122 protein-coding genes, 12 tRNA genes and 6 pseudogenes (2 of these 140 only partly in view) are annotated in these 113,922 nt (G+C 30.6%); 65 read left to right on the top strand and 75 right to left on the bottom strand.

Annotation, left to right across the window (positions count from 1 at the left end; translation table 11 throughout):
* The 4 genes in view from FMM56_RS04590 to trxA are tightly spaced (at most 56 nt apart) and all read left to right on the top strand, a layout consistent with a single transcriptional unit that may run on beyond the window.
* Nucleotides 1-473: the 3' end of an LL-diaminopimelate aminotransferase gene (locus FMM56_RS04590; protein ID WP_150139842.1), read on the top strand. Its footprint begins 733 nt before the window's first position; 473 of the gene's 1,206 nt are visible here — the last part of the coding sequence; the start codon falls outside the window, past its left edge; its stop codon occupies nucleotides 471-473.
* The gene (locus FMM56_RS04585) at nucleotides 474-1,727 is read left to right on the top strand and encodes a homoserine dehydrogenase (RefSeq protein WP_150139844.1); all 1,254 of its coding nucleotides are present in this window, start codon (nucleotides 474-476) and stop codon (nucleotides 1,725-1,727) included.
* Nucleotides 1,728-1,730: 3 nt separating this feature from the next.
* A complete protein-coding gene (locus FMM56_RS04580; RefSeq protein WP_150139846.1) occupies nucleotides 1,731-2,069 on the top strand; it encodes a YraN family protein in 339 nt (112 codons plus the stop codon).
* 56 nt (nucleotides 2,070-2,125) lie between these two features.
* On the top strand, nucleotides 2,126-2,440 hold the full coding sequence (gene trxA, locus FMM56_RS04575; protein WP_150139847.1) for a thioredoxin: 315 nt from the start codon (nucleotides 2,126-2,128) through the stop codon (nucleotides 2,438-2,440).
* A gap of 322 nt (nucleotides 2,441-2,762) precedes the next feature.
* On the opposite strand, the gene FMM56_RS08980 is transcribed toward trxA, so the two are convergent.
* The 5 genes from FMM56_RS08980 to FMM56_RS04555 all read right to left on the bottom strand — a co-directional run bounded on the left by FMM56_RS08980 (nucleotide 2,763) and on the right by FMM56_RS04555 (nucleotide 6,273).
* Entirely contained in the window at nucleotides 2,763-3,020 is a 258-nt protein-coding gene (locus FMM56_RS08980; protein WP_223810151.1) for a hypothetical protein, read from the bottom strand.
* A gap of 1,098 nt (nucleotides 3,021-4,118) precedes the next feature.
* Nucleotides 4,119-4,352 (bottom strand): hypothetical protein, encoded by a 234-nt coding sequence (locus tag FMM56_RS04565; protein ID WP_150180386.1) that lies wholly within the window; start codon nucleotides 4,350-4,352, stop codon nucleotides 4,119-4,121.
* 324 nt (nucleotides 4,353-4,676) lie between these two features.
* Nucleotides 4,677-4,850: a hypothetical protein gene (locus FMM56_RS08705; RefSeq protein ID WP_190318987.1), complete on the bottom strand. Its 174-nt coding sequence runs from the start codon at nucleotides 4,848-4,850 to the stop codon at nucleotides 4,677-4,679.
* A 375-nt stretch (nucleotides 4,851-5,225) separates the two neighbouring features.
* Nucleotides 5,226-5,762, bottom strand: coding sequence for a hypothetical protein (locus FMM56_RS04560; protein WP_150206453.1), 537 nt, complete (start codon nucleotides 5,760-5,762; stop codon nucleotides 5,226-5,228).
* A gap of 434 nt (nucleotides 5,763-6,196) precedes the next feature.
* Nucleotides 6,197-6,273: transfer RNA gene (locus FMM56_RS04555), tRNA-Met, on the bottom strand.
* Nucleotides 6,274-6,368: 95 nt separating this feature from the next.
* Here FMM56_RS04555 and FMM56_RS04550 point away from each other — a divergent pair.
* Together FMM56_RS04550 and FMM56_RS04545 are read left to right on the top strand one after the other, a co-directional pair.
* Nucleotides 6,369-6,455, top strand: a tRNA-Ser gene (locus tag FMM56_RS04550).
* Nucleotides 6,456-6,566: 111 nt separating this feature from the next.
* Nucleotides 6,567-7,325, top strand: a complete 759-nt coding sequence (locus FMM56_RS04545) for a HugZ family heme oxygenase (RefSeq protein ID WP_150207880.1) — start codon at nucleotides 6,567-6,569, stop codon at nucleotides 7,323-7,325.
* A 107-nt stretch (nucleotides 7,326-7,432) separates the two neighbouring features.
* Here the strand turns inward: FMM56_RS04545 and FMM56_RS04540 are convergent, their stop codons facing one another.
* The 7 genes and pseudogenes from FMM56_RS04540 to FMM56_RS04510 all read right to left on the bottom strand — a co-directional run bounded on the left by FMM56_RS04540 (nucleotide 7,433) and on the right by FMM56_RS04510 (nucleotide 16,262).
* Entirely contained in the window at nucleotides 7,433-9,955 is a 2,523-nt protein-coding gene (locus FMM56_RS04540; protein WP_150207878.1) for a molybdopterin guanine dinucleotide-containing S/N-oxide reductase, read from the bottom strand.
* Nucleotides 9,952-10,527 carry a cytochrome C gene (locus tag FMM56_RS04535; RefSeq protein WP_223810447.1) on the bottom strand — a complete coding sequence of 192 codons (576 nt, stop codon included), beginning with the start codon at nucleotides 10,525-10,527 and terminating at the stop codon, nucleotides 9,952-9,954. Before FMM56_RS04535 ends, FMM56_RS04540 begins: the two co-directional genes overlap by 4 nt.
* Nucleotides 10,528-10,772: 245 nt before the next feature.
* Nucleotides 10,773-12,410: a flagellar hook-basal body complex protein gene (locus tag FMM56_RS04530; RefSeq protein WP_150207876.1), complete on the bottom strand. Its 1,638-nt coding sequence runs from the start codon at nucleotides 12,408-12,410 to the stop codon at nucleotides 10,773-10,775.
* Nucleotides 12,411-12,440: 30 nt separating this feature from the next.
* Nucleotides 12,441-13,139 (bottom strand): annotated as a pseudogene (locus FMM56_RS04525) (flagellar basal body rod modification protein); the annotation flags it as partial.
* Between the two features lie 61 nt (nucleotides 13,140-13,200).
* Nucleotides 13,201-15,456: a flagellar hook-length control protein FliK gene (locus FMM56_RS04520; protein ID WP_150151609.1), complete on the bottom strand. Its 2,256-nt coding sequence runs from the start codon at nucleotides 15,454-15,456 to the stop codon at nucleotides 13,201-13,203.
* Between the two features lie 16 nt (nucleotides 15,457-15,472).
* Complete coding sequence (locus tag FMM56_RS04515; RefSeq protein ID WP_150151606.1) at nucleotides 15,473-15,916, bottom strand: hypothetical protein; 444 nt, start codon at nucleotides 15,914-15,916, stop codon at nucleotides 15,473-15,475.
* A 10-nt stretch (nucleotides 15,917-15,926) separates the two neighbouring features.
* A complete protein-coding gene (locus tag FMM56_RS04510; protein ID WP_150139855.1) occupies nucleotides 15,927-16,262 on the bottom strand; it encodes a hypothetical protein in 336 nt (111 codons plus the stop codon).
* 126 nt (nucleotides 16,263-16,388) lie between these two features.
* Here FMM56_RS04510 and typA point away from each other — a divergent pair, with 126 nt between their 5' ends.
* On the top strand, nucleotides 16,389-18,197 hold the full coding sequence (gene typA / locus FMM56_RS04505; RefSeq protein WP_150180384.1) for a translational GTPase TypA: 1,809 nt from the start codon (nucleotides 16,389-16,391) through the stop codon (nucleotides 18,195-18,197).
* Nucleotides 18,194-18,835, top strand: coding sequence for a poly(A) polymerase (locus FMM56_RS04500; RefSeq protein ID WP_150139857.1), 642 nt, complete (start codon nucleotides 18,194-18,196; stop codon nucleotides 18,833-18,835). The genes typA and FMM56_RS04500 overlap by 4 nt, the downstream gene beginning before the upstream one ends.
* On the opposite strand, the gene FMM56_RS04495 is transcribed toward FMM56_RS04500, so the two are convergent.
* The 10 genes and pseudogenes from FMM56_RS04495 to FMM56_RS04455 all read right to left on the bottom strand — a co-directional run bounded on the left by FMM56_RS04495 (nucleotide 18,824) and on the right by FMM56_RS04455 (nucleotide 28,464).
* Nucleotides 18,824-19,936 (bottom strand): DNA adenine methylase, encoded by a 1,113-nt coding sequence (locus FMM56_RS04495; RefSeq protein ID WP_150207874.1) that lies wholly within the window; start codon nucleotides 19,934-19,936, stop codon nucleotides 18,824-18,826. The two genes, FMM56_RS04500 and FMM56_RS04495, sit on opposite strands and share 12 nt — an antisense overlap.
* Nucleotides 19,937-20,039: 103 nt before the next feature.
* Nucleotides 20,040-20,468 carry an EcoRI family type II restriction endonuclease gene (locus FMM56_RS08975; RefSeq protein ID WP_223811469.1) on the bottom strand — a complete coding sequence of 143 codons (429 nt, stop codon included), beginning with the start codon at nucleotides 20,466-20,468 and terminating at the stop codon, nucleotides 20,040-20,042.
* Between the two features lie 23 nt (nucleotides 20,469-20,491).
* The gene (locus FMM56_RS08970; protein ID WP_223810445.1) at nucleotides 20,492-20,671 is read right to left on the bottom strand and encodes a hypothetical protein; all 180 of its coding nucleotides are present in this window, start codon (nucleotides 20,669-20,671) and stop codon (nucleotides 20,492-20,494) included.
* Nucleotides 20,672-20,725: 54 nt separating this feature from the next.
* Nucleotides 20,726-21,829 (bottom strand): peptide chain release factor 2, encoded by a 1,104-nt coding sequence (gene prfB / locus FMM56_RS04485; protein ID WP_150139859.1) that lies wholly within the window; start codon nucleotides 21,827-21,829, stop codon nucleotides 20,726-20,728.
* Between the two features lie 15 nt (nucleotides 21,830-21,844).
* Nucleotides 21,845-22,276: a hypothetical protein gene (locus FMM56_RS04480; RefSeq protein ID WP_150139860.1), complete on the bottom strand. Its 432-nt coding sequence runs from the start codon at nucleotides 22,274-22,276 to the stop codon at nucleotides 21,845-21,847.
* Nucleotides 22,276-23,643 (bottom strand): cytochrome P450, encoded by a 1,368-nt coding sequence (locus FMM56_RS04475; RefSeq protein ID WP_150139861.1) that lies wholly within the window; start codon nucleotides 23,641-23,643, stop codon nucleotides 22,276-22,278. Before FMM56_RS04475 ends, FMM56_RS04480 begins: the two co-directional genes overlap by 1 nt.
* Before the next feature lie 4 nt (nucleotides 23,644-23,647).
* Complete coding sequence (locus FMM56_RS04470) at nucleotides 23,648-24,781, bottom strand: DUF829 domain-containing protein (protein WP_150207872.1); 1,134 nt, start codon at nucleotides 24,779-24,781, stop codon at nucleotides 23,648-23,650.
* Between the two features lie 71 nt (nucleotides 24,782-24,852).
* On the bottom strand, nucleotides 24,853-26,040 hold the full coding sequence (locus tag FMM56_RS04465; RefSeq protein ID WP_223811468.1) for a capsule biosynthesis protein: 1,188 nt from the start codon (nucleotides 26,038-26,040) through the stop codon (nucleotides 24,853-24,855).
* A gap of 12 nt (nucleotides 26,041-26,052) precedes the next feature.
* A pseudogene (locus tag FMM56_RS04460) lies at nucleotides 26,053-27,135 on the bottom strand (capsular polysaccharide biosynthesis protein); the annotation flags it as partial.
* Between the two features lie 270 nt (nucleotides 27,136-27,405).
* Complete coding sequence (locus FMM56_RS04455; RefSeq protein ID WP_223810443.1) at nucleotides 27,406-28,464, bottom strand: HNH endonuclease; 1,059 nt, start codon at nucleotides 28,462-28,464, stop codon at nucleotides 27,406-27,408.
* Between the two features lie 96 nt (nucleotides 28,465-28,560).
* On the opposite strand from FMM56_RS04455, the pseudogene FMM56_RS08965 reads away from it, so the two are divergent.
* Nucleotides 28,561-29,586, top strand: a pseudogene (locus FMM56_RS08965) (DNA cytosine methyltransferase); the annotation flags it as partial.
* 78 nt (nucleotides 29,587-29,664) lie between these two features.
* The gene (locus tag FMM56_RS08960) at nucleotides 29,665-30,327 is read left to right on the top strand and encodes a DNA-methyltransferase (RefSeq protein WP_223810160.1); all 663 of its coding nucleotides are present in this window, start codon (nucleotides 29,665-29,667) and stop codon (nucleotides 30,325-30,327) included.
* A 178-nt stretch (nucleotides 30,328-30,505) separates the two neighbouring features.
* On the opposite strand, the gene nadD is transcribed toward FMM56_RS08960, so the two are convergent.
* Complete coding sequence (gene nadD / locus FMM56_RS04445) at nucleotides 30,506-31,051, bottom strand: nicotinate (nicotinamide) nucleotide adenylyltransferase (protein WP_150139866.1); 546 nt, start codon at nucleotides 31,049-31,051, stop codon at nucleotides 30,506-30,508.
* 59 nt (nucleotides 31,052-31,110) lie between these two features.
* Here nadD and gap point away from each other — a divergent pair, with 59 nt between their 5' ends.
* The 9 genes from gap to FMM56_RS04400 all read left to right on the top strand — a co-directional run bounded on the left by gap (nucleotide 31,111) and on the right by FMM56_RS04400 (nucleotide 37,550).
* The gene (gap, locus tag FMM56_RS04440; protein WP_150139867.1) at nucleotides 31,111-32,106 is read left to right on the top strand and encodes a type I glyceraldehyde-3-phosphate dehydrogenase; all 996 of its coding nucleotides are present in this window, start codon (nucleotides 31,111-31,113) and stop codon (nucleotides 32,104-32,106) included.
* A 3-nt stretch (nucleotides 32,107-32,109) separates the two neighbouring features.
* Nucleotides 32,110-33,315, top strand: coding sequence for a phosphoglycerate kinase (locus tag FMM56_RS04435; protein ID WP_150139868.1), 1,206 nt, complete (start codon nucleotides 32,110-32,112; stop codon nucleotides 33,313-33,315).
* Entirely contained in the window at nucleotides 33,312-33,986 is a 675-nt protein-coding gene (locus tag FMM56_RS04430) for a triose-phosphate isomerase (RefSeq protein ID WP_150180380.1), read from the top strand. The genes FMM56_RS04435 and FMM56_RS04430 overlap by 4 nt, the downstream gene beginning before the upstream one ends.
* A 31-nt stretch (nucleotides 33,987-34,017) precedes the next feature.
* Nucleotides 34,018-34,812, top strand: coding sequence for a DNA methyltransferase (locus FMM56_RS04425; RefSeq protein WP_150180379.1), 795 nt, complete (start codon nucleotides 34,018-34,020; stop codon nucleotides 34,810-34,812).
* 1 nt (nucleotide 34,813) lies between these two features.
* Nucleotides 34,814-35,494 (top strand): restriction endonuclease, encoded by a 681-nt coding sequence (locus FMM56_RS04420; RefSeq protein ID WP_150207867.1) that lies wholly within the window; start codon nucleotides 34,814-34,816, stop codon nucleotides 35,492-35,494.
* Nucleotides 35,491-36,510, top strand: coding sequence for a DNA adenine methylase (locus FMM56_RS04415; RefSeq protein ID WP_150151590.1), 1,020 nt, complete (start codon nucleotides 35,491-35,493; stop codon nucleotides 36,508-36,510). The genes FMM56_RS04420 and FMM56_RS04415 overlap by 4 nt, the downstream gene beginning before the upstream one ends.
* Before the next feature lie 101 nt (nucleotides 36,511-36,611).
* Nucleotides 36,612-36,761 (top strand): hypothetical protein, encoded by a 150-nt coding sequence (locus tag FMM56_RS09405; protein WP_411675390.1) that lies wholly within the window; start codon nucleotides 36,612-36,614, stop codon nucleotides 36,759-36,761.
* Nucleotides 36,762-36,875: 114 nt separating this feature from the next.
* Nucleotides 36,876-37,220, top strand: a complete 345-nt coding sequence (locus FMM56_RS04405; RefSeq protein WP_150139873.1) for a hypothetical protein — start codon at nucleotides 36,876-36,878, stop codon at nucleotides 37,218-37,220.
* A 3-nt stretch (nucleotides 37,221-37,223) separates the two neighbouring features.
* The gene (locus tag FMM56_RS04400; RefSeq protein ID WP_150207865.1) at nucleotides 37,224-37,550 is read left to right on the top strand and encodes a hypothetical protein; all 327 of its coding nucleotides are present in this window, start codon (nucleotides 37,224-37,226) and stop codon (nucleotides 37,548-37,550) included.
* 56 nt (nucleotides 37,551-37,606) lie between these two features.
* Here the strand turns inward: FMM56_RS04400 and mreC are convergent, their stop codons facing one another.
* The 8 genes from mreC to FMM56_RS04360 form a co-directional block, all read right to left on the bottom strand.
* Entirely contained in the window at nucleotides 37,607-38,356 is a 750-nt protein-coding gene (gene mreC / locus FMM56_RS04395) for a rod shape-determining protein MreC (RefSeq protein ID WP_150139875.1), read from the bottom strand.
* Nucleotides 38,346-39,386, bottom strand: coding sequence for a rod shape-determining protein (locus tag FMM56_RS04390; protein ID WP_150139876.1), 1,041 nt, complete (start codon nucleotides 39,384-39,386; stop codon nucleotides 38,346-38,348). The genes mreC and FMM56_RS04390 overlap by 11 nt, the downstream gene beginning before the upstream one ends.
* A gap of 11 nt (nucleotides 39,387-39,397) precedes the next feature.
* Nucleotides 39,398-40,672: an ATP-dependent Clp protease ATP-binding subunit ClpX gene (gene clpX / locus FMM56_RS04385; protein ID WP_150139877.1), complete on the bottom strand. Its 1,275-nt coding sequence runs from the start codon at nucleotides 40,670-40,672 to the stop codon at nucleotides 39,398-39,400.
* On the bottom strand, nucleotides 40,665-41,453 hold the full coding sequence (gene lpxA / locus FMM56_RS04380; RefSeq protein WP_150151581.1) for an acyl-ACP--UDP-N-acetylglucosamine O-acyltransferase: 789 nt from the start codon (nucleotides 41,451-41,453) through the stop codon (nucleotides 40,665-40,667). The genes clpX and lpxA overlap by 8 nt, the downstream gene beginning before the upstream one ends.
* A complete protein-coding gene (gene fabZ / locus FMM56_RS04375) occupies nucleotides 41,453-41,893 on the bottom strand; it encodes a 3-hydroxyacyl-ACP dehydratase FabZ (protein WP_150139879.1) in 441 nt (146 codons plus the stop codon). Before fabZ ends, lpxA begins: the two co-directional genes overlap by 1 nt.
* A 151-nt stretch (nucleotides 41,894-42,044) precedes the next feature.
* Nucleotides 42,045-43,121, bottom strand: coding sequence for an epoxyqueuosine reductase QueH (locus FMM56_RS04370; RefSeq protein ID WP_150180375.1), 1,077 nt, complete (start codon nucleotides 43,119-43,121; stop codon nucleotides 42,045-42,047).
* A gap of 6 nt (nucleotides 43,122-43,127) precedes the next feature.
* Complete coding sequence (bcp, locus tag FMM56_RS04365; protein ID WP_150180374.1) at nucleotides 43,128-43,583, bottom strand: thioredoxin-dependent thiol peroxidase; 456 nt, start codon at nucleotides 43,581-43,583, stop codon at nucleotides 43,128-43,130.
* A complete protein-coding gene (locus FMM56_RS04360) occupies nucleotides 43,580-43,786 on the bottom strand; it encodes a tautomerase family protein (protein ID WP_150139882.1) in 207 nt (68 codons plus the stop codon). Before FMM56_RS04360 ends, bcp begins: the two co-directional genes overlap by 4 nt.
* Nucleotides 43,787-43,905: 119 nt before the next feature.
* Here FMM56_RS04360 and ilvE point away from each other — a divergent pair, with 119 nt between their 5' ends.
* Genes ilvE through FMM56_RS04325 form a run of 7 tightly spaced genes read left to right on the top strand, consistent with a single transcriptional unit; the run spans nucleotide 43,906 to nucleotide 48,860 of the window.
* Entirely contained in the window at nucleotides 43,906-44,820 is a 915-nt protein-coding gene (ilvE, locus tag FMM56_RS04355; RefSeq protein ID WP_150139883.1) for a branched-chain-amino-acid transaminase, read from the top strand.
* A gap of 9 nt (nucleotides 44,821-44,829) precedes the next feature.
* Complete coding sequence (locus FMM56_RS04350; RefSeq protein ID WP_150139884.1) at nucleotides 44,830-45,891, top strand: prohibitin family protein; 1,062 nt, start codon at nucleotides 44,830-44,832, stop codon at nucleotides 45,889-45,891.
* Nucleotides 45,892-45,899: 8 nt separating this feature from the next.
* On the top strand, nucleotides 45,900-46,427 hold the full coding sequence (locus FMM56_RS04345) for a DUF2393 family protein (protein ID WP_150139885.1): 528 nt from the start codon (nucleotides 45,900-45,902) through the stop codon (nucleotides 46,425-46,427).
* A gap of 1 nt (nucleotide 46,428) precedes the next feature.
* A complete protein-coding gene (locus tag FMM56_RS04340; protein ID WP_150139886.1) occupies nucleotides 46,429-46,941 on the top strand; it encodes a DUF2393 family protein in 513 nt (170 codons plus the stop codon).
* 8 nt (nucleotides 46,942-46,949) lie between these two features.
* On the top strand, nucleotides 46,950-47,564 hold the full coding sequence (gene recO, locus FMM56_RS04335; protein ID WP_150139887.1) for a recombination protein RecO: 615 nt from the start codon (nucleotides 46,950-46,952) through the stop codon (nucleotides 47,562-47,564).
* Complete coding sequence (gene ybeY, locus FMM56_RS04330; protein WP_150139888.1) at nucleotides 47,561-47,965, top strand: rRNA maturation RNase YbeY; 405 nt, start codon at nucleotides 47,561-47,563, stop codon at nucleotides 47,963-47,965. The genes recO and ybeY overlap by 4 nt, the downstream gene beginning before the upstream one ends.
* Before the next feature lie 40 nt (nucleotides 47,966-48,005).
* Nucleotides 48,006-48,860 (top strand): carboxymuconolactone decarboxylase family protein, encoded by an 855-nt coding sequence (locus FMM56_RS04325; RefSeq protein ID WP_223811467.1) that lies wholly within the window; start codon nucleotides 48,006-48,008, stop codon nucleotides 48,858-48,860.
* Here the strand turns inward: FMM56_RS04325 and FMM56_RS04320 are convergent.
* Nucleotides 48,849-50,207 carry a phosphomannomutase/phosphoglucomutase gene (locus tag FMM56_RS04320; protein WP_411675348.1) on the bottom strand — a complete coding sequence of 453 codons (1,359 nt, stop codon included), beginning with the start codon at nucleotides 50,205-50,207 and terminating at the stop codon, nucleotides 48,849-48,851. The genes FMM56_RS04325 and FMM56_RS04320 overlap by 12 nt on opposite strands.
* Nucleotides 50,208-50,317: 110 nt before the next feature.
* On the opposite strand from FMM56_RS04320, the gene fliL reads away from it, so the two are divergent.
* The 5 genes from fliL (at nucleotide 50,318) to FMM56_RS04295 (ending at nucleotide 53,683) form a co-directional block, all read left to right on the top strand.
* Nucleotides 50,318-50,854: a flagellar basal body-associated protein FliL gene (gene fliL / locus FMM56_RS04315; protein ID WP_150139890.1), complete on the top strand. Its 537-nt coding sequence runs from the start codon at nucleotides 50,318-50,320 to the stop codon at nucleotides 50,852-50,854.
* Between the two features lie 28 nt (nucleotides 50,855-50,882).
* Nucleotides 50,883-51,239 carry a holo-ACP synthase gene (gene acpS / locus FMM56_RS04310; RefSeq protein WP_150151643.1) on the top strand — a complete coding sequence of 119 codons (357 nt, stop codon included), beginning with the start codon at nucleotides 50,883-50,885 and terminating at the stop codon, nucleotides 51,237-51,239.
* A gap of 179 nt (nucleotides 51,240-51,418) precedes the next feature.
* The gene (locus tag FMM56_RS09195) at nucleotides 51,419-51,793 is read left to right on the top strand and encodes an adenine-specific methyltransferase EcoRI family protein (protein ID WP_150207863.1); all 375 of its coding nucleotides are present in this window, start codon (nucleotides 51,419-51,421) and stop codon (nucleotides 51,791-51,793) included.
* Complete coding sequence (locus FMM56_RS04300; RefSeq protein WP_150207861.1) at nucleotides 51,784-52,617, top strand: adenine-specific methyltransferase EcoRI family protein; 834 nt, start codon at nucleotides 51,784-51,786, stop codon at nucleotides 52,615-52,617. The genes FMM56_RS09195 and FMM56_RS04300 overlap by 10 nt, the downstream gene beginning before the upstream one ends.
* A complete protein-coding gene (locus FMM56_RS04295; RefSeq protein ID WP_150207859.1) occupies nucleotides 52,556-53,683 on the top strand; it encodes an HNH endonuclease family protein in 1,128 nt (375 codons plus the stop codon). Before FMM56_RS04300 ends, FMM56_RS04295 begins: the two co-directional genes overlap by 62 nt.
* 108 nt (nucleotides 53,684-53,791) lie before the next feature.
* On the opposite strand, the gene FMM56_RS04290 is transcribed toward FMM56_RS04295, so the two are convergent.
* The 6 genes from FMM56_RS04290 to exbB form a co-directional block, all read right to left on the bottom strand.
* Nucleotides 53,792-54,355: a hypothetical protein gene (locus FMM56_RS04290; protein ID WP_150207857.1), complete on the bottom strand. Its 564-nt coding sequence runs from the start codon at nucleotides 54,353-54,355 to the stop codon at nucleotides 53,792-53,794.
* Nucleotides 54,356-54,485: 130 nt separating this feature from the next.
* Complete coding sequence (gene hisD, locus FMM56_RS04285; RefSeq protein WP_150140272.1) at nucleotides 54,486-55,772, bottom strand: histidinol dehydrogenase; 1,287 nt, start codon at nucleotides 55,770-55,772, stop codon at nucleotides 54,486-54,488.
* 9 nt (nucleotides 55,773-55,781) lie between these two features.
* The gene (gene hisG / locus FMM56_RS04280) at nucleotides 55,782-56,681 is read right to left on the bottom strand and encodes an ATP phosphoribosyltransferase (RefSeq protein ID WP_150140270.1); all 900 of its coding nucleotides are present in this window, start codon (nucleotides 56,679-56,681) and stop codon (nucleotides 55,782-55,784) included.
* Nucleotides 56,682-56,738: 57 nt separating this feature from the next.
* Nucleotides 56,739-57,407: an energy transducer TonB gene (locus FMM56_RS04275; RefSeq protein WP_150140268.1), complete on the bottom strand. Its 669-nt coding sequence runs from the start codon at nucleotides 57,405-57,407 to the stop codon at nucleotides 56,739-56,741.
* Entirely contained in the window at nucleotides 57,404-57,793 is a 390-nt protein-coding gene (exbD, locus tag FMM56_RS04270; RefSeq protein WP_150140266.1) for a TonB system transport protein ExbD, read from the bottom strand. Before exbD ends, FMM56_RS04275 begins: the two co-directional genes overlap by 4 nt.
* Entirely contained in the window at nucleotides 57,786-58,208 is a 423-nt protein-coding gene (gene exbB, locus FMM56_RS04265; protein WP_150140264.1) for a TonB-system energizer ExbB, read from the bottom strand. Before exbB ends, exbD begins: the two co-directional genes overlap by 8 nt.
* Before the next feature lie 249 nt (nucleotides 58,209-58,457).
* Between exbB and FMM56_RS04260 the strand changes: the two genes are divergently transcribed.
* Complete coding sequence (locus tag FMM56_RS04260) at nucleotides 58,458-58,877, top strand: PepSY-like domain-containing protein (RefSeq protein WP_150207854.1); 420 nt, start codon at nucleotides 58,458-58,460, stop codon at nucleotides 58,875-58,877.
* Between the two features lie 108 nt (nucleotides 58,878-58,985).
* Nucleotides 58,986-59,430: pseudogene (locus FMM56_RS04255) on the top strand (DUF411 domain-containing protein).
* On the opposite strand, the gene FMM56_RS04250 reads toward FMM56_RS04255, so the two are convergent.
* From FMM56_RS04250 to FMM56_RS04215, 8 genes are all read right to left on the bottom strand, one after another.
* Nucleotides 59,427-60,791 (bottom strand): glycosyltransferase family 2 protein, encoded by a 1,365-nt coding sequence (locus tag FMM56_RS04250; protein WP_150140259.1) that lies wholly within the window; start codon nucleotides 60,789-60,791, stop codon nucleotides 59,427-59,429. The pseudogene FMM56_RS04255 and the gene FMM56_RS04250 overlap by 4 nt on opposite strands.
* Complete coding sequence (locus FMM56_RS04245) at nucleotides 60,791-61,768, bottom strand: galactosyltransferase-related protein (RefSeq protein ID WP_150207852.1); 978 nt, start codon at nucleotides 61,766-61,768, stop codon at nucleotides 60,791-60,793. Before FMM56_RS04245 ends, FMM56_RS04250 begins: the two co-directional genes overlap by 1 nt.
* The gene (locus FMM56_RS04240; protein WP_150140256.1) at nucleotides 61,769-62,716 is read right to left on the bottom strand and encodes an SIS domain-containing protein; all 948 of its coding nucleotides are present in this window, start codon (nucleotides 62,714-62,716) and stop codon (nucleotides 61,769-61,771) included.
* A gap of 9 nt (nucleotides 62,717-62,725) precedes the next feature.
* Nucleotides 62,726-64,381 (bottom strand): polysaccharide biosynthesis/export family protein, encoded by a 1,656-nt coding sequence (locus FMM56_RS04235; protein ID WP_150140254.1) that lies wholly within the window; start codon nucleotides 64,379-64,381, stop codon nucleotides 62,726-62,728.
* Complete coding sequence (locus FMM56_RS04230; RefSeq protein WP_150140252.1) at nucleotides 64,381-65,490, bottom strand: capsule biosynthesis protein; 1,110 nt, start codon at nucleotides 65,488-65,490, stop codon at nucleotides 64,381-64,383. The genes FMM56_RS04235 and FMM56_RS04230 overlap by 1 nt, the downstream gene beginning before the upstream one ends.
* Nucleotides 65,487-66,149, bottom strand: coding sequence for an ABC transporter ATP-binding protein (locus tag FMM56_RS04225; protein ID WP_150140250.1), 663 nt, complete (start codon nucleotides 66,147-66,149; stop codon nucleotides 65,487-65,489). Before FMM56_RS04225 ends, FMM56_RS04230 begins: the two co-directional genes overlap by 4 nt.
* A complete protein-coding gene (locus tag FMM56_RS04220) occupies nucleotides 66,146-66,928 on the bottom strand; it encodes an ABC transporter permease (protein WP_150151566.1) in 783 nt (260 codons plus the stop codon). Before FMM56_RS04220 ends, FMM56_RS04225 begins: the two co-directional genes overlap by 4 nt.
* Before the next feature lie 121 nt (nucleotides 66,929-67,049).
* Nucleotides 67,050-67,454, bottom strand: a complete 405-nt coding sequence (locus FMM56_RS04215) for a hypothetical protein (protein ID WP_150140247.1) — start codon at nucleotides 67,452-67,454, stop codon at nucleotides 67,050-67,052.
* A 70-nt stretch (nucleotides 67,455-67,524) separates the two neighbouring features.
* Here FMM56_RS04215 and FMM56_RS04210 point away from each other — a divergent pair, with 70 nt between their 5' ends.
* From FMM56_RS04210 to FMM56_RS04190, 5 genes and pseudogenes are all read left to right on the top strand, one after another.
* Nucleotides 67,525-68,094: an ATP-binding protein gene (locus tag FMM56_RS04210; protein WP_150140245.1), complete on the top strand. Its 570-nt coding sequence runs from the start codon at nucleotides 67,525-67,527 to the stop codon at nucleotides 68,092-68,094.
* Nucleotides 68,091-68,342 (top strand): hypothetical protein, encoded by a 252-nt coding sequence (locus FMM56_RS04205; RefSeq protein ID WP_150207850.1) that lies wholly within the window; start codon nucleotides 68,091-68,093, stop codon nucleotides 68,340-68,342. Before FMM56_RS04210 ends, FMM56_RS04205 begins: the two co-directional genes overlap by 4 nt.
* Nucleotides 68,339-68,610 (top strand): annotated as a pseudogene (locus FMM56_RS04200) (type II toxin-antitoxin system YafQ family toxin). Before FMM56_RS04205 ends, FMM56_RS04200 begins: the two are co-directional and overlap by 4 nt.
* A gap of 69 nt (nucleotides 68,611-68,679) precedes the next feature.
* Nucleotides 68,680-69,033, top strand: coding sequence for a hypothetical protein (locus tag FMM56_RS04195; protein WP_150140243.1), 354 nt, complete (start codon nucleotides 68,680-68,682; stop codon nucleotides 69,031-69,033).
* A 416-nt stretch (nucleotides 69,034-69,449) separates the two neighbouring features.
* Nucleotides 69,450-70,286 (top strand): ModD protein, encoded by an 837-nt coding sequence (locus FMM56_RS04190; RefSeq protein ID WP_150140241.1) that lies wholly within the window; start codon nucleotides 69,450-69,452, stop codon nucleotides 70,284-70,286.
* Nucleotides 70,287-70,315: 29 nt separating this feature from the next.
* On the opposite strand, the gene FMM56_RS04185 is transcribed toward FMM56_RS04190, so the two are convergent.
* From FMM56_RS04185 to FMM56_RS04175, 3 genes are all read right to left on the bottom strand, one after another.
* Nucleotides 70,316-71,959, bottom strand: a complete 1,644-nt coding sequence (locus FMM56_RS04185) for a hydrogenase small subunit (RefSeq protein WP_150140239.1) — start codon at nucleotides 71,957-71,959, stop codon at nucleotides 70,316-70,318.
* 74 nt (nucleotides 71,960-72,033) lie between these two features.
* Complete coding sequence (fabI, locus tag FMM56_RS04180; protein WP_150140237.1) at nucleotides 72,034-72,858, bottom strand: enoyl-ACP reductase FabI; 825 nt, start codon at nucleotides 72,856-72,858, stop codon at nucleotides 72,034-72,036.
* 62 nt (nucleotides 72,859-72,920) lie between these two features.
* Nucleotides 72,921-73,763 carry a radical SAM/SPASM domain-containing protein gene (locus FMM56_RS04175; RefSeq protein ID WP_150140236.1) on the bottom strand — a complete coding sequence of 281 codons (843 nt, stop codon included), beginning with the start codon at nucleotides 73,761-73,763 and terminating at the stop codon, nucleotides 72,921-72,923.
* An 87-nt stretch (nucleotides 73,764-73,850) separates the two neighbouring features.
* Here FMM56_RS04175 and FMM56_RS04170 point away from each other — a divergent pair, with 87 nt between their 5' ends.
* From FMM56_RS04170 to ribD, 6 genes are all read left to right on the top strand, one after another.
* The gene (locus tag FMM56_RS04170; protein WP_150207848.1) at nucleotides 73,851-74,555 is read left to right on the top strand and encodes a hypothetical protein; all 705 of its coding nucleotides are present in this window, start codon (nucleotides 73,851-73,853) and stop codon (nucleotides 74,553-74,555) included.
* A 45-nt stretch (nucleotides 74,556-74,600) separates the two neighbouring features.
* Nucleotides 74,601-74,675: transfer RNA gene (locus tag FMM56_RS04165), tRNA-Gly, on the top strand.
* Nucleotides 74,676-74,680: 5 nt separating this feature from the next.
* Nucleotides 74,681-74,768, top strand: a tRNA-Leu gene (locus tag FMM56_RS04160).
* Between the two features lie 14 nt (nucleotides 74,769-74,782).
* Nucleotides 74,783-74,856, top strand: a tRNA-Cys gene (locus FMM56_RS04155).
* Between the two features lie 12 nt (nucleotides 74,857-74,868).
* Nucleotides 74,869-74,956, top strand: a tRNA-Ser gene (locus FMM56_RS04150).
* A gap of 35 nt (nucleotides 74,957-74,991) precedes the next feature.
* Nucleotides 74,992-75,966, top strand: coding sequence for a bifunctional diaminohydroxyphosphoribosylaminopyrimidine deaminase/5-amino-6-(5-phosphoribosylamino)uracil reductase RibD (ribD, locus tag FMM56_RS04145; protein WP_411675349.1), 975 nt, complete (start codon nucleotides 74,992-74,994; stop codon nucleotides 75,964-75,966).
* Here the strand turns inward: ribD and FMM56_RS04140 are convergent.
* Together FMM56_RS04140 and FMM56_RS04135 are read right to left on the bottom strand one after the other, a co-directional pair.
* Nucleotides 75,963-76,613: a potassium channel family protein gene (locus FMM56_RS04140; RefSeq protein WP_150140231.1), complete on the bottom strand. Its 651-nt coding sequence runs from the start codon at nucleotides 76,611-76,613 to the stop codon at nucleotides 75,963-75,965. The genes ribD and FMM56_RS04140 overlap by 4 nt on opposite strands.
* Before the next feature lie 10 nt (nucleotides 76,614-76,623).
* Complete coding sequence (locus FMM56_RS04135; protein ID WP_150140229.1) at nucleotides 76,624-77,970, bottom strand: TrkH family potassium uptake protein; 1,347 nt, start codon at nucleotides 77,968-77,970, stop codon at nucleotides 76,624-76,626.
* Between the two features lie 136 nt (nucleotides 77,971-78,106).
* Between FMM56_RS04135 and FMM56_RS04130 the strand changes: the two genes are divergently transcribed.
* The 3 genes from FMM56_RS04130 (at nucleotide 78,107) to FMM56_RS04120 (ending at nucleotide 79,472) form a co-directional block, all read left to right on the top strand.
* A tRNA-Phe gene (locus FMM56_RS04130) sits at nucleotides 78,107-78,182 on the top strand.
* Nucleotides 78,183-78,400: 218 nt separating this feature from the next.
* Nucleotides 78,401-78,706, top strand: coding sequence for an Arm DNA-binding domain-containing protein (locus FMM56_RS04125; RefSeq protein WP_150140227.1), 306 nt, complete (start codon nucleotides 78,401-78,403; stop codon nucleotides 78,704-78,706).
* A gap of 349 nt (nucleotides 78,707-79,055) precedes the next feature.
* Complete coding sequence (locus tag FMM56_RS04120) at nucleotides 79,056-79,472, top strand: tyrosine-type recombinase/integrase (RefSeq protein WP_150140225.1); 417 nt, start codon at nucleotides 79,056-79,058, stop codon at nucleotides 79,470-79,472.
* An 8-nt stretch (nucleotides 79,473-79,480) separates the two neighbouring features.
* Here FMM56_RS04120 and FMM56_RS04115 read toward each other — a convergent pair whose 3' ends face one another.
* The gene (locus FMM56_RS04115) at nucleotides 79,481-80,185 is read right to left on the bottom strand and encodes an NAD(P)H-binding protein (RefSeq protein ID WP_150140223.1); all 705 of its coding nucleotides are present in this window, start codon (nucleotides 80,183-80,185) and stop codon (nucleotides 79,481-79,483) included.
* 83 nt (nucleotides 80,186-80,268) lie between these two features.
* Here FMM56_RS04115 and FMM56_RS04110 point away from each other — a divergent pair, with 83 nt between their 5' ends.
* The 5 genes from FMM56_RS04110 to FMM56_RS04090 all read left to right on the top strand — a co-directional run bounded on the left by FMM56_RS04110 (nucleotide 80,269) and on the right by FMM56_RS04090 (nucleotide 85,273).
* Entirely contained in the window at nucleotides 80,269-81,126 is an 858-nt protein-coding gene (locus tag FMM56_RS04110) for a biotin synthase (protein ID WP_317845487.1), read from the top strand.
* A complete protein-coding gene (locus FMM56_RS04105) occupies nucleotides 81,107-82,279 on the top strand; it encodes a cation:proton antiporter (RefSeq protein ID WP_150140219.1) in 1,173 nt (390 codons plus the stop codon). The genes FMM56_RS04110 and FMM56_RS04105 overlap by 20 nt, the downstream gene beginning before the upstream one ends.
* Nucleotides 82,280-82,395: 116 nt before the next feature.
* On the top strand, nucleotides 82,396-83,661 hold the full coding sequence (locus FMM56_RS04100) for a citrate synthase (RefSeq protein WP_150140217.1): 1,266 nt from the start codon (nucleotides 82,396-82,398) through the stop codon (nucleotides 83,659-83,661).
* Nucleotides 83,658-84,413: a 3'(2'),5'-bisphosphate nucleotidase CysQ gene (locus FMM56_RS04095; protein WP_150140215.1), complete on the top strand. Its 756-nt coding sequence runs from the start codon at nucleotides 83,658-83,660 to the stop codon at nucleotides 84,411-84,413. Before FMM56_RS04100 ends, FMM56_RS04095 begins: the two co-directional genes overlap by 4 nt.
* Nucleotides 84,414-84,496: 83 nt before the next feature.
* Nucleotides 84,497-85,273 (top strand): hypothetical protein, encoded by a 777-nt coding sequence (locus FMM56_RS04090; RefSeq protein ID WP_150207845.1) that lies wholly within the window; start codon nucleotides 84,497-84,499, stop codon nucleotides 85,271-85,273.
* Between the two features lie 2 nt (nucleotides 85,274-85,275).
* Here the strand turns inward: FMM56_RS04090 and purN are convergent, their stop codons facing one another.
* From purN to tig, 8 genes are read right to left on the bottom strand one after another with little or no spacing between them, the layout of a single operon-like run.
* Nucleotides 85,276-85,842 carry a phosphoribosylglycinamide formyltransferase gene (purN, locus tag FMM56_RS04085; protein ID WP_150140211.1) on the bottom strand — a complete coding sequence of 189 codons (567 nt, stop codon included), beginning with the start codon at nucleotides 85,840-85,842 and terminating at the stop codon, nucleotides 85,276-85,278.
* A complete protein-coding gene (locus tag FMM56_RS04080) occupies nucleotides 85,833-87,191 on the bottom strand; it encodes an NAD(P)H-hydrate dehydratase (RefSeq protein ID WP_150140209.1) in 1,359 nt (452 codons plus the stop codon). Before FMM56_RS04080 ends, purN begins: the two co-directional genes overlap by 10 nt.
* Nucleotides 87,188-88,279, bottom strand: coding sequence for a DNA recombination protein RmuC (locus FMM56_RS04075; protein ID WP_150140207.1), 1,092 nt, complete (start codon nucleotides 88,277-88,279; stop codon nucleotides 87,188-87,190). The genes FMM56_RS04080 and FMM56_RS04075 overlap by 4 nt, the downstream gene beginning before the upstream one ends.
* Nucleotides 88,276-88,659 (bottom strand): hypothetical protein, encoded by a 384-nt coding sequence (locus FMM56_RS04070; RefSeq protein WP_150140205.1) that lies wholly within the window; start codon nucleotides 88,657-88,659, stop codon nucleotides 88,276-88,278. The genes FMM56_RS04075 and FMM56_RS04070 overlap by 4 nt, the downstream gene beginning before the upstream one ends.
* A complete protein-coding gene (locus tag FMM56_RS04065) occupies nucleotides 88,660-90,165 on the bottom strand; it encodes a YifB family Mg chelatase-like AAA ATPase (RefSeq protein WP_150140203.1) in 1,506 nt (501 codons plus the stop codon). It lies immediately after the preceding gene.
* On the bottom strand, nucleotides 90,152-90,685 hold the full coding sequence (gene def, locus FMM56_RS04060) for a peptide deformylase (RefSeq protein ID WP_150140201.1): 534 nt from the start codon (nucleotides 90,683-90,685) through the stop codon (nucleotides 90,152-90,154). The genes FMM56_RS04065 and def overlap by 14 nt, the downstream gene beginning before the upstream one ends.
* A gap of 9 nt (nucleotides 90,686-90,694) precedes the next feature.
* The gene (clpP, locus tag FMM56_RS04055; protein WP_150140199.1) at nucleotides 90,695-91,279 is read right to left on the bottom strand and encodes an ATP-dependent Clp endopeptidase proteolytic subunit ClpP; all 585 of its coding nucleotides are present in this window, start codon (nucleotides 91,277-91,279) and stop codon (nucleotides 90,695-90,697) included.
* 10 nt (nucleotides 91,280-91,289) lie between these two features.
* Complete coding sequence (gene tig, locus FMM56_RS04050; protein WP_150207843.1) at nucleotides 91,290-92,576, bottom strand: trigger factor; 1,287 nt, start codon at nucleotides 92,574-92,576, stop codon at nucleotides 91,290-91,292.
* Between the two features lie 124 nt (nucleotides 92,577-92,700).
* Between tig and folE the strand changes: the two genes are divergently transcribed.
* Both folE and fliI read left to right on the top strand, forming a co-directional pair.
* Entirely contained in the window at nucleotides 92,701-93,273 is a 573-nt protein-coding gene (folE, locus tag FMM56_RS04045) for a GTP cyclohydrolase I FolE (RefSeq protein ID WP_150207902.1), read from the top strand.
* On the top strand, nucleotides 93,273-94,679 hold the full coding sequence (gene fliI / locus FMM56_RS04040) for a flagellar protein export ATPase FliI (RefSeq protein WP_150140194.1): 1,407 nt from the start codon (nucleotides 93,273-93,275) through the stop codon (nucleotides 94,677-94,679). Before folE ends, fliI begins: the two co-directional genes overlap by 1 nt.
* Nucleotides 94,680-94,925: 246 nt before the next feature.
* Here the strand turns inward: fliI and FMM56_RS04035 are convergent.
* The 10 genes from FMM56_RS04035 to recA form a co-directional block, all read right to left on the bottom strand.
* A tRNA-Leu gene (locus tag FMM56_RS04035) sits at nucleotides 94,926-95,010 on the bottom strand.
* A gap of 7 nt (nucleotides 95,011-95,017) precedes the next feature.
* A tRNA-Arg gene (locus tag FMM56_RS04030) sits at nucleotides 95,018-95,094 on the bottom strand.
* Nucleotides 95,095-95,103: 9 nt separating this feature from the next.
* Nucleotides 95,104-95,180: transfer RNA gene (locus FMM56_RS04025), tRNA-Arg, on the bottom strand.
* Nucleotides 95,181-95,184: 4 nt separating this feature from the next.
* Nucleotides 95,185-95,261 (bottom strand) — tRNA-His (locus FMM56_RS04020).
* A gap of 11 nt (nucleotides 95,262-95,272) precedes the next feature.
* Nucleotides 95,273-95,350: transfer RNA gene (locus FMM56_RS04015), tRNA-Pro, on the bottom strand.
* A gap of 96 nt (nucleotides 95,351-95,446) precedes the next feature.
* A complete protein-coding gene (locus tag FMM56_RS04010) occupies nucleotides 95,447-96,310 on the bottom strand; it encodes a DNA ligase (protein WP_223810191.1) in 864 nt (287 codons plus the stop codon).
* On the bottom strand, nucleotides 96,285-96,944 hold the full coding sequence (locus FMM56_RS04005) for an AMIN domain-containing protein (protein WP_150140190.1): 660 nt from the start codon (nucleotides 96,942-96,944) through the stop codon (nucleotides 96,285-96,287). Before FMM56_RS04005 ends, FMM56_RS04010 begins: the two co-directional genes overlap by 26 nt.
* Nucleotides 96,934-97,137, bottom strand: a complete 204-nt coding sequence (locus tag FMM56_RS04000) for a hypothetical protein (RefSeq protein ID WP_150140188.1) — start codon at nucleotides 97,135-97,137, stop codon at nucleotides 96,934-96,936. The genes FMM56_RS04005 and FMM56_RS04000 overlap by 11 nt, the downstream gene beginning before the upstream one ends.
* 65 nt (nucleotides 97,138-97,202) lie before the next feature.
* Nucleotides 97,203-98,447 carry a phosphopyruvate hydratase gene (gene eno, locus FMM56_RS03995; protein ID WP_150140186.1) on the bottom strand — a complete coding sequence of 415 codons (1,245 nt, stop codon included), beginning with the start codon at nucleotides 98,445-98,447 and terminating at the stop codon, nucleotides 97,203-97,205.
* 3 nt (nucleotides 98,448-98,450) lie between these two features.
* Nucleotides 98,451-99,479 (bottom strand): recombinase RecA, encoded by a 1,029-nt coding sequence (recA, locus tag FMM56_RS03990; protein WP_150140184.1) that lies wholly within the window; start codon nucleotides 99,477-99,479, stop codon nucleotides 98,451-98,453.
* A gap of 146 nt (nucleotides 99,480-99,625) precedes the next feature.
* Between recA and FMM56_RS03985 the strand changes: the two genes are divergently transcribed.
* From FMM56_RS03985 to FMM56_RS03975, 3 genes are read left to right on the top strand one after another with little or no spacing between them, the layout of a single operon-like run.
* The gene (locus FMM56_RS03985) at nucleotides 99,626-100,483 is read left to right on the top strand and encodes a menaquinone biosynthesis family protein (protein WP_150140182.1); all 858 of its coding nucleotides are present in this window, start codon (nucleotides 99,626-99,628) and stop codon (nucleotides 100,481-100,483) included.
* Between the two features lie 9 nt (nucleotides 100,484-100,492).
* Nucleotides 100,493-100,768 (top strand): flagellar biosynthesis protein FliQ, encoded by a 276-nt coding sequence (gene fliQ, locus FMM56_RS03980; RefSeq protein ID WP_150140181.1) that lies wholly within the window; start codon nucleotides 100,493-100,495, stop codon nucleotides 100,766-100,768.
* A complete protein-coding gene (locus tag FMM56_RS03975; protein WP_150140179.1) occupies nucleotides 100,765-101,541 on the top strand; it encodes a UDP-N-acetylmuramate dehydrogenase in 777 nt (258 codons plus the stop codon). The genes fliQ and FMM56_RS03975 overlap by 4 nt, the downstream gene beginning before the upstream one ends.
* On the opposite strand, the gene FMM56_RS03970 is transcribed toward FMM56_RS03975, so the two are convergent.
* Nucleotides 101,531-102,667, bottom strand: a complete 1,137-nt coding sequence (locus FMM56_RS03970) for an MFS transporter (RefSeq protein ID WP_150140292.1) — start codon at nucleotides 102,665-102,667, stop codon at nucleotides 101,531-101,533. The two genes, FMM56_RS03975 and FMM56_RS03970, sit on opposite strands and share 11 nt — an antisense overlap.
* 112 nt (nucleotides 102,668-102,779) lie before the next feature.
* Between FMM56_RS03970 and FMM56_RS03965 the strand changes: the two genes are divergently transcribed.
* Nucleotides 102,780-104,135 (top strand): hemolysin family protein, encoded by a 1,356-nt coding sequence (locus FMM56_RS03965; RefSeq protein ID WP_150140177.1) that lies wholly within the window; start codon nucleotides 102,780-102,782, stop codon nucleotides 104,133-104,135.
* Between the two features lie 199 nt (nucleotides 104,136-104,334).
* Here FMM56_RS03965 and FMM56_RS03960 read toward each other — a convergent pair whose 3' ends face one another.
* On the bottom strand, nucleotides 104,335-105,060 hold the full coding sequence (locus tag FMM56_RS03960; protein ID WP_150140175.1) for a winged helix-turn-helix domain-containing protein: 726 nt from the start codon (nucleotides 105,058-105,060) through the stop codon (nucleotides 104,335-104,337).
* Nucleotides 105,061-105,070: 10 nt separating this feature from the next.
* Nucleotides 105,071-107,167 carry a type I DNA topoisomerase gene (gene topA, locus FMM56_RS03955; RefSeq protein ID WP_150206417.1) on the bottom strand — a complete coding sequence of 699 codons (2,097 nt, stop codon included), beginning with the start codon at nucleotides 107,165-107,167 and terminating at the stop codon, nucleotides 105,071-105,073.
* Between the two features lie 134 nt (nucleotides 107,168-107,301).
* On the opposite strand from topA, the gene FMM56_RS03950 reads away from it, so the two are divergent.
* From FMM56_RS03950 to FMM56_RS03935, 4 genes are all read left to right on the top strand, one after another.
* Nucleotides 107,302-108,105: a TerC family protein gene (locus FMM56_RS03950; protein ID WP_150140171.1), complete on the top strand. Its 804-nt coding sequence runs from the start codon at nucleotides 107,302-107,304 to the stop codon at nucleotides 108,103-108,105.
* A gap of 38 nt (nucleotides 108,106-108,143) precedes the next feature.
* Nucleotides 108,144-109,331, top strand: coding sequence for a metallophosphoesterase (locus FMM56_RS03945; RefSeq protein WP_150206414.1), 1,188 nt, complete (start codon nucleotides 108,144-108,146; stop codon nucleotides 109,329-109,331).
* Between the two features lie 79 nt (nucleotides 109,332-109,410).
* Entirely contained in the window at nucleotides 109,411-109,869 is a 459-nt protein-coding gene (locus tag FMM56_RS03940; protein ID WP_150140167.1) for a hypothetical protein, read from the top strand.
* Complete coding sequence (locus FMM56_RS03935; protein WP_150140165.1) at nucleotides 109,853-110,620, top strand: polysaccharide pyruvyl transferase family protein; 768 nt, start codon at nucleotides 109,853-109,855, stop codon at nucleotides 110,618-110,620. Before FMM56_RS03940 ends, FMM56_RS03935 begins: the two co-directional genes overlap by 17 nt.
* A gap of 383 nt (nucleotides 110,621-111,003) precedes the next feature.
* Here FMM56_RS03935 and FMM56_RS09400 read toward each other — a convergent pair.
* Nucleotides 111,004-111,449, bottom strand: a pseudogene (locus FMM56_RS09400) (aldo/keto reductase).
* A 97-nt stretch (nucleotides 111,450-111,546) separates the two neighbouring features.
* A complete protein-coding gene (gene queC, locus FMM56_RS03925; protein WP_150140290.1) occupies nucleotides 111,547-112,221 on the bottom strand; it encodes a 7-cyano-7-deazaguanine synthase QueC in 675 nt (224 codons plus the stop codon).
* 73 nt (nucleotides 112,222-112,294) lie between these two features.
* On the opposite strand from queC, the gene obgE reads away from it, so the two are divergent.
* From obgE to FMM56_RS08695, 3 genes are all read left to right on the top strand, one after another.
* Nucleotides 112,295-113,311, top strand: coding sequence for a GTPase ObgE (gene obgE / locus FMM56_RS03920; protein ID WP_150140163.1), 1,017 nt, complete (start codon nucleotides 112,295-112,297; stop codon nucleotides 113,309-113,311).
* 295 nt (nucleotides 113,312-113,606) lie between these two features.
* Nucleotides 113,607-113,891 (top strand): hypothetical protein, encoded by a 285-nt coding sequence (locus tag FMM56_RS08700; protein ID WP_190317931.1) that lies wholly within the window; start codon nucleotides 113,607-113,609, stop codon nucleotides 113,889-113,891.
* Nucleotides 113,892-113,903: 12 nt separating this feature from the next.
* Nucleotides 113,904-113,922, top strand: the 5' portion of a protein-coding gene (locus tag FMM56_RS08695; RefSeq protein WP_190319015.1) for a hypothetical protein. It continues 815 nt past the right edge of the window; 19 of the gene's 834 nt are visible here — the first part of the coding sequence; its start codon is at nucleotides 113,904-113,906; its stop codon lies off the right edge, out of view.

Here is a 113,922-nt window from a genome sequence, read left to right as displayed (position 1 = left end):
CCCTTTCAAAGTCCTATAATATGGCAGGTTGGCGTGTAGGCTTTATGGTAGGCAATAAAAAATTAATAGGGGCTTTAAAAAAGATAAAATCATGGTTTGATTATGGAATGTATACGCCTATACAAGTAGCTGCTACTATTGCCTTAAATGGGGATCAAACTTGCATTGAAGATATTAAAAATATCTATGCTAAACGTTTGGAAGTAATGCTTGATAGCTTCACAAATGCTGGTTGGGATCTACTTAGACCAAGTGCAAGTATGTTTATATGGGCAAAATTACCTACTAATAAGGCACATTTAAAAAGCTTAGAATTTTCAAAACAACTTTTACAAAAAGCAAGTGTGGCGGTAAGCCCTGGTATAGGCTTTGGCGAGGCAGGTGATGAGTATGTAAGACTAGCCTTAATAGAAAATGAAAACCGTATTCGACAAGCAGCAAGAAATATTAAAAAATACCTAAAAGAAGAATAAATGCTAAAAGTAGCTATACTTGGTTATGGCGTTGTTGGCAGTGCTGTTGCAAAAACGCTTTTACAAAATAAAGAAATCATTAAAGCAAGGTGTGGTGAGTATATAGAACCCGTAATTGCCCTAGCAAGAACTCCTAAAAAAAATGCCTTAATACCAATAACTCACAATGTGGATGAAATTTTACAAAGAGAAGATATTGATATTTTTGTAGAATTAATGGGTGGAATTGAAACGCCTTTTAAAATAGTTAGTGAAATTTTAAAAAAGAAAAAAAATGTAGTTACAGCAAATAAAGCAATGCTTGCTTATTATCGTTATGAGTTAGAAAGTTTAGCTAAAAATTTAGCCTTTGGCTTTGAAGCAAGCGTAGCAGGTGGAATTCCTATTATAAAGGTATTAAAAGAAGGATTGAGTGCAAATCATATTTTAAGCTTAAAGGGCATATTAAATGGGACTAGTAATTATATTTTAACAAACATGTCTAAAAAAAAGCAAAGTTTTGAAAGCGTGTTAAAAAAAGCACAAGAATTAGGCTATGCAGAAGCAGATCCTAGCTTTGATATACAAGGACAAGACGCAGCTCATAAACTTTTAATCCTAGCAAGTATAGCGTACGGCTTAAAGGCAAAACCAGAAGATATTTTAATACAAGGCATTAGTCAAATTTCAAGCGAGGATATTTATTTTGCAAAGGAATTTGATTATGTTATAAAATTACTTGGTATAGCAAAGGATAAAAATAGCAAAATCGAACTTCGTGTTCATCCTACTATGATTCCAAAAGAACAAATGCTTGCAAAGGTTGATGGCGTTATGAATGCCATTAGTGTAAGCGGAGATATGCTAGGAGAAAGCTTATATTATGGGGCAGGGGCTGGTGGAGACGCCACTGCTAGTGCTGTAGTATCTGATTTAATGGACATAGCAAGGGGACAATTAAAGGCCTCTATGCTTGGCTTTAAAGATGATTTAAAATACACTCTTTTAGAAAAGGATGAAATTTATACAAAATACTATTTGCGTATAAAGGTAGAAGATAAAATCGGCGTTTTGTCAAAAATAACGCAATTAATGAGTCAAAATTCAATCTCAGTTGATAGTTTTTTACAAAAACCAAAGGCAGAAGAAGCCTTTAGTACATTGTTTTTTACTACTCATCATACCTATGAAAAAAATATTCAAATTTTCTTAGATATTTTAGCTAAGCAAGACTTTGTTAAGGCTTTGCCTTTTATGATTAGAATAGAGCATTAAAATTTGGGTTTGTCAGCTTATTTAAATGGCATTTTAGGGGAAAATAAGGCCTGTGCTTTTTTAAAAAAGAATGATTTTGAGATTATTACAAGAAATTTTCACTCAAAATATGGAGAAATAGACATAATAGCTAAGAAAAATGAAATTTTACATTTTATAGAGGTGAAATTTACAAAAAAAGATTATGAAGTGTGGCAAAGGGTTGATAAAAGCAAGTATGATAAGATACTAAAAACAATAGATTATTATATGATTAAGCACAATTTTAACAAGGAATTTCAACTTGATTTAATTTGTATTAAAAATGATAAGATAGAATTCTATGAAAACATTAGTTTTTAAGCTAATATTTATTTTAAAAAAATAAAATTACAAAATCAAAAAATAAAGGAGAAAAAATGGGAAAATATATTGAACTTACATCTGAAAATTTTGCAGAAGCAAAAGAAGGTGTAGCTTTAGTTGATTTTTGGGCACCATGGTGTGGTCCGTGCAGAATGTTAGCACCTGTACTTGACGAACTTGCTAATGATTTTGAAGGTAAGGCTAAAATTTGCAAAGTAAACACTGACGAACAAGGCGATTTAGCCTCTCAATATGGGGTTCGTTCTATCCCTACTTTGATATTTTTCAAAGATGGCGAAGTAGTCGATACCTTGGTTGGTGCACAATCTAAACAAGCAATCACTGATAAAATCAACTCTTTACTATAATTCTAAGGCTTTTTAGCCTTAGAAAGTTTTACCTATTCGTTTTCTAGCATTGTTTTATCCCGACCCTTTAAGTCTTTAATACTTGGATAAAAAGGATGCAAAAGTTCTAGGTAAGAAAATTTTTTTGATATTTTTGATAATTTAGATAAAAATAATACTTGCCTAGTTTAGAAGCTTTAATTCTTTCTCAATATAATTAGGACTTTTAAAAGCAAGGCTATTATCAAAGCCTATTACTTTTGGCGGTTATCCAGCTTTAAATTCATATTTATAAGCATTAAATCCTATTTCATCATAAGCAAAATAATCATTTATGTTTATATCAAAAAACCTCTATAAAAAAATTATGGTCATAATAATCTCGCTCATAAAGATTTATACTTTTTAATTCTTTTTCATAAAGTTTTTTTAACTCTTCGTCTAAAAACCTATATTTTATTTTCTTTTCATCCACATAAATAGCAAGATTAAACAAAAGATTAATTTCATTTTGTAACATACCTTGAGAAAGTGTTAGTATAAAATCCTTTAAACTCCATACTAAATAAGCATAAAATAACTCATCATAAAAGCTAATCAAATAATCATCTTTTCTATTTTATTTGGCTAAATAATCAAGCATAGTAAGCTTTAAAGGATTTTCAATAAACCAAGTTTTGTTTTTAAAATTTTGTTCTTCTTCTTTTGTGATTATGCATAGCTTTTCTAATTCTTCATATAATTCGTCATTAAAGACATAAGGCTTTGCTTTAAACCAAAATCTTTATGAATTTGTTCTATATAATTTTCAATTTGTTTAACATTTTGAGTATGAATTTTACTTACATAAGAAATGATTTGTTCTTTTGTTAAAAATTTTAGTATGCTTTTTAATTATACACTCAAATTCTAGGTTGTTTTCATCTTCTAAATAATACGCACTTGCAGGTATTATTTGAGTATTATGTATGGGTTTAATATAATTATGGTTTAATTGTGTAAGCCACAAAGTATTAATTTTCTTAATTTCTTCTTCTAAATTATCAAGCTTTGTAGGAATATATTTGGGTATTAATTTGTTTCCTTATTTATCAAAAATTATTTTGCCTAGGTATATACTAAGATTATTTTTATAACTTCTATATACTTCATCCAAATCATGCACTATCCATATATTTCGCCCATAGTATTTATCAGTATCGTTTTTATCGGGACAAACATTATTAAAACCTCTAATATTTGTATTTATACCTAAATAAATAGCCTTTTGTTCTTTTTTTGTTTTGTAAAAAGTTTTTGTGTTTGTGTATGTTTGCTAAAGCTATTTTGGAGGCATTAGAAATGCTACAAATTAAAGATATAATTAAAATAAAATTTAAAAATTTCACTCTTTATCCTTTTTGTAATTATGACATTTTATGTTTTATCATTCTCTCCTACCACAAACCTAATCTTATTATTATCTTGTTTGGGATAAGCAACTTTTATATAAACAATGTTTTCTTCTTCATTTTATACTAATTTACTTTTATTGCTTAGTAATTCTACTAAATGATTATTTATTATACCTATACTACCACTACTTCCAAATTCTGCTTTTTCATTTACACTATAAAGATACAAGTTATCTTTAATAATATTATCTTTTTTAGTAAAGGTCTTGCAACATTCTTTATCAGTATATAATCTAACACTATACTTACCCCCAACTTTTTCCTAACTCAAAGGGATAAGTTTTTAAAAAAGAAGGTCCTGTGTCTTTATTAATTTCATTTATTTTAAAATAATAATCTCCTTCTAATAAACTTGAAAAATTATTATTTGCATCATAATAAAAATAAACCTTTTTATTATGATTTAAATAATAATAACTTGCTATTTGTTTATTGCTTTTTCTAGCATTATTATCCTTAGCTGTTCCACTTCTTGCCATATAAGAATTTATTAAGTAATTTCCCTTGTAATGATAAATATTAAAGCCATCATATAATAAATTATCCTTTGCCTTAAATTTAAGTATAAGTACTATGTTGTGATTAATATAGGTATTAAATATTCTTTTAGCGTTTTGTAAATGGGTGCTTATATAAAAATTATTATCTTATAACTTAACCTTAAAGCTATAACAATCACTAAAATATTTTTCTTTATTAAATCTAAGCTTACCATTTATATCACTACTTTGTTTTAGATTTGCTACCCTTAAAGCCTTATCATGTTTAAATCCTTTTATCTTTACCCTTGCATTAACAATAGCTTATCCATGTTCATCTTGTAAATATAAGATAATAAAGCTAGGTGAGTTTAAATTTTGTGGAGATGGAGTGAAGTTTGGTTTGGTTTGGTTGGAATATACTTTACCATCTGGCATTGTTACATATAAAACACCATCTTTTAGTTCTATTTTTGTATTTAATTCAGTATTTAGCATTTCATTTTTTATTTCATTTTTAGCATTTACATAAATGTTATATTCATTTTCATAAATTTCTTTTATAAATGGTGTTTTGAGTGCATTGTCCCAAACAACATGACCATTTTTATGGTATAAAACTTAAAATAATTCCTTAAATAAAATCACTAGTCAATGAAATTAATTGTTCATCCCAAACATCTACATTAGCAATATGAATAATTACTGATCTGCTATTATCTTGCATAAAAAGTAACGTTCTTATAGAAGGGTTTTGTTTAACTAAAATATCGCCAACAAAATATGCCGATTGAAGTATATTGTTTGCATTGTTTAAAATTTCTTTTGTTTAATTATTATTCATTTGTTATCTTTCAAAAACTTAAATTTCAATCAAAAATTTTTTACTACTTTATCAATATTTTTATTAAGTTTTGTTTCAAAATATTGTTTAATTTGTAAATATTCACTCTTATTTTTTGGTAAAATATTAATAAACTTATGATTATAACTTGAAATAATGATTGCATCAAAAAATTTATAATCAGTTATTTTATCTCCATGATATAAATGAAAGCATAGTTTCCATAATATAAAAAATATAAAACATAAAACGCATATTATCGCAAAAAAATCCTCCAATATATAAAAATAAATAAACAAAAGTGTCACAACAATAATCATATATTTTCTAAAAGCAAATTGAATAATTGATAATTGCTCATTGCGTGTATCTATACTTTTAGTAATTTGTTTAATATCATTTAAATTTATTTTAACCTGTAAATTATCATTTCTTAAAATAATACAATCGTTATAAAAATAAATTTTATATTTTAATGATTTATAATAAATCAAATATAAAGGTATATATACCAAGCACAAAGTAAGTAAAAAAGCTTTATTGTAAAAATAAATTGCTAAATCCATTATCTTGCATAATAATAAAAATTACAAGTAAAGGTAAAATAATAATTAGACTTAGTAAAACAAAAATTCCATTATAGTCCTTAATAATTATAAGTTATTCATCATAGTTTCTTAACTTGTTTTTTAGCTTATTTTCCATTTTTATCCCTATTAATTTGAATAATACTCAAACCTTTTTGTTTTTCTATAATATCAAAAAATTTATTTTTATCGAAATTTTTGATTAACATATCTTGTATTAACATATTATATAAATCACCAATACTTCATACTTATGCCTTGTTAAATCTTTAAAACTAATTATGGAAAAATTACTAAATAAACAAAAAATATAAATCTTTAAAATTTCATCATTATTTATCTAGTTTTAGTTTTTCTTTGAGATTGTTTTTTGTTCTTATTTTTAATGATTATAAGAATTTGAAGTTTAAAAGTGGTATCAAGGGGGAGACTTGAACTCCCGACCTCCGGCTTATGAGACCAGCGCTCTAACCAGCTGAGCTACCCTGACAAAATAAAAAAGGTGATTTTACTATATTTTTACTAAAAAGTTGCTGATTTTTGCTAAATTTCTTTAAAGCTTTTCTTGGCTATAATAATTTTTTTAGACAGGTGTCCGAGTGGTTTAAGGAGCACGCCTGGAACGCGTGTAAAGTGAAGCTTTCGAGGGTTCAAATCCCTTCCTGTCTGCCATTATAAATTGATAAATATTATTAATAATTAGCCGAAATTAGCCTATTATTTTAATTAAAATTTAATTCAAAAATTGATAATATTTTGCAAATTAATTTTGAAAGGGAAAAAATGAGTTTTGACAGCATTATTGCACATATGAATGCCCATCATCATGATAGTTTAATTGATTTGTGTAAAAAATTTGGTGGGATAAAGGACCCTAAAAATCCTAAGCTTGTAGGTGTTGATTTTAACGGACTTGATATTATTTATAATGAAAATGAAAAATTAAGGGTGGAGTTTCCAAAAAGCACAAATGAAGAAGGCTTAAAAGATACCATAATCGGACTTTGTAAAAATGCAAAAGAGATAAAGGATTTATCTCATATAAAGCAAGAATATATTGATTTTATGAGAAGTTTTAATTCTCTTTGCCTTGCTAGTTTAAGTCAAAAAGGAGAGGTAATTTGTACCTATGCACCTTGCGTAAATACCGAATTTGGCACCTTTATTTATATTAGCGAGGTAAGTGAACATTTTACCAGTCTTAAAATGAATAGTAACAATATTGAAGTTATGTTTTTAGAAGATGAAAGCAAGGCAGCTTCTGTAATATTGCGTAAGAGATTGCGTTTTAAAAGCAACGTAGAATTTATTGAAAGAGGCGAGTTTTTTGATAAAATTTATGATGAATTTGAAAGACAAACAGGTGGTGGAGGTGGTATTAAAACCATTAGAACCATGCTTGATTTTCATTTAATAAAGATAAATTTTGGAAAAGGTCGCTTTGTAAAGGGTTTTGGACAAGCCTATGATATAGAAGAAAATGGAGATATAAAACATATTACAATGGGTGGAAATCCTCATAAATTTCCACACAAAAAATAAGCAGTTTTAAATTTTAAAACTGCTTATTTTTCTACAAATAAAAATATAACTTCGTTTAATAAATAATTAATTTTTAAAGTTAAAATAACTTGTGTATAAAGCACAAGTTACAAGCATCCTTTTGGAGCACTAAAGGCTGTTACTTCTGGCAAAGTACCCTTAAATTTTTCTATATTTACAAGACCTGTATGAGAGATATTACCATTTGCTAGTTTTGAAGTAGGAATATCAATGGTTAATACATTTGCACTTCCATACTTACAAAGCCCATTTTCATCAGGATCATACCAACCACCCTCACAAAGTCTAACCACGCCTTGCATGATATCACTACTCACAACAGCACCTGCCAAGACCTCGCCTCTTTTATTAAACACACGCACTATATCACCATTTTTAACGCCAAGCTTTTTAGCGTCCTTACTATTAATAAGAATTGGCTCTCTCCCACCAACTGCGTATTTTTCACGCAAAGAAGTATGGCACATTTGAGAGTGTAAGCGATTTATCGGGTGATTTGTAAGTAAATGAAAAGGGGCGTTTTTATCTGCATTTCCAAGCCATTCAATAGGCTCAAACCAAGTAGGGTGAGGTTTACAATCATCATAATTATATTTTTCAATGCTTTCAGAATAAATTTCAATTAAACCTGATTCAGTACCCAACGCATTTAAAATAGGGTCTTCAATAAATTCAGCAAATCTTACCCATTCAAGACTTTCTACATTTGCTTCAAATTTCACAGGCTCATTTTTAGCCCAAAATTCTTCAAATTCAGGCATAGGAGTAGCAAATTCAGCCCCATAAGCCCTAGTTTGTCTTAAAGCACTATTGTAATATTCTTTGATAAAATCCATTGCCTTTTTGCCATTGTCAGTAAAGGCATTATAAACATCCTTGCCATAAACCTTACACAAATCAGCAAAAATTTCATAATCATCCCTACTTTCATCGATAGGCTCAACTGCCTTTTTCATAGGCACTATATATTGATTAGAATAATCCCCTGCCATAGTTAAATCATCCCTTTCATAAGGGCTAGTAACAGGCATTACTATATCAGCCATTTTTGCTGTAGGAGTCCAGTAAATTTCATTTACAACAACGGTTCTTGGTACTCTCCACGCCTTTAAATTTGTGTTTGTATCTTGGTGATGAACCAAAGGATTTCCCCCTGCCCAATAAATAAAATCCATCTCAGGATAGGTTAATTCTTCGCCATTGTGTTGAATTTTCTTACCAGGATTTAAAAAGGCCTCTGCTACTCTTGCAAGTGGAAAAGAATAACTTGCTGCATTTTGCAACCACTCAGCCCCACCTAAACTAGCTTCTGCCTTTGGCATACCTTTAAATTTACCATTTTTCCAAATTCCAACACTACCTGCAGTAATACCTCCTATGATTCCACCCTTACAAGTTGGAACACCTCCATTGCTATAATGATAGCTAAGTCCAAAGCCACCACCCTTAGTGCCTATTTGTCCAATCATTGAAGCAAGTGTAACTAGCATCCAGTGAGGTTGTTCGCCATGGTGTGCCCTTTGCATACCCCAGCCACTCATTATCATAGTAGTATTATCATAAAATAACTCAGCTAGTGATTTTATATTTTTTTCACTTATACCACAAATTTTACTTGCCCATTTTGTATCTTTTTTAATGCCATCTTCTTTACCATCCAAATAAGCCTTAAATTTATCAAAACCTGTAGTATAGTTTTCTAAAAATTCATAATTTACTTTTCCTACTGCTATTAAATGACTAGCCATTCCAAGCATCATTGCCACATCCGTATTTGGGCGAGGTGCTACCCACTGGGCATTTAAAAATTTAATCGTTTCAGTACGCACCGGGTCAATGCAAATTACTTTAATCTTTCTTTCTTTTAAGGCTTCAAAATATTTTAAACCCTCTTGTTCTGTGCTTGTCCAAGAAATTCTTAAAGTTGCTAATGGGTCAGCTCCCCAAATAACTACAACCTTACTTTCTTCTAAGATATTTTCCCAAGAAGTTTGTTGTTCATAAACTTCTATGCTACCAACCACATAAGGCATAATGACTTGCGATGCCCCTGTTGAATAATCTCCGGTAACGCCTGTAAAACCACCTGTTACATTTAAAAAACGATGCAATAAAATCCTTGAATTTTGCATATTTCCACTTGATTTCCAGCCATAACTTCCACCAAAAATAGCACTCGCTCCCTTACTATCCCTTGTTTTTTTAAGTTCTTTTGCTATAAGTTCAATGGCTTGTTTATAGCTAACCCTAACAAATTCTTCTTTTCCACGAAGTTCTCTTTTAGGATTATCAGGGTTTTCAAGATAAGATTTTCTAACATAAGGAAAGCGAACTCTTGATTTATAAATCATGTCAGGGGTGTAGTGTTGTAAAGGATTGTCCATTTTAGTGATTTTTTCAAAGGGTTCAGATTTTACCACAACCCCATCTTTTATGCTAAGTTTTAAAATTCCCCAGTGTGCTGCTGTTATGATAGTACCATTTTTTACAAGACCTGAATTTATCTTTTCAGCCTTTATACTTGCACTATTTGCAAGGCTTGGTAAAACAGGCAAACTAGCCCCTAAAATAGCCCCTCTTTTTAAAAATTTTCTTCTATCTAAACTCATTTTGTCCCCTTTATGTCTTTTGAATGTTTTTGTAGATACTCTATAACTAGCCATCTGTCTTTTTTATCAATCCCTGTCCTATCAGCCATTGAACGAAAGGTAGCTGGCCAAGCATTTGCACCAAATTCACTTTCTTTATGAGCACTATGACAAATTCCACAATTTTCACTATAAAGCGTTTTAGCCCTTACAAACATATCTTTATTATTTTTTTCAAAATCCTTTTTATCTACCCAAACTTCTATACTAGCCTTGTCCCATTTGCCATTTTTTCCATCGATTTTATTTTTAAAATCAAGCTTAGTATTTTTACTAAAAGCTGCAACCATAACCCTTTGACTATCATTAAAATACAATACAAAAGGCGTTTTAGGATTTACAAAACCCTCAACTTCAATCAAGTATTTATCCTTGTCACTTTGCAAAATATTAAAAGCATTTGTCGGCAAAAGCCTACCTGTTGCCTTTTTATCATCTTTGTTAAGATATAAAGAAAGAACTTCTGGACTATATGCGATATTTTTTGCAAATAAGCCAATACAGAAAAAGCACATAAATAAAAACAATCTCATTGCTTATCTCCTAATTTAAAATTTGTTTATTATAGTTAATATAAAATAAATAAAAACTTAATTTAGTATAATTTAAAATACTTATTTTATAGAATTTAGCTTTAGTTTATTATGTTAATTTAGAATAATATAAAAGTAAATTAAAATTTAATGCTTAAAATAAGATATGCAAAAATTTAAGCTTAGAAAAATTGTGTAAAAAGATATTACAAAAGAATTTACAAAGATAAAAAAGCTAGTAAAAACTAGCTTTTCATTTCAATAGCAGTTTGAATCATTTCATCACTTGTAGTAATACTAGCTGCACTTACCTCGTAGGCCCTTTGTGTAACTATAAGATTAGAAAGTTCAGTACTTAAATCCACATTAGATTGTTCTAAGTAATTACCCGCAAAGGTAGCTGTATAAATTATATTGCCATTTGCATCTGTGTAAAAATAAGCATTTCCACTATTTCCAGTAGCTGCGTAAATATTTTCACCAACTGCAGCAAGACCTTCTTCATTTATAAAATTATAAAGGGCAAGTTTAGCCACGGTTACGCTTTTTCCATTACTAAATGTAGCTATAATGCTACCATCATCACCCACCGTATAACTATTTAAAAAGCCTTCAGCAAGCCCGTCTTGAGTACTTGAAACGCTATTTGTATCAGAAGTAAGACTAATATAAAGACCATTAAAGCCAGAACCTACTACATTTTCATCATAAGGGGTGCCAAAATTTAAATTTACAACTCCACCATCTGGGTTATTAATACTTGTAAGCGTACTTGATGATAAAGAACCTAACTCGTTAAAGGTTAAAATTCCACTTACTGCCTCGCCAACTGCTTCGCCATCACTATTATAAATTTGAGCAGTTGCTGAGTAAGTAATAGTTTCATCAATTTGTGGCAATACCCTTTGCAATGTAACTACAACCGTGCTTTTGCTACCATCTGCATTATAAAGTGAGCTTTCGAGGGTTGTAGTATTAGCTTGTTCTTCTTCTGTTACTACTTGCAAGGCTGATAAGGTTAAAGAATTTTCATCAAAGCCACTTAAATCTAAATCATCAATGACAAAATTAAAATTATCATCTAAGTATGCCTCGTAACTTGCATGAACACCATTGTCATCGCTAAAGGTAACCAAAACCCTATCACCTGATTTGACGCTATAAACATCAGCTTGAGTTATAATCCCACTTACGCTATATGTATCATCTGCATTTTTAGTATAAGTAGCTAGATTAGTATCTAAATCATGAGTTACATCAACAGTGCTAATCCCACTTCCTAAATAACCTGTCCAAGATACATTTTCAGTAACTGTTGGTTCTAAATATATATTATTTGGCAATAAAATAGCTGTTTGAGTGTCCACCGAAGTAAGACTAAAATCTTCATCACTACTAACTGTGTAGCCCGAAGTTACAGGAGTATCGTACATATCGCCCATTAAATCAGAAACCCTATCACTATATGTAATAGTAGTAAAATTTGGATTCATAGTACCAAGCACATAAAAACCAGAACTTGTTACTAAATAGCCATTAGCATCTTGAGTAAAAGACCCATCCCTTGTATAATAAACACTTCCATCATAACCAGTAACCCCAAAAAAGCCTTTTCCTTGTAAGGCTACATCTAAATTATTGTCAGTTGCTACAAGTGAGCCTTGTTCAAATACCAATCTAGTAGCTGAAGTTGTAGCAGAATAGCCACTTTGTGCTGGATTTGTAGAAGAGGTAGTAACTGTGCTATAAAAAATATCAGAAAATTCTGTACTTGAGTATTTATAACCTACGGTATTAATATTTGCAATATTGTTTGATAAAACATCCATTCCAACGCTTTGAGATTTAACACCTTCTACACCATTATAAAGTGAAGCATTCATAATATATCCTTTACCCTTTATGAAATTTTATTTGTAATCATATACCAATGAAATTTCATTAAATAGTACATATTGATCAGCCATTTGAGCATAAGCAACACCATCAACAAATCTAATCCCTTCGATTAGATAAGAACCATACTCAGCAGTAATCTTTTCGCCATCTGCGTTATTATAAACTAACTTAACTGTGTAATCGCCATTTCCTGCATAAATTCCATCATTATTTTTACCATACCATACAATAGAATTAATACCAGAAAATAATTGACCATCAACCGATTCATTATAAACTAAATTGCCATTAGAATCATAAACTTCTAAGGTGACACCATTTTCATCAGTGTCTTCTGGTAAATACATCTTTAAGGTAATAACATCATCAGAACCAGTTAAAGTAACAGTGTTATCTTCAATAGTAGCCATCTTACCAATAGCAGCAAGGGCTGAAGTACTCATCGCAGTACCCATTGAATCTGCAAGATATTCCATAGTATTAACCATAGCTTCCATAGTCTCATTTGTATTTTGTTGCATTTCAAGACTAGATAATTGTGCAGTTTGCGTAAGAATAGTCTCTGTATCCATAGGGTCAGTTGGGTCTTGATATTGAAGTTCTGTTAAAAGAAGTTGTAAAAACGCATCCTTATCAAGCTCAGCATTTGGATTTGTGTAAGTTGAACTACTTGTAGTAGTTGTGCTAGTTGTATCGGTAACTGTTGTTGCCATAACCTACTCCTTTTTATAAATTTAAATTCTCAAAGCAAAAGCTGTTCCACTTTTAAACTTTTCAAAAATATTTTGCTAAAACGACTTCAAGATTGATATTATCATCATTTCCATCAATCATATCACTAAAGCCTCTAGTACTTTGTGTTTTAGCACCTCTTTGGTCTTTCTTACTTTGGTCACTAAAATTCATTTCAAGTCCTGTAAAGCCCATATTAACAAGGGAATTTTTAAATTCAGCTTGGTGTTGCAAGAAAAGCTGCATGGTATTTGAATTTGAGTTAAAATTAATGTGAAGATTATTTCCTCTTTGCATTAAAACTACCTCAACCTCGCCTAAATTCGATGGATTTAAAGTAATACTTAGCTTAGTAATAGGCGATTTATATTGTGAAATTGCCTCTTGTAAATCCTGAGAAAAATACTGCATAGTTTGTTTTGGCGTAGTAGCTTGTGCCCTTACTTGATTATGATTTATCCTACTTAAATCTTTAACCAAAGAATTTAACTCATCAAAACTACTATCTTGTTCGTTAAATAAAACATTATTTTCTTGGTTTAAATTTACATTAGTTTTAGTATCCTTAACCATATCATTTACATTTGTGAAATTTGAAGCATTATCCTTACTTAAAATAGTTTGAGTGCTATCAAGTCCTTGGGCACTTTGTTGAGTAAATATTGCCTGACTTGCTTGGCTACTTAAATTTATATCTTGTTTTGGTGAAAGATTTACTTCCTTAGCATTTTGACTTAAAACTTGACTTTGCCTTAAAATACTAGCATTATCTTGCTTTATCTCGCTACTTTGCTTAGTTTGTGCTTTTGGCTCACTTACTTCCTTATTTTGAGTAGTACTTTGCTTATCTTCTGTTTTAAAGGTACTTTCTTCTTTTGTTTGAGTTGCTTGAATATTTGGCTTAATCTCTTGTTTAACCTCGTTTTTAATCTCAGTTTTATTTTCAGGCTTAATCTCAGCTTTAATCTCTTGTTTTACTTCTTGCTTATTTTCACTTTTAAGCTCAGGTGTAACCTCATTCTTAACCTCTTTTTCTTGAGTCTTAGCCATTTCATTTGGCTTAACCTCAGCTTTTGCTTCTTGCTTATTTTCAGTGTTAGGTTTTGAAGTGTTTAAATTTTGAGTTTTAATCTCTGTTTCTTGCTTTATATTTTCATTTTTAACATTATCATTTTGCCTTAAATTTTCACTCGTTTTTTGCACATTCTCATTTGTTTGAGTTGGCTTATTTTGAGTCTTTAACTCATTGTTTGTTTTACTTTCTTTAACATTTTCTTTAATGTTATTGTCATTTTTAACATTTTCATTTTTAACATTTTCATTTTTAAGATTTTCATTTTTAAGATTTTCACCCTTATTAACATTTTCACTTTTTAAATTTAGAGTGTTTTCAATCTTACTATCTTGCTTTAAATCCTTTGTGCTTACTTCTTTTATGTTTTGATTTTGTAAATTTTGATTTTTACTATCTTCTTTGGTCTTTAAATTTAAATCAATATCAAGGTCTATGTTATTTTCGTTATTTATATTTTTATTTTTTAAATTTTGACCTTCATCAGCTATTATTTCATCTAAATTTTGCAAGGTTTTTGTAAGCAAAGATGAATGATTTTTATTATTTTTAATATGCAAATTTTGATTTAAGGAAGTTCCCTTTTCTTTCATTAAATCTTCTAAATTCTTAGTTAAAGTGGTGATTTTTTCAGTAACTAATTCTTTAAAAACATTATCTACATTATCATTTTGGAAAAAATTTGCCTTAGCTAAATTTGGATAAGCTGTTTTTAAATCTCCAAGCCTATCTACCTTAATTTTTTCCACATTTAAGCCCATATCCTTAGCAATACTAAGTAATTCTGTTAAATTTGTAGCCTCTTTTAATGCATTTAAAGTTGATTCAGTTTGCACTAAATCACTTAACTGGCTTGATAAATTTGCCAAAGAAATATTAGCCGTATTAGTTTGCAAGGTATCAAGCAAGGATAAAATTTGAGTAAAAGAAGCTGATTCAAAAATAGAAATTTTATCATCTTGACTAAAGTCTTCTACATATAAATTTTGCGTTATAGTTTGATTAACAATCTTAGTTTCACTAACCCTTACATCATTTGGCAAAAATTCATTTGTCGCATCTATTGAATTCAATAAGGTATTTAAAAAACTTTCAGTATCGTTTAAGGTATCGCCTAACATACCATTATTTAACATAGAATCAGTGCTAAATAAGCTCGAAGTTCCACCTTCTACAATATTTGTTCCTATACTCAATAAACTAGTTTGCGAGGCTAAATTTGACATCTTTTTTCCTTTAAATTTAACTTTGTCCTACAAGGGCACTAAGCAAGGTTTTAGTGGTATTGCTTTGTTCAAGTAGTTGAGTTAATAAATTACTTGTGTTATCATCAGTTGTAACATAACTATTTGCAAAATCAGCTAACTCGCTTTGAAAAGATTCTAATAAGGTTAGAATTTGTTCATAAGCATAACTAGTTTGCAATACACTTTGAATGATTGATGAAGTTGAGCTTGAAGAGGTATAAGATGCAAAATCTCCATTTTCAAGCTTTTTCATAGTATCATATAAAAGCTCAGTTTCACTAATCTTCATTCTATCAGGCAAATAAGCATTTAAAGCTTCTGCTTGTTTGGTTAAAGTTTCATAAAAACTTTGTGCGTTGCTAGTTTCAATACTTGAAGTACTACTTAATAAATTCGTAGAACTTGTTAAACTTGAAGTTAGTATAGATAAATCAGCCATTTTTTACTCCTTATTTTAAAAAATCACTCTTAGCCAAAATAGGAAATTTTTCCTTTAAATAATCCTTAGCATAAATTTTAACCATCTTATCATCATTTAGCTTTAAAATAACATTTAAAAGCTCGTCTAAACATTTTGTCTTAGTTATCTTTTTAAGATTTTTTTCATCTTCTAAAAGCTCACTTAGCTCCCCTGAAATTCTAGCCATCTTATCATCTTCATTTGCCTTTAAAACTTCTAAAAGGTTTAAAATTTGAAGTAAGATTTCATTTTTTCTATCATTGATTTGTAAGCTTAAATCTGTATCTAAAAAGCTTTGAGTTTCTGCATTTAATGGTTTTGACATTGTATTTCCTTTTTTAAAAATATATTTGCAAGATTTAAAGCAATAAATGTGCCAAGTTTTATTTTTTAATCCTTAAGCAAAGTTTTTATATAATTTTTGCTTTTAAATTAAATTTTGGAGAAAAACGTGGAAAATATTAGAAATATCGCAGTTATAGCCCACGTTGACCACGGTAAAACAACTATGGTAGACGAGCTTTTAAAACAATCAGGTACCTTTGATGAAAGAGAACAAATCGCAGAACGTGTTATGGATAGTAATGATATAGAAAAAGAACGAGGTATAACCATACTTTCAAAAAATACAGCTATTAATTATAAGGGTACTAAGATAAATATAATTGACACTCCAGGACATGCTGATTTTGGAGGAGAGGTAGAAAGAGTTTTAAAGATGATTGATGGGGTTTTACTCCTAGTTGATGCCCAAGAAGGCGTTATGCCTCAAACTAAATTTGTAGTTAAAAAGGCTCTATCCTTAGGACTTAAACCCATAGTTGTAATAAATAAAATCGATAAACCTGCAGCAGAACCTGACAGGGTGATTAATGAAATCTTTGACCTTTTTGTCGCACTTGGGGCAAATGACGAACAACTTGACTTTGCTATCGTTTATGCAGCAGCAAAAAATGGCTATGCAAAATTAAATTTAGAAGATGAAAATAAAGATATGCAACCACTTTTTCAAACTATCTTAGAAAGAGTACCTGCCCCAAGTGGTAGCAATGATAATCCTTTGCAATTGCAAGTTTTTACCTTAGGATATGATAATTTTGTAGGAAAAATAGGCATTGCAAGAATTTTTAATGGCAAGGTTAAAAAAAATGAAAATGTCTTGCTTGTAAAGGCTGATGGTACTAAGCTTAATGGTAGGGTTACAAAATTAATAGGCTTTATGGGCTTAGAAAAAATGGATATTAACGAGGCCTTTTCAGGTGATATAGTAGCAATTGCAGGTTTTGAGGCTATGGATGTTGGAGATAGCGTAGTTGACCCAAATAATCCTTCCCCACTTGACCCTCTACACATTGAAGAACCAACTTTGAGTATAGTTTTTGCAGTAAATGATGGGCCCTTGGCTGGTACTGAGGGTAAATTTGTAACTTCAAATAAAATATCTGAAAGATTAGAAGCTGAAATGAAAACAAATATAGCTATGAAATTTGAAAGTATAGGCGAGGGCAAATTTAAAGTAAGTGGCAGAGGAGAGTTGCAAATTACAATTTTAGCTGAAAATATGAGGCGAGAGGGCTTTGAGTTTTGCATGGGAAGACCAGAGGTTATCGTAAAAATGGATGGTGGAATCAAAACTGAGCCCTTTGAACACTTAGTTATAGATGTACCTGATGAATTTAGTGGTGCGGTTATCGAAAAGCTAGGAAAAAGAAAGGCTGAAATGAAAACTATGACCCCAACAGGAGATGGCCAAACTAGGCTTGAGTTTGAAATTCCAGCCCGTTCTTTAATAGGCTTTAGAAGTCAATTTTTAACAGATACTAAGGGCGAGGGCGTGATGAATCATAGCTTTTTAGAATTTAGGCCCTTTAGTGGTAGTGTTGAAAAACGTTCAAATGGGGCGTTAATATCTATGGAAAATGGCGTAGCCCTTGGGTACTCGCTTTTTAATTTACAAGATAGGGGAGTTTTATTTATAGAACCTCAAACTAAGGTTTATACAGGCATGATTATAGGTGAGCATTCTCGTAGTAATGATTTAGATGTAAATCCTATAAAGGGTAAAAATTTAACAAATGTTAGGGCTAGTGGAAGTGATGATGCTATAAAGCTTGTACCACCTAGAAAACTAAGTCTTGAAAGGGCTTTGGAGTGGATTGAAGAAGATGAGTTAGTAGAAGTAACCCCGCAAAACATACGCGTTAGAAAAAGATACCTAGATGCAACTCAAAGAAAGAGAATGGAAAAAGCAAAGTCTTGAAAATAGATGAACTAGAACGGGCTAGAATTTTTATATTAAAACGTTTAGGAATTTTAAAATTTTTAAGCGTAATAGAGGGCTTATTAGTAATGTTTTTAGCCTTTATTTTCATAAAAGATTTAATTATAGCTTTAATTTTAGGCGTTTTTATATGTGTGTTTTTTTACCGAATTACAAGTAAAAAATTAAAAAATTCTCTAAATAACCTTGAAGAAGAAGTTTTAAGCCTATTTTTAAGACAAAATAATGCAAAAATAAACAAAAAAGCCATTTTGTTAAAGGACTTTGAAAGCTTAAATTTAAGTGAAAAATTAAATGAATTTAACTCTTTAAAGCCCTTAATCTTTGAAAATTTTAGCCTTTGTGATATAAAATTTAAGGATGATAAAAAAAGATTTTTTTGTGGAGTTTTAATACAAAGTAAGTTAGCCAAAAAGGAATTTAAAAACGAAGAAAGTATATATCAAAAGCTTAATAAAAAGGAATTTGATATGAATGCTATCTTTGGTTTTAAGGGTAATTATTTGATAGCTAGTATGCAAAATCCTTTTTTTATAAATTTAAAAGAGCCTATAAAAGTAAATTTGATAAGATTGCAAGAAAGATTAAGCCTTATAAAACAGGGTTTATTTGACTAGCATATAGAGTTGTTCTTGTATATGAATGGGGCGATTTTTTAAATTTCTACTTGCCCTAAAGGTGTTGTACGGCTTTTCTATGCACTCGCATTTTCCTAAACTTTTAAGCTTTTTTAAAAAATTTTCTTTTTTTACAAAGCCCTCGCAATTATAAGAAAGTAAAATAATCTTTGCCTTTAAATTTAATATTAATTCAAAAAGTGCATCTTGTGCAAATTTTGGACTATTAAAAGCACTTTTATTCCAGCCTTGTACAATGCCTGAAACCCTTGAAATTTCTTTTGGTTTTTGATAGTTTGCTATTAAATTTAACATAAAATAATTTGACCCATAGGGGTGTTGATTGTAAGGTGGGTCAAGGTAAGCTACTTCGATTTTATCAAGTTCTTTTGCTAAGTCTTGCACCTCTTTTTTATATACTTCAAAATCACAAGAAAAATTTGAAAAAATAGGCATTTTAAGAAAAATTTCACCCTTAATTCTACTTAGGGCATTGCAAGCCTGCCCCCCAAATTTACCAACCCCAAATTTATCCTTATAAAAGCCTTTAAAAACGCCACCTGTATTAGAATGCACACTAGCAGAATAAATCAAAGGAGCTATAAAAAAATGCTGAAATTCCTTTGGAATTTCTTTTTCTATTTTACTACGCATAGAATCTAAATAAAGAGCGTTTCTTTGAGTATAAAAAACCCTTTCATTTTTTTGAATATCTTCATCATTTTTAGGTGCGTAAAGTGTACTAATAAAGCCTTTTTTAAGTTCTAAATTCTCACATAAGCTTTGATGCATTGTTTCTAAATCTTTTATATTTAAGTCATTTTTATTACTAAGATAGCAAGAATTTATAAGCTTAGAATAATCTTCTAAGTCATTTGCAACTATGAAACTTGAATAAGCCTTAGCAAAACGAGAAACTATACCACTTCCACTAAAGGCATCACAAAAGCTAAATTTGTCCTTTTTAAGTTCTTGTCTAGCAAAATCAAAGCCTTGTTTTAAAAAACCAAGCAATGCCCTTTTATTACCTAGATAAGTTATGATTTGTTCTTTTAAAAAAGCTGGATTTTCATTATTTTCATTATTTTCATTATTTATCATATTAAAACCTAAAAAATGTAATATCTCAAAGAAGTTTCAGCAATTTCTTTCATTATGTCAAACATCTCATCAACTTCCCATTTTTTCTCTCTAAAATACATACTCACAGGGAAAAATAGTTAAAATTACTATTTCCATCAGCCTTAAAAATATAGGTTTTATTGAGAAAATAAAATTCATTTAAAACATTAAGTTTTGTAAGAACACTCTTAACATTAGGACCAAAATCACACCCCCAGCCAAAACATACAAAAGGTGTTATTTTTTCGTGATTTAACATAGCCTTTATGCCTGTTAAATTTTTCCCAAGTCTTTCTATGGCATTGCCCGTTGCTTGTTTCTTTTTGCCCTCTTTTTGTCTTTCATCATTTGTTCCTTGTCTCTTTGCCTCGGTGATTAATAAAACTTTTTTAAAATTTTCATCATCTTGTTTGCGTAAAAATAAAATTCCACCATCTGGCTTAATAGAATGTTGTGAAAAATTTGTATCAAATTGTACTCTAATTTGTGAATTTTTAATTGTTTCTATCATAAAAGAAATATCAAGCTTATCTGCTATTTCAAAATAATAGCCACCCTCGTTAAAGTTGGCAACCCCCCCCCATTTTTAAATCTTTCTTCTAAATAAAGTTTTGTTTTAGTAATAGCTTCTTTGATATTCAAATCATCTTCTTTTGACCTTAAATTCTTAGCCTTGTGTTGATTTGTGTTAATTCTTAAATTGTGTCTTGGCATTTAAAAAACCCTTTGTGATTTTAAAGCAAAATTATAACAAAGATTTTTAATTTTTTAATCTTTTTTAGCCTTTTGGCTAATCAAAACCCCTTCAATTATCTTTTTAATATCCCCATCCAAAATAGCATCGGTATTACTAAAGGTCTCATTTGAACGCAAATCCTTTACTTGCTGATAAGGAAAAAGCACATATGAGCGAATTTGATGACCCCAGCCTATCTCACTTTTTTCTATATCTTGCTTTTGTGCTACTTGTTTTAGTCTTTCTAACTCATAAAGGCGAGATTGTAGCATTTTATAGGCTGTTGCCTTATTTTTATGCTGACTTCTATCATTTTGACATTGTACCACTATGCCAGTTGGAATATGAGTGAGGCGAACGGCTGATTCTGTTTTATTTATGTGCTGACCACCTGCCCCACTTGCCCTATAATAATCCTCTCTTACCTCATTTTCATTAATCTCAATAATTATATCATCATCAATCTCAGGGCTCACCTCAACACTTGCAAAGCTAGTATGGCGACGCCCTGCACTATCAAAGGGACTTGTCCTAACAAGGCGGTGAATTCCATTTTCAGCCTTTAAATAACCATAGGCATTAGCACCCTTAACTAAAAAGCTAACATCCTTTAGCCCGGCCTCATCTCCTTCTTGAAAGTCCAAGGTCTCTACCTTAAAACCCTGCCTTTCACAAAATCTTAAATACATTCTATAAAGCATACTAGCCCAATCATTACTCTCTGTCCCACCAGCACCAGGGTGTATAGAAACAATAGCATTCTTACTATCCATTTCATCGCTTAAAAGCATGGTAAGTTCTAAATTTGTAATATGTTCTTTTAAAAGTGGGGCTTCTTCAAATAAAGAATTTAAAGTTTCAATATCTTCTTCATTATTTGCCATTTCAAAAAGCTCATCTGTATCATTTAAGGCATTGAACGCCTTTTCATAAGCACTTAATAAATTTGAAATTTTAGTCTTTTCCTTGCCTAAAATTCCAGCCCTTTTAATATCTTGCCAAAATGAGGGTTCATTTTCTAAATTTTCAATCTCACTTAATCTTTCTTTTAACAAATCAGGCTTTATAATCAAGGCTATATTGCTAAGTTTATTTTTTAAATCCTTTAAAAGTTCGCTAAATTCATAATTATCCATTAAAATTTTCCTTTACTAAGGCTTTTTATAAATAGTTTGTCTATCAAGTTTTCTAGAAAGTACAAAGTCAACTACGGGCTGTTCTCTTTTATTTGCCCTTTTACAATGGTCTTTTTGAAAAAAATCAGTAATTTTTATAACAAATCTTGCCCATCTTTTATTTTTTCTTTCTCGCCAAGCATGAGATGAAACACTTTCCCAGGCATAGCCATTAAATAAACTAGCGTTTACGAAGTGGTCAAGTGCTCTAACTCCTTGCCTTGCACGTTTTGTATTAAAAAAGGTACCAACTATAACTATAAGCAAATAGCCTAAAATTGCTAAGGGTACTATAGAACAAAGCAAAAGGGTACCTGCTAGCTTCTCAAGCAAACTTAGCTTTATGCTTTCTTTATTTTGCAAGGTTGAACGAAGTCTAGCCCTAATGCGTACCCTTTTTCTTATCATTATCTTCTTTTTGTAAATTTAATATTCATTCCATTTGCCGAACGCACAGTTAATCTACCTACCACATCTGGTGTAAAGCCATCTTGAAGTTCTAATTTATATACCTTTAAAATATTTGAAAGTATTAAAATAGCTTCTTGCATGGCAAAACCGTAGCCTATACACACCCTTTCACCCTTACCAAAAGGCAAGTACGCATCTTTTTTATATTCTTCATCAAAACGACTAGGTTTAAACTCATGGGGGTCTTTCCAAAACATTTCATGTCTATGAATTAACCAAGGGGCTACAACAACACCTGAACCCTTTGCTATTTCTTTATCTCTAATCTTAGTATCAACCTTAGCCTCCCTTGCAAAAAAGCCAACTGGTGGATACAATCTTAAAGCCTCTTTAAAGACATTTGTTAAATGGTGCATTTGTGGCAAATGAGTAATCTCAACATTTTTTCCACCTGTTGCTCTCATAACCTCTTCATAAGCCTTTTCTTGTTCATTTTCAAACATACTTAAACAATACAAGGTCCAAGTTAACGAACTAGCAGTAGTTTCATGCCCTGCTAAAAATAGCATAGCAACTTGGTCTAAAATTTCTTCAAAAGAAAATCTTTCATTAGTATTTGCATCAACTACGCGAAGTAAAGATTCTAGTATATCTTCATTTTTTGGTGGCTCGTTTAAATTTACACTTTCATAGCGAGGTCTTATAATCTCTTTTAAATTCTTTCTTATAATCTCACCAGCCTTTAATCTCTTAGAATCACCAAGTATATGAGAAAGCCACCTTGGAAAATGAAACATTCTACGCATTGCAGAATGAACACTTTGTTCTTGAAAAATCACAAAGGCATCAAGAATTTCTTTGCCCTTTTCCTCATCAAGCTTTGCCGACATAATAGTCCTAAAAATCACATCAGCAGTTACAAAGGTCATCATTTCATCTACTTCTATTATAGATTTATCTTCGTATTTATCAAATCTTTGCATTAAATCTTTAACAGCTTCTGACATTAGATTAAAAACCTTACTAATCCTAGTCATTTCAAAAGAAGGTCTTAAAAGCTCCCTTTGTCTTCTCCATACCTCGCCATTTGTAGTAAAAATACTCTCACCAAGTAAGGGGCTTAAAAGTTTATGTAAAAATTCACTCTTTGGAAAAATTTTTACCTCATCAATCATTATACGTTTAACCTCTCTTGTATCATTTACTACATAAAGATTAAAATTTGGCATTTTAACATAACCTGATTGCATTTTATAACTTTTTTCATAAAGCCCATCAAGCCAAGAACGACGTTTTAACAAAAAAGTAAGCATGGTTGAAGCCTTGTTTGCGTAAGGCTTTGGATAAAATGGACACTTGCTCATTTTCCTACTCCTTTATAATTTTTCTTTCTAACAAGTTTTCACCTAAGATAAAATCAAAAAAATCATAACTGCCACTTTTAATTTTTATATCATAAAGATATAAAAAATGTGCCTTATATTTATCTTTTTTTATCTTTGCATATTCATCTTTTTCATAAAGGGTATGAAATCTTGCTGAAAGAAATTTTGGCTTAAATTCTGTCTTAACATCGCTTGTACCAACAAAATCAATGCTTGGGAAACAGGCACCATCAATTATGGAAGTATAATCATACCATTTTAAATTAAAGGTAAAAATAAATTCTAACTTTTCTTTGAAATTTTTTGCTTTTTGTTGATAAGAAAGTAAGGGTATACATTCTCCAAGTGTAATAATTTTAAGCTTATCGGTATTTAAATTTGCTACTTTGCAAAGCTTTAAAAGTTTGTATAAAACCTCTATACAGCAAATGGTCCCAACGCTATGGGCTATTAAAATAAGCTCATAATTTTCATCATCTTTGTGTTTATTTAAGGCATTAAACAAGGTCTGTGAAAAAGCCTTGATTATCTCATCCAAAGCACCTTTTTTTCTATCCTGCCACAGGGCACAAAAAACAATTAATCTAAGTAGCCAGTAAACTGCTAATTTTTTTCCAAGGTAACTTGTTAACTTATACATTAAAAAAACTATGATTAGAGCACTTATTAGTGCTAGTGAAAAATGGATATAAATTTTTAAAATAAAAAAAGTAAAAACTCCACAAAAACATATTAAAAATAAAGATAAAATCATAAAAATAGGAGGATAAAAGCCTGTTATTAATTGATAAGGTGAGTGTTTGCCAAATTTTAAAAAAAGCCCCGTGATAAAATAAATTCTAAAAAAGATAAAAACGTCAATTAAAGCACTTTTAAAATTATTATTCCAGTATTTTTTAACTATATCATTCCACAATAAAAAAGAATATTTTGTTTTAAAATTTTCTCCATTAAATTCGCAAAAATGGATTTTTTCATTCATATTAAGCTTTGATAAGTCAGCCTTTATATTGAAATTTTTAGCATAAGCATTAAAGCCATTTTTAAGTAAGGAGTAATAATATCTTTGTCCCTTTGGGTCATATCCTGGTATATAAAAAACATCTCTTACAAGCACAATTTTTCCTTTTTAATAATGACGTTAATTCTAAATTAAAAAAGTTAATATTACAAAAGGGAAAAAATATCTTATTTAATCAAAAAGGAATTTTTATAAAAATTGCCATTTGCTTGATTTGTTTGAAGTAGGTATTTTTTAAAATTTGAAGTAAGTTTGTGAGAAGGTTTATAAGAATGTGCATCTTTCCAAAAGTATTGAAGTTTTTTAGGATAGGCTAGACCGTCAAATTTATAAAGGGCCTCTCCAACTACCTTAGTAGGACAGCCTTCTAAGATAGCAGTTAGTCCAACGGTTGAATTTATAGTAATGCAACCAAGGGCATTTTTTATTAAGGTAGGTAAATAGCTATCATGTACATATAAAATTCGCCCTTCTACATGATATTTTTCACTAAGTTCGTTTATGAGTTTTGAGTAGTTTTTATAACCTCTGTCCATAGGATGATGCTTAAAAACTAGATAAGATTTTGCCCTTGCATGATTTGCAAAAGAAAGTATGGTTTCTTCTATAAACATTTCTATATTTTTTTTATAATGAAAGAAAATTTGAGTGTCGTTATGTACTTGTAAAATAGCTAAAAAATACTTCTTTTTAAGGGCGTAAAGTCTTTGATTAAGCTTTTTTTCACTAAATTTATATTTATTTTTTAAAAACAAAGATTTAAGCCAAATAAACATTTCAAGGGGGTTTAGGCTTCTGTGATGAAGTTTGTTATTAAAAAATGGGGCTAGTAAAAAGCTAAATAACCAATACAAAAAGGCATAAAATGCCATAAATTTAAAGCCTCCAGGCAGGTCTCTTACCTCGTAAAAAACATTATGAAAATTTAAGGATAAATAAAAATCTTGATTTCTAGGAATAGTAGAATTTGCATTAACCCCATCACTTTCAAAGCTTATACAATAAGGTCTTAAATAACCTTCTTCAAAAATCCAAACGGCTATGTTTAACTCTTTTGCTACCCTTATTGCCTCGCTGTGTACCACGCGACAATCATTATACATAATAATAGCATCTGCTTGTTTTTTAGCAAAAAAGTTAAGATAAAAATCGTATAAATTTTCTTTTTTACCCCTATAAATTTGCCCACAAGGATAAAAGAAAAAATCCCCTCCATTAAAGTTAATCTTACTTATCTTAGTATTATTTTTTTTCATATATCTTGCAAGTCTTGCAAAAAAGGTCCCTATAGGTCCTTGAAGTAAGATAACATTTTTATCTTTAAATTCATCCTTTAATTTTTCTTTTAAATTCAAAAAAATACCCCATCAATTTACTATCTTTTCAAAAATTCGCCTAAGCTTTCTAAGTGAGTGATTGCGTAAATTTGTACGCATATTAACCCAGCTTTTAAAAAAATAATCCTCTTGCATTTTTAATATTATATCCAAAGCAACTTCAATTTCACATAAAGTTTTAGTTTTTGCATTAATATACCTTGGATATAAAATCAAAGCCCCTGCCACTAGTTCTTCAAGACTTAATTTTCTTTTTCTTCTCTCACACCATCTCTTATCCTCACTTAAACCCCAATTTGCATAAAAGGGAAGTCCATAAACTACTACTTTTTTATCCCTTAATAAGGCATCAAAACCAGCCGTTGAAGTAATAGTATGAATTTCATCACTTATATTAATAGCGCTATCAATACTAACATTTTTTAAAATTTCATCACAATAGGCTAAAATAATCTTTTCATCTTTCAAACCCTTTCTATTACCACTTAAAACGTCCGGGTGAATTTTAAAGATAATATAAGCATCCTTATTTTCTTCTCTAACCTGCTTTATAAAATTTTCACTGCTAAGATTAAAGCCCCCAAGTATCATAGATAAATCATCTTCAACCTGGGCTGGAATTAAGATTATTTTTTGATTAGGTCTTGCTTTTATACTTAAACTTTCATGTTTTAAGCCATTATATTTTGAAAATTTATGCTGCTTTAACCACTCAATGAGCTTTTTTGCTCTATTAAGCAAATTTTCATCAAAATCATAAAAATTTAAAATATGTTCAAGTTTGCTTTCTTCATGTGGATTAACATAGGCACCTAAATCATCCACTATCAAAGAAAGAGGACAGGTTAAATCAGAACCAAGCGAAACAGAGCGAATAAAGCCGTCTTCTACAAAAGAAATTTTAGGCAAAATCTCATCTTTAATACGAATTTTTAGCTTTTTTATTAAGCTTTCTTTGCTGATTTTATTACCCCATAAAAAAAACTCATCATCTATATAAATATTGAATTTATCAAGTCTTTCAACAGAATTTAAAAAGATAAATTTAGCATTTTTTTCCCTAAAAAAAGGCTTTATAAAATTTCTTTTCCATAAACTAAAACCTAAGAAAAAAAAATGTTTTTTGCGTTTAGCTAGGTGCATTTTAAGCCTTTAATATGATTAAAACAGAGATTATAACAAGTTGAAAATTTAACTTTGCTAAACTATTTTAAATTTTCATATACCCTTTGTATTAAAAAATCCTTATCTTTACTTTCAAATATCATACTAGCAAATTCATAGTTTAAACTATTTGTATCTAAGATATTTTTGATTAATTCTTTTTGATAATCCTCACTAGCCTTTCCTACGCTTAATGCCCTATGACAAATTGGGCGTAATTTAGTTAAAATTTTCTAGTACGTCAAGTTCTTTATTTTTGCCCACTGAAACAAAATGGTGAATTTCAGTGTAGTACCTGTCTTTTCTAGTCAAAAAACTCCTATCGACGATATTATATTTATGCTTACAAGCTGCACACTCATCAGGTGTTTGAAATTTTATAATATTGATAATATTTGAATTTCTTTTAAATATTTGACTTTCATCATCATCAAAATTTAATTCTTTGCGTAATTTACTTACTTCAAACTGCGTTAAATCATTACTTAAAATTCTAGTACTATAAAAATCTATTCTTTTGTTAAAACTATTTTTATTAATACTAGGACTTTGACAATTAAACATAAATATATTTTCAACTTGAAAATAACTAATATTTAACGCGTTTTTTACTATGTTTGCCTTATATTTATTAATAAATCCATTAATAAATCCAATTTGTGATAAATACCAATGCAAATTTATTCTAAGCTGAGTATTTCTTTTTCTAACACCACTTAAATACTGCTTTTGCAAATATCTAAAATTTATGTTAAATAAATTAATAGACATTCCAAAATTATCTAAAAATAAACTTATTCTTTTTAGCTCGTTAATATTGTTAAAATAATAATCATGGGTAAAATAATCATGATTTATATCTACACTGCCACGAAGTTCAAAAAATGCCCTTATGAATTTCTTTCTAGCCTTTATAGCTTCATGATTACTAACAAAATCGCTTAATAAAATTTTAGTATAAATTCTTGCAAAAAATTGTTCTTGCGTTAATTTTAAATCATTGTATAAAACAAAAACAAAGTCTGCATGTTTTATTTTTTTATCTTTATTAAGTTGCCACATAGGAATTTCACTATGTAAATTTAATTGATTTAAATATTCTATTTTACTATTTTCATATATGATTTTATCTCCATTTTGTACAAATTTAGAAAGGCGATAAGTTGAGAGTGTGTATATTAAATCATTGCTAAATTTATATCTGCTAAAAAATACCCCTAATAAAAATGGAAGTTCTTCTTTTAAGTTTAAAAAATCTGAAAGCTTTAAATACTGCATTTTTAAACCTTTTATTTTAAAATACGAACATTTTATTAAAAACAAAGAAAAAAACAATAAAATTGAGGGATAAAAAAATAGTCCCTCGGAGTTATAATGTATAAAATACTTGACCTTTTTTGTGGAGCTGGTGGATTTTCACATGGCTTAGAACAAAATGCAAATTTTAAAACCTTAATAGGACTTGATTTTGAACAAGCTGCCATTGATACTTTTAACTTAAATTTCAAAGATGCAAAGGGAATTTGTGGAGATATAACAGATAAAAAAGTAAAAAATAAAATAGTAAATTTAGCAAAAAAATTAAAAATAAATATGATAATAGGAGGGCCTCCTTGTCAAGGTTTTAGCTTAAAAGGTAAGAATTTGGGCTTAAAGGATGAGAGAAATTTTTTATTTTTAGAATACTTAGAACTTGTTAAAAAAATAGAACCCGAACTTTTCATAATAGAAAATGTTAAAAATTTATATAACGCAGTTAATGGCTATTTTAGGGATGAGATTATAAAAATCATAAAAAATATGGGTTATAATATAAATTGTAAAATTTTAAATGCAAAATACTTTGGTGTGCCACAAAATAGAGAAAGGGTATTTTTTATAGCACATAAGGACTTATTTTTAGATTTTCCAAAAGAAAGTGATTGTTTAGTAAATGTTAGGGATGCTATAAGCGATTTAAGTTATTTAAATAGTGGCGAAGGACAAATTCAATCAAAATATAAAAATAAGCCACAAAGTGCGTATCAAGAAAAAATGAGAGCTGATTATTTACAATACCACATAGCCTCCAAGCATTCTAAAATCGCTATAGCTAAGTTAAAAATGATACCACCTGAATGTGGAAAAGAACATTTACCCCCAAATTTACATGGAAAACAAAAATTTTCAACTACTTGGGGGAGATTGATTTGGGAAGAAGTAAGCCCAACCATAGATACTAGATTTGATACCCCAAGCAATGGCAAAAACTCACACCCTATTTTACACAGGGCTATAACGCCAAGAGAGGCTGCAAGATTACAAAGCTTTCATGATAGTTTTTTATTTAATGGTACGAAAACTCAAGTTTGTAAGCAAATAGGAAACGCAGTCCCTCCACTTCTTGCTAAGACTATTGCTGATAGCATCATAAGTCAAATAAATCAAGAAAATTATATTTGTAATAAATATAGCGTTTATAATGGCGATGCCTATGTAATGATTGAAAATTTCATAAAACAAGGTATAAGGGTAAATCACATAATAACTGACCCTCCATATAATATTTCTAAAAAAAATAATTTTTCAACAATGAATAGTGCAAAAAGGCAAGGTATTGATTTTGGGACATGGGATAAGGATTTTAATCTTACAGAATGGATACAAAGCTATTCTAAAATTTTAGATAAAAATGGGTCTTTTATAATATTTTGTTCGTATAGATTTTTAAGTGAAATTTGTGAAGTTTTAGAAAATAGTAATTGCGAAATAAAAGATATATTAATATGGCAAAAAAGTAATCCCATGCCAAGAAATGTTAATAGAAGATATGTACAAGACATGGAATTTGCAGTATGGGCAATAAAACAAAAGGCAAAATGGGTATTTAATAAGCCTAAAAATAAACCTTATTTAAGGTCACTTTTTAAGGCTCCAATAGTAAGTGGGGCAGAAAAAACAACGCACCCAACTCAAAAAAGCTTAAAAATCATGCAAGAACTTATAGCTATTCATACAAATGAAAATGATTTAATACTTGATCCATTTATGGGAAGTGGTAGCACAGGCGTAGCAGCCTTAAAGGAAAAAAGAAAATTTATAGGCGTAGAATTAGAAGAAAAGTATTATAAACTTGCCTTAGAAAGATTAAAAGCAATTTAATAAATTTATTGCAAAAAATCAAAAATTAACTTGTTTTTTTATTTTGATAAAATTATCATGTTTACTCGTGTTAGACGAGAAATCAAGGTTTTTACCCTAAACTATTATGGCACCCCGTGTTCGGAATTTGCGTGGTGATTTTTACTACCCAAACTTCATAAATTTCACAAAAATAATTTCAACCCTTTTGCAAGTTTTTATAATACCTTTTTACATCTTCTTTAATATCAGCACAAACTTCCTTAGTATCAAGGGTTTTTCTTATAAAAGATGAAGAAATATTTATATGAGTATCTAGTTTTCGAAATTTCTTTGGGATACTTATATTATCGCGATTTGCAATCACAAATTCAACCATTAAAGCAAGTTTTTCAAAATCATGCCATTTATGTAAATTTTCTAAATGGTCAGCCCCTATTATTAGATAAAATTTTTTAGGTCTAAAAAGCTCTTGCAAGTACAAAACACTTTCTATACTAGGTACAGGCCTTTTTTGTTTAATCTCATAATCTAAAATTTCAACCCTTTCTAAATCACCCCAAAGCTTTTTTATCCATTTTAATCTTTGCATTTCATCGGCAAAAAAACCTTTTTTAAATGGATTGATAAAGGTTGGCATAATAATTAATTTATCAATATCCAAACTGCTTAAAGTCTCTTTTATAACGCTACTATGACCATTATGTGGTGGGTCAAAACTTCCACCAAAAAGTGCAATCTTCATAAAAATTTTAACCTTTTTTTTGTAAAATATTAGCATTTTATTTTGCAAAAGGAAATTAAATGGCGGTAAAAATTGCTATAAATGGTTTTGGACGCATAGGACGTTGTGTTGCAAGGATTATCCTTCAAAGAGATGATTTAGAACTTGTTGCGATTAATGATACTACTGATATCGAGCTTACAAAATATCTTTTTAAATATGATAGTGTGCATGGCGAATTTAATGGTTCTGTGGTAAATAAGGGCGATGATTTAGTTATCAATGATAAATTAATAAAAGTCTTTAAAAGCCGTGATATTAAAGACCTTGACTTTGCCAAATTTGGAGCTGATATAGTGTTAGAATGCACAGGAGCACATTTAACTAAGGAAAAATGCCAAGGCTTTATTGATAAGGGCATTAAAAAGGTAATTATGAGTGCACCAGCAAAGGATGATACCCCAACCTATGTTTTAGGCGTAAATTCTAATCTTTACAAGGGCGAAAATATTATTTCAAATGCAAGTTGTACTACAAATTGTCTAGGGCCTGTGTGTAGAGTTTTGCAAGATAATTTTGGCATTGAAAAGGGCTTAATGACTACAATTCATGCTTATACAAATGGACAAAGTATAATCGATGCTAAGGCTAGGGATAAAAGAAGAAGTAGAGCTGCTGCACAAAACATAATACCTACTTCAACGGGAGCTGCTAAGGCTATGAAACTTGTTATGCCAGAACTTAATGGCAAACTTCACGGACAAAGTATGCGTGTACCTGTTATAGATGTATCAAGTGTAGATTTAACCGCAGTTTTAAGCAAAAAAGTAAGTAAGAATGAGATAAACGATGCTTTTAGAAAGGCTGCTTCTTCAAATCTTAAAGGCATATTGTTAGTAGATGATGATGAAAGGGTATCAAGTGATTTTATAACTTGTTCTTATGGGGCCATTGTGGCAAGTGATTTAACTCAGGTTATAAGTGATGATTTAATAAAGGTTATTGCTTGGTATGATAATGAATGGGGTTATTCTACAAGGCTTGTAGATATGGCTAAATTTATATATGAGGGATAAAAAATGAATGATAAGATTATTTCTATTAAGGATTTGGATTTAAGCAATAAAAAAGTCTTTATAAGGTGTGATTTTAATGTGCCTCAGGATGAATTTTTAAATATCACCGATGATAGAAGAATTCGCTCAGTAATCCCTACTTTAAGGTATTGTTTAGATAATAATTGTAGCGTGATTTTAGCCTCTCATTTGGGAAGACCTAAAGAAATTAACTCAAAATACTCCTTAGAACCTGTGGCAAAAAGGCTTTCTCGCTTACTTAATAAAGAAGTATTAATGGCAAAGGATGTTATAGGGCAGGACGCTAAAAATAAAGCTAATAATTTAAAGCCAACTGAAATTTTATTGCTTGAAAATTTACGTTTTGAAAAGGGTGAAACAAAAAACGATGAACATTTAGCAAAAGAACTTGCATCAATGGTTGATGTTTATATAAATGATGCCTTTGGCGTTTGCCATAGGGGGCATGCTAGTGTAGAGGCAATTACTCATTTTTTTGACATAGAACATAGGGCTGCTGGATTTTTGCTTTTAAAGGAGATTGAATTTTCACATAATCTTATAAAACACCCTGCACGCCCTTTTGTAGCAGTAGTTGGAGGCTCAAAGGTAAGTGGTAAATTACAAGCCCTAACAAATTTAATATCTAAGGTTGATAAATTAATAATAGGTGGAGGCATGGCCTTTACCTTTTTAAAGGCTAAGGGCGTTGATATAGGAAATTCGCTTTTAGAAGAAGATTTAATAGAAGAGGCAAAAAATATCCTAACAAGAGGTAAAGAACTAGGCGTAAAAATTTATTTACCAGTTGATGTTGGCGTCGCCCTTTCTTGTACCCAGGATGCCATTATGAAATATGTGCCTATACAAGAAATTCCAAGTGGTTGGATGGGGCTTGATATAGGTCCTGCTAGTGTGAGATTGTTTAAAGAAGCCTTTGCTGATGCACAAACTATTTGGTGGAATGGACCTATGGGCGTTTTTGAACTTGATAAATTCTCAAAAGGCAGTATTAAAATGAGCCATTATATAAGCGAAACTTACGCAACTACCGTTGTTGGAGGTGGGGATACGGCTGATGTAGTGGCAAGAAGTGGGGATACTGATGAGTTTACCTTTATATCCACAGGTGGTGGGGCTTCTTTAGAATTAATCGAGGGTAAGGAACTTCCAGGTGTTAAGCCATTAAGAATCAAGGTTGATGAATGATTTTTGCTGCGAATTTAAAATGCAATCACACAAGAACTTCTTTTGAATTATACGCTAAGGCTTTAAATAAGGTCTTAAAAGAAAAAAACGATGAAATTTTTGTTTTTCCTCCAAACATAGCCTTTTATCAAGGTGGGTTAAATTTCACGCAAGGGACTCAAAATTTTTACCCTTGCATAAATGGGGCATTTACAGGAGAAATTGGCAAAGAACAGCTTGATGAATTTGGCATAAATTGTGTTTTAATAGGGCATAGTGAAAGAAGAGTCTTTGAAAATGATGATTTTATAAAAACTAAATTTGACTTTGCCACAAAGCATAATTTTAAAATCATATTTTGCATAGGTGAAAATTTAGCTTGTAAGAATCAAAACAAAACAAAGGACTTTTTAAATTTGCAACTTTCAAATATAAATTTAAATTATGAAAAACTTATAATAGCTTATGAACCTATCTATTCTATAGGTACAGGTGTAAGTGCTGATATAAAGGATATTGAAGTAGTTTTAGAATTTGTAAATTCAAAGACAAAGGCACCCATTTTATATGGTGGAAGTGTAAATGAAAAAAATATCAAAGAAATTTTAAATATAAAGCATTGTAGTGGAGTTTTAATAGGCAGTGCAGCTTTAAAGGTGGAAAATTTTATAAAAATTTGTGGTCTGAATTGATAAAATTTTATAAAAATTAGTAAAAATTTAAATGAAATATAATGATTTAAATTTAACGGAATGGAAAAATTTGGATATTAATACAGATTCTTTATGGATTATTCAACATAGAGATAAAAGTGGAAAACATAAAAATAATTATCATGGCAATTTCATACCACAGATTCCAAGCCAGCTAATCACTCGTTACACGAAAAAAGATGAAATTGTCCTTGATGTATTTTTGGGCAGTGGGACCACGCTAATTGAGTGTGAAAAACTTAAAAGAAAGTGCATAGGGCTTGACATAAATGAAAATGTCCTAAATGTCGCTTCGCAAAATTTTGGCAATATTGATTTGAATCGTTATTATTTGGGACTTTGTGATAATACAAATTTAAAACAAATGCAAAATCATCTTGGTATCGCCTTGCCTAATCTGTGCAACAAAAGTGTGCAATTTATAATTTTTCACCCACCATATATGGATATAATCAAGTTTGGTGATAAAAAAGAAGATTTAAGCAATATTTCAAACCTAAATGAGTTTTTGGATAAATTTTTATTAAGCTTGCAAAATGCGCTACATTTTTTGGATAAAAATCGTTATTTTGCTTTGGTTATCGGCGATGTGTATAAGGAAAGCGAAGTAAAGCCATTGGCATTTGAATGTATGAATCTTGTTAAGAAAAATTTTAGGGTGAAGCTTAAGGGAATTATCATCAAAAATATCGAAGGAAATCGTGGCAAACTAGGCACAAATGCAATATGGCGATATAGGGCATTAAAAAGTGATTATTATATTTTTAAGCACGAATATATTTTTGTTTTTAAAAAGGAATTTTGAAATGAAAAAGACTAAAACGCAACTTTTCTTAGAACTTGCAAAACCAGATAAAAATGGAATCTCAAGATGGGTGAATGTCAATGAATTTATAGGAGATTATAAAGATTTGGCATTGGGAAATGGTGGAAGTTGGTGTAGAGCTAATAGCACTTTGGCTAAAAAATATAATATAGAATTTGATAAAAGCAAAACAAGTGGAAATTCTATTGATAGAATTAAGCTCAATGGTTTTAATAAAACGCAACAATTTTCACAACACATAAGAAAAGATATAAAAGATTTTTATAAAAATAAAAATTGTGTAATGCTTGGTGTAAATGGTAAAAGCGAAAATACAAAAATAGAAATAGACCATAAGAATGGACGAAAAAATGATTTTAGAATAAGCAATATAAAAACGCAAAAATTAGAGGATTTTCAGCCACTTTGCAAGGCGGCAAATGATATTAAAAGACAAATTTGTAAAAAATGTAAAGAAACAAATAAAAGATGGAATGCAAAAAATATCTTAGGCAATCCCTATGAATTTTATCAAGGCGATGAAAATTATAATGATGAAATTGGCTGTGTAGGTTGTTATCAATATGACCCAGTGCAATATCGCAAAGAGAGCATAAAGAAAATTGCCAAAGAAGCGAGTGATTTTATAATGCAAAAACTTTACTCACAAGATAAAAAATGAATTATATAGGCTCGAAGTTTAGGCTTTCGGATTTTTTGTTTGAAAATATTGATAACACTTTAAAAGGACATAATGCAAAGCCTTTAAGTCAAAGTATTTTTTGTGATTTATTCGCTGGGACTTGCGCTGTTTCTAAGCTTTTTAAAGGTAAGGTTAAACAAATTATCGTAAATGATAAAGAATTTTATAGCTTTGTATTGGCAAAAAATTATATAGGAAATTACATAAAATTAAACGAGATTGGCAAGCTTTTGGATAGTCTAAATGACGCAACTTTATTGATTAAAGGAAAAATTTTTACTCATTATGCTTTAGGTGGTGGTGAAAATAGGCAATATTTCAGTGATGAAAATGCTAAAAAAATAGATACTATTCGCACAAAAATAGAAGAGTTAAAACAAAAAAATTCTATCGATGAAAATGAATATTTCTTTTTATTAGCCTCGCTTTTAGAATCCGCCGACAAGGTCGCAAATACAGCATCTGTTTATGGGGCATTTCTAAAACATCTTAAAAAATCTGCTCAAAAAAAATTGATTTTAAGTCCAGCTAATTTTGAAATTTGTGATAGGATAAATGAACCTCAAATTTTCAATGAAAATGCAAGGGATTTGATTACCAAAATAAATGGCGATATTTTATATTTGGACCCACCTTATAACGCTAGACAATATGGTGCAAACTATCATTTACTAAATTCAATAGCAATTTATGATGATTTTATTCCTCAAGGAAAAACAGGATTAAGATACTATGAAAAATCCGCGTGGTGTAAAAAATTGAGCGTTGAAAATGAGCTAGAATTCATCATCAAAAATGCAAATTTTAAATTTATATTTTTAAGCTATAACGATGAGGGGTTGTTAAGTTTAGAACAAATTCAAAATATCTTTAAAAAATATGGAAAATATGAACTAAGTACCAAAATACACCAAAGATTTAAAGCAGATAGTAAAAGAGCACAAAAACAAAATAGTACTATAGAATATTTGCATATATTAAATAAAGATGGATAAAACTCATACCTAAATATATTTAATTAACCCTTAATATCCACAACGGCCATTGCAAAATTTAAATCGTGAGATATACTAAGGCTTGAAGATTTAATCTTAAAATGCCTTTTAAGCTTTTTGAGAATTTAAAAAAGGGTGAGCCATTTTTATCCTTACAAATTCTTATATCAAAAAAGCTACACTTCTTAGAAATTCCAACACCCAAGGCCTTACTTAAAGCCTTTTTTGTAGCCCAAAGAATCAATTACTAAATTTAAAATTTATTTTTTTGCTTAAAATTTAATATTAATATGCCCCTTAGGGCTTGTGTAAAAAATTTTTTTATTATAAAATCAATGTCTAAATTAAATTACAAAGGATACAAAATGGCTTGCTTTATAGTCCCTGGTAGTGAAGGCATTGTTAGTGCAGTTTTAACTAAGTTGTTTAAGGGTAGGGTGAATGGAGCAAAGATTGCTCAAAGATTTTCATGGCTTACTAAACTTTCTTTTGGTGGTGCTTTTTTGTTAGCATTTGAACATTTATGGCATGGAGAAATAAGCGTAATGCCTCCTTTTTTAACGGCTATGAATAGTGCTGAAGACACTGCTGTTATGCTTGATGAAATGGCAACTGTTGGCGTTTCAATGTCTTTGGCTATAACTATAGTTTGGCTTATAATGTGCTTTGTGGCTGAAAAAATCGAAAATAGACAAGTTGCAAAGGCTTAAATTATGACTTTATTAATAACTATTTTTGCTGCGGTATTTTGCACAGCCTTATGGTACAAAAACGCCTTAGAAAGTGATATGAAACTTGGTATGCTATGCTGGATGTTTTGGAGTGCGTCAATCATGTGGTTTTGCGATGCTGTAGCTGGATATTTAGAAGAAGGTGAGGAATTTTTTAATATCAATCCTGTAGAACTTTTAAATGATTTTTATCTTGGTTTAGCTGTCGTAGCCTTGGCCTTGGTGGTGTGGATTGCTTACTTACTTTATACTGACCCAAAGGGCGTTATAAAGTCTATGTTAGTTAAAAAACAAGGTGTTAGAAACTGAATTTTTTGCAATTTCTACTTGTAGGAATTGCATTTTCTATTTAAAAAATTTCAAATTTATAATCTATCTATAACATAAACATAAGCAGGTATATTAAGCTGAGCATAAGGCTTAACTTCTGCACTTAGATAAATATCTTCATCCACGACCCTAGTTACTACCCCAACAGGAACACCAGCAAAAAAGATATTATCAAGTCCACTTGTTAAAATTTCATCCCCTACCTTAAAACTAGCCCATCTTGGAATGTATTTTACCATTATTTTACCATTATGCCCTTGTATAAAGCCGGGAGCTTTGTTATCTCCTATATAAACAGAAAAAATGCACTTTTCATCGCCTTGCAAAAGGGCCATTGGTCTTGCGTCTTTGTCTATTAAAATTCCAACGCTATATCCTTGATAAAGTAAGCCCTTATTTTTATTTGGAGTACTTTTTGTACCATCAAGCCAAACTTTAGTATAATCATTCATTTGTACATAAGAAATAACGCGAGCTAAGCTAACATTAGGTAAAAAATGCGTAGAGTTTTTATCTTCTAAAAGCCTATTTATCTCGTTTGAAAGGGTACCAACAAGCATACCTAGGCTTTCTAATTTTTCATTTTTTTCTTTTAAATTTTCAATTTGTTCTATTTGATTAAAATGTATAGAAATTTTTTCACTTACAAAGTCCTTAAAATCATATGCACTTTTAATCACATAGTCATTTACAACTAATACATTTTTTTTAATGAGTCCCCCATAATAAAAGGAGACAAATACTAAAAAAGCAAAAATTAATACATAAATTACTTTATTCTTCATTAGTTAATTGTTGCAATAATGAAATTTCTTCCAAAGCCTTACCTGTGCCTTTTGCAACAGCTAATAAAGGTTCATCAGCTATATAAATAGGTAGGCGAACAATCTCAGATAAATATTTATCCAAGCCACGAATCAATGCCCCACCACCTGTTAAAACAACGCCATTTTCAACTATATCGCTGGCAAGGTCTGGTGGCATCATTTCAAGAACGATTTTCAAAGCATCAGCTATTTCTTTTAAATGTTCTTTCATAGCATCCCTAACATCCTCGCTAGTTAATTCGATTCTACTTAATAAGCCAGTTACTTGGTCGCGTCCTTTTACTACCATGGAAAGTTCTTTTGGAAGTTGGATTGCTGAACCTATCTCCATTTTAATCTCTTCGCCTGTTCTTTCGCCTATAATTAAATTATATTTTTCTTTTACATAATTTACTATACTCATATCAAGCTTATCACCAGCTGTGCGAATGGATTTTGAAATAACTAGACCACCAAGTGATATAACGCCAATCTCAGTAGTGCCACCACCGATATCAACAACCAAATTTCCCTTTGGTTCTTGTATAGGTAAATTTGCCCCAATAGCTGCAGCCATAGGCTCTTCTATCAAAAATACCTCTCTTGCACCAGCTGTTAATGCACTTTCTTTAACTGCCTTTCTCTCAACTTGAGTTAAACCATAAGGAACTGAAATTATAATTCTAGGACGTAAAAAACTTTTTCTACGATGAGTTTTTTCTATAAAATAACGAATCATTTTTTCTGTCATATCAAAGTCAGCAATAACGCCATCTTTCATAGGGCGAATGGCTTCTATGTTGCCTGGTGTTTTACCCACCATTTCCTTAGCTTCCTTGCCAACAGCTAGAATTTTAGCCTTAAAGCCATATCTTTCGCGTTCAACCGCAACAACAGAAGGTTCATTAATCACAATGCCCTTATCCTTAACAAGCACAAGTGTATTTGCTGTGCCTAAATCTATACCCATATCGCTGGAAAAAAATCCTATAAGCTGGTCTAGTATCATTTTAACCCTTTTTAGCTGATTTTTCTTTTTATAAATAAGGCCTTTGCACCTTCGCAAACAACCTCTTTTGTAATAATAATATCATAGTCCTTATAATCTGGTAATTCAAACATTAAATCAACCATCATTTCTTCTATGATACTCCTAAGTCCTCTCGCCCCTGTTTTGCGTTCTAAGGCTAATTGAGCAATAGCCCTTATCGCATCATCTTCAAATTTCAAATTTACATCATCAATTGCAAAAAGCTTTTGATACTGCTTAATAATTGCATTTTTTGGCTCTGTTAATATCCTAATCATATCATCTTCTTCAAGCTCATTTAAGGTAGCAATTATATGTAATCTACCTATAAGTTCAGGTATCAATCCAAAATGCACTAAGTCATCAGGTTCTATCTTTTCAAGCAATTCTTTATTTTTTTTATTATCGCCTTCATCAAAAAAACCCATAACCTTGTCGCCAAGTTTGCGTTTTAAAATTTCTTGTATGCCATCAAAGGCACCACCACAAACAAATAAAATATTTGAGGTATCAATTTGTATAAAGTCTTGATTTGGGTGTTTTCGACCTCCTTTTGGTGGTATATTTACTAGTGAGCCTTCTATAATTTTAAGTAAAGCTTGTTGAACGCCTTCTCCACTAACATCTCTTGTAATAGAACGATTCTCACTCATTCTAGCAATTTTATCTATCTCATCTATAAAAACAATGCCCTTTTGAGCCCTTTCTACATCGCCATCAGCAGCTTGTACTAATCTTGTAAGGATATTTTCAACATCCTCTCCAACATAACCAGCCTCGGTTAAGGAAGTAGCATCACAAATTGCAATAGGCACATCTAAAAATCTAGCTAAGGTTTGTGCTAAAAGTGTTTTTCCACTTCCAGTAGGTCCAACTAGTAAGATATTTGATTTAAATAATTCTGTATCATCATCCTTTAAATCCAGCCTTGAACTAGCTCTAAATAATCTTTTATAATGATTATAAACACCTACGCTAAAAATCTTTTTAGCCTGTTCTTGCCCGATAACATAGCGATCTAAATAGGCCTTTAACTCCTTAGGTGTTAAATTTTTTAATCCATAATCTGAACCACCATGGAAAGTATGTCCGTGTCCATGCAAGTCTAGATTATCTAATTTTTCTAGATTATCTTCTTCACCATAAATGATACCATAAGCCCCACCGATACAATATTCGCAAATGCAAACACTATCCGTTTCATCTGCTAGAATTCTTCTATCAGCACTTTCTTCTTCGCCACAAAAATTACAAGTCTTAGCCATTTTTACCTCTATAAATAGGAATTCCTCTCTTCGTTTCAAGTATAAAATTACACATTTTTTTCACATTTTCATTATCATTTGTTTGTAACAAATTTTTAGCATTTTCTTTTAAATCACCCTTTCTAAATAAAAATTTATAAGCCTTGTTTAAAATTTCAACCTCTTCTTTATCAAATCTACGACGAAGGCCGATTAAATTTAAACTTCTAATACTAGCCCTATTGCCCTCAGCTAAGCAAAAAGGCACTATGTCTTGCGATAAGGCAGATGCACCTGCTATCATACAACCCTCACCAACCCTAACAAATTGATGAATAGGAGTAAGCCCACCAACCACGCTAAAATCTCCAATTTCAACATGACCAGCTAAGGTAACATTATTTGCTAAGATAATATTACTTCCTAAAACGCAATCATGTGCTATGTGAGAATATGCCATTATAAAAGCATTATCAGCAATTCTTGTAAAGCCATCTCCTTTAGCTGTGCCTGAATTTATAGTGCTAAATTCCCTTATAACAGCGTTTTTTCCTATAATAACCCCTGTTTTTTGCTCATCCTTATAAGAGATATCTTGTGGAATATCACCTATAATAGCATAGGAAAAAATTCTACTTCCATCGCCTATACTTGTGTTTGCTAACACCCTTGCACCTTGTTTTATAATAACTTTGTTGCCTATTTTTGCTTCTTTACTTACAAAGGCATAGGCTTCTATCTCAACCTCATCACCGATTATAGCCCCATCTTCTATGACAGCACTTGGGTGTATTTTTTGCATTATCTATCCATTATCATAGCTTTAAGTTCAGCCTGTGCGACCAAAACTTCATTTACAAGAGCCTTACCCTCAAAAACCCATAAAGCACCACGATTTTTAACTACATTCATTTCATAATCAAGCCTATCGCCTACGCGAACAGGGTTTCTAAATTTAGCATTATCAATACCAGTAAAATAAACTACTTTTTCAGCAGGATTTATCTCATCGTGCATGCTTTTAAAGGCCAAAACACCACCAGTTTGTGCCATTCCCTCTAAGATTAAAACACCAGGATAAATAGGGTGATTAGGAAAATGTCCCATAAATACAGCATCGCTAATACTTATATTTTTATAACCTTTTACAAATTCACCTATTTTTAACTCTACTATCCTATCAACTAGCAAAAAAGGGTATCTATGTGGCAAAATTGCTTGAATTTGCATTATATCAATCATAAGCTTTAAACCTTTAAAAATAACAATCTTTAATTTTACAAAAATAAATATTATAAAAGCATAAAAGCAAGGCTAAAAATTTAAAATTTTTTTTAATTTTAGTTAGCTTTTGCGTTTTTAAAAAGGTAATTTTACATTTTTAAATTAAACACTAATTAATTTTAATAATTTTTTCCCTTGTATCAAAATAAATTTCATTCCTGCAAATAAACTCATAACTTCCTTTTTTTAGTTCTTCAAAGATAATTACCCCACTAAGATTATAATCATCAAAAAGCTTTTTTCTAAGCAAAATTTCTTGTTTTATGCTAAGAGACCTTTTTAAAAAATCATTAAAATCTTTAAATTTATTCTTACAAAGGGCATTTAAAAAATTAAAATCGAGCAAAACAAGCTCATCTTTTAAGGACCTATAAATTCCTTTTATATCATCGTTTAAAGCAAATTTTGTATATGAGTTTTTAAAATGAGAATAAAATAAAATATGCGTTTTTACAGGCTTTTTATTAAATTTCACAAGTCCAAAAAGCAAGCGATAATTTAAAAATTTTTCCCTAACAAGTTCAAAATTAACGCCCTTTTTTTCTAAATTATTAAGCTTTTTATAAAAATTTTTTTTCTCTTCTATACTAGCTGGAAGAATTTGTTTATTAATAGGTGATATAAACTCAGCTATAAAATTTTTATTTTCTTTTTGTTTAGAAAGTGCATACAAGCAACCACAATAATTTTGATGGTAAAGCCTTTCTTTCTTTGCTAGGGCAAATTGTCTTTGAGTGCCACCATTTTTTCTAAAATCAGGTGCAATTACTTCGATATTATAGGGCTTACATTCCTTTTTTAAGACGTTTTCAAGTTGAGTAAAATCCTTTTTAGGACTAGTTAAAAGCGTAGTAGTAAGTTTTTTTTCGCCTATTTTTTTAGCAAATTGGGCACTTTTTTGTATCCTTATATCAAAACAAACATTACACCTCTTACCCTTTTCTGGTTCGTTTTCAAGACCCTTAACCAAATTTAGCCACAATTCATAATCATACTCACCCTTATAAAGTTTGATATTCAATTTATCACAACTCCTTTTAACATCTAAAAAGCGAAGTTCATATTCACTATAAGGGTGTATATTTGGATCGTAAAAAAAGCCTATTAAATTTTCATTTGGATAAGCTTTTTTTAACTCACTTATAAAAAAATGACTGTCCACGCTACAACAAATATGAACTAGCATTGAAATTTAAAGACTTTCTAACACTTTTAAGGCATGTTCTTTAACGCTAACCTTTTGATAAATTTGAATAATTTTTCCTTTTTCATCGATAATAAAAGTAGTTCTTATAATACCTTCATATTCTTTTCCATAATTTTTCTTAAGTCCCCAAACGCCGTAAACCTTTGATACTTCTTTGTCTTCATCGCTTAATAAAATATGTTTTAACTTAAATTTATCACTAAATTTTGTATGACTTTTCACTGAATCAGGACTAATACCTACAATTATGGCATTTTTATCGCTAAATTTATCAAAATTTTCACTAAAATCACAAGCTTGTTGGGTACAACCTGGCGTATTGTCTTTTGGATAAAAATACAAAACTATTTTTTTACCTAATAAATCTTTAAGACAAATTTCTACCCCATCGCTATTTAAAAGACAAAAATCAGGTGCCTTATCACCTACTTTTAAACTCATTTACTAGCCCGATTTTTAATTTCTTCAACGCTAATACCACCAAAACCTATATCAAAAGGGTCAATATCTTTTATCATAACCACTATTCTTTCTTTATTTTTATTGTATTTTGTGCTTAAAAGCTCAGTTATATCAGCAATCAAATTTGCCTTTTCTTCTTTGCTTAAAGCTGGTTTTGCTGTTGTAATATGAACAATAGGCATTTTATCTCCTTTAAAAATTTTTGAAAGTATAGCTTAAAATTAATAATAAATAAACTTTATTTTATTGTTAGTATAATTTTGCTAAAATCTCACATTTAAATTTAAATAAAGGTAAAATGATGATTAAGGCAGATAAAATTTGGCTTGATGGGAAGTTAGTTGATTTTAAAGATGCTACCTTGCATTTTTTAACACATTCTTTACATTATGGGAATGCTGTTTTTGAAGGTACTAGGGCTTATAAAACAAATAAGGGTTTAGCAATTTTTAGACTAAAAGAACATACAAAAAGGCTTTTAGAATCGGCTAAAATTACCCTTTTAAATTGTCCTTATTCTCAAGATGATTTAGAAAAAGCTCAAATTGAACTATTAAGAGCAAATAATTTTCAAGAAAATACCTATATAAGACCTTTGATTTTCTTAGGCGATGGTGTTATGGGACTTTACCATGCAAAAGCCCCTGTTAGAGTCGGTATAGCTGCTTGGCAATGGGGGGCTTATTTAGGAGATGAGGGTTTAGAAAAAGGCATTAGGGTTAAAATTTCAAGCCTTGCTAGAAATAGCGTTAAATCTTCTATGAATAAGGCAAAGGCTAGTGCAAATTATTTAAATTCACAAATTGCAAAATACGAAGCCGTCGAGTGTGGTTACGAAGAAGCCTTAATGCTTGATGAAGAAGGCTTTATAGCAGAAGGTACAGGAGAGTGCTTTTTTATAGTAAAAGATGGGGTTTTAATCACTCCTCCAAATGATTTTTCATTAAAAAGTATAACCCAGGATACTACCATTAAAATAGCTAAATTCTTAGGTATTGAAGTACTTAGACAAAGGATTACAAGGGACGAGGCCTACACAGCAGACGAGACCTTTTTAACAGGAACTGCAGCTGAGATTACCCCGGTTAATACAATAGATGCAAGAAAAATAGGCAATGGTACAAGAGGAAGTCTTACTAAAAAACTTCAAGATGCATATTTTGATGTAGTTTATGGACGCAATGAAAAATTTGCATCTATGCTAACTTATATTTAAAGGATTTAAATGCCAGCAGATTTAAATGATTATTTTAATAAAAAAAATTCAAACTCAAATAGCAATTCTAATAGAAATTTCAATTTTAAAGCCCCTGATTTAAATTTTAAGGGCTTTTCAAAATTATCACCATGGCTTACTATAGTTTTTATAATTATCGTTTTATTAGCCGTTGCAAAGCCTTTTGCCATTGTAAATTCAGGTGAAATGGGCATAAAGGTAACTACGGGGGAATTTAGTTCAGAACCACTTCGCCCTGGACTTCATTTTTTTATACCTATCTTGCAAAAAATCATAGTTGTAGATACTAAGGTTAGACAAATGACCTATGCTTCTGTTGAAGGCGTTAATGAAAGTTCTTTGCAAAGAGGTTCAGGTGTGATTAATAAAAGTTCAATCTCTGTTTTAGATAGTAGAGGGCTTAGCGTTTCAATAGATGTAACAGTGCAATATAGCTTAAATGAAAATGTAGTCCCTCAAACAATAGCTACTTGGAATGTAAACTGGGAGGATAAAATCATAGATCCTACAGTTAGAGATGTCGTTCGTAGCGTGGTTGGTAAGTATACGGCCGAGGAATTGCCTGCAAATCGTAATGCAATAGCACAGCAAATTAACGAAGATATAGGTAGAACTATAGCTGCATTGCCAAATCACCCCGTTACTTTAAATTCGGTTCAACTTAGAGAAATTGTTTTGCCAACAGGAGTTAAACAGCAAATTGAACTAGTACAAATTGCAAAACAAGAAGCAGAAAGAGCAGCCCAAGAAGCTATCAAAAAGGCCACCTTAGCAGAAGGCGAGGCAAATGCTACTATTATTAGTTCAAGAGGCCGTGCTGATGCTGCTAGGATTGAAGCCGATGCACAAGCTTACGCAAATAAAGAAATAGCACAAAGTTTAAATAATCCTTTATTAAATTTAAGGCAAATTGAAACACAAAAGGCCTTTAATGATGCCTTAAAGGTAAATAATGATGCTAAAATTTTCCTAACACCAGGTGGGGCAGTTCCAAATATATGGGTGGATACAAAGGATACTAAAAGGCAAAGTGCTATAAATTCAAATTAGGTAAAAAAGTGGAAAGATTAAGACAAATAGTACTTTTTTATACGAGCCATTTTTACACGGTTGATTATGCCTTAATATTATTTGTTTTTTTTCTTTTCGTTTGCATTTTATTTTTATGTGTATTTTTAAGGCATCGCCCTATTATTGCCTTAATGGTAATAGCCTTTGATATAATTGCTTGTGTTTTTGTGTATATTTATGGATATCGTTTTATTGATTTTGAGGTAAGAAAAAGAGAAATTTTTATATCTCAACAAAGGATTATACCAAGTACTGGTGCTTTAATTTTAGATTTTGATATTAAAAATACTTCAAAGCATGATTTTAATGAGTGTAGCGTCGTAGCTAAAATTTATAAAGATAGCAATAGTACTGATTTTGTCCAAGTTTATAAGGATAAATTTATAGCATATCGCAAGAAAAGCGTGAATTTAAAAGAACTTAAAAAAAATGCTAGTAAGCCCCAAAGAATTTCTTTTGAAAATTTTAACCCAGAAGGAAATTATAGTCTAAAAATTAGCTCGGAGTGTTTTTAAAATGCATTTTACTTTATTTCACTGGTTAAGCCTTTTGATTTTTATAGCCCTTTATGTTATAGCTTGTGTATTGATTTTTTTAAAGGTTAAGACAAAAAAAGAATTTGTTTTAATAGCCTATACCATAGCTACCATTTTTACAGCGATTTTAATATATTCTGTTTTTTCTATGATTAATCAATTTATAACTCAAGCTGACTTAATCAAACTAACATACGCTAGAAATTTAAAAAATGAAAGCGTTATAGTATCTGGCAGGGTTGAAAATTTAACAAAATATGATATAAAAAAATGTTATTTGCATCTTACAATTACCAATAAAAAGGTTACTGGTGGCGAGGTTTTTGATAATAAAAATATAAAAAGTGCTCAAATGAAAAATACAAGTGCTGTTTATACTATAGAGATTGTAGATTACTTGCCCGGTAATACTTACAAGGATTTTCAAGCCGAAGTCCCCTTTCCACCACAATTTAACATACCTCAATTTTATCATATCTTAAAATGTATTTAAGGGCTTAAATGCAAGGTTTTGTATTGCATACTCAAAGGGTTAAAGATGAAGATTTAATCGTTTTTATACTAAGTAAAAAGGCTATTTTTAAAACCTATCGTTTTTATGGACTTAGGCATTCAAGTATTTTAACAGGCTATAAAATAGACTTTGCCCTAGAAGAAAATTCACGTTTCTTACCTCGCTTAAAAGATGTCTTGCATATAGGCTTTTACTGGCTTTTTCAAAGGGAAAAAATGCTTATATGGCAAGATTTTATAAGACTTTTGTATAAGCATTTAAATGGGGTTGAAAGTATTGATAATTTTTATTTTGAACTTTTAAATGAGTGCGTGAAAAAATTTGATAAACAAAATCCAAAACGCATTATAATCGATGCTTATGTGCGAATTTTAGAACATGAGGGAAGACTTCATAAAAAATTTACTTGCTTTGTATGCGATGAAAAAATTACGCAAAATATAGTACTTGTAAGGGCGTTTTTACCCGCCCATTATGAGTGTATTCAAAGTTATGGTTTTAATAAGGATAAATTAAAAGAATTTTATGAAAGTAAGAATTCTTCGGTTTTTGATGATGATGAGATAAATGAACTTTATGCTTTGATTAAAGAGGGCTTATGATACTTTGTGATGAAGATTGTAAATTTTTAGAAAAAATCGCTATTTTTTTAAGCGATAAGGATATAGAACTACTTTTTGTTGATGATAAAACAATGCAAGAAATTAACAAAACTCACAGAAATATCGATAAAAGTACCGATGTTTTATCCTTTCCCTTGCAAGCCATAATACCAAATTTACCACTTGGAAGTATAGTTATAAATTTGGATTTAGCTAAAAAAAAGGCCGTGGAGTTTAATCATAGTTTAAATGATGAACTATCTTTACTTTTCATACATGCAATGCTTCATTTATTAGGTTATGATCACGAAGTAGATGAGGGACAAATGAGAAAAAAAGAAGAAGAATTAATAAAATATTTTAATCTACCAACAAGTTTAATAATAAGGACCTTGACTTAGACTAGCTATTATGCTTTATAATATACTTTAAGGAGTACACATGAAAAGACGTAATTTTTTAAAGAAAAGCGTTATTTTAACAGCTTTATTAATGAGTTTTAACACGCTTTTATTAGCAAAGGAGAAAGAAATGAAATTTACAAAAACGGCACAAAAAAATTTTGACAAACTTTTTTCAAATACCAAATCGCCATTAATTGACTTAGCACAAAGCGATACTGAGTATTTTGAAAACTATGTAAATTTTGCCTTTGATGAGACGTTAAGGGCGTCAAATTTAGAACTTAAAGAATATTTGTTAATAAGTCTAGCTTGTTTTGTATCAATCCCTGCATTAAGTGAGTTTAAAATCACCCTAAGGGCAGCCTTAAATAACGGCGTTAATCCAGTAGCCATTAAAGAAATGATTTATCAAGCAAGTGCTTATGTAGGAATGCCTAAAGTGCTTGATTTTATAAATGCCACAAATGAAATTTATAAGGAATTTAATATAGCCTTGCCACTTAAAGAACAAGGCAGGGTTAAGTATAATGAACGTTTTGAAAAAGGGCTTAGCGTTCAAAAAAAGATTTTTGGAGATATTATTGATAAAGCAAATGATGAAACTCCTAAAGATTATAAGCACATTAGAACCTTTTTATCGGCTAATTGTTTTGGGGATTATTATACAAGACAGGGTTTGGATTTACAATTTAGAGAACTTTTAACCTTTGTTTATTTAATCTCTATGGGAGGGGCTCAAGAACAAGTAAAAGGACATGTAAGAGGAAATTTAAATATGGGCAATGACAGACAAAGGCTTATTAATGTGGTAACTGCCTTAATCCCATACATAGGCTATCCTAGAAGCTTAAATGCCATTAATGCGATAGATGAGATTAGCTTAAAGGCTTAAACTATTTAATATATCAAAAATAGTTTTTTCAAGCTCACTTGCCCTTTGCTTTGTAGTGGCTTCAAAACGAGTTATTAAATAAGGACTGGTATTTGAAGCCCTTAAAAGTGCAAAACCATCGTTAAAATTTATCCTTACGCCATCTATCTCACAATATTCTTTAACGCCCTTTAAATTCGCATTTTTAACCACTTTTTTAAATTCTTCAACTATCTTAAATTTCTTATCCTCATCTACACTTATTTTAATCTCAGGCGTGGTATAAAGTTTTGGCAAAGTATCAATTAAACCTTGTAAATCAAAGCCCTTATAAATTAATTCCAGGGTGCGTAAAAAGGCATAAATTCCATCATCATAACCAAAATATCTATGCTTAAAAAATATGTGACCACTAACTTCTGCTGCTAAATCAATATTTAATTCTTTCATCATTTTTTTAATATTTGAATGCCCTGTTTTTCCCATAAAAATAGTGCCAAATTTAGCCACCTCATCAAAAAGATTTTTAGAACACTTCACTTCTGCTAAAATTCTAGGATTATCAATATCCCTTGCCAACAAATAACAAAGCTCATCCCCACAAAATATATGATTTTTGTTTAAAGCCACCATTCTATCAGCATCTCCATCAAAAGCAAAGGCTATTTTTGTGTTAGGATTTTTTTCTAAAAATTCTTGTGCTTGTTTTAAATTTTGCGTTTCAGTAGGGTCTGGTGCATGGTTTGGAAAATTGCCATCAGGTTTTGCAAATAAAATACTAGATCTTAAATTTAAAGCCTTCATTAAGGGTTCAATCACAACCCCAGCCACTCCATTTGAACAATCAATTAAAAAATCATAATTAAAGCTTTTTAAATGAGCAAATTGCTTACTCATAAAATCAACATACAGGCTTAAAATATCATAATTTTGAGCTCTCAAATCATCTTTTATATCATCGTTTAAATGCTTACTAACTTCTTTTGAAAGTTCTTTTAAATCTTGTCCAAAGAAACTCTCCCTATTAATAGTGATTTTGAAGCCGTTATAATCCTTTGGATTGTGAGAACCAGTTATCATAATATTTGCGTCAAATTTTCTGCCTTCAAATAAGCTAAAATACCCTAGTGGAGTAGGCACAAGCCCTATATTATAAATACTTATACCAGTAGCATTTAGTCCACTTACAAGATAATTAAAAAGTTCATTTGCACTATATCTTGCATCATAACCCACGCTTACATTTTTACAAGCTTTTTCTAGCATTTTTTTACCAAGACAAAAACCTATTGCCTTAACGCTTTTTTCGTTTAATTCTTTGCCATAAAGCCCTCTTATATCATATTCTCTAAAAATTACATCTAACATTAATCTATCCTTAAATTTCATAAAATTTCCAAATTTACCTTAAAAAAATTTGGAATGAAAAAAAAAATTTGCTACAATTTTACATTAAATTCATTAAACAAAGGGAAATTATGGAAGAAGAAGTAGTAGAAGGTGGCGAGGCGAAGAAGAAAAAAAGTGGGTCCTTTGTCATTATAATAGTTATTTTGCTATTTGTCTTGTTAATCGGCTTTATGGGCGTTATCGCTTGGCTTATTACTTCAACTTCAAGCGATGAAAATGTTACAGAAGCACCACAAGAAACAAGCAAAAATAAAAATATAGCTAAAAAACAATCTGGTTCTAGGGGTAGTGATTATTCAAATATAGGTCCTATGTATCCACTTGACCCATTTACCCTAAATTTACTAAGCGATAGTGGCACAAGATATGTAAAATGCACTATTCAACTTGAACAAAATACCGAGCTTTTACAGCCAGAACTTGAAAAAAAGGTGGTTGTTATAAGAGACATTATCATTAGAACGCTTACTTCAAAAACCTATGAAGAAGTAGGCACTGCAAAGGGCAAGGAAAGATTAAAAGATGAACTTGTCGGTAAGATTAATGAAATTTTAACCGATGGCTTTGTTAAAAATGTCTTTTTTGCTGACTTTGTAATATCATAAAGCAAGATTTTCTTGCTTTTTTAACATGATAAAAACGGGTTGTGATTTAGTAAGCATTAATCGTATAAAAAGATTACATGATAATTTTAGCACTAAATTTTTAGATAAATTTTTAAGCAAAAAAGAACAAAAAATAATTCATTCTATAAATTCAATAGCTGGTTTTTGGGCTGCGAAAGAGGCCTTAAGTAAGGCCTTGGGTGTTGGAATTTCTAAGAAGTGTAGCTTTTTTGATATAAGAATTTGTAAGGATAAAAATGGCTCACCCTTTTTTAAATTCTCAAAAAAACTTAAAAAATATTTTAATATTAAATCTTCAAGCCTTAGTATATCTCACGATTTAAATTTCGCAATGGCCGTTGTGGTTGTGGATATTAAAAATTAATTGCTGAAAAACATCTGCCTTTTATTTTTTAAATAATCCTTGTTTAGTACAATTTTAATATTCTAAATTTTTTTAAATTAATATCATTTTGTATAAGCAAACAAAAAAGGCATATTTGCATAAATTTAAGTTTTGATTTTATATAATTTTACTCATAAATACTAGCAAAAAGACTACAAATGGCAAAAAATGACAATTTACACAATGCTAAGGAAGCCAAGAAAGACGAGTTTTACACGCAACTTAGCGACATAGAAAACGAGCTAAAACATTACAAAGAACATTTCAAAGACAAGGTTATTTTCTGCAATTGCGATGACCCTAAATATAGTAATTTCCACCGATATTTTAGATTGAATTTTGAAGTTTTAAGCTTAAAATCCCTAATTACCACGCATTACAATAAAGATGGCGATTCTTACGCAGAAAAACTCACGCGCGAAATGGTCGCCAAAAACAAAGAATATATAAGTCCTAGCCTTCTTGATAAAGACACAATAAGAGAGAGAGAGAGAGAAACGACTTCCAAAAGAATCCTCCACAAATTACGCTAAAACAAGGCGGTGATTTTCGTAGCGATGAGTGCATAAAGTTCTTAAAACAAAGCGACATAGTCGTAACAAATCCTCCATTTTCTTTATTTCGCGAATATGTCGCGCAACTAGTGGAATATGATAAAAAATTTGTGATTATCGGCAATCAAAATGCTATAACTTATAAAGAAATTTTTAAACTTATTAAAAACAATCAAATTTGGCTTGGCTCAAGTCTATCTTATTGTGCCTTTAAAGTACCTAGTGATTATGAAGAAAAGACTACAAGATTTTGGATAGATGATAATGGACAAAAATGGCGTTCTATGGGAAATATTTGCTGGTTCACAAACCTAGACATTAAAAAACGACACGAAAATTTAGAGACTATCGCTAGTTACTATAAAGATTCTAGTAAATATCCAAAATACGACAATTATGACGCTATAAATGTGGATAAAACGAGCGAGATTCCGCTAGATTATGAAGGTGTTATGGGTGTGCCAATAACCTTTTTAGATAAACACAATCCCGAGCAATTCGATATTTTAGCATTAGGGATAGTAGGTTCTATTGAATTTAGCTGTAATAAAAAAATGGAAATTTTAGATAAAAATGGCTTGCCAACGGGAAAATTTACCTTTAATGCCAAAGGAACGCTTTATAGAAAATTTAATCCAAAAACTGATGAAAAGCCGGCATTTCAAGATTGTGAAACAGGAGAGTTGTATTCTAGTATTTACGCAAGAATCCTAATCAAAAACAAAAATCCAAGGAAAAACAATGAAAATAGACTTAAAACGAATAACAATCCGAGATTTAGTAAAAGACTATTTCAACGATGAGGAGACTTCGCAAGTGGGCGAGTATAGCGGAAATCTAAACATTCGCCCAAAGTATCAAAGGGAATTTGTCTATCAAGAAAAACAACGAAACGCCGTGATTGAAACGATTTCAAGGGGCTTTCCGCTAAATTCGATTTATTGGGTAAGGCAGACGGAGGATAAGGATTCGCCCGAATTTGAGGTGTTGGACGGACAGCAACGAACGATTAGTATTTGCGAATATTACGAGGGCAATTTTTCTGTCAATGAACGATATTTTCACAATTTAGAAAATAACGAACAAGAGAAATTCTTGAATTATGAATTGATGATTTATATTTGCGAGGGAAGCGATAGCGAGAAGCTAGAATGGTTTAGAGTGATAAATATCGCTGGCGAGAAACTAGCCGAGCAAGAGCTAAGAAACGCCATTTACACGAGCGCGTGGCTAAGTGATGCAAAAAGGCGATTTAGCAAAAGAAATTGTCTAGCCGAACAAAAAGGCAATAAATACATAAACGCGATGGTAATAAGGCAGGAGATTTTGGAGCTAGCTTTAGGCTGGATTACGGGCAGAAGCTATGAGAAAAAAGGCGATGATAAGGCGATTTGCGAATATATGGCAAAGGCGGCAAAAGATGAGAAAAACTCAGATAAATTATGGGGATATTTTTGTAATGTGATTGACTGGGTGGAAATGAAATTCCCAAAATATCGCAAAGAGATGAAAGGACTAGAATGGGGACTTTTCTACAATGAGTTTAAGGATAAAAGCTTGGATAAAAACGAGCTGGAGAAAAAAATCTCGGCATTAATGCAAGATGACGAGATACAAAGCAAAAAGGGAATTTATGCGTATGTGCTAAGTGGCAATGAAAAGCATTTGAATTTGCGCATATTTAGCGAGAATATCAAGCGAGAAGTCTTTGAGGCGCAAAATGGAATCTGCAAAAAATGCAACAAGAAATTTGAAATAGAACAAATGGAAGCAGACCATATAAAGCCGTGGAGCGAAGGCGGAAAGACAGAAAAGCAAAATTGTCAAATGCTTTGTAAGACTTGTAATAGAACTAAATCAAATAAGTAAAAATTTGTGGTGCAAAACACCACAAACATTAATTGATAGTTTTAATTTCCTTAAAGTTTATCCAAGCAAAGATTTCTACTATAACTGAAACAACTAGTAAAAAGTAGATTATAAACCAACCAAAAAAAGGTATAAAAATAAAGAATAACGATAAAGTATAGGCTGCTTTAGCAAAAAAGTATAAAGGAAAAATCTTTCATTTGTAGCAAGGGCTAGTACTTTGTAGAATCTGTAATAAAAATATATACTTGCAAGAAACATTATAAAGCCTATTATGATTAAAGTATAACCTCCACCCCAAAGTAAAGCAGCTATATTGAAAAATATAAACAACATACCAAAAAAGAAGAGTTCAAAGGCTAAGAATATGTTAGGTACTAAGGATACCTTTGCTATTTTAGCTATACTCATAGAAGCTAGTACTAAAAATACAAAACCTATTCCCCAAAAAAACCAACCAGCACTTGGTATCATAAACAAAAGCGAACAAACCAAATAAATATAGGCCTTTAGCTTGATTGGCGATAGACTACCATCATTAAAAGAATCTAGTGAAAAGCTCTTTTTCATGATAAAAACGCCCTTTGCGTTATTGCCATCGACTTCAAAATCCACTTGTGCATTTATCAGCGAATTTATACTTTGACCATCTAAATTCCTAATCTCATCCAAGACAAATGAGTATCTATTACCATCATCGCCACTTATAGTAACGTATCTAAGATAATACCACGTATAATGCTCCTTTTAAAGAATTTCAAAAGTAGCATTATATTTTTTTTAATTCTTGCTTTAAAAAAGATTATGTTAAGGCTTGTAACCTAAAGCTTACAGCATTTTTATGAGCATCTAGTGATTCTGCTGCTGCTAAAAGTTCAATGCTTTTTCCAAGGGCTTTAAAGCCATCACGACTTAATTCTTGCAAGGTCATTTTTTTAGTAAAATCAGCTAAATTTAGGCTTGAATGCGTTTTAGTTAACCCATAAGTTGGTAAAACATGATTTGTCCCACTTCCATAATCCCCAACTGACTCGGGAGAATATGCACCTAGAAAAACCGACCCTGCGTGTTTTATATCACTAACTAAAGCCCTTGGATTTTCAGTTTGTATTATTAAATGTTCTGGGGCGTAAAAATTTGAAATTTCTACAGCTTGATTTAAATTACTAGCTATGATAATCCTTGAATTTGCTATGCTTTTAGTGGCTAGTTCTTTTCTTGATAATTTTTCAAGTTGAAATTTTACTTCTTCATCTGCTTTTTTTGCAAATTCCTTGCTTAAACATACTAAAATAACTTGCGAGTCAGCCCCATGCTCGGCCTGAGAAAGTAAATCAGAAGCTACAAATTTAACATTTGCCCTCTCATCAGCGATAACTAAGACCTCGCTAGGTCCAGCTTGCATATCAATGTCAGCTCCATTAATATCAGCACTTACTTGTGCCTTGGCCTCTGTAACAAAGGAATTTCCGGGACCAAAAATTTTATCCACCTTGCAAACTGAATTTGTACCATAAGCTAGGGCTGCAATCGCCCCTGCCCCACCCATTTGATAAATCTCATCTACTCCACATAAATTCGCACAATACAAAATAGCATCATTTATCTTTGCAGGACTTGCAAGGACGATTTTTTCACATTTTGCTATCTTTGCAGGAATGGCTAACATTAGGGTAGTTGAAAGTAAGGGGGCAAGTCCACCTGGTATATAAAGTCCTACCTTATCAATAGGTCTGCTAACTAACTCACACACTACGCCCTTTATGGTTTCAACCCTTATAGATTCAAAAATTTGGGCCTCGTGAAATTTTTTGATATTTTTATAAACAAAATTTATAGCCTCTTTTAACTCTGTATTAACCCTTTTACTTGCCTCTTCAATCTCATCTTTACTAACTTTTATGCTAGAAATTTCAACCTTATCAAAATTAAGGGCTTGTTCGATTAAGGCAACATCGCCTCTTTTTCTAACATCACTAATAATATTTTTAACTATCTTGCTAAGTTCATCCTTAGCACTAATTGCAGGTCTTTTTAAAACTTCTTTTTTTTCATTTTCATTTAAATCATTATAAGAAACAATTTGCATTTTTTCTCCTTATTTAAGCATTTTTTCAATAGGTAAAACTAAAATAGAACTAGCCCCTTTTAATTTTAAGGCCTCCATAGTTTCCCAAAATAAATTTTCCTTACTTACCATATGTAAAGCAACGCTTGTTTCATCGTGTGCAAGTGGTAAAATAGTAGGGTGTTCAAGCCCTGGCAATAAAGAAATAATATCATCAAGCTTATCTTTTTTAATGTGAAGCATGATATATTTACTTTCTCTTGCTTGCATAACCCCACTAACGCGAAGTAAAATTTTATCTACTAATTCTTGTTTTTGTGAGTCTAACTCGCTTTGCCTTTGTATCAAACAAGCCCTTGATTCATAAATCGTTTCTACCTCTTTTAAGCCATTTGCTTGTAAGGTAGCCCCACTTGAAACTAAATCACAAATTCCATCAGCTAAATTTGCCCTTGGGGCTACTTCTACTGAACCTGTTAAAAGACAATTTTTATAATTTATATTATGTTTTTTCATAAATCTTTTTAAAAGCTGAGGATAAGAAGTAGCTATTCTTAGTCCTTCAAAATCCTTTATGCTTTCAAATTTAGCATTTACGGGCAAGGCAAGTGAGAGTCTGCAATATCCAAAATCAAGCTTTTTAAGATTTTTATATTGTATATTTTCTCCTAAGGACTTTCTTTCAAGTTCGTTTTCTTCTAAGACATTTTCGCCTATAATGCCAAGGTCTACAACCCCATCAAAGATAAGCCCTGGTATATCATCATCCCTTACTCTAAATATATCTATGGCTAAATTTGTACTTACTGCAATCAAGCTTTGTTCGTGTATATGCATTTTAACGCCACACGCCCTTAAAAGTTCTATTGATTCTTTTGATAATCTACCCGATTTTTGAATAGCTATACGCAAACGACTATTATTAAGCATAATTTATCCTTAATTAAATTTAAGGCTTGATTTTAGCATAAAAGTCTTTAAAATTTTCTACTTTATTAAAGAATATGCAATAGGCATTGTAATGCGTGCGTCATTTTTATAATATGGGAAAAAATTTGCTGCCTTTTTTATGCTTGCTATGGCGTTTTCATCTAGGACTTTATGACCTGAGCTTTTAAGTATTTTGACATAACCTAGACTTTTATTTTCTTTCCATAAAAATTCTATTGTTACTACGCCTTCTAGGTGCATTTTTCTTGCTTGTCTTGGGTATTCTCTTACTGATTCAATAGCCTTTCTCATTTTTCTTAAAAAGGCATTATCATCACTTTGGCTAAAGCTTTCAAGGCTTGGACCTTGACTTGAGACTTCATTTGCAACACTTGCTACATTTTCATTTGTATTAACTACACTTGGTACAGGCTGAGCTATTACTTCTTTTCTAATATGCTTTTTTTTATGGTGATGCTTTTTAATGGGCTTAATTATAGGTTCAGGTTTGCTTACTACCGGTGTGGGTGGCTGAGTAGTTGGCATAACTTGAGAAGCTGGAGTGCTAACAAATTGTTTCATTGCTAGAGAAAAACTTTCCTCTCTTGGCTGAAAATCTAGTTTAAAAAATACCACAGAAGAAAATAGTAAAAACATTAAAGGAGAAAAAAATACAAAGGTTATATAAAGGGCGTGAAATTTATGGTGTGTAATTAAGGCATTCATCTGTTTTTCTCCGTTAAAATTTGGAAATTTTCATGTTCTTTTGCTTTAAGCATGTCAATTACTTGTACAAAGCTTTCAAATTTAGCATCCTTATCGCTTTTTAATTCTACGATAGTAGCCTTTTCTAATAAATCTATATGCGTTTTAAGCGTTTCAAGCTGAACTTCTTTATCATCTACATAAAAAATATTGTCCTTATCAATGGCAATAATTAATTTTTGTTTATCATCATCTATACTAACGCTATTTTCACTAGGTGGTAAATTTACCTTAATCTTTCCATGGGCTATAAAGGTTGAAATACTTAGCACAATGGCTAATAAAACTAGCATAATATCTATAAAAGGGACGATATTTAAGCCCTCATTATGTGGTAATTTAAGCATTTTTTTGCCTATAAGCATTGCTTAAAAGTGCAGTTTTTCTAAGCAATGCGTTGTACGCCATAAGAGCTGGTATTGCTACTAAAAGCCCAAGAGCAGTAGCCTTTAAGGCCAAGGAAAGTCCTATAACAATGGCCTTAACATCTATGTTTCCAGCCAAACCCATTTCATAAAAGGTAACCATAATGCCTATAACCGTGCCTAAAAGCCCTATATAAGGGGCATTTGAGTATATTATATAAATAGTCGTTAAATTCTCACTTATTGCATCATCAAAGTTTTCTTGATTAGCAAAATCTGAAAAATTAAGCTTTCTAAAAAATAAAATTCTTTCAATAACGCACCAAAATGCGATAAAGGCCATTAAACCAAGTATAGCAAAGATAATTATATCTATGTATTCTTTTAAAAATTCCATATCAAAGCTCCAAAAATTTTTGATATTATATATCATAAAAATAAATTTTACTTTAATATATATTATCATTTTTCTTTAAAATAAAAACTTAAAATAGCTATATTTGTAAAAAAATCACCCAAATTTATCCTATCTTACATAATAATACTAATCAAAATGTAAAGCTTTTTGAGAATAAATTTTTAGTTCACTTTAAATTCACAAAAATAAGTTACACTTTCATAAATCAATTTTTTAAAAGGAGAAAAAATGAAATTGAAATTAGGACTTTGTGCTATGTTACTTAGTGGTTTAGCTTATGCTTATGATGTGGTGATTCCTGCAAATCAACTTCCAGCTAATGCCCAAAGCTTTATTAACACTTATTTTAAGGGTGTTACTATAGGACTTGTTAAAAAGGATTTAGATTCTTATGATGTTACCTTAGCTGATGGTACTGAGATTGATTTTATCATAACAGGCGAGTGGAAAGATGTGGATGGCAAATATAAGGCAATACCTACAGGCTTTTTACCTGCAAATGTAGTTCAAAAAGCATCATCTACTCAAGCAGGTGCTCAAATCATTCAAGTAGAAAAAGAAGTACACGGCTACAAATTTAAATTTAACAATGGCATGAAAGTATATACCGATGCAAATGGTAATATTTTAGGTCAAAAATTTGATTAAAAACTTCTTTACTTAACCTTTCTAAATTTTGTCCCTTTAGGGCAAAATTTAATAACAAATTCAATTTTTTAAGCTATCATTTTTTAAAAATCTCATAAAGGCTACAAAATGAAAAAATGGCTTATATATCTTGCTTTGCCACTTTGTTTATTTAGTAAAAATATAGAAGTTTATGGAAGTGCTTATTGTGGTTGTTGTAAGAAATGGGTTAAGCATATTAAAAATAATGGCTATAAAGTAAAATTTGCATGAGAGTAATGAATTTTATAAGATTAAAGAACAAATGAAAATTAAACCTGAATATCAAAGCTGTCATACAGGAATAATTGAAGGATATGCTATAGAAGGGCATGTACCTGTATCTGCTATAGAATGGCTACTTGAAAACAAGCCTGATATCATAGGGCTTTCAGTACACGGTATGCCACAAGGAAGTCCTGGAATGCAACAAGGCATAGAAGAAGAATATCCTGTAATTTTACTTTTAAAAGATGGAACAAATCGCTTATATGGGTATTTTAAAGGCGATAAATTAATCAGCAAAGCCCCTTAAAAAATTCTTAATATTTTAAGTATTTTTACTATAATCTTACCCGTTTTATACGAGTAAAAATTTTTTACCTTTTTTATATATTTATTGTCTTTTTCTTTGTTTTCATCAAAGTGTATATAGGGGTAATTTTTGAGATTTTCTTTAAAGGTGATATTATCTTTTTTGCATTGATAAAATTCTTTTTTTAATAAGCTTGGCAACAAAAATAAGCCCTTTAAGCTTTTATAATTCATTAAAAAAACATAACCTAGTCTAAACTCATAATCATTTAGTAAAGATGCTACCCCAAAAAGAGACGTTCTTTCAAAAAGGGGTTTTAATTCTTTTAATCTAGCTTTTAAATTTAAGGGGTCTTTTTGTATATATAAGATATTAAGGGCATATTCTAAAAAATAAGGCATAAAAATTTGCTTTGATAAAATAGAACTTTCATCGCTATTTTTTTCAAAAAACTCAGCCATTGAAATACAAAGCAAAAGCCAACTATAAGCTTGTTGATAACGTTTAAAGCTTGAAAAATCATCATTAAAATGCTTATATAAATCATACAAATAAGAACTTTTTTCTATACTATTTTTTTTATAATTCATAGTACTACCAGCCCTTAGTATATAATTATAAACTTGTTTTGGATAAATATAAATATTTTTAGCCTTTGTGAAAAGAATAATTCCAAAAAGTGTATCTTCAAAGATTACCCCATTTACAAAGTGTAGTTTTAAATTTTTTAAAAAATTAAAATTTATCATTCCTTGCCAAGTAAACCAAAATAAGGGCAAGGGTTTTTCGTGCTTATCAATATTTAAAAGCCATTCTTTTGAACTAATCACACATTCATTTTTATAACCATAATCTTGCATAAGGGTATTAAAGGTGCTTTTTTTAATATGCATTATCATTTTATAATCAAACCAAAGCACGTCGACATTTTTCATTCTTTCAACGCATTCTTCAATGCAAGTTAGGTTTAAAAAATCGTCACTATCCACAAAGATTAAATAATTAAGGTCTAAGATATTAAACTTTTGTTTTTTTGTATAAATTTGTTTTATTGTATTTGAATTTATAGCCTTAAAAGTATATAAATTTTCTATCTTTTCAAATTCTTTAAATTCAAAAACCCCACTAAAAAAATCAATGCCTATGTTTCTAGTATGTGCTTGGCCACCATTAAGCTTATCTATAAGTATTATTCTTTCATCTTTTAAGGCATAAAATTTAGCAAATTCTAAGCTTTCATCGCTACTTCCATCGTTTATTAACAATATGCTTAATTTTTTATAACTTTGATTAATAATGCTTTCAAGGCATTCTTTTAAATAAGGGGCCACATTATAAATAGGCACGATTACGCCTACCATTAAAGCCCTCTTAAAAATAAAATAAAACGTTCTATACTAAATAATTTTGGGCGATAACTATCAAATAAAATAATATATTTATCAAGTGAAAGTTCGTATTTTTTACAAAGTTCTTCATAAAGCTTTAACAAAGAAGTCTCGTTTGTACTTAAATTTTCGTTGTCAAATTTAATCTTTTCATCGAGTATATCAGCATTTTTTTTATATTGTCTAAAATAAGACCTAAGGCGGTTTCGTCCGTGATAAATATGAAAGGATACCTTTTTTTCAAAAAAATAAGGCAAGGATAAGAAATTTAAATACTTTCTAAAACCCTCACTTAAAATAGGGGATTTATAAAATTTATTTATCTTAAAATCCTTGCTTGGCGTTAAAAGCTTATGATATAAACCAAGCCTTATCATAAATTCAAAGTCTTCTCCTCCACGTCCGACAAAACTCTCATCAAAGCCACCTATTTTAAAATAATCATCCTTTTTTAAAAAAATACTACCACCGCTAGGAGAGGCTATGCCTGAAAATAGGTCCTTTCTAAAATTGATAAATTTTTCAAACATTTCTAATCTATTGCTTTTAAAAAAGCACCTTGACCCCTTTCTTGTAAGGTATAAACAAGGCAAATAAACAAAAGGCTTTTCTCCATTTTTAAGCTCATTTATACAAGAATCAGCAATCTCTTCATCAAAGATATAATCCACGTCCATTATATAAACAAAATCACTACTACAAAGCTTTAAGGCCTCGTTTCTTAATAAACTTTGACAAACTAAGTGAGTGTAAAATTTACCAGAGGCTAACTTGACATTGTCTTTTTTTGTGATTTTTTTAAAGTATTTATCAAAAATACTGCCCCTATCATTGTGCCCAAAGACAAGTTCTACTTCATTACTAGCCCTTTTTAAAATATCCTTTGTTTTTTTAATAATATCCAAAGGTCTTAAATTTAAATCCACAGGAATAGCGACAGAATACTTCACCTACAAACTTCCTATAGCATAAAGTTGTATAATACCTACTATTTTTTCATTATGAGAGACTACTATTTCTTTAATCTTATTTTTTATCATTAATTCTTCTGCCTCAGTAGCCATAGCCTCAGCATCAATTAATTTAGGATTTTTACTCATAATTTCTTGTGCCTTAAAATCAAAACGAGGTCTGTTATTGCCTTTTAAGGCCCTACGCAAATCCCCATCTGTTATAATGCCTACTAATTTTTCATTTTCTACAACTATACAAAGCCCAAGTTTGCCACTAGTCATAACATCTACTAGGTCGTTAAATTCGGTATTTGGATTAACTATAGGTAAATTTTTACTTACCATTACATCCTTAACCTTAGTTAAAAGCTTACGTCCTAAACTTCCTCCTGGGTGAAAAAGTGCAAAATCATCAGGCTTAAATTTCTTAGCCTTCATTAAAGCTGCCGCTAGGGCATCACCCATTGCTAAAGTAGCAGTGGTTGAACTCATAGGGGCAAGTTGCAAGGGACAAGCTTCTTTTTCAACCGATATATTTAAGATAATATCACCTTGCTTTGCTAGGGTTGATTTAATATTTCCTGTCATTACTATAAGCTTAATTTGACGCCTTTTTACAGCAGGTATTATTTTTAAAAGTTCTTCTGTTTCGCCTGAATTTGATATGCTTATAAGAACATCAGCAGGGGTAAGCATTCCTAAGTCCCCATGCAATGCCTCGCTTGGGTGTAAAAAAAAGCTAGGCGTTCCTGTACTTGCCAAAGTCGCTGCTATTTTAGTAGCTATATGCCCACTCTTTCCCATGCCACTTATTATACAACGTCCCTTGGTATTTAAGATTAAATCAACAACCTTGGTAAAATTATCATCTAGCTTATTGCTTAAATCTAAAATGGCCTTAGCCTCTATTTCAAATACTTCCTTTGCAATCTTTAACGCATCCATTTTTACACCTTAAATACTTACCACAACGCTTGTAGCAACGGCAATTTGATATAAAATTTGAGTAATCATTCCAAAAATTTGTAAATTTTGAGTATCAACCTTTGGTAAAACTAAGATAGAATCCCCTGGTTTCATACTTACACTTGAACGATATTTTTCAGCCTTGCCACTTGCCCTAATTACTAAAACCCTTGAAGTATCAGCCCTATCACTATATCCACCTGCTAATTCTATGTAATATTTTAAATTTTCTTTATTTATATACACAAAGGCACCTGGAACAGATACTTCGCCTTGTACTATAACTAGATTATTTTTACTTGGGACATTGATAATATCGCCTTCTTCAAGCACTATAGAAGAATAAGCCTTAACATTTTCAATAACAATTTGCCCCTTAGGTTCAACTTGCTTAGCCCTTTCAATAAATTCTAAAATAGTCCCTGCTTGAGTAGCCCTAATAGCAGCTTGTTCGGCATTTACAGAAGGGCTAGTTAGGGCTATTGTTTCAAGTTCTTTAAGCTGGGCTGCGATTAATTCTTTTTGTGTTTTTGCAACGCTTTTTCTAAATACTTGCAAAGAAGTTATATCAGACATTGCATTTGTTTTAATGATTTTAGATATATCTTCGAGGGTTGAGCCCTTCTTTACAACTAGGCTTTGAATTCCATCGTGTTCTCCACGAATAGTTATACTAATATCCTTTGAAATGTATTCTGGGCGAAATAATACCTCATCACCCGTTTTTAATCTTATATTTGCAAATTCTAGCTTATTATAAGCATTAACATCTAATTTATGATTATCTCCATATGTTTTAACAATGGCATTTGTAACTATAGGCTTAGCTCCACTTACCCTTGCTAAGTCCATTAAATTTTGAATATCATCTGCTAACTCAAAACGAAAAGGCTTTTGTACGTCCCCACTTACAAAGGCATAATTTAAAACATCCCCTACTAAAATCACATCCCCACTTCTATAAGGAAACAACTCCATTTGCCCATTTAATAAAAAATCATATAAATCAACTTCTTTAATAACTTTATTGTTTCTCAAAACTTTAATGTCCCTAAAACTACCATATTCTAAATTTATGCCTCCCGCTTTATCTATATACTGGATTATAGAATCTGAACTTAATCCCTCGTAAAGTCCAGGAGCATTTACATTACCCGTTACAAAAACGCTTACATTTTGATAGGCATTCATATCTGCATAAACAAAGACATTTTGCTTATAAACTCTTCTAACGCTTGATTGTATAACATTTAAAAGTTGGCTATTTTTCACTCCTAAAACCTTTATAGCCCCCACCTTTGGTATGAAAATATTGCCTTGCGAATCAACTACTAAAATTTGGGCATACTCAACAGCTCCCCATATTTTAAGGCTAATTTGATCCCCTACTGCTATTTTATAATCAGGATTATAAAGTCTTTGAGTAAAATTTCTAAAATTTCCACTAAATAAATGTGCACCAAATACTTGAATTTGTTCTTTTTGCATAGTTGCGTTTAAATCTTGGCTTTGTTGAGTTTGAATTGTTGTTTGCTGGGTTGTTAAGTTTTGTTCTGTGCTTTGGCTTGATGCAGCAATCTGACTTACATCAACAGCACCAAAACAAAATATACAAAGGCTTAAAATAATAACTAATTTTTTCATTAATACTTATGCTCCTCTATTATGATTTTTATAAATTTAAAGATACCAAAACACACAGAAAACACTATAAAAGCAGTTATTATATTATAAAGTCTTTCTGGGTATTTTGCGCTATCAGGCAGGGTTGGGCTTTGAACTACTACTAATTGCTTTATCTTCCTAGCTGCTTCTATACGCGAACTTTCAAAAGAAGTAAGCGAGGCCTCGTAGGCTTTTTGAGCAAATTCTGCCTCTATTATTAAATTTTGATACAAAGCCCCTAACTCATTTAGCTTACTTGTTTCTTCATTTGATGAAATTTTTGAATATTCTTTATCAAGTTGCTTTTTTAAAGAAGATAACTCTGCCTTTATTAAAACTACTTCTGGTGCTGTTTCATTCATATAGCTTTGCATGGTTGAGTATTGTGCTTCTTTTTGAGCTATATCCGTTTCAAGCTTTGCTATTAAGGTAGCCTTGGCCTCGGCTTGTTTTAATGGGTCAAAGGTGCCATGTTCGTTTTGAAAGGCTATTAACTCAGCTTGTGCCTTTTGAAATCTTTCTTTATATTTAAAAATTTCTTCTTCTGCAAACGCCATTTGCTCTCTTGCGGCCTTGTGAGAAATTTCATTGATAAATTTTTCACTCTCTTCCATAATGGTCCTTGCGATAAGCAAGGCTGAATCAGGAGTAAAGCCTTCTACGTCAACTACTAAAAGCCCTGTTTTATCATCAGTATGAACCTTAACCCTGTTTTGAAAGTATTGTAAATAACTTTCAGAAGAAGAAGAATCCCAAATTTTAAAAGGTAAGTCTATAAATTGTTCTTGGTAAAGCTTTTTAAGTTCTATTTTTTCTTCTAGCAATCTTAGCATATCGAAAGATTGTATATATCCTTGTAAAAATTTAATATCCTCGCCCGTGCTAGTGCTTGTACTAAGTAAGGATAAAATTCCACTATTTTGTGCTACTTCTCCACTAGTAGAACGAACGCTTAAACTCATAGTACTTACATAACGATTCGCTGCTATTAATACATAATAAACAACAACAAAAATCATTAAAATCCAAACTATTTTAAAAGAATCAAAAATATTTAAATTTTTTATATCATTAAAATTATATTTCATTGTTTTCCTTGATAAACGGCAATTCCTTCTTCTATATCATCATATACAGTAATTGTCCCGTCTTTCATAAATATGATTTTATCACACCATTCTTTAATTTCAGAAACATTGTGCGATACCATAATAACCTTTGATTTACTCAATCTTTCCTTATAAAGCTTAACGCTTTTTTCTCTAAATTTAGGGTCCCCAACAGCCCCTGCCTCGTCTATTAGATAATAATCAAAGTCAAATGCCATACTTAAACCAAAGGCAATCCTTGCACACATTCCAGAAGAAAAATTTTTCATAGGCTCATCAAAAAATTTACCAATTTCAGCAAAGTCTTGTACAAATTGAACCTTTTCTTTTAAAGCCGGTCCATGATAGCCATAAACCCTTGACACAAATTTAACATTATCCCTTGCAGTTAAAGAACCTTGAAAGGCCCCATTTAAGCCAAGTGGCCAAGAAAGTTTTTTATTTGTAACGATTTTTCCTCTATCAGGCAATTCTGCACCACTTAAAAGCTTCATTAATGTAGATTTTCCAGCCCCATTACCACCCATTAGCCCTATAGAACAATTTTCAGGAAATTCAAAGCTAAAATCCTTAAAAATATAATGCCTAGAACCATTAAATAGAGGATATGATTTGCTTAAATTTATTAGTTTTATCATAATCTTCTCGCAGCAGTTAGGGCCTGTCTATTATAATAATAAAAGAAAAGTCCTATAAATAATACAATTGCTAAGCAACAAATAGGATAAATAAAGCTATATTCATCTTGCAAAGGATAATAATCAAAAAAATTATATCTTAAAAGCTCCATTATATGAAGCAAGGGATTAAAATAAAAAATATCAAGCAAACTTTGAGGCATTAACCAAGTAGGGAAAATAATCCCAGAAGTCCAATAAAAAATGATACTAAAATAATTGAGCAAGGTCCTTAAAGGCTCGAAAAAATGCCATACTATAGCAAAGCAAAGCCCTAAACAAAAACCAGCACACATTAATAAAAATATACAAAAAAGCACTTCTAAAATATGCCTTGGGATAACATCTATCCTAAAAAACCAACCAACCACAAAAAGCACGGATATAAATATAGTAAAATAAATACAAAATTCAAGCAAGGTCCTAGCTATAAAAACATGTATAGGCTTTACTGGCTTATAAGAAAAAAGCCCCAAATTTCCAGCAATTCCTCCCATTAACTGAGTAACTATAGTTCTAAACATAAAATAAGGCACAATGCCAGAAACTAAAAACATAAAAATAGAAATTCCCTCAGGCATTACTTGATCATGATATTGTCTAATTATAGTAACAATAGCAGTTATAGTTAAAACAACGCTCATTGGCTCACCAACAACCCAGATATATCCAAGATGTCTATTGCGACCAAAACGCGTTTTTAGCTCTCTAAAAAATAGAGCGTAGATTACATTTAACATAAAAATTATCCAAAAATATTTATAAATCTACTTTATTTTAACTTATTTTTTTAAACGCAAAAATATAATTTATATAAAAATTGTAAAAATAAAAAAGCCTAAAAATATCTTAAATTTAAAACTAGCGATTAAATTCAAGCTTTGAAGTAAGCATTAAGCTATTATCAGTTAGCTTTGCCCATTGTAAATAAAGGCTATACAGCTTAAAATCATTAGCAAATTTTGCAAAGGGAAATTTTTTATAATAAATTTTTTCTTGTTTTTCATTAGCTATTTTAAAAATAGCCTTTGCCTGGATACCCTTTAAAAGAGAAATTTTACTAAGCTTTGCTATATTTATAGCTATGTTAGAATCTTTTAAGGCTAGTTTAATATGCTTTGAATTTTCATTTGAGGCAATTATTAGGGCTAAATTTAACTCATCAAAGGCATAAAAACAACTTGCTGTATAAACGCCTATTTCATCACGTATGCAAAGGCTTAAAAGCTTATTTTTTTTAATAAAATTAAAAATTTGTTCATTCATAAGAAAAATTATACTAAAATAAAACGCAAAAAAAGCGATTTTGTAAGCAAATATAATTGAAAGGCGCAAAATGCAAGTTGATGCAAGCAATAATCAAAATTTTTACACTACATACACTACAAAAAGTGGCAATACCATTTCTTTAAGTATGTATGATAATCAAAGTGTAAATTATTTACAAGATGAAAGTGGACAAAGTCTAAGTTTAAGAAGAGAATATGGATTTAACTTTTCTTATGAGGGGTCAAAATTAAGTCAAGAAGATTTAGATGAGATTAAAGAGGCTATGAAAGATGTAGAACCACTTTTACAAGAATTTTTGGATAATTCTAAGGTGAGTGAGCTTAACCCACAGGACTTGATTACTTCTGCTATGCAAATAGCTGATATTTTACCTGGTACAAGCGATGAAAATACGCAAAATGTTGCTATGGATAAGCTTGTAAGCACACTTGATAATTTACTAAATAAAAACAAAACTGAAAATGCAAGCACAAATTTAAAAATGCTTGAAGATAGTAAGAATTTATTAGAAGAAGTATTGAAAAAAATGCAAGAAAAACTTAGAGAAAATTTAGAAAAAAGTCAGGAAGCATTGTTAAAAAATAATGATGATAGCAATGTAAATTTGCTTGTGTGATTAATAAATTTATAAATAAAGGTGAAAAAATAACACTGATTATAGAAAATGTTAAAGAAGAATTTTTACCAGCTTTTAGGGGACTTGCAAAAAGTATATATGCTAAAATAAAAACAAATAAAACAAGGCAGGAAATTATTACACAAATGGAAAAAGAAAGTAAAGAACTTAATGAAAAATACAAAAAAGGTGAATTAAAAACCTTTAAATCAATGAAAGAATATAAAGAATTTAGAAAAATCAAATGAAATATGATTTTATTACAACAAAAAAATTTGATAAATCCTATGACAAGCTAAGTGATAAAGATAGAGAACTTGTTGATTATGTTATTGAAAATTAATAAATGATGAAATTTTAGAACAAAAATATAAAAACCATAAGTTAAAAGGAAGCTTAATTGAACTTCGCGAATGTCACATTAAACCAGATTTATTATTGATATATGAAAAAAATAAAAATCTTTTAATTTTAAAAGCTATTAACTTAGGTTCTCACAATGAACTTTTTAAATAAATTTATTTAAAGTACGTAAAAAAATTTATGTTTTTTAAAGCAAGAATTAAAAAAAATATAATGCTGCTTTTGAAATTCTTTAAAAGGAGCATTATACGTGGTATTATCTTAGATAGCCTTACTATAAGTGGCGATGATGGTAATAGGTACTCATTTGTCTTGGATAAGGTGCAAAATTTAAATGGTCAAAGTGCAAATTCATTGATAAATTCGCAAGTGGATTTTGAGGCCAGTGGTGATATTGCAAAAAATATCTTTGTGCTAAATTCTACAAATTCCTCTGGTAATCTATCATCGATTAAAATGATGGGTTATATTTACCTATTTTGCTATTTATTATACATGATTTCATTTGCTGGTTGGTTTTTCTTAGCCATAGCCTTGGTATTTTTTATATTAGCATCATATAGCAAAAAGGGCTAAAGTTCATTTAGTATCAAAGCTAGTACTAGCTTGCGTACTTTTCTTTGTAGGGGCGTTGCTAATAGTTTTGGGTGTAACAAGTACATGGTTTGTAATACTAGGATTTATAGCCGTTCTTGGAAGTTTGTATCTATACTACAAATTTTATCACACAATGGCAAGGGTTACAAACGAAAGATTTTTCCTTTATACTTTCTTTGCAAAAGCAGTATTTACAATATCAATAATTATTCTACCAGTACCAGTAATTGGTTGGCTTATAAATAGCTTCTTTTTATTAATCGCAGTTATTATAGAAATCATAGCTTGGATAAAATTCAGCAAAATTAGAACCATAAACTAAAAAAGAGGGATAAACCCCTCTTAAAGGCATTTTAAATTTCTAAAGGTTAATATTTTAATTTTTGGAGTTTATTATGTTTGATTTTAGTTTATATGAACTTGAAAATTTACTTGCACAAGACGCACCTTTCCTGGATAATACAAGCTTTGGACTAGATATTAAAACAGATACAAGGCTTAGTTTTTTTCCAAAAAATGATGATATTATACTTTGTGGCATTGATGAGTGTGTGAAATTAGCCAAACTTCAAGGCTTAGAAGTTGAATTTAGTAAAGAAAATGCAAATTTCATAAAGGCAAAAGAGACATTTTTAAGCATTAAGGGTGAGGCACAAATTGTTTTAAAGGTAGCCAAAAGCTTTCAAAATATCTTAGAATACGCCTCAAGCGTTGCTACTTATACAAATAAAATGCTAAATTTAGCAAGAAAAGAAAATGATAAAATAGCACTTCTTGGTACTAGAAAAACTATGCCCTTTGCTAAAAAATTGCTTTTAAAGGCCCTTATAAGTGGAGGAGGTCTACCTCATAGATATGGGCTAAGTGATAGCATTTTAATCTTTGATGAACATAAACTTTTATGCGAAAATTTGCAAAATGATTTTATTAATTTAAAAACAAAATTTAAAGAACACAAAATTATAGTAGAAATTTCTAGCATTGAAGAGAGTATTAAATTTGCTAAAATGGGAGCTGATATATTGCAATGTGAGAGATTTTGCGTAAATGATTTAAAGACTATTAAAAAAATAAGAGATGAAGAATTTCCTAACATTTTACTTTCAGCCACGGGCAATATAAATTTAGAAAATGTAAGCGAATTTGCAAGAACTGGTGTTGATATCATAGTTAGCACGGCTATGTATAGGGCTAAAATTTGTGATATAAAATTAAGCTATGAAAGATTATAAATTTAAAATAACTGCAAAAGCAGTTATTGTTAAAAACTATCCTTGCTTAAATTCAAAGGACTAAATAAGCTATGTAAAAAGCTTGAATTTATATCATCATCAAGGCATAAAACCAATTTTTTATCGTTAAAATGCTTAGAAATATCATTAACGCTTTTTGCAAAGGCCTTAATCGCACTAAAGGCTAAGCCACTTAGTTCTAAGCCTCCACAAAGATAAATCAAAGGACAGCGAAAGGCCTTATTTATATCAAGCTTTGCCTTTTCATTTATATTTAATTTAAAATCATAAGGACTAGCATGGGTAAAAGAATAATTTTTAGCACAATCAATAAAAAAACTCTTTCTATACAAAAACTCGCCCTTAGCCAAAATAAAATTTGATTCAAAAAATGTCCAAATATCACTACTTAAAGCCGGCGTTTCGTCAAAATTTTCTTGTATAAAATCATAATTTTTACTAAATTCTTTTTTATAATTTTCAACCAGCAAAGCCCCTAATTTAGTTTTAGCTAGATTTTGCAAAACAAGCTTTAAATTGCTTTCAAATTCAAAGTCTAAGAATTCTTTATTTTCTCCATTTTCTTTATATAAAATTTGTGTTTTTTCTTTTAGATAAAGTGCTATTTCATCGCTATTTAAATCAAGTTCGTTTAAATTAGAATTTTTATTTTCAAAAAGCAATTTTTCACTATGTGTTATCTTTTTATAAGCAAGTTTATTAATCATAGGGGCTTCATAACAGCCAAAATCATCCCAAAAATCCTTTTGACTACAAGCCATACAACCCCTACCAGCAGCCACTGGCCACGAAGTTTTAGAATTAAATTTAATCTTAGGGCAGTTATTATAAGTGTAAGGCCCCTTGCAACCTAGCTTAAAAAGACAAGCCCCTTGCTTTGCAAACTCATCGCCAAATTCCTTTGCAAAAATTCCACTTTCAAATTTAGCCTTTCTTTCGCACATATCATGCAAACATTTACCATAAGCCCAAAGTGGCCTATTTTGAGAATCAAGGGTCGGGGCTTGTTTAAATAAAATATAATAAAAAAAGGTAGCTATAATATTTACATCACTTGGAGGGCAACCTGGAATTTTAACCACATTTTGAGTTAAAATTTCATCAATGCCACAATTTCTAGTAGGATTTGGTCTTGCAGCTTGTATGCCTCCATAACTTGCACAACTTCCAACAGCAAAGATAATACTAGCCTTTTTAGCTAATCTATTAAGTATTTTGCGTCCACTTTCACCATGTAAACCTATAGTATAAAAAAAGCCATCAGCCACACCACCTTCAACTGCTAAGATAAATTCTTCGTTTGAATTTAAAACATTTTCAAGACACTCCTCAGCCTTTGTGCCATTTGCTATCATTAATGTTTCGTGGTATTCTAAGGAAAAAAAATCAAAAATAAGCTCATCATAGCTAGGCATTCCACTTCTTAAAACACTTTCAGAACAACCCGTGCACTCACAAAGGTGAAGCCAAACAATCTTAGTTCTTGGGGAATTTTCTAAAAGTTCTTGTGCTAGTGGAAGTAGTTCATTATTTAAGCTTAGATATTTAAATAAAGTTTTAATACTTTCTTCGTTTATGGTATTTTTTTCTTTAAGCGAAGAAGTGTTTAACTCATTAATACGGCTTTGTAAAATTTGCTTTAAATCTTGCATTTTACACCTCTAAAAAATAAATGGCAATTTAACATAAAGCAAATAAAAAGAAGTTTAAAAACTAATGAAAATATTTATTGTTTTGCCTTATCCCAAGCAAGTATGGTATTTCCATCATCATCAAGGCTAACATCGCCCATACCCATGATATTATATCCACCATCTACATAATGAATTTCACCAGTTACCCCACTTGCTAAATCGCTTAACAAATACATAGCAGAATTTCCTACATCTTGGGTATTTACATTTCTTTTTAGAGGAGAATTTATCTCATTATATTTTAAAATCATTCTAAAATCGCCAATTCCACTTGCTGCTAGGGTTTTAATAGGACCTGCTGAGATAGCATTAATGCGTATGTTTTTTTGTCCTAAATCCCTTGCTAAGTAGCGAACACAGCTTTCAAGTGCAGCCTTTGCAACGCCCATAACATTATAATGAGGTACATATTTTACTCCACCTAGATAACTTAAAGTTAAAATAGACCCACCTTCTTTTAAAACAGGCATAACAGCCCTTGTAAGTGAAAGTAAAGAATAAACAGAAGTTTGCATAGCCACATCAAAGGCTTCTTTGCTAGTGTTGATAAATTCTCCTTCTAATGCATCTTTTGGGGCATAGGCTACTGCGTGAACTACAAAATCAATTTCACCAAAATCATTTTTTAAAATAGGGGCTAAATTTTGCAAATGTGAAGTATTATTTACATCAAGTTCATAAATAAAATTTGAGTTAAATTCCTGTGCTATTGGTTCTACGCGTCTTTTTAAGGTATCATTTAAAAAAGTAAAGGCTAGTTTTGCACCTTGTTCGCAACAAGCCTTAGCTATGCCATAAGCTATTGATTTATTATTTGCTACGCCTACAATTAAGCCTTTTTTGCCTTGCATTAACATATTTTGTCCTTTATTGTTTTTTGTAATTTTATAATAAATTTATTAATCATTTTTTTTAAAAATTATCTAGCCTTGTAAAATTCGCAAGTTGTACAAAGCTTTTCTATACGTTTATTTTCTTTAAAAGCTTCTTTCATAGCCTTTAATCTAGGGCTTTTAAGCAAGGTGTCAAAATCTTGTTTAAATACATTTCCAAAGCAAATTTCTGCCTTTGTATCCATACAACAAGGCACCAAAGAACCATTGCTTAAAATAGCAATTTGAAAATTTAAAGCATGACAAGAAAATTCTAAATTTTTAGCTTTGTGCTTTGAGTTTGGCCACTTAAATAAACTTTGTTGATGCAATATAATATGCCTTGCAAGGCGATTTTTATCTAAACTTTTATCAATCTTTATTTTAAAAAAATTCTCTAATAAATCATAAATTAAAGCATTTTTATGCTCAAAATTTGAAGTTAAATTCCAAAGCCTAAGATTAATAAAGCTTTTATTTTGTGCTTGTAAATGCTTAATGCAAAGTTTAAAAATTTTATCAAAGTACTCATTGCAACTTATCTTATCTTGTGTTAAAAATGCCATTAAAGAAATATTTATTTGCCTTATGTTTTTATAATTTAAAAGCAAATTTTGATTTTTTTCACTCATATAAAAGCCACTAGTGGTAAGTTCAAGTAGCATATTATTTTGCAAAGCAATATCTAAATAAGCTTGTATATTATCTAATATTAAAGGGTCGCCTAGGACATGAAAGGTAAAAAGCTTGGCCTTATTTTTAATTTGCTTAGTAAGTGTCTTAAAATTACTCACACTCATTTTGTCTCTAACTTCTTTTTTTGTAGGACAAAAAGGACAATTAAGCCCACAAATATCACTTAATTCTATATAAATTTTTTTAAATTTCATCATAAATCTTTAAAATATAACTTTGCTAATTTTAGCTAAATTTATAATTTTTTGATAAAATAAGCATATCATTTTTAAAGGATTCATATGTTAGCTTTTTTCAAAGGACTTGGCGTAGGGCTTTTGTGCTTACTTCTTTTTCTAGCTGGTGTAATTTTTAATGTTGAGTTTTTAAAAAATAATTCAAATGAACTTCATTTTTCAACAGACCTTAGCGTAAAAATGCCAATAAAGGCCGATAGCTTTACAGCTAGTATTGAATTTTATTCAAATGAAAATTTAAGTAAAAAGCTTATCTTAACAAATGAAGATAAAGAAAGCATTGATAGTAGTTTTAAAAGCATATTTGAACGCGTTAAAAATAATGGAATTTGCGTTGAAAAAGAATATACTTTAAAACCACATTTTGCACAAAAAGACAGCTTTAAATTGCCTATGGGACAACGACTTGAAGCAAGTTTAGATTGTGAGTTTAAAGAAATGGAAATTTTTGATAATTTATTTAAAGATATACTTAAAGAAATAGAAAAAAGCGAATTTATAGCCGTGTCAAATCCTAAAATTCATCCTAAAATTTCACCTTTAATACTAGAAGAAAATGAAAAAATACTTAATAAAGAATTAATTAGCAAGGCCTACTCGCTTGAAAGTGTTTATTCTATAGATTTAAATAAGACTTGTACGCTTAAAAGCATAAGAACAAATTCTATGAAAGATAGAAAACCTATCCAGAATTTTAACAAAGAACAAGAACAAGTTTTAAACGCTTTAATAGGCTTTACTTGCAAATAAACTCAATTTAAGTTTTTTTTGCTAAAATCTCATCTTTATACTTTTGCGGGAATAGCTCAGGGGTAGAGCACAACCTTGCCAAGGTTGGGGTCGCGAGTTCGAATCTCGTTTCCCGCTCCATTAACGCCCGGGTGGTGGAATTGGTAGACACAAGGGACTTAAAATCCCTCGGAAATTATTTCCGTACCGGTTCAAGTCCGGTCTCGGGCACCATTGTTTTAGTTTTTGGCGACATAGCCAAGTGGTAAGGCACGAGCCTGCAAAGCTCTGATCCCCGGTTCAAATCCGGGTGTCGCCTCCAAATTTGGCTAATCGGGAGATGGCTGAGTGGTCGAAAGCGGCGGTCTTGAAAACCGTTGAGGGTAACACCTCCAGGGGTTCGAATCCCTTTCTCCCGGCCACCTCCTTTAAGGTTTTTCTCTTGAACGAATTTTTTATGCAATTAGCCCTTGATGAGGCTTGGAAATATCAATTTTTAACCTATCCTAATCCTGCTGTTGGTTGTGTTATCTTAGATAAAAATAAACAAATTTTAAGTATAAAAGCCCATGAAAAGGCAGGTTGTGAACACGCTGAATTAAACGCTATAAAAACTGCTTTACAAAATTTAAATCCAAAATTAATAATACCAAATGAGCCAAATTTAGCACATGAGTTTATTTGCAAAAATCATAATAATTTATTAAAAGATGCCCTTGCCTTTGTAACGCTTGAACCTTGTAATCACCAAGGAAAAACCCCTCCTTGTGCTAGATTATTTGCTAAGTTAAAATTTAAAAAAGTTTTCATAGGCACAAAGGATGAAAATGATTTAGCAAGTGGTGGGGCTTTGTTTTTAAAGCAAAATGGTGTGAAGGTGCAAATGGGTATTTTAGAAAACAAGGCAAAAGAACTCATTAAACCCTTTTTAAAGTGGCAAAATGGTACTTTTAAGCTCTTTAAACTAGCACTTAGTATGAATGGTTCAATGCTTGGTAAAATAGTAAGCAATGAATTAAGCAGAACTTACGCTCATAAAATTCGCTCAGTAATTGATATTTTAGCCATAGGTGGACAAACCATAAGAAAGGATAGACCCATTTTAGATTCTAGGCTTTGCTCTAGCAAAGCTCCAAATTTATGTATTTTTTCTAAGCAAAATTTAGATAGCTTTGATAAAGAAATTCCACTTTTTAAGGTAAAAGAGCGTAAGATTTATACACAACTACCAAAAAATACAAAATTTATAATGTATGAGGGTGGGGAAAACTTTTTTAAGACCTTTAAAGATGAAATGGATATGTTTTTAATCTTTCAAAGTTCTATTCTTAATACTTCAAAAAGCCTTTGTGTAAATGCTAAATTTAAGCCCTTATATAAGAGTACTTTTAATGATGATAATTATGGAATTTATGAACTTTTAAATGATTAATGTTCAAAATCTTTTAATTCTTTAATGGTTCCAAGCAATACTACAACATCACCAGCATAAACTAAGGTAGTTTCTAAATCAGGCAAAAGCTCCCAATCTGAATTTGCCTTTTTATAGGCTATCAAACGCATATTTTGTGCAATATGTTTTAAGGAATTTCCAGCTAATTTATCATCTATATTTAATCTTATAGCACGAATGGTATTTGCTGATAATTCAAAAATTTCAAAGTCAATATCCTGGGTTAAAAATTCCTTCACAAGCCTTTTTGCACTCTCTCTTTCAGGATAAATAACTCGAGTTGCCCCAAGCCTTGAAAGAATTTGACCATGTATATTTGAAGTAGCCTTAGCTATGATATTTGTAACGCCGATTTCTTTTAATGCCATTAAGGTTAAAATACTTTTTTCTATATTATCACCTATGCTAATAATCACTATGTCAACGTCGTGAAAACCAGCCTCTTTAAGTGCTACAGTGCTTGTAGAATCTAAAATATAAGCATAGCTTGGCGTATTGTGCAAACTTTTTAAGGCATCTTCTTTTTTATCTGCCACAATAACCGTATGCCCATTGGTTAAAAGCTCGTCTGCTGCAACAGCTCCAAATTTTCCAAGTCCTATAACTCCATAAGTTTTACCCTTCATTATCTATCCTTTATAAATTTATCCTACCTTGTGGATATTGTAAATGAATGCCCTTTTTGTCCTGACTAAATACAGAAAGGAAAAAGGCAAAAACACCTATTCTACCACTTATCATCATAATTATTATAATACTTTTGCTAAAATCATTAAAAGTAGCACAAAGTGACAAATTTCCTCCATCACCTACTGAAAGTCCTGTTGTAGCAAAGGCTGAGGATGTTTCAAATAAAAGGGCTATGAATGGGTATTCTGTTTCCATTAAGGAAAGTAAAATCGCACAAACTACTATATAAACAGCCGAACCAATCGCTATAACAAAGGCTTTTGAGATAATTTCTTGAGATATTTCATAACCAAAAATTCTAACCCTACCCTCTCTTATAGACCAATAAGCATATAATAATAAAACTACAAGCGTGGTTAATTTCATACCCCCAGCAGTACCACCTGGTGCCCCACCTATTACCATAAATAAGGCACCAAAAAATAAACTAGCATCCTTTAAACTGGATATGTCAATCATATTGAAACCAGATGTTCTATAATTTACTGCTATAAAATAAGAATTTAAAAGCTTATCGATTAAAGAAAAACTACCTATACTAGTCTCGTTTGAATACTCAAAACAAAAGGTAACAATGGTAGAAAAAAGTATTAAAATAAGGGTTGCTAACAATACCACCCTAGTATGCAAACTTATATTTTGCAAACGTTTTCTTTGAAAAAAATATACTTCAATTAATACAAAATACCCAAGACCACCTATTATAACAAGGCTTGTTATAATTAAATTTATAGCTAAATCAAATTTATAATCCATAAGACTTGTTTCAAATATACTAAATCCTGAATTATTAAATGCACTAATTGAATGAAAAAAGCCAAAATAAAGGGCCTGTTTAAAGTCCATATCAAGTGCAAATCGAAGTGTTAATAAAATTCCACCGATAATCTCAATCCCAACTATAAAAAGCAAAACCTTTTTAAAAAATTTAAATAAGCCATCCATTGTAGGATAAAGCAAGGATTCTTTTAATAAATTTTTACCACTAAAGCCTACTTTTTTGCGTATGAGAATATATACAAAAAGCCCTATTCCCATGTAGCCTAGCCCTCCTATTTGAACTAGGGCTAGTATTATTAATTGTCCTAAAAGCGTAAAATCAGTAGCTGTATTTTTTACTAAAAGTCCTGAGAGGCTAACAGCTGATGTGCTCATAAAAAAAGCATCTAAAAAATCTAAATCCCCGTTATGAGTTTGTTTAAAAGAAAGTAAAAAAGCACCACCTAGTGCTATGACAATATAACCAATTAGAAAAATTTTAAAGGTGCGTCTATCAAGTCCAAATTGTTTCAATAAAACCTCTTTTTTGTAAAAACAAAGATTTTACACAATTAAAACTTTAATAAAAATAAAATTTTATGCTAAATTTAAACTTGGATTAAAGATAAAAAGATAAAATTACAATTTACACAAAATACTACAACAAAGTGGTTGGATAGCTCAGTCGGTAGAGCAGCAGACTGAAAATCTGCGTGTCGGCAGTTCGATTCTGCCTCTAACCACCATTTAAGCTAACTTTAAGTTTATTTCAATTTCAAACAATCCCTTTTAATTACTTTTAATTCCCTTGTTTTAAGCCTAAAAAGCGGTATTTGATTATTTTTGATTTGTCTTAATTTGTTTCAATTTTTTTTGATTACAAAAAAAAATTAAGGGGCATATTAGGGTAGTAAAAAAATCATTAAGATAGTACTCGCTCAAAATCTTAAAAAAAGAATGAAAAATGAGTAATATCGCAAAAACTTTTTTGCAAGATAGGGATATAAAAAAATTAATCCCTAAAGAAAGACAACATAAAAGAGCTGTTGGCAATCCAAAAGAATTATATATTTTTGTCAACCCCAAAGGCACTAAAACATTTAGCTTAAAATATAAGCCTAGCACATACGACAAAGAACAATATATAAAAATCGGTCAATGGCGTGAAAATATCTTTACCACACAAATAGCACGACAAAAGGCTATTCAAATATTAATAGAAATAAATAATGGCAAGGATATACACACTTTAAGGGACGAAAAAAGATAAATATGTGTATGGTAGTTTATTTAATAGTATCATAACTAAAAAGCGTAAAGAAGGTAAAAAAGAAAGCTATTTATCAAAGGTTACAAGTCCCATCAAAAATATATCTTACCAAGCTTTGCAAATCGCGATATAAAGAGCATTAAATATAGCGAAATTTTAAGTATTTTAGAAGCTATTTTTAACCCAAACGACCCTGAATTAAGTCGCTTAGAAAAACTATACACCGATTAATTGATAATATGAACGAAGTTTTTACAAGAGCTAAAATAGATGAAGTTATAAATAAAAATTTTATTCCTAAATTACACACAGAATTTCCAATCTCAAAAAATTTTAAACGAAAAATGGGATAGATAGCAGATTATCATCCATTACCGATGACAAGCTTTTAAAAGAATTTTTACACTACCTAAAAAGCGATGACAAAATAAACTTACAAACTAAAAGGGCTATTTATTTACAAATTCTTTGTGTAAATTGCCCTATTAATACCACTAGTATAAAATGGGATTATATAGACTTTGCAGAAAAAACTTGGACTATATCTGCTAATGAAATGAAAATGGGTTATTCTCATCAAATGGCATTAAGTACTTATGCTATAAAAATTTTAAAAGAACAATCACAATTTTGCATTATTAATAATGGCTTTGTGTTTCCATCCTTTAACAGAGAAAGACGCTTACACAGAGATAGTTTAAATAAGGAAAAATTGTTAAAAATAGGTATCAGTGATGAAACAACAGAAATAGCCCTTTTGGGCTAAATTAATGTTTATTTACTCACCACACTAACATGAGTTTTTGTTTTAGCATTTTTATCTAAGGCTAAATCAATAACTGCATCAGCTAAGTCAGTATAACTTCCACTGCTTTCATTGTTTGAATTTGTAAATAACTCATCACTTCCTAAAATATAACCTGATTTTTTATCATCTGCTATATATGTAGCTGGTGGGCTTACATAAATATAATTAAGATTAGAAGTTTTTAACACCTCAAAAGCTTCGTACGTGGCCTTTGCAACACCCTTATAAGAATCAGGAAAATTTGGACTATCCATTAATCTAATTTGATGTTCTTTATCTACAAACAAGCTTCCAGCCCCACCTATTGCTATAAATTTAGCATTATTATCTTTTAAAATATTAATTAAATGTTGCATATGTTTTTTATGCAAGGATAAATCTTTCCATTCTCCAAAAGCATCAATTATTACATTATAATCTTTTAAATCATCGCTTGTAAGATTAAAGATATCTTTTTTAATAATACTAGCATTTTGTGGCAGTCTTTGAGTAGAATTTCTTACAAAGGCTGTAACTTGTACCTTTTTATCTAGTGCTTCTTTTACTATCAAAGAGCCAGTTTTGCCATTTGCTGCTAGGACGGCAATCTTTAAATTTTGCGACGAATCTTTACCAAAGCTTAAATTTAATACACAAAAAAGACTTAAAATTAAAATTTTAAATACTTTCATGTTTTAACTCCTTTAACAATTTTTATAATTTTAATGTATTTTTGTAAATAATAAATTTAAGGAAACTTTTGCTAAAGTTTCACATTTTAAAAAAAGGAAAAAATATGGAAATTATGCTTTGTGCTATTTGTAATATAGCTAGTGGAAATTGTAGTGAAGATTGTAAGTATTGTACTCAAAGTGCCTTTGTAAAAACAGATATTGAAAAATATAAACAAAAGCCTATAGAACAAATAGTTAAAGAAGCAAAACTAGCTTATAAAAATGAAGCTCTTGGCTTTTGTCTTGTTACTGCTGGGCTTGGTTTAAATGATGAAAAACTTGAATATGTATGTCGTGCAGCTAGTGCTGTGCAAAAAGAAGTACCAAATTTGCTTTTAATAGCCTGTAATGGACAAGCTAATTTAGAACATTTAAAAGAACTTAAAAAAGTAGGCATTTTTTCTTATAATCACAATCTTGAAACTAGCCGTGAGTTTTTTTCAAAAATTTGTACAACTCATACTTGGGAGAGTCGTTTTGAGACAAATTTAAACGCAAAAGAAGCAGGGCTTATGCTTTGCTGTGGTGGAATTTATGGACTTGGAGAAAGTAATGAAGATAGGATTAGTTTAAGAAATTCGCTAAAAGAACTAAAACCCTTTTCAAGTCCTGTAAATTTCTTTATAGCAAATAAAAATTTAAATTTACAAATTCCACCCCTTAATGCCGATGAAGCCCTTAAAATTATCAAAGATACTAAAGAATGCTTAGGCGAAACCGTCGTAATGGTAGCAGGTGGCAGGGAAGTAATTTTAGGTAATAGACAATATGAAATTTTTGAAAATGGAGCAGGTGCCATTGTGGTGGGTGATTATCTTACTACAAAGGGAGAAGAACCTAGCAAGGACATAAAAAAGTTAAGAAATATGGGATTTGCTTTTGCAACAAAGTGCCACTAATTTAAATGATTTACAATTTTTAGCCTTAATAGCCCTTTGTTTACTGGCTTCGCCTTATTTAGCTAAGCTTTTTCGCTTACCTATATCGGTGGCTGAGTTGATTTTAGGTGCTGTTTTGGCGTATTTTGGACTTATTAGTGAGAGTGAAAATTTAAAACTTTTAGCAAATATTGGCTTTTATTATCTAATGTTTATTGCTGGAATGGAAGTAAATTTGCGCGATTTATTTTACATAGATAAAGGTATTGCAAAAAAGGCTTTTTTATACATAAGCTTACTTTACATACTTTCAACACTTATAGTATGGATTTTTGAACTTTCTTTAATATTTATTTTAATCATGCCTGTTATGAGTGTGGGGCTTTTAACTATTCTATTTAAAGAATTTGGTAAAAAGGCATTTTGGTTAAATACTTCTATGCTAATTGCTACAATAGCAGAAGTAGTTTCAATCATAGCCCTAACTATAATGGGTGCATTTTTGCGTGAAAATTCAAGCCTTATTTTAGTAGCACAAAATATATTTTACTTATGTGTCTTTTTAGTTCTTTGTTTGCTTGGCTTTAAATTACTTGGAATTTTATTTTGGTGGTATCCTCAGCTTAAAATTATATTAATGCCTTGGGAGGATAAAAACGAAAGGGATATTCGTTTTTGCGTAGCCATTTTTATACTTATTATTATAGCTATGTTTTTAACCGAGTTAGAAGTGGTGCTTGGAGCCTTTGTGGCAGGTTCATTTATAGCTACATTTTTTAATCACAAATATGATTTAGAATACAAACTTTCAAGCTTTGGCTATGGTTTTTTAATACCGATTTTTTTTATTTATATAGGAAGCACTGTTGATTTAAGAATAGTTTTAGAATATAAAATTTTATTAAAAGCCCTTGTTTTAATGTTTGCAATGATACTTATAAGATTTATCAGTGCTATGGTTTTTGTAAAAAAATTAGGCTTTTTACACACTATTTTATTTACCCTTTCTCATTCCATGCCCCTAACATTACTTATCGCAACAGCTACGCTTTCTTATTCTGCAAAATTAATAGATGAAAATTTTTACTCAGCCCTTATTTTAACAGCCTTATTTGAAGCCTTATTTGTAATGAGTTTAATTAAATTAATAGCACATTTTAAAAATAGTGTTTAAGTTACTTTTTTACTCAAAAAAAAATATATTTTACTTAAATCAATTTAGTCAAATTTTAATAAAAGCTTTTTTTGTTACAATATGTAAATTAACCAAACCAAAAACAAGGAGAAAAAATGTCAAATTCAATTACAATCACAGATAATAGAGATGGTAAAAACTACGAATTTCCTATTTATGATGCAAGTTTAGGTCCAAGTGTTGTGGATATGTCTAGTTTTTATAAACAAACAGGAATGTTTTCTTATGATGAGGGTTTAACTTCAACTGCTACTTGTAAGTCAGAAATTACCTATATAGATGGGGAAAATGGTGTTTTATTGCATAGAGGATATCCTATTGAGTGGCTTGCAGAAAATAAACTTTTCTTAGATGTCGTGCATTTACTGCTTTATAAAAATTTGCCAGACGAAAAAAGATTGGATGATTTTAGATATGAGCTTAAAAAACGCTCTTTTATACATGAAGGTATGCATAAACTTTTTGATGCTTTCCCAGATAATGCACACCCAATGGCTGTTTTACAAGCTGCAGTTGCTTCGCTTTCTACCTTTTATCCTGATCATTTAAATATGGACATAGAAGAAGAATATATGGAAATGGCCGCAAGAATTGTTGCAAAAATTCCCACTATAGTGGCCACTGCTTATCGCTATAAAAACGGCTTTCCTATGGCTTATCCAAATTTAGATAGAGGTTTTACTGAAAATTTCCTTTATATGTTAAGAACTTACCCATATGACCATGTAAAACTTAGACCTATAGAAGTAAAGGCACTTGATACTGTGTTTATGCTACATGCTGACCACGAACAAAATGCGTCTACTTCTACGGTTAGGGCTGTTGGTTCTACTCACGCTCACCCTTATGCTTGTATAAGTGCTGGTATCGGTGCTTTATGGGGACATGCACATGGTGGGGCAAATGAAGGCGTTATTAGAATGCTTGAAGAAATAGGAACAGTTAATAGGGTTGATGAATTTATTAAAAAGGCAAAGGATAAAAACGACCCATTTAGATTAATGGGCTTTGGTCATAGGGTTTATAAGAATTTTGACCCTAGGGCAAAGGTGCTTAAAAAATTAAGAGACCAATTAATCGATGAAATTGGCATAGATACAAATTTAATTAAAGTAGCAAGTAGAATCGAAGAAATAGCCTTGCAAGATGATTATTTTGTACAAAGAAATTTATATCCAAATGTGGACTTTCATAGTGGTCTTATCTTAAAGGCCTTAGGCATTCCAAATGAAATGTTTGCTACACTTTTTGTTATAGGTAGAACACCTGGCTGGATAGCCCAATGGATAGAATTAAAAGAACAAGCTAGTTTAAAAATTGTTCGCCCTCGCCAACTTTATCTTGGCGAAAAACAAAGATGAATTTAGACACTTGTTTGAATTTAGCCTTAGATGCTGCAAATCAAGCTTCTAAGGCTATTTTAAATGAAAGAAAACAACTTAAGGTTTTTAAAAAGGATGATGGAAGTCCTTTAAGCTCTGCTGACCTTGTGTCAAATGAGATAATTTGTGAAATTTTAGCTAAAAGCGATATTAAAATTTGTTCAGAAGAAAGGGTATTATCCTTTGATGAAAGAAAGAATTTAGAATATTTTTGGTTAATTGACCCACTTGATGGTACAAATGGTTTTTTAAAAAATTCAAATGAATTTTGCGTTATGATAAGCTTAATTCATAAAAATAGACCTATCTTAGGACTTATTAAAAGTCCAATAACTAATGATATTTTTTACGCTCACAAAGATAGTAAGCTTTATAAAAATGATGAAATTTTAAATACAAATAATTTTGAAAAAGGCAAATTTAAAGCCCTTTTAAGCGTTCATTATCCAAGCAAGGAAGATGAAAATTTTATACAAACTAATAAACTTGAAACTATAAAATGTGGTTCAGGTTTAAAATTTGGTCTACTTTTGCAAGGCGAGGCAGGGGTTTATAAGAGATTTGAAAGTTTACATATTTGGGATTTAGCGGCTGGTGATTTTTTAATACATAAAAATGGAGGTTTTATGTGTAATTTTAATGCCAGGTTGCTAGATTATAATAGCGAAAAATTTACCACTAGCCCTTTTATAGCAGTTGCTAAAAAAGAATTCTTAGAAGAATTTCTATAAATAAATCAAAACTTAAAAAATAATTTTTATTGCTAATTTTGTTAAAATTTTTTAGTATAATTTAGCCTTTAAAAAGGATAATAATGAAATTTTTTATAATTTTTTGTTTATTAATATTTGCCCAAGAAATAATACTTTCTAATAATTTTTCTCAAAAAAAGGTTATAAAAATAGACAAAAGCAAGGATAGATTAAATATCATAGAACTTAATCAAAATATGCCTACACAAAAACTTGATGAACAAAAGGGTTTGCTTGATACTTCTAGTATAAGAGAAGAAGAAGCGAGAAAAAGTGCTAGGGCAAAAAAAGATAAAAATATTGACTTTGGCATTTTAATAGGTGTTAGTAGTACCTTTGGTTATAGATTAAACGAACTTGATATAAGACCTGCGATTTTATCTAAGCTTTTTGCAAAAAAAATTATAAATTCCCTTAGATTATACAAGGCGAACACACAAGCAAACGGCTTATATCAAACTCAAAAAACTTTAAATTCTTTACAACCAAGTGGCTATTTTAGTATAGTTGATGTGAGTCCTTATTTAAAACAAGAAAAAAATAAAAATAAGATGTATTCTAAATTCACTGATTATTTGATTATAATTTATTTAAAGGATTTTTATGTTTTAGATACAAATTATATCTTTATGCAAACCCTAAACGCTCATGCTTTGGTTAATTTTAAAATAGTTTCTCTTACTACAGGTAAGGTTTTAGTGGCTAAAAATTTAGAATTAAAATTAGCCCTTGATAGCACTTTAAGCAGCAGGGAAAATCTTGAAAGCATAGCAGCTTATATGCCAGCTTCTATTGCACAAGTTATACAAGATGATGGCATTAATTTAAGACTTGAATAAGATTACTCAAAAAGCGAAATTATAGCTTGAGGTAAAAGTTCGTATTCTAGTTCGTGTATCTTTTTTTCAAAGTCTTTAAAATTTAAATTCCCTTTTTCAAAGGCCTTTTGAGCTATGATTTTTCCACTATCTAATTCTTCATTTACAAAATGAACGCTTACCCCAGCTACCTTCATATCGCTTTCAAAGCTTTCTTTTATGGCATTTGCCCCTTTAAAAAGTGGTAAAAGCGATGGGTGTAGATTAATGGCTTTTATATTTTGCGTAAAAACAGGGCTAAGAATTCGCATAAACCCGGCTAAAATCGTTAAATGAGCCCCACTTTTTTTTATTTCATCAACCAAAACTTTATCAAAATCTTGCCTATTTTGAAAATTTTTATTTTCAATTATTATCGTTTCAAGTCCAAATTTTTTAGCCCTTTGTATACCAAAGGCATCTTTTTTATTACACAAACAAAGCACAATCTCAAAGCTATTATTGTTTATAGCTTTTTTATGTAATTTATTTAAAATATTTTCTAAATTACTTCCATTCCCACTAAATAAAACTGCCAATTTTACAAGCATTTTAAACCCTTTATTAATTTTAAAGCATCAAAGCTATTTTGATTAAATTTATATTTTTTAGAAACTAAAGCATGGGCCAGTACGGCGTTACTTGCTGCATTTAAAGGGGTGAAATTTGTAGCTAAATTTGAAGCTATCATTCCACTTAAACAATCCCCACTTCCACCCTTTGCAAGACCTGCCATGCCAAGATTTACAACAAAGATTTGTTCTTTTTGACAAATTATAGGATTTGCCCCCTTTAGAACCAAAACACAAGGATAAGCAAGACTAAATTTTCTAGCATAAAAAAAGCGATTTTTTTGAATTTCATCAACGCTTATATCTTCGTTAAAACAAAGCTTTAAAAGCCTTGAAAATTCCTTTGGGTGAGGGGTTAAAACTACATTTTCCCTTTTTAAATGTGGCAAAATATCCTTGCTTAAAAAACAATTTGCATCAAGCACCAAAGCTAAATTATCAAGCAAGGGATTTTTTAAAATGCTTAAATCCTCAAGTCCCATTCCAATTGCTACTACCTTAGCTTCCTTGCTTAATTTTTCTTTTAACATTATAAGAGGAGAAAAGCTTTTTTTAGCAAGTAAGGATACAAGAGAGGCCCCAAAATTAAGTGCAGCAAGGGCACTTAGCGAACCAGCACTTGCATTTGCAGCTATAAAAATATGCCCAAAATTTCCCTTATTTGCATTAATTTTTCTTTTTATTAATGTTAAATCCTTTTTTTGAAGTAAAAAAGAATCAGCATTTGGAATAAATTTTTTATTTGAAATTCCAAGCCTTACTTGTTTTATTTTTCCAACAAATTCTTTTGCAAAATCTTCAAGTAAAATTTCTTTTAAAGCACCCATACAAGCTGTAATATTAGCCTTAAAACAAATTTTTTGACCAAGTGCTGTAGGTATATCACAAGCTATTTTTAAGGCCTTGCTTTCATTTACTTTATTTAAAATTTCACAAGTTTTTTCATCAAGTTCTCTTTTAACCCCTGTTCCTAAAATACAATCAACAATCACCTCATATTTTTTAAAATTTGGCTCCTTTTCTAAAAATTTAAAATTATAATTTTTTAAAATACTTTCTTGTTTTTTAAAATTTTCATTTTCCATAAAATTAAGTTTAAAAGCACTAACCCTTTTTAAATGACGCATTGCTACAAGCCCGTCACTTGCATTATTTCCACCACCTAGTAAAAATAAAATTTTAGCCCTTTTAATATTTCTTTTTTTACAAGCTTTTTTAATAATTTTAGCTAAATTAGCCCCTGCATTTTCCATTAAAATAATAGTATCTAAACCCTTTTTTTTAGCATTTTCATCTAAAAAATTGCTATCATTAAAAATTCTTTTCATCTTTGTTCCTGTAAAATTTTTTGAGTTTTAACGCCTAATTCTTCAAGTTTTTTAACATGAGAACTTAAACTTCCTTGACCACTTATTAATTTATTGTCTATATTTGCAATATTGTTTATAAAGATATCTTGCACTCTTTTAAGCTTGTTAAAATCATCAATCACACTTGCAAATTTATCATGAAATTTTGAAAAGGCCTCAAAGGCATTTATTAAATTTTCTCTACTTTTAGTATTATTCCAAGAAATTTGTATGGTTTTGAGTGCCATAAACAAGGTATAAGGCGTAACTAAATATATCTTTTTATCAAGTGCGTATTTGTATAAATTTTTGTCAACATTTAATGCTAAATCTAATAAATTATTATAAGGTATGAAAAGTAAAATAAAATCATAAGTTTGATAATCAAGTTGAACATAAGGCTTTGTCCCTAAATCATCTATCCTAGCCTTTAAATTTTTCGCCAAACTTAAACACGCTTCATCATCAATATTTTCAAAATTAAGTTCATCAGGCAGGGAAAATTTTGAATCAATAATTATTTTTCTTTCATTTGTTAAAGACAAGACAACATCGGCAATATAAGTTTTTTTATCGTATTTAACAGGTACTTGCAGTGTGTAGTGTTCATTTAAGATTAAACCACTATTTTCAAGTAAGCTTTGAAGTTGCATTTCGGCAAAATTTCCACGAACTTTTTTATCGCCTTTTAAAATTCTAGTTAAATTATTTGCATCCTTATTTAATTGATTAGTAAATTTAAATATATTATCTATATTTGTTTTAAGGCTAACCTCGTTATCATTTAAACGTTTTGCATATTCTTTAACATTGTCTTCAAAGGGCTTTAATAATTCTTTTAAATTCTCATTTAATAAAAATTTATTTTGTGAAAAAAAATTTTCACTTTCTTTTAATTGCTTATCAGCATTTGTCTTATTTTCATTTAGGCTTTGTTCTAAAATTTCATTTTTTATAAGAAGTTGTGCTTTTTGTATGCCTATTTTATAGTATTTATAAAGCATAAATAAAGAAAAAATAATTAAACAAATGCAAAGTATAAAAAGTAAAATTTCAAGCTCACTCATCTACTTTTCCCATAAAAAATTCTTTGCAAAGAATGGCTTGAGTTGCTATTACATGGCGTAAGGGGAGTAGTTTGTAATAAATTATTATATTGTATAGTAAATAACTCATTTTGGCGAATAATATAAGAATCTGTTATATTTTTAAATTTAAATTCTAAATTATTATACGAACTTCCCTTAACACTACCCTTAAAAGTATAAACCTTTTTTGTTTTATAATTAGCAAATTGACCTTGGATATTATCGCAAACTATAGTATTGCAATTATGAGTAATAGCTATAAATAGCATGTTATCAGCACTTACATAGGTACAATTTGAAGAATCAACATTACAAAATAATTTTGTAGCAAAAAGTATTAAAAAAAGCCATTTTTTCATTTATATCCTTTGTCTATAACTTAAAGCATTTAAAAGGTGTTCTTTTTTGATAAGCTCACTTTCATCAAGGTCAGCACAACTTCTAGCAACCTTTAAGCTTTTATTAATACCTCTTTGAGATAATTTAAAACGCGAAATTGCAACATCTAAAACTCCTTGTGCATCCTTATCTAAAATGCAAAAATGCTTTAAATCTTCATCGCATAATTTACCATTAAATTCCTTTTGACCTCTTTTTTTGCCAAATTTAAAGGCATTTAAGACCATATCGCTTAACTCCTTTGAACTAAAACTTGGCTTATCATCCTTGCTAATCTCATCCATAGCAACGTATAAATCAATCCTATCCATAATGGGAGCTGAAATACGATTTTTATACTTTTTAATCTCAATCTCAGAACACCTACAATCTAAATTTTTAGAAAATAAATTTCCACAAGGGCAAGGATTTTGTGCTGCTATAAAGCTAAATTTTGTCTCATAAGTAGTTTTTGAATTTACCCTTGAAATATGAATTTTATAATCTTGCAAGGGCTCTCTTAAACTTTCTATAACCTGCTTTGAAAAATGAGGAAATTCATCAAAAAAAAGCACTCCTCCATTTGCTAGGGCAACCTCGCCAATCTTAGCATTTTTAACCCCGCCTCCAAAAATACTAGCCATGGTGCTTGTATGGTGAGGGTGGCGAAAAGCCCTTTCTTTTGTGAATTCGCAGTTTTTTGAATTTAAAGATAAATAAGCATTTTGTAATAAAATTTCTTTTAAATTTTGAGGTGGCATAATATAAACTAAACGTTTAGCACACATACTTTTACCACTTCCAGGGCTTCCTTCAAATAAAATATTATGCATACCAAGGGCTGCGATTAAACAAGCCCTTTTAGCATTTTCTTGCCCTTTTATATCTAAAAAATCTAATTTAAAATCTGAATTTTCTATAAAAATTTCATTGTCTATAATCAAAGGCTTTTCAAAGAGTGGATGAGCCTTATTTACTCGAAATTTTTCATAATTTTTTTCTTTAAAAAATTCTCCTACTTCATCTAAATTTAAAAGCCCATAAATTTCTAAATTAGGAATCATACTTGCCTTCATGGCTATGCTTTTTGGCACTACAACCCTGGCAGTTTTAAGCTTTGTGCTTAAAAATAAAAGCAAGGAAAAAAGCTCATTTGTACTTTTTATGCTACCATCAAGCCCTAGTTCTCCAAGGACAAAAAACTCATCTATATCATCATTTTGCATTAAGATTAAACTTGCGATTGCTAAATCAAAATGAGAGCCCTTTTTTGGAATACCTGAAGGGCTTAAATTTATAGTGATTTTCCTAGCAGGTAGAGTAAAATCACAACTTATTAAGGCAGCCTTAATACGTTCAACACTTTCTTTAATAGCTGTATTTGCAAGTCCTACTATGCTAAAACCAGGTAATCCCTTAGTAAAAACAGACTCAACATCGATTAAATCAAGATTATCATCAAAACTAACACATTTAAGCTTTTTCATTTTTTTTAGCTAATTTTTGTTTTTTCTTAAATTCTGTGTCAAATTTTTTTCTTTTAAGATAAGAAATTCTCTCTATAAAAAGATGTCCATCTAAATGGTCATTTTCATGCTGGATTGCAACTGCTAAAAAATCACTTGCTTCAAGTCTTTGAAATTCGCCAAAGCGATCTTGATATTCTAATAAAATATGCTTATACCTATTTACTTCTTCAAAAAATTCAGGCACGCTTAAACATCCTTCTGTACAAGTGATTTGCTCGTCTCCTAGTGGGGTTATCTTAGGATTTATAATCTCAAGTAAATTTTCTTTTTTTTGTTCTTCATTTTCATCAAGTATATTTACAAGCAAGGCACGAAGTGGCACATCTACTTGAATAGCTGCTATACCTACGCCATTATTTGCTATCATAGTCTCATACATGTCATCAAGTAAAATATGAAGTTTTGAGTCAAATTCAAGCACTTCTTTTGAGGTCAAAAAAAGTCTCTTATTTGGGTAGGTTATAATCTTTCTTATCACAAAAATACCTTACTTAAAGCTTTTTTCTAAAACCTTATCAATAATGCCATATTCCTTAGCCTCGGTTGAACTCATAAAAAAATCTCTATCCGTATCCTTAGCAATCTTGCTTAATTTTTGCTTGGTATTTTTTGCTAAAATTTCATTTAAAACTGCTTTTAAACGCAAAATTTCTTTGGCCTGAATTTCAATATCTGTTGCTTGACCTCTAGCCCCACCTAGTGGTTGATGAATCATAATTCTAGCATTTGGCAAGGCAAAACGTTTTCCTTGAGTACCACAACTTAATAAAAAGGCACCCATAGAAGCAGCTTGTCCTATGCAAATAGTGCAAATATCAGGTTTTATATAACACATAGTATCATAAATACTAAGACCACTTGTTATAACTCCACCTGGTGAGTTTATATAAAGATAAATATCTTTTTGTGGGTCCTCTGCTTCTAAAAATAAAAGCTGGGCTACTATTGAAGATGCCATATTGTCCTCAATCTCACCACTTAACATTACAATTCTATCTTTTAATAAGCGAGAATATATATCATAAGATCTCTCACTTCTACTTGTCTTTTCTACAACAAAAGGGATATTCATTTATACGTCCTTATTTTTTGATAAAAATATCTTGGAAAAGTTTTTCTTCTACAAGAGCCATTTTTAAGGCTGGCAAGGCACCTTGTTTTTTATAATTTTCTAAATGTTCATTAGGATTCATTCCATAACGATAGGCTTCAAAATAAACTGCTTGTACGAGTTCTTGGTCGCTTACTTCAATCTTTCTAAGTCTTGCTAACTCATCAACTATAAAGGTAAATTTAACGCTTTTTTTTGCATCATCCTTAAAGCTATCTCTTTTTTCCTTTGCCTTATCCTTGTCCTTAGCAAAACTTTGCCTTTCTTCATCGCTAAAATTTACCCAAGCATTTCTAAATTGTATATCTGTTTCTTGTTCTACTATGCCATGAGGTAAATCAAAATCAAATTTTTCAATCAAAGAATCTACAAATTTTGACTTTAATTCTTCATTTATTAATTTATACAATTTTTCATTATGAATTTGTTCTTCTATTTGTTTATCTAAAAGTTCAATGCTTGGCTTTTCTTCATTTGGCAAAAGCTTTTTTAAAAGTTCATCGTTAATTTCTGGCATTTTTAAGACTTGAATTTCATGTAATTTTACCTTAAAGATAGCTTCTTTTCCTGCTAAATTTTTAGCATTATAATTATCCGGGAATTTAACCTTTATCTCCTTTTCTTCACCTTTTTTCATGCCTATCATGCCATCTTCAAAACCTGGGATAAACTGCTTTGAGCCTATTTCTAATACATAATTTTCAGCCTTACCTCCATCAAAAGCAATCCCATCAACAAAGCCTTCAAAATCAAATTTAGCAAAATCTTTTTCTTCTAAACTTTGCTTATCCACAGTCTCAGTTGTAGCATATCTTCTTAAAAGTTGATTTTTCTTTTCTTCAAATTCTTCCTTGCTAGCCTTTGGTATCTCATAGTTAGGAATTAATTTTTCATACTCATTAAGTTCAATCTTAGGTCTAAATGAAAGTACCAATTTAGTCTCAATGCCATTATCTTTTTGTTCGAATTTTTCAAAATAAGGCTGTCCTACAAGTTCAGTTGTATCCTTTTTAAGTTCTTTTAAGGCTAAATCTATAACCTCTTTTAATAATCTTTGTTCTGCATCTTGCTTTAATTCTTTTGCGTATCTTTTTAATACTGCATTTACAGGTACATGCCCTGGTCTAAAACCATCCATTTTAACACTTTTTGATGCTTCTTTGGCTAATTTTTGAATTTGCGTTTGCATAGCAGTGCTTGAAATACTAGCATCTACATTTGCATTAACAGAGTCTAGTTGTGTTGCTTTAACTTGCATTGTATTTTCCCTTAAAAACTAAAATTTTTGAGTAATCATAGCAAATTTTTCCTTATTGATTGCAAAATTTTTAAAGCAATTTATGATAAAATACGCAAATTTTTTTACTATAACGGAGTTAAGTTTGCAAGAAAAATTTCAAGATTGCATTAAAACTATATTAACATTATTAGGCGAAAATCCTAACAGAGAAGGACTTATAAATACACCAAAACGCGTATTTAAGGCGTTTGAATACCTTACTAGTGGCTATAAAAAAGATGTAAAAGATATTTTAAACAATGCTTTATTTGAAAGTTCGAATAACGAAATGGTGATTGTAAGAGATATTGAATTTTATAGCCTTTGTGAGCATCATTTATTGCCATTTTTTGGTCGTGTGCATGTTGCTTATATACCTGATAAAAAGGTAGTTGGCTTAAGTAAAATTCCTAGATTAGTTGAAATTTTTGCAAGAAGACTTCAAATACAAGAACAATTAACCGAACAAATAGCAGATGCTTTAATGCAAAATGTAGGAGCAAAGGGCGTTGGCGTGGTTATTGAGGCAAGGCATTTATGCGTTGAAATGCGTGGGGTGGAAAAAGTAAATTGCACTACCTCAACTTCTGCACTTAGGGGCATTTTTTTAAAAGATGAAAAGACTAGAAAGGAATTTTTTTCTTTGATAAATTCTTTTAAACAGGTTCGTTTTTAATGAAATTAGAAAAACTTAGGGAAAGATTAGGACGAGAAAATTTAAGCGTAGTTTTTGGAGAAATTACAAAAATTTCGCCAACTAGCTTAGAGATTAAGGGCTTAAAAACAGGTATTGGCGATATAGTACAATTAGTTTCAAATACTAATGATAAATTACAAACTCTGGCTATGGTTATTGAAATAAAGGATAATTATAGTTATTTAAGTCCATTTTCTTTTATAGAGGGCTTTAAAATCGGCGATAAGGCGTTTATAAGCGATGCTGGAATGCAAATAGGCGTTAGCGATGAGCTTTTAGGAAGAGTGGTTGACCCATTCATGAGAGCAAAGGATGGCAAGGAAAATATAGAACCAACGCATTATATTCCTATTATGAAAGCACCCATTGATGCTATGAAAAGAAGTTTAATTGATACGATTTTTCCAGTTGGGGTTAAGACAATTGATGGGCTATTAACTTGTGGAGTTGGTCAAAAACTAGGCATTTTTGCAGGTAGCGGGGTAGGTAAATCTACCTTAATGGGAATGATAGTAAAAAATTCAAAGGCTACCATAAAAGTAGTAGCCCTAATCGGTGAAAGAGGCCGTGAAATACCTGAGTTTATACAAAAAAATCTTAATGGAAAGCTTGATAATACAGTTATTATTGCTGCAACTAGCGATGATAGTGCTTTGATGAGAAAATACGGGGCCTTTTGTGCTATGAGTGTGGCTGAATACTTTAAAGAAAAGGGGCATGACGTGCTTTTCATAATGGATAGTGTTACTCGTTTTGCAATGGCACAAAGAGAAATTGGCCTTGCCCTTGGCGAACCACCTACTACAAAGGGCTATCCTCCAAGCGTTTTAAGTTTATTACCCCAACTTATGGAAAGGGCAGGCAAAGAAGAGGGCAAGGGCACTATAACTGCCTTTTTTACGGTGTTAGTTGATGGGGATGATATGAGTGACCCTATTGCCGATCAGAGTCGTTCTATATTAGATGGGCATATTGTTTTAAGCCGTGAAATGACTGATTATGGTATTTATCCTCCTATTAATATACAAAATTCGGCCTCTCGTGTAATGAATGATATTATAAAACCAGAACATAGGGCATTGGTTATGAAATTTAAACGTTTAAATTCACTTTTAAAGGAAAATGAAGTATTGCTTAGGATTGGGGCTTATCAAAAAGGAACAGATAAAGAACTTGATGAAGCCGTGGCAAAAAAGGATTTTATGCAAAATTTCCTGATGCAAGAACCTAATGAAAATTTTGAATTTGAAGAAATGCTTGAACTTTTAAAGGGTATTGATAGCCAGGTACCACTTCCACCAGTTGCTAATGTACAACCAAATTTAGCAACCACAAAGACAAATGTACCACTTCCACCAAATGTAGCAACAAAGGCAAAAGTTTAAGTTTGAAATTTAGCAAAAGGTAATTTTAAAACATTAATTTAAGTCCTAGAAAAAAAATATAATTTATGTAAATGTTTTATTTATCGTTTAAAAAATAAATATCAACGCCATAATTTATATAAAATCCTAAACTGCTAATAATTATAACAAATACATACAGATAAAATATACGCTTTAACGAATTTTAATATCTATTTTTAGCTATAACACAAATTTTTATGAGATTACAAAAAATTTATAAAGAAGTGGTGCGGATGAAAGGACTTGAACCTTCACGCATTTTTGCACCAGATCCTAAGTCTGGCGTGTCTGCCAATTTCACCACATCCGCAAAAAAATGGTACGCCCAAGAGGATTCGAACCTCTGGCCTACGGCTTAGAAGGCCGTTGCTCTATCCAGCTGAGCTATGAGCGCTCAAAACAATGGTGCGCCCGATAGGAATTGAACCCATAACCTACAGATCCGAAGTCTGTCGCTCTATCCAGTTGAGCTACGAACGCCGAGTGGGGTGAGTGATGGGTCTCGAACCCACGACCCTCAGAACCACAATCTGATGCTCTAACCAACTGAGCTACACTCACCATTTTAAAAATGGTCGGGGTGAAAAGATTCGAACTTTCGGCCCCCTGGTCCCAAACCAGGTGCGCTAACCAGACTGCGCTACACCCCGAAATAAATAAAGCAAGTATTTTAACGAAAAAATATTACAAAGTCAAGTTAAATAAAGCCTTGCTATAAGTTTTAGCATATAATTTTTACATTTTTTTTAATTTCTAATGCGTAAAAAAACGGGAAAACGAGGCAGGTTATTTTTAGTTAAACCATTAAATTTATAAGTGATAATTGAGCCGATTGGTGGAGGGTTGATTCTGTCTTTATCTTTAAGGCCTGAGCCTATTTTAATCACCCTTTCATCTTGCATTTTACAAAGTAAGGACCCGACCTTATCTATATTTTTGCCCTTGCCCTTTGTATAGCCTACAACTTCACATTCTGCATCAAAAAAAGGCTTAAATTTAAAAGCTAAATTTGAACGTTTTTTCTCATAATCAAGCTCATTTTTACGGATAATTAAGCCTTCGCCACCCTTTTTTAAAATTTCTTCATAATATGTTTTTAAATGTGCTAAATTTTGAATTTTAATTTGTGGTATGATTTTAAGCCTTGAGTTTGGGTACTTTTCTAAATACTCTTTTAAAATATTTAAGCGATTTTCTAGTGTGCAAGGATTTAGATTAAATTCTTTACAAGCATTAGGTACGTCAAAGACATTAAAACTAGCCCTTTCCCAAAGCTTATTTGTAATATCATCACTTCTAATAAGGCTTGAAATTTCATCAAAACTAGCCCTTTGTATGAAAAATTCTCCATCTAACTCAAAGGGTGGATAATTATTGATAAAATCGCTAGGTACCTTAATAATATAATTTTTTCTACTTTTAAAGCTTTTTGTGTCCCAAATTCCACGCACTCCATCAAGCTTTTCACTCATCATAAAGACTTTTATGTTTTCATCATTGAAATTTTTTTCGTTAAAATTACTAAACAATAAAAGCTCATTGGCCACTGCTAAATCTACAAATATTAAATTAAAAAAACAAAATTTAAAAAAGTTTGATAGTATAGCCATTTGCATCTTTATCTATATGATAGCTATATTTTCCATCCAAATAAATTACTAAACGATAATAGCCCTTATGTGAGCCAAAATCAATCCTTTTAAACAAAGAATTATTAAGTCTTATGTTCTTAGTTGGACTTATCTTATCTGATTTAAAATCCACTACTATCTTGCTTGGATTGCCTATTGCAAAATCAGAAATTATCTCATCTTGAGTATTAAATTTAATCTTATTTTTATAGGTTGTATAAGCTATGTATTCATAAATTTGTTCGGTTTGTAAAGGCATTTCTATATTTATTGAACTATTTGCCTCCATGTTTTGATCTATTTTTTCAGGAATGGTTACTGATACATCTAAAATTTGACTAGCATCAGGGGTTTTAGAACGAGAAAAAGCATAGGTTTCATGCCAATCAATACTTTTATTAATATCCACGCTCACGCTTTCTTCAGTGCCATCAAGCTTTATATAATTAAAAGTTATACTTTTTAAAATTCTTGCATCAGAATTAAATTTCATCTCTTCTCTTTGAAAGGCTTGAGGCAATACAATACTTGCATTTTGTTCTACAGCAAATGGGTTATCATCTGCCTTTAAACAAGCTAAACATATAAGTAATAATAAAATTTTATTTTTCATTTGGGTACAATCCTTGTAATTCAAAATAATCCTTTTGTGCCTTGGAATTTTGTTCTTTTAAAAACAAAATTTTTCTGTTTAAATCCTTTTTTGTCGCTTCTAATGATAACATAGTATCAAGGGAATATTGCCCAAAAAGCATATTTCCAAAATAAATAGCACCTATGCTAACTAAAAGTGCCCAAAAAAACATTTTTAAAATCGAAGCATAAAGACCTCGTTTTTTCGTGCTTTCATCATATTCTTTAAGTAAATCGCTCAGAGTTTTTCTCCTAAATACTCATTATTTACTAGTTCTATTTCTAATAAACGATTATATTTTGCTGTTCTTTCACCTCTTGCTAGTGCACCTGTTTTAATTTGACCTGTATTTAATGCTACAGCAAAATCGGCTATAAAGGCATCTTCGCTTTCACCTGAACGATGACTCATAATACATTTATAATTATGCCTTTGTGCTAAACGCACTGTTTTCATGGTTTGAGATATAGTGCCTATTTGATTAGGCTTAATTAAAATAGCATTTGCCATTTTTTGAATAATGCCCTCTCTTAAAATATCTTCATTTGTAACAAATAAATCGTCCCCCACAAGTTGAATTTTTTTGCCTAGTTTTTCAGTTAATTTTATCCAGCCATCAAAGTCATTTTCTGCTAGGCCATCTTCAATACTATAAATTGGATACTTGTCACAAAGGTCAACATAAAGCTTAATAAGCTCATCGCTACTCAAACTCGTACTTTCTAAATGATACTTTCCATCCTTGTAAAATTCACTAGATGCTATATCAAGAGCTATTTTTATATTTTTTTCATAACCTGCCTTTTTAATGCAAGTCATTAAAAGCTCTATTGGTTCAGTATTATTTGCTAAATTTGGAGCAAAACCACCTTCATCACCTAAGGCAGTTGAGTGCCCAAGATTAGCTAATTCTTTTTTTAAGATAGCATAAATTTCACAAACTGCCCTTAATGCCTCTTTGAAGGTTAAAAAACCAAAAGGCATAATCATAAATTCTTGAAAATCTACATTATTGTTTGCATGAGCCCCACCATTTATGATATTACACATAGGCACGGGCAAAACACTAGCATTTGCACCACCTAAATACCTATACAAAGGTATATTTAAAGAATTTGCAACTGCCCTAGCTGTAGCCATTGAAACGCCAAGGGTAGCATTTGCTCCTAAATTTGAGTAATTATGCGTACCATCAAGTTCTTTTAAGGTTTCATCAATAATGCCTTGCTCAAAGGCATTAAGACCGATAAGCTCATCGGCTATTTTTTCATTTACATTTGCAACAGCCTTTAAAACGCCTTTTCCATTAAATCTTTCATCATTATCTCTAAGTTCTAAGGCCTCTTTTGAACCAGTACTTGCCCCACTTGGTACTATAGCACTACCACTTGTACCATCATTTAAAATAACTTCTGCTTTGATAGTTGGATTACCCCTACTATCAAGCACCTCATAAGCCATAATATCTTCAATAACTAGCATTTTTTACTCCTCTTCATCTTCTTCATTTGAAGTTAAAGCATTATCTAAGCCCATAGAATTGCTTATCGCTACGACAATTTCATCTGCTATTTTTGGATTTTCTTTTAAAAAGATTTTAGCATTTTCTCTACCCTGTGCTAGTTTTTTATCCTTATAAGAAAGCCAAGCACCGCTTTTATCGATAATATCAAGCTTTACACCATAATCAATAATCTCACCTTCCCTACTCAAACCCTCGCCAAACATTACATCAAATTCAGCTTGTTTAAATGGAGGTGCTACCTTATTCTTAGCTACCTTTACCTTAACGCGATTGCCTATAGGTTCTTCATTTTGCTTTAATGTAGCAACCCTTCGAACATCAAGTCTAACCGAAGAGTAAAATTTCAAGGCATTTCCACCTGTTGTAGTTTCAGGGGTACCATAGCCTATCATACCGATTTTCATACGAATTTGATTGATAAAAATAACAGTTGTATTCATTTTATGAACTATGCCCGTAAGCTTTCTTAATGCCTGGCTCATTAATCTTGCTTGAAGTCCTACATGTTGGTCTCCCATATCGCCTTCTATTTCTGCTTTTGGGGTAAGGGCTGCAACGCTATCAATTACTATTAAATCCATAGCCCCACTTCTTGCTATAGTTTCTACAATCTCTAAAGCTTGTTCGCCAAAATCAGGTTGAGAAATGTAAAGATTATCTGTATCTACGCCCAAATTTTTAGCGTATTTTACATCCAAGGCATGTTCGGCATCTATAAAGGCACAAACTCCACCTGCTTTTTGACATTCTGCTATGATATGCAAAGTTAAAGTTGTTTTACCAGAGGCCTCTGGTCCATAAATTTCTATAATTCTTCCCTTTGGCACTCCACCTATGCCTAAGGCTAAATCAAGTCCAACAGAACCTGTAGAAATTGCATCAATTTTTTCAACTTTTTTATCTCCAAGCCTTAAAATAGTACCCTTTCCAAAGGCTTTATCAAGGCTTTTTAAAGCAGCGTCTAAGGATTTTTTCTTATTATCATCCATTTGCAGTCCTTTTACTTAATTAAATTATAATTTTACAAAGATATCTTTAACATAAGTTTTTTTTGTTAAAATTTCAAGGCTAAATTTTTTTATAATGTTAAGGGTGTAAAATGAATTTTAAGATTAATAAAAATAAGGTTTAATCAATGAAAACTATAAATTTAGCACATTCTCCTGATGCAGATGATATTTTTATGTATATGGCTATAAAATTTGGCTGGGTTAGGAATTTTAATTATCAAAATAAGGCCCTTGATATACAAAGCTTAAATGATTTTGCCCTGCAAAATGAATTTGATGTGAGTGCTATATCTTTTGGAGTTTATCCTTTAATAGCAAAAGAATACGCACTTTTAAGAACGGCTGTAAGTTTTGGGCAAGGTTATGGACCAAAGCTTATCAAAAAAAAGAATACCACTTTAAAAAAAAATTTCAAAGTAGCACTAAGTGGGGCAAATACCACAAACGCCTTACTTTTTCGTATGAAGTATAAGGATGCTAGGATAGTTTATAAGAATTTCTTAGACATTGAAAAAGCTGTTTTAAGTGGCGAGGTGGATGCTGGTGTGTTAATACATGAAAGCATTTTAGATTTTGATGAAAATTTATGCGTTGAGACTGAAATTTGGGATTTGTGGCTAGAATTTGCAAAAGAACAAATTCCATTACCACTTGGTGGAATGGCACTTAGAAGATCCTTGCCTATAAGTGATGCAATTTTAATAGAAAAGGATTTAACAAAAGCTGTTGATTTAGCACATAATAATAAAAAAATAATGTCAAAAATGTTATTTGAACGAAATTTAATAAGGGTCAATGCTACAAATTTAGATACCTATCTTAATCTATACGCAAATAAAAATTCAATATCCATGAATGAAGAACAATTGCTTGCCTTAAATATTTTGTTTAAATTAGGCTATGAGTATAAATTTTATGATAAAATAATTAATGTAGAAAATTATTTAATCCCTTGCGAGTATGAAAACGCAAGATATTCTTAAAGGAAAAATATGGATGAAAGTACCCTTGTCGCCCTTGGCGTTCAAACCTTTAAAGTAACACTTACTATAGCCTTGCCTATGCTTTTAGCTGGTCTTGGTGCTGGACTTTTAATAAGTATTTTTCAAGCTACTACGCAAATTAACGAAATGACTTTAGCCTTTGTACCAAAAATCATACTAGTAGTTGTTGTGCTTATCTTTTTAATGCCTTGGATGATTTCTACAATGACTGATTTTACCACGGGTGTGTTTGATCAAATTCCACTTTTTATCAAGTATCAATGATAATTGATTTTAAAAAATATAGCTCTGTTCGAATAGGTAGTCCTTTTGAAGTACAAATTTTAGATGAAATTTGTAACTTTAATGGATTTATAATCGGTGGGGCTAATAATCTTTTGGTAAGTGATAAGAAAAAAACACTAGGAATTTTAAGTAAAAATTTTAATTTTATTAATATCTTAGAACAAAATAATAATTTTGTAATCCTTGAAATAGGCTGTGCCACCCCTTCTTCTTTAATGTATAATTTTGCTAAAAAACACAATATTAAAGGCTTTGAATTTTTACAAAAAATTCCAGGTCTACTTGGTGGGCTTTTAAAAATGAATGCAGGTTTAAAGGATGAAAATATTAGCTTAAATTTAATAAGTATCACTACTAGCAATAAAGAAATTTTAAAAGAAAATATAAATTTTAGCTATCGCTTTTGTGATTTAAAAGACATTTTTTTCAAGGCTAAATTTAAGCTTTTTTTTGGTTTTGATAATGAAAAAGACGCACTTTTAAAAAATCTTAGAAATAATCAACCAAGCGGGGCTTCTTTTGGTAGTATTTTTAAAAATCCAAGTGGTGATTTTGCGGGTCGTTTGATTGAAAGCGTTGGGCTTAAAGGCTTTTGTAAAAATGATGCTATGATTAGTGATAAGCACGCAAATTTTTTAATAAATAAAAAAAATGCTAGTTTTGATGATGCCTTTTTTCTTATAGAACTTGCTAAAAAAAGGGTTTATGAAACTCACGGCATAAAGCTTGTTGAAGAAGTAATTATAATTTAAAATCCTTTTTATACCTTAAAAATCCAAGCAAAGAACAAAACAATAAAGACGCAGTTAACGTGCAAAGAAAATCCCAGCCTACAATTTGATAATAAATTCCTGGCAAAACCGAACCAAGTGCTCCTCCACTATAATAAATAGTAAGATAAAGTCCATTTGCTAAGCCTTTTTTTGTAGTACTTAAATTTATCATTGCTGAAAAAATCGCATGACAAATAAACATTCCACTACACACTACAAACATTGCAAAAAAGCTGAAATAATAATCCTTAACCATTACAAAAAAACAACCCATTATAAAACTTATAAGCCCAAAAACTGCCGTATTTGAGCGAGATTTTAAAATTTGAATTGTTTTATTTATAAGCAAAGAACTTAAAACCCCTGTTAGATAGCTAACATAAACAAGTCCTATTTGAGTTTGAGTTATATCTTTAAACACTTCTTTTAAGTGAAAGGGCAAAAAAGAAGTTATGCTTTGAAAGGCAAAAAACATTGTAAAAATACAGATAAAAAGGGCTATAAATTTTGCTTGTTTGAAAAAGGGTATATAATCTTTAAGGCTTGTTTTTTGCGTTAAATTTGAGTATTTTTGTTTAAAAAGCATTAAAGAAAAGGCACATATTAGCATTAAAAAGGCAAAGAAATTTAAGGCAATTCCCCAAGAGAATATATCACTTAAATAACTTCCAAAAATTCTACCTACAAAGCCTCCAAAGGTGGTAGCCCCTATATAAAATGCTATGTTTTTTTGAATATTATTTGTATCAATCCTTGTTAAAAGCGTAAGAAGAGAGGTTAAAATCGCTGGAATAAATAAAGCTTGAATAAAACGAAGGCTTAAAAATATATAAAAATTTAAGACTAAGCTACCTAAAATTTGCAAAATCGCACAAGCAAACAAAGAAACAATAAGAATTTTTTTTAAGGAAAAATTTTCAAGCAAGTAACCATAGATTAAAGGACTAATGGCTAAGGGAATTAAAGCTATACTCATAATCCAAGAAATTTGATTTAAATTTACATTAAAATAACTTGCTAGCAAAGGCATTAAAGGCTGAGGTGCATAAAGGAGTGCAAGGGTTAGCATTGCTGTAAAAATTATAAGAAGTTGTAGGGCTTTCATAGTTTTTAATTTAAACACAATCAAAATTAAGTTTAGCTTATATAAAAAATACTTAAGCTAAAATATCCTTTTCATTGTGTATAATTGTATATTTTATTTTTAAGGAGTTTAATTGGACCCCAGTCAATTCATAGATACTGCACAAACTGCTACTACTTACACCTTTAATGTAGGTTATTCTAGTTTGATGATTTTCATCGCCTTTGTTTTAGTTTTTTTAAATGGTTTTTTCGTATTGTCTGAATTTAGCATAGTAAAGGTACGTCGTTCTAAATTAGAAGAATTTTTAAAAGAAAAAAGACCTAATGCAAAAATGGCTTTAAAAGTAACCTCTAAGCTTGATACCTATCTTAGTGCTTGTCAATTAGGTATTACCTTAAGTTCTCTAGCCCTTGGATGGATAGGAGAACCAGCCCTTGCAAGTATGCTTGAAACTTTATTAAGTAAATTTCATACAAGCCCTGTAATTATTCATAGTTTAGCCTTTATAATTGCTTTTAGTGCTATAACGCTTTTACATGTGGTTTTAGGAGAACTTGTCCCAAAAAGTATAGCAATCGCCATTGCAGATAGGACTGTGCTTTGGGTGGCAAGACCATTGCATTGGTTTTGGTTAATTTCTTTTCCTTGTATTAAAATCTTTGATATATTAGCAGCCCTTGCCTTAAAGGTTTTTGGGATAAAACCAGCAAAAGAATATGAATTAACGCATTCAGAAGAAGAGATTAAATTTATAGCAAGTGAAAGTCAAAAAGGTGGAGTTTTAGATGAATTTGAAACTGAGATTATAAGAAATGCTGTTGATTTTAGCGATACAATGGCTAAGGAGGTTATGACCCCACGTCGCGATATGATTTGCCTTGATAAACAAAACTCGTACGAAGAAAATTTAAAAATTCTTTACACTCACCAACATACACGTTTTCCTTGTATAGATGGTTCAAAGGATTGCGTTGTAGGCATGATACACATTAGAGATATAGTTAAAAATGAACTTTCTGAAAATAAGGCTAAGATAGATGATTTTATAAAGCCTTTGATTATAGTACCAGAAAATATTAGCATTTCAAAGGTACTTGTAATGATGAATAAAGAACGTTCTCACGTAGCCTTAGTTATTGATGAGTATGGGGGTACTGCTGGAATTTTAACTATGGAAGATATTTTAGAAGAAATTATTGGCGAAATTAAAAATGAAAATGAAGAAGATAGTTATAAAAAAATATCCGATGATGTGTATGAATTTCAAGGACGTTGCGATATAGAACAGGTTGAAGAGCTTTTATTGATTAGTTATGATAAAAATTTAGAACAAGTTACAATTGGTGGATATGTGTTTAATCTTTTAGGACGTTTGCCAGTAGTTGGTGACATTATAGATGATGAGCTTTGCACCTATGAAGTTTGTAAAATGGATGCAAATTCAATTGAGCTTGTAAAAGTAACTAAAAAACCTACCATTGAATAATTTAGCCCTTTGGGGCTGAATTTATGTACAATTAAATCAATTTACCAACAATAAAAAAATTTAAATAAGAAAAAATATTTTTTTAAAATAACTATTTGCACTATTTTAAAACAAAAATTAGAAAGTAAAAGCTTAAATAGTACTAAGCTTGTGTTAGGATATAAGCTTTATGCATAACTAGTTTTTTAAAAACAAAAATTTATTCCTTCGTTTGAAAAAATAATTCCTTAAAACGTTTATTGGCGTATTCTTCTATATCTTTTTGTAAGATTGAGTAATTTTTCATAAGTTCTAGTGCCCTATCAGTAAGCTTAGTGCCCGATTCTTGAGAGCGGCCCTGCCTAGTGATTACAAGCTGTTCTTGGCTATTTTGTTGCAAGTTATGCAAATGTGTCCAAGCCTTTTTATAGTTAAGATTCATCATTTTTGCAGCATGAAGTAAGCTTCCAGTTTGTGCAATTAATTCTAAAAGTTCAGTTTTTCCTTTGCCAAAAAGTACGTCCCCGTTACCATTTTCTATCCAAGTCTTAGTTTTTACTATCAATTCTTTATTCCTTTTTTCCTTAAAACAACCAAGCTCACAATAAGTAACCCCTATATCATAAGTCTTTAAAAGTGAACGCACGGCCTTTAAATTCACATTCATTTTTACAAACTCTCTAGCCTTAGCACAGCTTATTTTACCATTTTCATCCAAATAAGGTTCAATAATTTTTAAAAGCTCATGCCTACCCTTATCAAAATCTAAATGCCCAAATTGCCCAAGTTCGCAATTATCAATACGAATACCATTTTTTTGAGCCACTTCCCCTATAAATTTAGCATCCTTGTTAAATTTCTTAGCTAACTTAAAAGCAGTGTTACAATCAAGCTTTTCATCGCCATTTAGCATTTCTTTAATACAGGCTAGAATTTCATTTTCCATAATAAACCCCTTATTCTAGGGTATTAACTTGCTTTTTGATTTTGCAAGTTAAACATTCTAAGAAAGTTCCTTTTTTAAGCTCTTTAATTATCATATTTTTACCACATTCTTCGCATTTTTCATCACTTGGCTTATAATTGCTTACAAAATTGCATTTTGGATACCTTGAACACCCATAAAATTTCCCACGTTTTGAACTTCTTTCTACTATGTCGCCTTCCTTACATAAAGGACAAGCTACGCCTATTTTTTTAGCCTCTTTTTTGCTAAAATTTGTTTCATTGCTATTATCTAATTTCCTAGAATAACGACATTTTGGAAAGGACAAACAAGCTATAAATTCGCCAAATCTACCCTTTCTAATGGCAAGTTCGCCCCCGCATTCAGGGCACCTTTCATCAATCTTTACAAAGGTCTTTTGACTTGCAATCTTAGTTTTACCTTCTTCAATCTTTCTCATAAAAGGATAATAAAAATCTTTCAATGTTTCTTGCCAATCAGCCTTATTTTCTGCTATATCATCAAGCGTATTTTCAAGCTTTGCTGTAAATTCACTACCCACAATATCGCTAAAATTTTTTTCTAAAAGTTCAATCACATTAAAGGCTATTTCACTTGGGATAAGTTGCTTTTTATCTATTGTTACATATTCTCTATTTGTTAAAATGCTAATTGTAGGGGCGTACGTACTTGGCCTTCCTATGCCTAGGCTTTCAAGTTTTTTAACAAGACCTGCCTCGCTATATCTTGGTGGGGCTTCTGTATAGTGTGTGCTAAGCTTCAAATCTTGTATGTTTAATTCATCATTTATATTTAAGATTGGTAAAATTTTATCCTTATCCATATCCCCATAAACCCTATAATAGCCATCAAATAAAATTTTACGACCACTTATTTTAAAAACTGCCTTATCACTTTTAACAAAAACATTTTGGGTTTGAGACAGGGCAGGTGCCATTTGACAAGCTAAAAAGCGATTATAAATCAAAGAATAAAGTTTTAACTCATCCTTGTCTAAAAATTGTTCTGCGATTTTCGGGGTAAAAGAAAGATTTGTAACCCTTATAGCCTCGTGTGCTTCTTGGGCGGAGTTTGATTTTGTGGTATAAATATTAGCCTTGCTTGGTAAGTATTTGTCTCCAAAAGTTTCCTTAATAAAATTTCTAGCCCCTTGCACGGCTTCCTTAGCTAAATTTAAACTATCCGTTCTCATATAGGTTATTACCCCCATAACGCCTTGATGAGTTTTAACGCCTTCATAAAGTTTTTGAGCTATAACCATTGTTTTTTTAGGGGCAAAACCAAGCCTATTACTTGCACTTTGTTGCAAGGTAGAGGTCATAAAAGGAGGTGGGGCTTGAATTTTTCTTTCCTTGCTTTCTATGTTAAAGATATGAAATTTTGAATTTTTACAATGTTCTAAAATAAGCTTAGCCCTATCTTTATTGGTTAAACTAAGCTTTTCTATTTTTTGCTTATCAAATTCTACTAATTCAGCGTCTAAATCTTTATTAAAAATCATATCAATACTAAAATATTCAAGTGGTACAAAGGCTTTAATCTCTTTTTCTCTATCTACAATTATCTTTAAGGCTGCACTTTGAACACGCCCGGCGCTTAATCCTCTTTGAATTTTTTGACCAAGCAAGGGACTTAATTTATATCCCACAATTCTATCAAGCAAACGTCTAGTTTGTTGAGCGTTAACTGAGTTTATATTTAACTTTCTAGGATTTTTTAAGGCATTATCAATTGCAGTTTTTGTAATTTCGTGAAAAACGATTCTAGGTAAGGAATTTTCATCCTTTCCTATAGCCTTTGCTATATGATAAGCAATGGCCTCTCCTTCTCTATCTTCATCAGTTGCCAAATAAACTTCCTTAGCATTTAATGCCCTTTTCTTTAAATCTTTTACAATATCACTATGATCACTTACAATCTTATATTCAGGGACAAAGGCATCATCAGTTATTTTAATACCAAAGCTTGTTTTTGGCAAATCCCTAATATGACCCTTTGAAGCTACAACATCATAATCTTTTCCTAAAAAATTGGCTATTGTCTTAGCCTTAGCAGGTGATTCTACGATAATTAAGCCTTTTTTCATCAAGTCCCCTTGTAAAAAATAATTTTGAAACTTTACCATATATAGCCAAAAATTCTAACTAAAAAATTTAAAATTTGCATAATTTAGTATAAATTTTTTGCTAAAATTACGCACTTAAATCACAAAGGAAAGAAATGTTAGAATGGATTACTAGCCCTGATGCTTGGCTAGTTTTAATAACCTTAAGTGCCCTAGAAATAATTTTAGGCATAGACAATATCATTTTTTTAGCCATTCTTGTTAGTAAATTGCCAGTTCATTTAAGGGATAAGGGGCGAATTCTTGGGCTTTTATTTGCAATGCTTACAAGAATTTTACTGCTTTTTTCACTATTTTGGGTAATGAAACTAACTAAACCCTTATTTAGCATTTATTTTGGCGATTTAACAAATTTAAACGGGGCATTATTTAGCTTTTTTTATTTTGCCTTTTTTATAGGTCCTATTAGTGAAAGTACTCATTTTTGGGGTGAAATTTCGGGCAGAGATTTAGTTTTATTTTTTGGTGGACTTTTTTTAATAATAAAATCCATAAAAGAATTAAAAGAAAGCATACTTCATAAAGAAGAAGAAAATTTAAACATTAAAATAAGTTCAAAACTTTGGGTAGTAGTAGCTGAAATAGCCATTATAGACATAGTTTTTTCCCTTGATAGTGTTATTACTGCAGTTGGCATAGCCCAAAATATAGAAATCATGGTACTAGCTGTAATCTTAGCCGTACTTGTAATGTTATTTGCCTCAAAGCCTATTGCTATTTTTGTTGATAGGTATCCAAGTATTAAAATTTTAGCCCTTGCCTTTTTGGTGCTAATAGGCGTAGTTTTAGTATGTGAAAGCATAGATTTACACATTGACAAGGCTTATATTTATGTTGCAATGTTTTTTGCCCTAAGCGTTCAAATTTTAAATATAATGGCACAAAAAAATGCAAAATAAATTTTATGCTACAATAATAAAAAAAATAGGATGAGAAGTTGAGGATATTGTTAGTTTTAAGAGGTAATTACCACGCCGGACAAAATGAATTCATACAAAAAAATGGATTAAAAGAATTTACCCTAGATTTTAATGATTTGCGTTTTTTATGCAATAGGACAAAACAGCTTGACAATGCCTATAAAAGCTTAGATTATAAAAACGATAATGAATTATATAAATTCTTACTTTTTTGCCTTCAAAAACGTATGGAAAAAGGCGATTTTTGCGTGATAAATGCGTATTCTCAAACGCTTAAAACCTATAAGGATTTAGCTATTTATTATCGCTATAAAATGTTTATTATTGATTTTAGCGATATTTCTTTGCAAGAATGTAGAGAAAATAACCTTATATACGCAGAAAGACAAGGACTACTTACCCCTGATTCAATCTTACAAAATATGGATAAAATGCTTAAAAAACCACCTAAAAAATACGCAGTTTTAAAGCCAAGTGAGTGGAGTAAATGCTTATATGAAATGCCAAATTTAAGCCATTATAAAAAAATTCACCATATAGGCGACATTCAAGGTTGTTATAGCGTACTTAGAACATACTTAAAAAATATAAAGGATGATGAGTATTATATATTTTTAGGCGACTACATAGACAGAGGCATAGAAAATGGCAAGGTAATGAAGTATTTATTAAAACTTTGCAAGAAAAAAAATGTATGCTTACTTGAAGGAAATCACGAAAGACACCTTATAAAATGGGCAAATGGAGAATTAGTAAGTTCAAGCGAATTTAATGTAAACACCTTAAAAGATTTTCGCAAAGAAAAATTAACCCCAAGAGATGCTAGGGAATTTTACCCTTATCTTAAAGAATGCCTTTTATATGAGTATGATAAAAAAAAGATTTTTTGTTCTCATGGAGGAGTAAATACATTGCCTAAAAAGCCTCAAATGCTTTCTTTTATACCGAGTGCTGATTTTATATATGGGGTTGGAAACTACGAACAAAGCGAAGAAATAGCCATGCAATTTTGCGAAAATACCTCTAAAAATGTTTATGAAATTTTTGGACATAGAAATCGTTCAAAATTACCTATGCAAATAGCATCAAGGGCATATTTATGCGAGGGCAAGGTTGATGATGGAGGACATTTAAGAGTGGTTGTTTTAAGCAAAAAAGGCTTTGAGTGCATAGAAATTAAAAACGAAGTTTATCGCAAGAAATAGCTAGTTTAAGTTTTAAATTTTATTCATTTTTTTTTTTTTTTGATAAAATAAGAACCTATTAAAATTTAAAGGAAAAACAATGTTTAAAATACTTAAAAAGAAAATGCGTTCTTTTGTGCAAAAGGCAGTTGAACCCATTGTTCAAAACAAGTTTCAAGCTCTTAATTTAAAATTAAACGAGATAAATAACGAAGTAAATTCTAAATTAAGCTTAGTTCAAACACAAAATGCTAACAATCTAAAAAGCATAACTTCAAATTTAAATGCAAACGCTGAAAAAATCATGAGAGATTTAGCACTTACTCGCTATAAACAAAGTTTTAACAATACTAATCAATCAAGTATTAATAAAAATCACTTTGTTATTTTTAATTATACTTATCATAGTGCAAATGTTAATTTTTATAATCTAGGCGATTTTGTCCAAAGTATAGCTGTTTTAAATGCCCTTTCAAAGCTTTTTGCGAATTTTAGCTATGAATTTTTTGATAGAGATAAAATAGCATTTTTTAAAGATACTAATGGGGGGGGGTTATAGTACTTGCATAATGCAAGGCTGGTTTGCGTATAATTTTGATTTTTTGCCTACTAATGATTTAAGACCTGTTTTTGTCGGTACTCATTTTAGAGAAGAAGCCCAAAAATTTCTAAAACACTTTTTCTATCACTTTCCACATTATTTTAAAGATAAAAGCATAGGTTGTAGAGACCTTTATACTTTGGAATTTTTACAAAGATATAAATTAGATGCGTATTTTTCTCGCTGTCTTACCCTAACCCTTGATAAAAGAGAAAAAGGCGAATATAAAAAGGTATTTTTTGTTGGCATTAATGAAAATTTAAAAGAATATTTTCCTCCTTACTTGCTTGAAAATAGCGAATTTATCAATCAAACAATAGTAAATCATAACGATAGTAGCTGGGAATACATGTATGAAAATACTAAAAATTTGCTTGATAGATATAAAAACGAAGCTAGACTTGTGATTTGTTCTGCCCTACATTGTGCTGCACCTTGCGTGGCTATGGGTATAAATGTGATATTAATCCAAATTACTAACGAACAAGGTTTAAGATTTAGTGCATTGAATGGAATTTTACCAATTTATAGCGTAGATGATTTAAAGCAAGGCAATATTAATTTTGAATGCAATACCCCTGATATAGAAAATTTAAAGGTCTTAATGTTAGAAAATTTAAAATTAAGCATTTTACAAACTTGGGGCGAGAAAGTTGATGAAGAAAAATTAAAAAACACAAGAAAAGAAATTTCAAATTTTAAGCTTTAGTAAAAACTAAAGCTTATTTTTTTCATACTGCTGAGAAATTTAACAACTTCGAGGTCTTGGTGATTCATAAAAAGGTTTTTTTAGTATCTAACAAAGCAATCTGAGCCATATCATCATTACTTAAAGAAAGTCAAAGACACTGAAATTTTCTACCATTCTTTCTTTTCTAATTGTCTTTGGGATAACTACAATATTCCTTTGTATAAAAAATCACTTGTGCTACTGATTTATTATATTTTTGCCCTATGCCTTTTAAAAGTGCATTGTTAAACATATCGTTTCTGTCCTCACCAAATGAGACCCAAGATTGCGTAGAAATGGCATACTCACTAAGGGTTTTTTGAGCCTTTTGTTGTTGATGAAAAGGATTTATCTCTATTTGATCAATGGCTTTGATTAATGGCTGGTTTTATCTCATTAGTTAGACAAAAATCAACTATCCTATTTTCATAAAAATTGCTTACCCCGATTGCTCTAATTTTACCTTCTTTGTGTAGTTTAATCATACTTCTCCAGGCCCCATAAATATCATTATAAGGTTGATGAATCAAATAAAGATCCAAATAATCAAGCCCTAGCTTTTTCATACTTGTTTCAAAGGCCTTTAAAGCCTTGCTTTCATTTGCATCTTCAATCCAAAGTTTAGTTGTGATAAATAACTCATCTTGTTTAACTCCACTTGCCTTTATAGCAGCCCTACAGCTTCTTCGTTTAAATAAATTGATGCTGTATCTATACTCCTATACCCTACTTCCAGAGCATCTTCAACGAAACGTTGACATTCTTTTAAGTTAGGGATTTGATAAACCCCAAAGCCTAAAATTGGCATTTTAACGCCATTGTTAAAAGTGATTGTTTGCATTTTTTCTCCTTTGAAAAATTATAAATCATTAAAGTAGTTATAAGTCAAGTATTTTTTAAAAAAATTATAAAATTTGATAAGCAATTTTATCCTTAATTCCTGCTTTTTTAAAGCCCTTTAGGCGAAGTAAACAGCTATCACACTCCCCACAAGCTATCTCGTTACTTTCATAACAAGACCAAGTAAGGTGCAAGGGGATATTTTTTTTAAGGGCAAGTTTAACGATTTTAGTCTTGTTAAATTTAACTAAGGGCGTTTTAATCTTTATTTTTAAAGCACTAGCCTTGCCCTCGTTTATAAATTTTTGAGCCCTTTTAATGAATTTTTTTGAACAATCAGGATAACCACTATTATCAACTTGCACAACACCTATAAAAATGGCCTCGCATTCTTCTTTTTCAGCAATACTAGCAGCTATACTTAGAAAAATTCCATTTCTAAAAGGCACATAAGTATTTGGGATAACTTGTGAATTTAAGGCATTTTTAGCTATGTTTAAACTAGTATCTGTTAAGGAATTTGCCCCGATAAATGCTATAAAATCTGCATTTATAATATAAGATTTTTTAACGCCTAATTCCTTGCAAATAGCCTTAAAACAAGCCCTTTCTTTTTCTTGAGTTCTTTGTTTATAATCAAAATGCAAGGCTACAATCTCATAGCCGCTTTCTTTTGCTAAAAAGGCACAAGTTGTACTATCCATGCCCCCGCTTATTATGCAAAGTGCTTTCATTTTAATCCTTTTTTTTGCGTATTTTAACAAAGACCTAGTAAATTTTAGCTATACTTTTTTTAAAATTTTAAGGCAAAAAATGTTTATTGATAGCGTAAAATTAATATTAAGTTCAGGTCATGGGGGAGCAGGGGCAGTTAGTTTTAGAAGGGAAAAACATGTACCCTTAGGAGGGCCTGATGGAGGAGATGGAGGCAATGGTGGGGATGTGATAATAATTTGTGATAATAACAATCATACCTTAGCAAATTTTCAAGGCAAAAAATCACTTAGTGCACAAAATGGTTTTGCTGGAATGGGTCGTAATAAAAATGGCAAAAGAGGTGAAAACTTGGAAATTTCAGTACCTCAAGGAACTCAAATAATAGATGCAAAAAGTAATGAAATTTTACTTGATTTAACAAAACATGGACAAAGAGAAATTTTTTTAAAGGGTGGAAAAGGCGGGCTTGGAAACACGCATTTTAAAAACTCAACTAACCAAAGGCCTGATTATGCACAACCTGGCTTAAATGGCGAAAGCAAGGAAGTAAGGCTTGAGTTAAAACTTATAGCAGATGTTGGCTTAGTAGGCTTTCCAAATGCTGGTAAGTCTACCTTAATATCTGTTTTGTCAAATGCGAGACCTCAGATTGCAGATTATGAATTTACTACGCTTACCCCAAAGCTTGGTATGGTCGTAGTTGATGATTATAACTCTTTTGTAATGGCTGATATACCGGGCATTATACAAGGGGCTAGTAAGGGAAAAGGGCTAGGATTAGAGTTTTTAAGGCATATTCAAAGAACTAAATTTTTACTTTTTATGCTAGATTTAGGCCGTGATATGAGTTTAAAAGAACAATTTTTAATACTAAGAAAGGAGATTGAAAATTTCTCAAATGAGCTTTTTCAAAGGAATTTTGGAATAGCTATTTCAAAATGTGATATGCAAAAAATGACAGTTGAGTTTAAAAACAAATTTAAAGAAGAAAGCAATGAGCTTAAAGAATTTTTAAAAAATGAAAATTTTAGTTTTATTATAGAGTTTTCAAGTCTTGAAAAAATAGGCTTAAATGAGCTTAAATTTAAGCTTTTAAATGAGTGTAAAAAATAGTAACAAAAATATTATTTGATTATAAAATGATTAAAAATTCAGTTTAATTTAATATTTGTTTCCTTGCAACGAAAATATATTTTTTAAGAAGTTTAAAAATGAAAAAAATCATTTTACTAAGCTTTATTTTTACTACCTTTTCAAGTCAGCATCTTATAGTGCTATAGCTTGTTCTTTGCAAAATTTAATTAAAAAGGATAATTGTAGACCTGAGACCGTATGGAATGAACAATATGGTTGCAGAGCCTTACCTTACATAAGAGTTAACGGAAAGCCAGTTTGTGTGGATTAAAAAATGTCTTTAATAACCTTTGCAGTCGATACCTTTTATAATACCAAAAACACAGCCGTTTTTAAGGCCCAAGATACCCAAAAAGTACAAAGAGATGCTAGTGAATTTAGTACAAGGCAAGCAAGTGCAAAGGTTAAATTTATAAACGATGGAGAAGAAGTATCTTTAAATTTAAATCAAGAAAGTTTAAGAATTTTAAAAGATAATTTTAATACAAGTGATTTTTTAAGCTTAAAAGACAGAAGTACGGCTTTAAGTGGCAGTGCAGTAGCCTTTGTTGAGGGTTGATATAAGGATATAATGCAAAATAGAAATTTTG

This window comes from Campylobacter sp. LR264d (assembly GCF_008633895.1).
Taxonomy (GTDB): Bacteria; Campylobacterota; Campylobacteria; order Campylobacterales; family Campylobacteraceae; genus Campylobacter_D.
Note: the sequence above shows the minus strand (reverse complement) of the source record. Positions and strands in the feature narration are given on the sequence as shown.

Bases quoted from the DNA above. Each gene is read 5' to 3' on its own strand.
- FMM56_RS09405 (WP_411675390.1), top strand. From the start codon at position 36,612: ATGCCTTTTAAGCTTTTTGAGAATTTAAAAAAGGGTGAGCCATTTTTA.
- FMM56_RS04400 (WP_150207865.1), top strand. From the start codon at position 37,224: ATGACTTTATTAATAACTATTTTTGCTGCGGTATTTTGCACAGCCTTA.
- FMM56_RS04090 (WP_150207845.1), top strand. From the start codon at position 84,497: ATGAAATTTTTTATAATTTTTTGTTTATTAATATTTGCCCAAGAAATA.
- FMM56_RS04220 (WP_150151566.1), bottom strand. From the start codon at position 66,928: ATGTTAAATGTAATCTACGCTCTATTTTTTAGAGAGCTAAAAACGCGT.
- FMM56_RS04000 (WP_150140188.1), bottom strand. From the start codon at position 97,137: ATGTTTTTTTGGGCACTTTTAGTTAGCATAGGTGCTATTTATTTTGGA.
- FMM56_RS04425 (WP_150180379.1), top strand. From the start codon at position 34,018: ATGAAATATAATGATTTAAATTTAACGGAATGGAAAAATTTGGATATT.
- trxA (WP_150139847.1), top strand. From the start codon at position 2,126: ATGGGAAAATATATTGAACTTACATCTGAAAATTTTGCAGAAGCAAAA.
- gap (WP_150139867.1), top strand. From the start codon at position 31,111: ATGGCGGTAAAAATTGCTATAAATGGTTTTGGACGCATAGGACGTTGT.
- FMM56_RS03975 (WP_150140179.1), top strand. From the start codon at position 100,765: ATGATAATTGATTTTAAAAAATATAGCTCTGTTCGAATAGGTAGTCCT.
- exbD (WP_150140266.1), bottom strand. From the start codon at position 57,793: ATGCTTAAATTACCACATAATGAGGGCTTAAATATCGTCCCTTTTATA.
- fliL (WP_150139890.1), top strand. From the start codon at position 50,318: ATGGAAGAAGAAGTAGTAGAAGGTGGCGAGGCGAAGAAGAAAAAAAGT.
- FMM56_RS04230 (WP_150140252.1), bottom strand. From the start codon at position 65,490: ATGAAATATAATTTTAATGATATAAAAAATTTAAATATTTTTGATTCT.
- exbB (WP_150140264.1), bottom strand. From the start codon at position 58,208: ATGGAATTTTTAAAAGAATACATAGATATAATTATCTTTGCTATACTT.
- FMM56_RS03940 (WP_150140167.1), top strand. From the start codon at position 109,411: ATGTTTAAAATACTTAAAAAGAAAATGCGTTCTTTTGTGCAAAAGGCA.
- FMM56_RS04225 (WP_150140250.1), bottom strand. From the start codon at position 66,149: ATGATAAAACTAATAAATTTAAGCAAATCATATCCTCTATTTAATGGT.
- FMM56_RS04320 (WP_411675348.1), bottom strand. From the start codon at position 50,207: ATGTTAGATGTAATTTTTAGAGAATATGATATAAGAGGGCTTTATGGC.
- FMM56_RS03970 (WP_150140292.1), bottom strand. From the start codon at position 102,667: ATGAAAGCCCTACAACTTCTTATAATTTTTACAGCAATGCTAACCCTT.
- FMM56_RS04340 (WP_150139886.1), top strand. From the start codon at position 46,429: ATGCATTTTACTTTATTTCACTGGTTAAGCCTTTTGATTTTTATAGCC.
- FMM56_RS04370 (WP_150180375.1), bottom strand. From the start codon at position 43,121: ATGCTAGTTCATATTTGTTGTAGCGTGGACAGTCATTTTTTTATAAGT.
- FMM56_RS04510 (WP_150139855.1), bottom strand. From the start codon at position 16,262: ATGTCAAAACCATTAAATGCAGAAACTCAAAGCTTTTTAGATACAGAT.
- FMM56_RS09195 (WP_150207863.1), top strand. From the start codon at position 51,419: ATGGCAAAAAATGACAATTTACACAATGCTAAGGAAGCCAAGAAAGAC.
- FMM56_RS04435 (WP_150139868.1), top strand. From the start codon at position 32,110: ATGAATGATAAGATTATTTCTATTAAGGATTTGGATTTAAGCAATAAA.
- FMM56_RS04475 (WP_150139861.1), bottom strand. From the start codon at position 23,643: ATGAGCAAGTGTCCATTTTATCCAAAGCCTTACGCAAACAAGGCTTCA.
- FMM56_RS08975 (WP_223811469.1), bottom strand. From the start codon at position 20,468: ATGATAGAAACAATTAAAAATTCACAAATTAGAGTACAATTTGATACA.
- eno (WP_150140186.1), bottom strand. From the start codon at position 98,447: ATGCTAGTTATTGAAGATATTATGGCTTATGAGGTGCTTGATAGTAGG.
- FMM56_RS03985 (WP_150140182.1), top strand. From the start codon at position 99,626: ATGAAAACTATAAATTTAGCACATTCTCCTGATGCAGATGATATTTTT.
- fabZ (WP_150139879.1), bottom strand. From the start codon at position 41,893: ATGATTGATATAATGCAAATTCAAGCAATTTTGCCACATAGATACCCT.
- topA (WP_150206417.1), bottom strand. From the start codon at position 107,167: ATGAAAAAAGGCTTAATTATCGTAGAATCACCTGCTAAGGCTAAGACA.
- FMM56_RS04515 (WP_150151606.1), bottom strand. From the start codon at position 15,916: ATGGCTGATTTATCTATACTAACTTCAAGTTTAACAAGTTCTACGAAT.
- FMM56_RS04540 (WP_150207878.1), bottom strand. From the start codon at position 9,955: ATGAGTTTAGATAGAAGAAAATTTTTAAAAAGAGGGGCTATTTTAGGG.
- FMM56_RS04560 (WP_150206453.1), bottom strand. From the start codon at position 5,762: ATGGATTTAGCAATTTATTTTTACAATAAAGCTTTTTTACTTACTTTG.
- FMM56_RS04100 (WP_150140217.1), top strand. From the start codon at position 82,396: ATGTCAAATTCAATTACAATCACAGATAATAGAGATGGTAAAAACTAC.
- FMM56_RS04185 (WP_150140239.1), bottom strand. From the start codon at position 71,959: ATGCAAGATTTAAAGCAAATTTTACAAAGCCGTATTAATGAGTTAAAC.
- FMM56_RS04530 (WP_150207876.1), bottom strand. From the start codon at position 12,410: ATGAATGCTTCACTTTATAATGGTGTAGAAGGTGTTAAATCTCAAAGC.
- FMM56_RS04075 (WP_150140207.1), bottom strand. From the start codon at position 88,279: ATGAGTGAGCTTGAAATTTTACTTTTTATACTTTGCATTTGTTTAATT.
- recA (WP_150140184.1), bottom strand. From the start codon at position 99,479: ATGGATGATAATAAGAAAAAATCCTTAGACGCTGCTTTAAAAAGCCTT.
- FMM56_RS04390 (WP_150139876.1), bottom strand. From the start codon at position 39,386: ATGATACTAGACCAGCTTATAGGATTTTTTTCCAGCGATATGGGTATA.
- ribD (WP_411675349.1), top strand. From the start codon at position 74,992: ATGCAATTAGCCCTTGATGAGGCTTGGAAATATCAATTTTTAACCTAT.
- FMM56_RS04275 (WP_150140268.1), bottom strand. From the start codon at position 57,407: ATGAATGCCTTAATTACACACCATAAATTTCACGCCCTTTATATAACC.
- FMM56_RS04260 (WP_150207854.1), top strand. From the start codon at position 58,458: ATGAAATTGAAATTAGGACTTTGTGCTATGTTACTTAGTGGTTTAGCT.
- FMM56_RS04125 (WP_150140227.1), top strand. From the start codon at position 78,401: ATGAGTAATATCGCAAAAACTTTTTTGCAAGATAGGGATATAAAAAAA.
- FMM56_RS04065 (WP_150140203.1), bottom strand. From the start codon at position 90,165: ATGAAAAAGCTTAAATGTGTTAGTTTTGATGATAATCTTGATTTAATC.
- prfB (WP_150139859.1), bottom strand. From the start codon at position 21,829: ATGGATAATTATGAATTTAGCGAACTTTTAAAGGATTTAAAAAATAAA.
- obgE (WP_150140163.1), top strand. From the start codon at position 112,295: ATGTTTATTGATAGCGTAAAATTAATATTAAGTTCAGGTCATGGGGGA.
- FMM56_RS03950 (WP_150140171.1), top strand. From the start codon at position 107,302: ATGTTAGAATGGATTACTAGCCCTGATGCTTGGCTAGTTTTAATAACC.
- FMM56_RS04240 (WP_150140256.1), bottom strand. From the start codon at position 62,716: ATGGATGCGTTAAAGATTGCAAAGGAAGTATTTGAAATAGAGGCTAAG.
- nadD (WP_150139866.1), bottom strand. From the start codon at position 31,051: ATGAAGATTGCACTTTTTGGTGGAAGTTTTGACCCACCACATAATGGT.
- FMM56_RS08960 (WP_223810160.1), top strand. From the start codon at position 29,665: ATGATTGAAAATTTCATAAAACAAGGTATAAGGGTAAATCACATAATA.
- FMM56_RS04235 (WP_150140254.1), bottom strand. From the start codon at position 64,381: ATGAAAAAATTAGTTATTATTTTAAGCCTTTGTATATTTTGTTTTGGT.
- ybeY (WP_150139888.1), top strand. From the start codon at position 47,561: ATGATACTTTGTGATGAAGATTGTAAATTTTTAGAAAAAATCGCTATT.
- fliQ (WP_150140181.1), top strand. From the start codon at position 100,493: ATGGATGAAAGTACCCTTGTCGCCCTTGGCGTTCAAACCTTTAAAGTA.
- FMM56_RS04210 (WP_150140245.1), top strand. From the start codon at position 67,525: ATGCAAGTTGATGCAAGCAATAATCAAAATTTTTACACTACATACACT.
- FMM56_RS04250 (WP_150140259.1), bottom strand. From the start codon at position 60,791: ATGGTAGGCGTAATCGTGCCTATTTATAATGTGGCCCCTTATTTAAAA.
- FMM56_RS04175 (WP_150140236.1), bottom strand. From the start codon at position 73,763: ATGAAATTTAAAAAAATTTATATAGAATTAAGTGATATTTGTGGGCTT.
- FMM56_RS04455 (WP_223810443.1), bottom strand. From the start codon at position 28,464: ATGCAGTATTTAAAGCTTTCAGATTTTTTAAACTTAAAAGAAGAACTT.
- purN (WP_150140211.1), bottom strand. From the start codon at position 85,842: ATGCTTGTAAAATTGGCAGTTTTATTTAGTGGGAATGGAAGTAATTTA.
- FMM56_RS04480 (WP_150139860.1), bottom strand. From the start codon at position 22,276: ATGATAAGAAAAAGGGTACGCATTAGGGCTAGACTTCGTTCAACCTTG.
- FMM56_RS04405 (WP_150139873.1), top strand. From the start codon at position 36,876: ATGGCTTGCTTTATAGTCCCTGGTAGTGAAGGCATTGTTAGTGCAGTT.
- clpP (WP_150140199.1), bottom strand. From the start codon at position 91,279: ATGAATATCCCTTTTGTTGTAGAAAAGACAAGTAGAAGTGAGAGATCT.
- FMM56_RS04215 (WP_150140247.1), bottom strand. From the start codon at position 67,454: ATGAATGAACAAATTTTTAATTTTATTAAAAAAAATAAGCTTTTAAGC.
- fabI (WP_150140237.1), bottom strand. From the start codon at position 72,858: ATGTTAATGCAAGGCAAAAAAGGCTTAATTGTAGGCGTAGCAAATAAT.
- FMM56_RS04495 (WP_150207874.1), bottom strand. From the start codon at position 19,936: ATGATAAATAATGAAAATAATGAAAATAATGAAAATCCAGCTTTTTTA.
- clpX (WP_150139877.1), bottom strand. From the start codon at position 40,672: ATGGCTAAGACTTGTAATTTTTGTGGCGAAGAAGAAAGTGCTGATAGA.
- FMM56_RS03960 (WP_150140175.1), bottom strand. From the start codon at position 105,060: ATGGAAAATGAAATTCTAGCCTGTATTAAAGAAATGCTAAATGGCGAT.
- FMM56_RS04585 (WP_150139844.1), top strand. From the start codon at position 474: ATGCTAAAAGTAGCTATACTTGGTTATGGCGTTGTTGGCAGTGCTGTT.
- FMM56_RS04170 (WP_150207848.1), top strand. From the start codon at position 73,851: ATGTTAGCTTTTTTCAAAGGACTTGGCGTAGGGCTTTTGTGCTTACTT.
- FMM56_RS04080 (WP_150140209.1), bottom strand. From the start codon at position 87,191: ATGAAAAGAATTTTTAATGATAGCAATTTTTTAGATGAAAATGCTAAA.
- lpxA (WP_150151581.1), bottom strand. From the start codon at position 41,453: ATGCAAAAAATACACCCAAGTGCTGTCATAGAAGATGGGGCTATAATC.
- FMM56_RS04095 (WP_150140215.1), top strand. From the start codon at position 83,658: ATGAATTTAGACACTTGTTTGAATTTAGCCTTAGATGCTGCAAATCAA.
- FMM56_RS08970 (WP_223810445.1), bottom strand. From the start codon at position 20,671: ATGCCAAGACACAATTTAAGAATTAACACAAATCAACACAAGGCTAAG.
- mreC (WP_150139875.1), bottom strand. From the start codon at position 38,356: ATGAAGAATAAAGTAATTTATGTATTAATTTTTGCTTTTTTAGTATTT.
- FMM56_RS04360 (WP_150139882.1), bottom strand. From the start codon at position 43,786: ATGCCTATTGTTCATATTACAACAGCAAAACCAGCTTTAAGCAAAGAA.
- FMM56_RS04565 (WP_150180386.1), bottom strand. From the start codon at position 4,352: ATGGCAAGAAGTGGAACAGCTAAGGATAATAATGCTAGAAAAAGCAAT.
- FMM56_RS04115 (WP_150140223.1), bottom strand. From the start codon at position 80,185: ATGAAAGTATTTAAAATTTTAATTTTAAGTCTTTTTTGTGTATTAAAT.
- FMM56_RS04545 (WP_150207880.1), top strand. From the start codon at position 6,567: ATGAGTTTTGACAGCATTATTGCACATATGAATGCCCATCATCATGAT.
- FMM56_RS04430 (WP_150180380.1), top strand. From the start codon at position 33,312: ATGATTTTTGCTGCGAATTTAAAATGCAATCACACAAGAACTTCTTTT.
- FMM56_RS04070 (WP_150140205.1), bottom strand. From the start codon at position 88,659: ATGAAAAAATGGCTTTTTTTAATACTTTTTGCTACAAAATTATTTTGT.
- FMM56_RS04010 (WP_223810191.1), bottom strand. From the start codon at position 96,310: ATGGCTATACTATCAAACTTTTTTAAATTTTGTTTTTTTAATTTAATA.
- bcp (WP_150180374.1), bottom strand. From the start codon at position 43,583: ATGAGTTTAAAAGTAGGTGATAAGGCACCTGATTTTTGTCTTTTAAAT.
- FMM56_RS08705 (WP_190318987.1), bottom strand. From the start codon at position 4,850: ATGCTAAATACTGAATTAAATACAAAAATAGAACTAAAAGATGGTGTT.
- FMM56_RS04415 (WP_150151590.1), top strand. From the start codon at position 35,491: ATGAATTATATAGGCTCGAAGTTTAGGCTTTCGGATTTTTTGTTTGAA.
- fliI (WP_150140194.1), top strand. From the start codon at position 93,273: ATGAAATTAGAAAAACTTAGGGAAAGATTAGGACGAGAAAATTTAAGC.
- recO (WP_150139887.1), top strand. From the start codon at position 46,950: ATGCAAGGTTTTGTATTGCATACTCAAAGGGTTAAAGATGAAGATTTA.
- FMM56_RS04005 (WP_150140190.1), bottom strand. From the start codon at position 96,944: ATGAAAAATAAAATTTTATTATTACTTATATGTTTAGCTTGTTTAAAG.
- FMM56_RS04520 (WP_150151609.1), bottom strand. From the start codon at position 15,456: ATGTCAAATTTAGCCTCGCAAACTAGTTTATTGAGTATAGGAACAAAT.
- FMM56_RS04295 (WP_150207859.1), top strand. From the start codon at position 52,556: ATGAAAATAGACTTAAAACGAATAACAATCCGAGATTTAGTAAAAGAC.
- FMM56_RS04190 (WP_150140241.1), top strand. From the start codon at position 69,450: ATGTTTGATTTTAGTTTATATGAACTTGAAAATTTACTTGCACAAGAC.
- hisD (WP_150140272.1), bottom strand. From the start codon at position 55,772: ATGCAAATTGTTTCTTATAATGATTTAAATGAAAATGAAAAAAAAGAA.
- FMM56_RS04325 (WP_223811467.1), top strand. From the start codon at position 48,006: ATGAAAAGACGTAATTTTTTAAAGAAAAGCGTTATTTTAACAGCTTTA.
- FMM56_RS03935 (WP_150140165.1), top strand. From the start codon at position 109,853: ATGGGGGGGGGTTATAGTACTTGCATAATGCAAGGCTGGTTTGCGTAT.
- hisG (WP_150140270.1), bottom strand. From the start codon at position 56,681: ATGCTTAATAATAGTCGTTTGCGTATAGCTATTCAAAAATCGGGTAGA.
- FMM56_RS04140 (WP_150140231.1), bottom strand. From the start codon at position 76,613: ATGAAGGGTAAAACTTATGGAGTTATAGGACTTGGAAAATTTGGAGCT.
- FMM56_RS04535 (WP_223810447.1), bottom strand. From the start codon at position 10,527: ATGAGATTGTTTTTATTTATGTGCTTTTTCTGTATTGGCTTATTTGCA.
- FMM56_RS04420 (WP_150207867.1), top strand. From the start codon at position 34,814: ATGAAAAAGACTAAAACGCAACTTTTCTTAGAACTTGCAAAACCAGAT.
- tig (WP_150207843.1), bottom strand. From the start codon at position 92,576: ATGCAAGTTAAAGCAACACAACTAGACTCTGTTAATGCAAATGTAGAT.
- ilvE (WP_150139883.1), top strand. From the start codon at position 43,906: ATGATTAAGGCAGATAAAATTTGGCTTGATGGGAAGTTAGTTGATTTT.
- FMM56_RS04350 (WP_150139884.1), top strand. From the start codon at position 44,830: ATGCCAGCAGATTTAAATGATTATTTTAATAAAAAAAATTCAAACTCA.
- FMM56_RS08700 (WP_190317931.1), top strand. From the start codon at position 113,607: ATGTCTTTAATAACCTTTGCAGTCGATACCTTTTATAATACCAAAAAC.